We start from the raw sequence: 115,343 nt of genomic DNA, 5'->3' as shown, positions 1-115,343 counted from the left end.
GAACGGGAGTAATATAGCTTGCTTTTTTGCTCACGCTCTCAAAATGTACGTCGCCCGCTAGTCGGTAACCGCTTGCTTTGGTTGCATCTGGCACGCGCGTAATGCCAACATCGATAACCACTACGCCATCTTTAACCATATCGCCTGTTAAAAATTCACAAATGCCTATGGCTGCTACAATAATATCGGCTGCTTTAGTGATTTCGGCCAAATTCTTCGAACGGCTATGAACCACCGTTACGGTGGCATCGCCCGCTTTACGTTTTTGGCTCATTAGAATACTCATGGGGCGACCCACAATATGGCTTCTTCCCATAACGACCACATTTTTTCCGGAGGTTTCAACTTGGTAGCGTTCCAATAATTCTAGGATGCCGTAAGGTGTTGCGGGTAAAAATGTAGGCAAATCCAAGGCCATTTTGCCAACATTGGTTGGATGAAACCCATCAACATCTTTATCGGGATGTACTGCCATTAAAACCTTTTGTTCATCAATATGTTTTGGCAATGGCAATTGCACTATAAAACCATCAATAGCATCGTTTGTATTGAGTTCATTAATTTTAGCCAATAATTCGACTTCTGAAGTATGATCGGGCAAATCTATTAAAGTTGATTGAAACCCAATTTTTTCGCAAGCCTTAACTTTGGCGTTCACGTAGGTCATGCTGGCACCATCGGTTCCTACCAAAATAGCCGCTAAATGGGGCACTTTTTCGTCTTTGGCAACCATGGTCTTAACCTGTTCGGCAATTTCTGCTTTAATATCGTTACTTACCTTTTTTCCGTCTAAAATTATCATTGTTTGGGTGTTGGTTGTTTGGTTGTTTAGTTGTTGTTGGTTGTTTAGTCGTTGGTTGTTTAGTCGTTGGTTGTTAAGTTGTTAAGTTGAAGTAGCTTTTAGCTTTTAACTTTTAACTTTTTACTTTTTACTTTTTACTTCTAACTTTTAACTTCTAACTTTTAACTTCTAACTTTTAACTTCTAACTTTCAACTTTATCGCATCCCCTTCATCATCTGCATCATCTTTTTACCGCCGCCACCTTGCATCATTTTCATCATTTTGCTCATTTGGTCGAACTGTTTTAAAAGTTGGTTTACTTGCTGCACCGAAGTACCGGAACCTTTACCAATACGCTGCTTTCTGCTGGCGTTTATAATGTGGGGTTGGCTCCTTTCTTTGGGCGTCATGGAATGGATGATGGCTTCTATACCTTTAAAGGCATCGTCATCAATATCAACATCTTTCAACATTTTTCCAGCACCGGGAATCATGCCCATCAGGTCTTTCATGTTTCCCATTTTCTTGATTTGCTGAATTTGCTTTAAGAAATCATCAAAGCCAAATTGGTTTTTGGCGATTTTCTTTTGAAGTTTTCGAGCTTCCTCCTCATCAAACTGCTCTTGGGCACGCTCAACCAGCGACACCACGTCGCCCATACCGAGAATACGGTCGGCCATACGCGCAGGATAAAACACATCAATTGCTTCCATTTTTTCGCCCGTACCAATAAACTTGATGGGTTTATTGACTACCGATTTAATGGAAATGGCCGCACCACCACGGGTATCGCCATCTAATTTAGTGAGGATTACCCCATCAAAATTCAGTACGTCGTTGAAGGCTTTTGCTGTGTTTACGGCATCTTGCCCGGTCATGGCATCGACAACGAACAAGGTTTCTTGGGGCTGGATGGCTTTGTGGATGTTTGATATTTCGGTCATCATTACCTCATCAACCGCCAATCGGCCTGCGGTATCGATAATAACCACATTGTAACCGTTGGCCTTGGCGTGGGCGATACCTGCTTTTGAAATGGCCACAGGATCGGTATTGCCTTTGTCGCTAAAAACCTCGATACCTATTTGGCTGCCCACTACATGCAATTGGTCGATCGCGGCAGGACGGTACACATCGCACGCCACCAATAACGGTTTTTTGGATTTTTTTGTTTTAAGGTAATTTGCCAACTTACCCGAAAAGGTGGTTTTACCCGAACCCTGCAAACCAGACATTAAAATAACACTTGGATTGCCCGACAGGTTGATGCCTTCTGCATCGCCACCCATTAATTTGGTTAATTCATCTTTTACGATTTTAACCATTAATTGCCCGGGCTGTAAGGTTGTTAATACGTTTTGCCCCAGTGCTTTTTCTTTTACGGTGGTGGTAAAATCTTTGGCTATTTTAAAGTTTACGTCGGCATCCAACAATGCACGGCGCACTTCCTTTAGGGTTTCTGCTACGTTTACTTCGGTAATACTTCCGTGGCCTTTTAGTACGTGTAGGGCTTTATCTAACTTATCGCTTAAATTATTGAACATAGTTTTTTAAGTATTCAGTAGCCGTTTACAGCTATCGGTGTGCTTGATGATTAAAAATTGAAAGTTGCAAAGTTAATGATTTGAAGCGTATTATTGAACTTGATTTTTAGAAAAAAGATAACATTGCGAAACCACTTTACACTGCCAGTACATGGGTTCTGTTCTGCTATTGGCGGATGGGTGCGCTAGGGATAGTAGCGGAAAGCCCACAGCGGCCCCATTTTTTTGGGGGCGCGAGGACTTGTAGCGTATAGCCCGACCCAAAGGGTAGCGCCATAAAAACAAAAAAAGTAACGCCGATTTATTTTTAATTAACGAACCAAACCATTTTATATATTTGATAGCAAAAACACTAGGCTATGTTATTATTAAGTAATTTAGAGTTCTCGCTGCCATTTACCAATCCGGTGCTTAAGTTTCTTATTATTCTGATTATTATTTTATTAGCTCCTATACTACTGAATAAACTTAGAATCCCGCATATTTTAGGACTTATTGTTGCCGGGGCTGTTATTGGCCCCAACGGGTTTAATTTGTTGCTGCGCGATAGCAGTATTATTTTATCGGGGACTGCGGGCTTGCTTTATATTATGTTTTTGGCCGGTTTGGAAATTGATATGAACGAATTTAAGAAAAACAAGTTTAAAAGCCTGTTGTTTGGGTTGTTTACCTTTAGTATCCCGATGGTTTTTGGGGTTTTAGTTGGTTATTTTGTGCTGAAATTTTCTTTGCTCACATCTATTTTACTAGCCAGTATGTTTGCGTCGCACACCTTGATTGCCTACCCCATTTTAGGGAAATTTGGGGTAACAAAAAACCGCGCTGTTAACCTGGTGGTTGGCGGCACGATGATTACGGATACGCTGGCACTTTTTGTGTTGGCGATTGTTATTGGCATGACAAAAGATGCTGTAAGTAGCGCCTTTTGGATACGCCTTTTTATATCGATAATCATTTTTGGTTTTGTTGTTTTACACGTGTTCCCCATAATTGGACGCTGGTTTTTAAAACGCTATCACGACAATATTTCTCAGTATATTTTTGTTTTGGTGATGCTTTTTTTAGGAGCGTTTTTGGCTGAAGTTGCCGGTATTGAAGCTATTATTGGCGCCCTACTTTCTGGGTTTGCACTTAATAGATTAATTCCTTCCACATCGCCATTAATGAACCGTATTGAGTTTGTTGGAAATGCTATTTTTATCCCGTTTTTTCTTATTGGCGTAGGGATGCTTATTGATTTCCGTGCTTTTTTTACCGATTTTGATACTATTTTGGTGGCTATTGTTATGACAGTTGCCGTTACCCTAGCCAAATTTATAGCTGCTTGGGCAACCCAAAAATCGTTTAAATTTTCGGCAGATGAACGTCGCATTATTTTTGGTTTAAGCATTGCCCATGCCGCAGTAACACTGGCAACGGTAACAGTAGGCTACAACATCATTATTGGCGAAACACCAACTGGGGAACCTATTAGATTATTGGGCGACAGCATTTTAAACGGTACTATTATCATGATTTTGGTTACCTGTACCATTTCAACATTTGTGGTTCAAAAAGGGGCGCGGAATTTATCGTTATTTCAATCTACTGCCAGGGACAAATCATATACCGAAAACGAGGAAAAAATATTGGTGGCCGTTAATAACCATGATACAGTAGAAGAACTGATTAATTTAAGCAGCATTATTAAATCGAAAGAAAACAAGCAAGCCCTTTTTGCGCTGCACATCATTAAAAATGAGACTACCGATGTGCTTGCTGAAACCAACGCCGTAAAAATATTGGATAAAGCCAGCCATATTGCATCGGCAACCGATATGCATCTAAACAAATTATTACGCTACGATGTTAATATTTTAAACGGTGTCCTAAATGTAATTAGAGAACAGAAAATAACCGATTTGGTTTCAGGACTTCACATAAAACAAGATATTTCAGAATCGTTTTTAGGCGAATTAACGGAAGGCATTTTATCAAAATCAAATGCTACCGTATTTATTTACAAACCATTACAGCCTATTTCAACCATAAAAAGGCATATTGTTATTATGCCGAACCATGTTGAAAATGAATTTGGCTTCCCTTTTTGGCTCGATAATATTTGGAACATATCTTACAATACTGGCGCGAAGATTATTTTTTATGGCACTGAACCAACCATTAAAGTTATTAAAAACGTTCATTCCGAACACCCAATTGATGCCGATTTTATAACCTTTTATAACTGGAAAAACGCTAAAGAACTTTCAAACAGCATTAAATTGGATGATAATTTGATTTTTGTTCTAACCCGAAAAGATGAACCTTCCTATAACAAAAACATAAAAAATATTTCTGTTTACCTAAACCGTTATTTTAAATCAAATAGTTTTATTTTGGTTTGCCCCATCATGAAAAGGCAAACTGTTAATAACACCGTCGAACTAAATAACCCTTCTTTAATTGAACCTATAGAAAAGCTGGATGAATTGGGCAAAACAATAGCAAATATGTTTAGGAAAAAACCATAGTACTTTCGAGATATATAGTTGTGGTTTCTAAAAAACAAAAACGTATTTTGATTAGCTTCAAGTTGTACACCATTTGACAAGACCAATGAAAATTTTAAAAAACATAGTAACAATCGTAGTCGAAATTGCAATAATTATTTTAGGTCTTATTTGGTATTTAAGAACTAAAGAAGAAGAACCTTTGATTGTTATGATTGGTTCTGGCGGATTTTTAATAGCAAGTATTTTGACAAAAATATTTGACAAAACAGAAAAACCGAGACCAAAAGTAGTTTTTCACAGAAAAAAGAATTTTTCAATGCGTGGACCTTTGGGTTATACTGCAAATAATCCGAGAGTTATAAGAGTTGGAATTGACAAAGTTGAACAATATTGGTACTTGGATTGGACATATACTTTAGAGATTCGAAATAACTCATCTGTAACTGCTTATAATTATCTGATTGAATATGAAAATAAACCAGACAAAACTGAATTAAAAGGCGAAATTGGAAAAATTCAACCAATTAAACCAGATGACAAATTTGAATTCACTTTCAAATTGACGCAGAATGTGGTTGGAAATCATTTGGATGCGGATAAATATCTAAAAGAAAATGCTGATATTTTATTAAAGGATATGAAGATAATTTCAAAATATCAAGATGAATTTGGAAAATCATTCAAAACCGAATATGATTGGATAAATGACAACAATAAATTTGAATAAAAAAACGGTGTACAACACAGTATATAAAAAATTGCTGGTGTTGTGATAAAACAAAGGTCGTTGCACGTTTGCTACATCTGATTTTCCTTCGGAAAATCCTCGCACGCAAACACGCAACTTTCCATATACATAAACGTTAACTTCTAATATTGTTTTAATGACTAAATAACTGTATTTCAACGAAAAGAAACCACATTTTTACTTATCGATTGAATTTTAATTTAATTTGGATATAAAAATTATAGGTTATGGCATCACTTAATCCACTAAGCTCAACTTTAGGTTTACGGCGGGCCAAACATTTGTTGCGTAGGGCAACATTTAACTATTCGAAAGCGCAACTCGATGCCTTATCGAACATGACGGCCGTTGATGCTGTAAATAGTTTGGCCATATCGCCTGCAAACAGCCTTTCTGAACCTTACGACCCCCAACCTACCGGTGTTCCTGATGGTTACTGGACATCTTCAGCCCAAGACCCAAAACTGTTTGACGGCCAAACAAGAAAACGCGCCCATGTTACCGCTTGGTGGTGGTACAATGCCATAAACCAAGTAACGCTTAAACACAAACTGTCATTCTTTTTACATACCAGTTTTACCATAGGAAAAGATTCGGGTGCTGCCTATGCGACCCATTTTTTTGACCATTTACGCCTGTTGGATTTTTATGCTTTTGGAAATTTAAAAACCCTGGCAAAAAAAATAACCTCGGATAATTGCATGCTCGATTATTTAGACAACACCAATAATATAGCCACCAACCCCAATGAAAATTATGCCCGCGAATTCCTAGAACTGTTCACCATTTTAAAAGGTCCACAAATAGGTTCTGGCAATTACACCAATTACACCGAAATTGATGTACAGCAGGCCGCTAAAGTATTTTCAGGATTTAAACAACAAAACAACCGTACGGTAATTGATGCGGATACGGGTTTACCCAGTGGCTATGCCAATAAAAATCAGCACAGTAGCGTAAACAAAACATTTAGTGCTGCCTTCAACAACCAAGTAATTACTGGAAAGAATACCGAAACGGGCATGTTTGAGGAGCTTAATGCCTTTATCAACATGGTTTTTGCACAACCGGAAACGGCCAAATCATTTTGCAGAAAGCTATATAAGTTCTATGTGAAAAGTGAATGGAACGCATCGGTTGAAACCAACATAATTACGCCTTTGTCCCAACAACTTATTGCCAATGATTATGAAATTTTACCTATTGTGAAAACGCTTTTGGCAAGTGAACATTTTTATGATGCCGATGATGCCGATGCCACCAACAACACCATAGGTGCGATTGTTAAGAGTCCGTTGCAAATATTAAATGAAGTTTGTACGATGTTTAGCGTGCCAATACCAAGCCCCGTTTCAGATGCGGCGCATTATTACACGAATTTCTTCCTGTATTTCCTTCACAACACCTATTTTAAAGGGGCGGGTATGGATTTTTTCAACCCCGATTCGGTAGCGGGTTATCCGGCACATTACCAAGAGCCTGATTTTGACCGCCTTTGGTTTTCATCGAACACGCTTATTGCCCGTTATAAATTGATTGAAAGTTTCATTATTGGCAAGAACACCATCACAAACAATGCTAATATTTATGCAAAAATAGATACCGTCCTTTTTATTAAAAACAACGTATCAAACCCTTCCAACCCCAACGATTTGATTACCCAAACAGCCAATTTGCTTTACCCAGAAAGCATTGATGCCGATAGAACCAATTATTTCAAGACTTTTTTGGTTGATGTTGGTTTCCCCGATTATTACTGGACCAATGCATGGGCCGATTACTTAAGCACCAACGATAAAACCACGGTTAAAAACCGATTGGACGCTTTAATCATTGCCATGGTTAACGCTGCAGAATTTCAATTAATGTAAATTTAAGCATCATGGAAAGAAGAAAATTTATAAAATTATCGGCTGCTGCCTCGGCCATTGGCTTAACACCTTTTCAATTACAGGCCGCTTTAAAATCGTTTGTGCCATTTGCCGATTGTGCGGATATTTCAAACCGAAAACTTGTTTTAATCAACCTAGCAGGTGCCAACGACGGTTTAAACACCATCATTCCGCTTAACCAATACGACCTTTACAGCAATTTACGTCCTACCATAAAAGTGCCTGATTCGGGATTGAAAAAATACATAACGCTAGATGCAAACTTGGCCGAAACGCAACAAATTGGGCTTAATCCGGCATTAACCAGTTTCAAATCCATTTACGATAAGGGGTGGTTGCGCATTTTGCAATCTGTTGGCTATCCATCGCAAAACAAAAGCCATTTTAAGTCAACCGACCTCTATTTAACGGGTAACGATGGCAACAGTCTTTTAAACGGTGACGATTCCGGATGGATTGGCCGGTTTATGGAATTGCACTATGCCGATTTAACCTTGGAAACCTTTCCGCTAGGGGTTGAAATTGGATCGAGCAAAACCTCGTTAGGGTTTCATGGTGAAGACGAACACGGTTTGGCATTGAACATTACAGGTCAAGATCCAGCAGGGTTTTATTCGGTTTTAAATGGATTGGGCGGTGTGCCCCCTACCAACCTTCCGAATTCCGATTATGGGATTGAACTTGACTACATTATAAATACCGATAAACTATCAAACCAGTATGCGCAGGCCATTTCTTCAGCCTTCAACTCCGGACAAAATGATGTTCCTTATCCACAAACCGATATTTCCAACCAGCTAAAAACCGTGGCGCGATTGATTAGCGGCAACCTACAATCGAAAGTGTTTTTGGTACGTTTAAGTGGTTTCGACACGCACAACAGTCAAGTACAGGCCTCCGATGGCGTAATTGGCAAACATTATGATTTGCTTACGCAATTGTCGCAAGGCATTGAAGCCTTTATGAACGATCTTAAAAGTCAGAATATAGCTGAAGATGTGGTAGGACTTACGTTTACGGAATTTGGAAGAAAAGCAGCCGAAAACGGTAGTTTTGGCACCGATCATGGTGAAATTGCGCCCATGTTTGTTTTTGGCGAACCCGTTGCCGGCGGCGTTTCGGGCACCAACCCCAATTTAAGCGAAGCCAAAAGTAGTAACAATTTCCAAATTCAAACCGTTCAGTACGATTATAGGCAAACCTTTGCCACTTTATTACAAAACTTTTTGGGCGCCAGCAATAGCGTTATTGATGCTACTTTTTTTAACCATACCTTAAACGACAGCTTTACCAATTTAAAAATTGATACCCTTTTAAAAGAACCATTTATTGTTTCTGCCGAATGTTTAGGCAGTTTAAATACCACAAAACCTTCAATGGAAGATAAGAGATGGTTGCTTTACCCGAACCCTTTTAGGGATGTTGTAACACTTTCTGGAATGGATGATGCAAACAGCATCACATATAGGATTTATAATAATTCGGGCGTTTTACTTTTCAATAAAACTGAAATATTTACAAACGGAAAATTGGGTATCCATTTACAGCACTTAAATTCTGGCGTTTATATTTTTGAAATTTTAGCTAATGGCCGTAAAGAAGTGCACAAAGTGATTAAAATTTGATTATTTTTTTCGGCTAATGGTGAGCCCATCACGAATGGGCAGCACAACGGTTTCGATGCGTGGGTCTTCCTTTAAAAGGGTGTTATATTCCAAAACCGCTTTGGTAGAGGCATCCTTGGCATCCAAAGGCTCAACCACTTTGCCGTGCCACAGTACGTTATCCGATAAAATGATGCCGCCGGGGTTTAGTTTGTCAATAATCAAATGAAAATAGTTCACATAATTGGGTTTATCGGCATCAATAAAAATCAAGTCGAAGTTTTTTTCCAACTTCGGAATAATATCCAGGGCATTTCCCAAATGTTGAAAAATTTGATTTCCGTATGCCGATTTATCAAAATACTTTCTTTGGAAATCAACCAATTCCTCATTAATATCAACGGTATGGATTTCACCATCTTTTTGCAAACCTTCTGCAAGACATAAGGTGGCATAGCCTGTGAAAGTGCCCAGTTCCAAAATGGATTTGGGCTGTTTTAATTTTGAAATCATACTCAACACACGGCCTTGATACGGCCCGCTAAGCATAATGGGCTGCAAAATTTTTTGATAGGTTTCGCGGGTAAGTTGCTGCAACAATTCGGGTTCAGCGTCTGAGTGCGCTACTATATAATCGTCTAAATCTTCTGGTAAAAAATACATAATTGTTTGGCTTTTAAGGAAATGTGAATTAATGATTCAGCACAAGCTTCAATCGTTCAACCAAATTAAAAACATCTTGAAACGAATTATATAGTGGAACGGGTGCAAAACGCATAACGTTTGGTTCGCGCCAATCGGCCATAACACCTAAGTCTGTTAATTTATTGAATACCGATTTATCAGCATTTTTTACTTGAATGGACAATTGGCAACCGCGTTCCTCTGGGTTATTTGGCGTTATGATGGTGATGGCATCTGTTGCTAATTCATTCAAAAGAAATTCAAGATAAGCGGTTAATTGTTTCGATTTTTCAATCAATTTAGCCATGCCAACTTCTTCAAAAATTTCTAACGAAGCCCTAATTGTCGCCATCGCTAAAATGGGCGGGTTGCTAAGTTGCCAACCTTCGGCTCCTGGTAACTGGTCGAAGTCATCACGCATTTTAAAACGGGTTTCTTTGTTATGGCTCCACCAACCTGTAAATCGGTTGAGTTTTTTGTTGTAAGCATGCCGCTCGTGTACAAAGCAACCAGCAATACTTCCAGGGCCGGAATTTAAGTATTTATAGGTACACCAAGCAGCGAAATCGGCACCCGAATCGTGTAAATTCAAATTGACATTTCCGGCACCGTGCGCGCAATCAAACCCAACCATACAACCATGTTTATGCCCTAGTTCGGTAATTCGTTTTAAATCGAAATACTGACCCGTATAATAATTTACCGCACCAATAAGTATTACAGCAATTTCGTTACCTCGAGATTCTAAAATAGTTTCTAAATCTTCATAATTAGGTAAATCCTCGCCTTTTCTAGGTTTCCAAAGTACCAATCCTTCTTTGGCATCAAAACCATGATGTTGCAATTGCGATTCCACCGCATATTTATCCGAAGGAAACGCATCGGCCTCAATTAAAATTTTATAGCGTGTTTTAGTTGGTTGGTAAAATGAAGCCATCATAAAATGAAGGTTTGCCGTTAAGGAATTCATCACAACCACTTCAATAGGTTTGGCACCAACCACTTGCGCCATTTGTTTGCCTAAAAGCTCATGATAGGTTGCCCATGGGTTTTTAGCGAGAAAATGACCTTCTACGCCCAACGTTGCCCAATCTGTAAGCACTTCATCAATATAGGTTTGGGCATTTTTTGGCTGAAGCCCCAAGGAGTTTCCAACCATGTAAATACCATCATTACCATCTTTATCTTTTGGTATGTGAAATTGATTTCGGTAGGATGATAACGCGTCTTTTTTATCTTGTTTTAAAGCAAAATCGAGACCTTGTTGAAAATTTAGCAAGTGGTTTTAGTTTTATGTTTTTACAAAAATAAGCATTCTTAAACTAGGAATAAAACAATAAAAGCCCCATACCTAGAAAACCATTTGATGCAAAGAAAAGCTTCGACTTGAGGGTAGAAACTCTTTTGAATTTATGGCGGCACTTACACGGAAAACCAACCCATCATCACTATAAGGCACTCGCCCTATAGCTTATATCACTTATTTTCCTTTAACAAATCGGGGAATTTTGCCTTAAACCTGTTTAATCTTGGTATTGAAACATTTTGAATATAACTGTTGTTTGGGTGAAGACGTTCGTAGTTTTGATGGTAATCTTCAGCCCTCCAAAATTTTTGAAACGGATAAACTTCGGCAGCGATAGTAGCATTTAATTTTTTAGCTAAAGCATCCTTCTTTTTTAAAATGATTTGTTTCTGTTCATCATTTTGGTAAAAAATAATCGAACGGTATTGTGACCCCCTATCATTGCCTTGTCCATTCACTTGGGTTGGATTTTGCGAGCCAAAATACACATCGACCAAAGTTTCAAAACTCACAATATTGGGGTTGTAAATAACCTCAACAGCTTCTGCATGTCCTGTTTTACCAGTATTACTGGCTTCATAGGTTGGATTTTGCGTATGGCCGCCAGAATAGCCGCTAATTACTTCATCAACACCTTTAACGCTTTCATAAATAGCTTCAACGCACCAAAAGCAACCACTGGCAAAATATGCCTTTGCCTTTCCGTTTTTTGTAGGAACCTCAACAGGTTTTGCATTTAAAATGGCCTCTTGTGCCTTCGGGGTCTGTGCTTTATTCTCACAGCTAAATGCTATGGTGATAAGGCACGCTACTATTATTTTTTTCATAGGAAACGGATGTTTTTTATTTCATATAAGGTAAAAATGTGATGCTTTTCACATTTATTTTGTAATAGACGAATAAAAATTAAAATCCTTAAAATTTTATTGGTTTTTTTCATAAAAAAAAGCATTTTCCTAAAATTTGAGACGTTTTTTTTATTATCTATAAGTAACCAATTCAAATCGTCATGCTTTAAAATCAGACTTAAAGTACCGATTTACAAAAATTTCAAAGAACTTAGTTTAACTTTTAGTGGACACTAATGATAATTTATTTAAAAAATCTTCTATCTTTACAAGTGTAATAAAAACACTTATAAATGAAAACTAAAATTTCAATACTTATTTCCGTAGTTCTACTTATTTCATGTGGTATCAAAAAAGAAGATTTAATATTTGAAAATCAAGACAAATCGATAAAAATGGTTTTTGATTTTGATGTTAATAAAACTCCATTTTACAAAGTTCTGTATAATGATGAAATAGTGCTAGATTCATCAAGATTAGGAATTATTAGAGAAGATGCCAATTTTTATGATAACCTAAAAATAATCAGTGCTTCAGAATCAAAAAAAATCTCTGAAAATTACACGATGTTACAAGGAAAAAGAAAAAATATTACTTATTCTGCAAATCAATATACAGTGCATTTACAAAATGATACAGGAAATTTAATGGATATAATTTTTCAATTATCTGATGATGGTATTGCATTTAGATATTATTTTCCTGATACTTCAACAGACATAAAAAAAATAGTTGAAGAAAAAACAACATATAATTTTAAACAAAATACCAAAGCCTGGTTACAACCCATGTCTAAAGCAAAAACAGGATGGGAAAGTACAAATCCTTCTTATGAAGAGCATTATCAAATGCATATACCTATAAACTCTAAATCTCCTATTGGAGAGGGTTGGGTATATCCAGCTTTATTTAATTCAAATAACACTTGGTTTTTAATCACGGAATCTTGTCTTCATGAAAATTATTGCGGTTCCAGGTTAGTTTATAATGAAACTCAAAAAGCCATGCAAATTGCATTTCCGCAAAAGGAAGAAATTTTTCCAGATGGTGCATTAAATCCTGAATCTGTATTGCCTTGGTACACGCCATGGCGTATTGTAACAATAGGAAATTTAAAAACCATAACAGAAAGCACCTTAGGCACTGATGTGGCAGATAAAGCCATTGACATAGACACTTCATTTATTGAAAGTGGATTAAGTTCATGGAGTTGGGTTTTATTGAAGGATGAATTTACAAACTATGATACTTCCATAAAATTTATAGACTACGCTGCCAAAATGAAGTGGAACTATTGCTTAATTGATGCCGATTGGGATACAAGAATTGGTTTTGAAAAAATGAAGGAATTGGCAGATTATGGAGCTTCAAAAAATGTAAAAGTATTGGTTTGGTATAACTCATCAGGTTCTTGGAATACAACTCCATACCATCCTAAAAGCAAATTACTCACCCATGAAGACCGCGTAAAGGAATTTACTAAATTAAACCAAATGGGAATTGCTGGCATTAAAGTTGATTTTTTTGGCGGTGACGGACAATCTATGATTGCCTATTATCACGGTATTTTAAAAGATGCTGCTAAACACAAACTTATGGTTAATTTTCATGGTGCTACTTTACCAAGAGGCTGGCAACGCACTTACCCAAATTTATTAACCACTGAAGCTATTAAAGGCGAAGAGTTTATTACCTTTTTTCAAGAAAATGCCGACTTACAACCCAGCCATTGTGCTATGTTACCTTTTACTCGAAATGCTTTTGACCCTATGGACTTTACGCCCATGGTTTTAGATTCCATTCCTAATATTAACAGAAAAACAACGCCTACTTTTGAATTGGCTTTACCCGTTTTATTTTTATCGGGAATACAGCATATTGCCGAAACGCCAGAAGGAATGGCAAAACAACCTCAATTTGTAATTGACTATTTAAAAGATATTCCAACCAATTGGGACGACTCTAAGTTTATTACAGGGTTTCCAGGAAAAGATGTAATTATTGCCAGAAAAAAAGATAACACTTGGTTTGTAGTTGGAATAAATGGTGAAAACAAAGCAAAAGAATTTATAATAGATGTTTCTTTTGTTTCAAAAGAAAATGGTTTTTTAATTAGTGAAGATGAAAATGGATTTAATCAAAAAACAATAAAACCAGTTTCCAATTTAACAATAAAAATGAAACCATACGGAGGTGTTGTTGTGAAGTTTTAAAATAGAAATTTTAAGCATAAAAAAGAGAGCGATCTGCCCTCTTTTTTATGCCTTTCAACCCGTTGTGTACAATTATTTTTTAAAGTCAACATTTATTAGTTTGAATTAAAAAAGTTGATTTTAAATAATTAAACCCCATTACCTAAAAATTAAAATCCTTAAAATTTTATTGGCTTTTTTTCATAAAAAAAGCCCTCATTACTGAAGGCCCTAATTTTATATTAAGAAAATGGGGTTAGCTTAATTTAGCAAACAACTTTTCCATTTTTTCCTTTTCTTCTTCGGCTAGTTGGGCGTCCACTAAAATACGTCCGCTGTGCTCATCGGTAATAACTTTTTTTCGGGCGGCAATTTCAACTTGAATTTGAGGTGGAATGGTAAAGAACGACCCGCCTGAAGCGCCTCTTTCAATTGGCACAACCGCTAACCCGTTTTTTACGTTTTTACGAATTCTTACATAGGCCGCAACCAAGCGCTCTTCTATTTGTTGCTTATATTCCTTTGATTTTTCTATTAAGGCATTTTCCTCTTTTTCGGTTTCTGCCAAAATAGCGTCCAACTCTCCTTTTTTATGCTTTAAATGGTTTTCACGCTCTTTTAAGCGCTCCTTGGTTTCGGCAATAACCTCTTTTTTCTGTTCAATTTGTGCTTTGTGCTCTTTTATATGCTTTTCGGCCAATTCAATTTCCAGTTCTTGAAATTCAACTTCCTTGGTTAGCGAATTAAACTCCCTGTTATTCCTAACATTTTTTTGTTGTTCGGCATATTTTTTCATTAAAGATTTAGACTCTTCAATTTGATTCTTTTTAGCGTGGATATCGTTATCAATAACCTCTAAACTTGAAACCAATTTTTCTAATCTTATGTTTAATCCAGCAACTTCGTCTTCTAAATCACGAACTTCTAAAGGAAGCTCTCCGCGAACATTCTTTATTTCGTCTATTCGCGAGTCTATTAGTTGTAAATCGTATAACGCTCTTAAACGCTCTTCAACAGTTAATTCTTTACTTTTAGCCATACTTTAAAAATACTTAACAGGATTGGTGTTTGTCTTTGATAAAATGATTGCAAAATTAGTAATTTTTTTTGTAAGATGCGCTACTAAACCATTTTTTGTGAACTGCTCACTTTCATAATGCCCCACATCAACCAAAAGGAGCTTATTTTCGTCCATAAAAAAATCGTGGTATTTCAAATCGGCCGTTATAAAAGCTTCAGCTCCAGCACGTTTGGCCGCTTCAATGGCAAAACTACCAGAACCGCCCAGAACGGCGATTTTTTTTATTTTTTTGTTTAAAAACGACGAATGTTTGATGCATTTTGCTTCCATTTTTTGTTTTATGAACGCTAAAAAATCCTGTTCATCCAAAGCTTCTTCCAATTCGCCCACCATACCCATACCAATATGTTGGTTTTTATTTTCTAATGTTGTTACTTCATACGCCACTTCTTCATAGGAATGGTTTTGAAAAAGCGCCCTAAGTATTTCTTGCTCTAAATGCTTTGGAAACGTGATGCTGATTTTGGTTTCCGCTTCAGTGTGCATCTGTTCTTTTTGTCCTATGCTGGGGTTTGAATGTTCATTTCCCTTATAAGTTCCGTACCCTTCTACATTAAAACTGCAGTTAGAGTAGTTGCCAATGTTGCCACCACCCGAATTAAACAAAGCGTTCCTTAGGTGTTCTGCTTCCGCTTTTGGCACGTAAGTAGTTAGCTTTTTTATAGTTTCGGTCTGCGGAATTAAAATGCGCCTGTTTTTTAATTGTAATCTACTGCAAATCATATCGTTAACACCTTTAAAGGCGTTATCTAGGGCCGTATGCATGCTGTAAATGGCGATGTCGTGCTTAATGGCTTTCATTACCGCGCGTTCAACGTAGGTGGCGCCCGTTAATTTTTTCAATCCTTTAAAAATAATGGGGTGGAAACTCACAATAAGGTTACAGTTTTCCTGTATGGCTTCATCCACCACTGTTTCCAAAGTGTCCAAAGCGACCAGAACACCTGTGATTTCGCTCTGTTTATTGCCAACCAAAAGCCCCACATTATCAAAATCCTCGGCATAAGCTAAAGGTGCCAGTTCTTCTAAATGGTTTATAACATCTTGAACTATCATGCTTTTATTTGTTTGTATCAAAGATAAAATATTATTTTCGCTATGATGAAACATCTGTAACTAAAAAAAATTGCCGCAATGCATCAATAAGGCATTAGCTAATTGGCGGCAAAACTAATTTGTATAAACACATGAAATTTATAAGAACCATCTCCTTCCCGTTTGTGCCCGTTTATTATGCGGTATCGCGGTTACGAAATATGCTGTATGATTTGGGATTAAAAAAATCGATGTCTTATGATTTTCCGGTGATTTGTGTGGGCAATTTAAGTGTTGGAGGCACCGGAAAAACGCCCATGATCGAATATTTAATCGATGTACTGAAAACCGATTATAGAGTAGCCACTTTAAGCAGGGGTTACAAACGGAAAAGCAAAGGTTTCCAGTTGGCCGATGCTACCTCGACCGCCGAAACTTTGGGCGATGAACCCTTCCAATTTTACAATAAGTTTAAAGATAGCGTTCAAATTGCCGTTGATGCCGATAGAGTACACGGCATAAAATTGTTAAGGTCGCTTAAAAACCCTCCGGAAGTTATTTTGTTGGACGACGCGTTTCAGCACCGAAAAGTAAACGCAGGATTAACAATTTTGCTTACTACCTACCAAAATCCGTTTTTTTCAGATTATGTATTGCCAACGGGCAACCTACGCGAGCCTAAAAGCGGCGCAAAACGGGCAGATATTATTGTGGTTACAAAATGCCCCGAGCATATAAACACCGAAGACAAAAAGAGGTTTTTGAAGAAAATTTCGCCCGAAACGAATCAGCAGGTTTTTTTTAGTGCCATTAATTATGCCAACGAGGTAATCGCATCTGAAAACAAAAAGGGCATGGATGAAATTTCAAATTTTACATTGGTAACCGGTATTGCCAACGCCCATCCGCTGGTGGACTTTCTGAATAAAAAACATTTAAAATTCGAGCATTTAAACTTTAAGGACCACCATGAGTTTTCGCCGCAAGATATTGCAACCTTAGAAAAAAAGGAACTCATAGTAACCACGGAAAAGGATTTTATGCGCCTAAGGCACTACGATGCTTTAAAGAAAAAATTGTATTACTTGCCCATTCATATTAGCATTGATGATGCCGACGCCTTCAAGAAGCTGGTACACAATTTTATAAAGGCTTAAACCGGAGCGCCCTTTTTAGAGGCAAGGGCTTGGTAGAGTTTTTTCTCGAACTCTTCCTGTTTAAATGGTTTCGGGATGATGTCGGTAAAACCGGCTTCCTCAAACTCTTGCATTTTATCCTCAATGGTCACGGCGGTAAGCGCAAAAATAACTTGCTCCTTATCAAACGACCTTACAATTTTTGTGGCTTCAATACCGCTTATCCCGGGCATGTGGATGTCCATTAAAACAATATCATATTTGTTGTTGCGAATCATATCAACGGCATCTTCCCCATTATCAATAATATCGCATTTAAGCTGCATTTTGGTTAAGATTTTTTTGGTAATCATTTGGTTTATTTTATTGTCTTCAACCACCAAAATCTTCACGTTTTCAATATTTAGTTCTTCGGTATTGCCATCAAAATAGTTGGTTTTAACTTCCTTGGCTTCTTCAACCGAGGTGTATTCCATAGGAATTTCAAAATAAAACGTGGTGCCTTTTTCCAGTTCACTTTTAACGTAAATTTTTCCTTTTAAAATGTCTATCAGTCCTTTAACAATGGAAAGCCCCAATCCGGTACCCCCATATTTTCTGTTTATCTGGATAGAACCTTGCGAAAAACTTTCAAACATATTGTCCTGTTTTTCTTGGCTAATGCCTATACCGTTATCTTCAACTTCAAAGCGCACGGTGTATATTTTGCCCGTTTCTTCAATTTTATAAACGCGTATCCATATATCGCCGTCTTTGGTGAACTTAATGGAATTGCCTATTAAATTGATAAGGATTTGCGAGATTTTTAACTGGTCGGCAATAAAGTTCTCTGGAAGGTTTTTATCAAATTCAAAATGGATTTTGATGTTATTATCATTGGCCGAATTGTTTAATGCCAGAATAATGTTGTTTATTTTTTTCTTTAAATTGAACGGTTCTGGTTCGATATCTACTTTATTGGCTTCAATTTTATTGATTTGAAGAATATCGTTGATGAACGTAAGCAAATAATCGCCCGAAAATTTCAAGGATTTTAAATGCTGGATCTGTTCGGGTTTGGGGTTTTCTTCCAATAGCATATTGCTCAAACCGGTAACAGCGTACAGCGGTGTTCGAAGCTCGTGCGTTACGGTTGAGAGGAAATTGGCCTTGGTTTTTGATGCCAGTTCCGCTTTTTCCTTGGCAATAATAAGCTCTGCATTTTTTTTGTGGAGCATGTTATTGGTTTTTAACCTGATGTTGTTGTTTTTATAGAGCGAAAGGGTAAGCAACGAAAGAATGGTAATTAAGGCAACGCTTAAAATGGAAATTAAGGTGCTCAGGTTATTGTCGTCTTCGGCTTTTTCTAGCTTTTGAACAATTTCGCTGTTCTTTTGGTTGGCCTCGTTCAACAAATATTGTACTTCTTGTTCTTTCGATGAATTGGCTCGTTTTAAACCTCTTAAGGAATCGGATAGAAACAGGTGTTTTTCCAAATAATCTCTTGACGATTTATAGTCGGTTGTAATATTGTAAATATCACTTAGCACCAGATAGCCTTCTGATAGAATAATGAAAAGTTTGTTCAATTTTGCCAATTTCACGCCCTCATTGGCAGCGGCCAAGGCTTTATCGATATTGTTCAACTTGCTATAAACGATACCGTGCGAAATCAACGCCTCACTTTCTGTTCGAACAAAGCCCTCTTTTCGTGCCAGCGCCAAGGCCTGTTCGATAACATCGCGCGCTTTGGTATAGTTTTTTAATTTAATAAATGTTTTTCCTTCACACAACAGCACCTCAGCCAACTCTGCATTTAAACTTTCTTGCTCAAACAACGATTTAGAGGCTGTGTAAGAATCAAGAGCTAAGTTGTATTCCTTTTTGGCACTATACACATCCCCAAAAATTTTATACGATTTGCCCAAGTTTTCACTATCATTTATAAGTCTTTGAATTTCAATAGCTTTTGTAAGCGATTTTATGGCCTTATCTTCATCTTCAATAATGTGCTGAAGTTTCCCTTTGATGGTATAAATTATGGCAATGCTTTTTTTGTTATCGGATTGTTCGGCCAAATTTAATGCTTCGTCCAAATTCTGTTGGGCCTTATAATAGTTGAAGCTTTCCAACTCGGTTTGCGCCTGCGAAATGCGATAATTGATGCTGTTTTGAAGCAATTCAGGATCTTCCTCAATGGTTTTTTGAGACGAAACCGTAATGCTGAAAAGCATAACAAGAATGTATATACAGCTTTTAACTTTAAACATTTTATTAAATATCACGGACAAATATAATTATTTTATCGATAAACAACACTTTTTTTCCGATAAATTGCGTATTAAGTCAATAATTCTTTTTGAATAGCCGGTTTCATTATCGTACCAACCAATAATTTTAACCATATTTCCTATAACAGAAGTCATGCCAGCATCAAAAATACAGGAATGGGTGTTCCCTACAATATCTATGGAAACTATGGGGTCTTCGGTATATTCCAAAATACCCTTATATCTATTTTTGGAAGCATCCTTAAAGGCTTGATTGATGGCTTCAATGGAAACCGTTTGTTTAACATTGAAGGTTATATCGGTTAACGAACCATTGATAACGGGCACGCGAATTCCGCACCCGCCAATAACGTTTGAAAGTTCGGGGAAAATTTTGGTCAATGCCTTTGCCGCTCCCGTTGTGGTGGGCACGATAGATTGTGCCGCAGCTCGCGAACGGCGTAAATCGCGATGGGGCTGGTCGTGCAAACTTTGGTCGGTTGTATAAGAATGAACCGTTGTAATGTATGCCTGATTGATGCCACATAGCGTGTTAATGATTTCAATCATGGGTGCTGCATTATTGGTGGTGCACGACGCGTTGGAAATAATGGTCTCCCTGCCGTTAATACTGGCATCATTAACGCCCATAACAATGGTTTTAATATCATCGTCCAAAGGGGGCACGCTTAAAATAACACATTTTGCACCGTTGGCAAGGTGGTGGTGTAAATCTGCTTTAGACTTAAACTTGCCAGTAGCTTCAATAACGAAATCGACATGGAAAGGGTTCCAATCAATCGCACTTGGATGGTTGCAATTCAATAATGCAATTTTTCTGCCATTAACTATGATATGGTTTTCATCATGCGTAACAGTGCCGTTGAAAAGACCGTGTACGCTATCATATTTAAGCAAATGGCTTAGCGTTTTGGCATCGGCCAAATCGTTGATGGCCACTATTTGAACATCCTGATAATCTTGAAGCAGCCTAAAAACGCGCCTGCCTATCCTGCCAAAGCCATTAATGGCAATATTGACCATAACCTAATGAATATGTTTTTGAGCTTTATAGGAAGAGCGCACCAAAGCACTACTTTCTACATGGCGAAATCCTAAATCCAAACCAATTTCCTCATATTCTTTAAATTGATCCGGATTCACAAAATGCTTAACGGGCAAATGTTTTTTACTTGGCTGAAGGTATTGCCCAATAGTAACCACATCCACATCGTGGGCTTTTAAATCGTGAAGCGTTTGAATGACCTCTTCGCGGGTTTCGCCCAAACCAAGCATGATGCCCGATTTTGTGCGCCGTTGCCCCTGTTGTTTCAAATACTTTAAAACCCCCAAGCTACGGTCGTATTGCGCCTGTATTCGTACTTCGCGCGTTAACCTTCTTACGGTTTCTATGTTGTGCGATACCACTTCTGGGGCTACTGCAATAATGCGATCCAAATGCTGCTCAACCCCTTGAAAATCGGGAATAAGGGTTTCCAACGTTGTTTCGGGGTTCATTCTTCTCACAGCTTTAACGGTTTCGGCCCACATAATGCTTCCCATATCCTTTAAATCATCTCTATCAACACTGGTTAAAACTGCATGTTTGATATGCATTAGCTTTATGGAACGTGCTACTTTTTCTGGTTCATCCCAATCTACACTATCCGGTCTGCCCGTTTTCACACCGCAAAACCCGCAAGAACGCGTGCAAATGTTTCCTAAAATCATAAAGGTAGCAGTTCCTTCGCCCCAGCACTCGCCCATGTTGGGGCAACTGCCCGAGGTGCAAATGGTATTCAAACTATATTTATCAACCAAGCCACGAAGTTCGGTGTATTTTTTTCCTGTTGGAAGTTTTACACGCAGCCACTTTGGTTTTACAATACGTTCGTCGGGTAAAATATTTGAAACGGTTTCAGAATCCATGTCTTAAAAATAAAGCAACAAAGATACAAAGTATTCTTTTAAAATCTTTCTATAAAGTAACGAGAAGCCGGATGCCCGATTCATTTAAAAAGAATCCATGCCCACCAACATTGCAGAACTATTTTATGGAATGGTATGTTCCTTTGAAACGAACACCTATTGAAGGAATCGCGTAAAAAAGGAACTTTCCACTAACCTTGAATAATTTCGGCCAACAATTTTTTGGCACGCAACAACTTTACTTTTACATTATTGATAGGTTCCTGGAGCTGTATGGAGATTTCCTTGTAGCTCAATTCTTGAAAATACCGCAGATTGATAATTTCTTGGTAATGGGGCTTTAATTTTTTTATGTCGCGAAGCAACTTAGCCAAATGCTGTTCGGTAATTAGCTCATCTTCCGGGGAAGGCGATTCATCTAAAATTTGATATACCGATTTATCATCATTGGAAGTAACCTGTGAAATGGAGTTTTTCTCTTTCCGCAATAAATCGATATAAATGTTTTTTGAAATGGTGATTAACCAGGTTTTAAACTTGTAGGTTTCATCAAATGTTTCAATTCTATCAAAAGCCCTAGAAAAGGTTTGAATGGTAACATCTTCAGCATCATTTTCGTTTTGGATGCGCTTTAATTGAAAACCATACACATCATCCCAATAGGTATCCAACAAGAAATTAAACGCTTTTTGGTCGTTTTTCTTGGCTCGTTTAATGGCTTCGCTTATTTCCAATGATTTGGTTTTGATACAAGATTATTTATAAAGATAGTTAATTGTACCGTAATTAAAAAGATTTCAAAAAACGGAAGCAACCAAATAAGGTCATTTTCCCCCAATTTCTTTGCCGATATTCCAAAAACGACATAGTGTAAAATCATGCGCAACAGAAACAAGCCCAAAATAAGTTGCCATTGAAAGGTTGTTGCCAATAAAACCACGGCACAAACCCAGAAAAGCAAATTACTGATATACAACACCGTTAACAACACTTTGTGGCTCAACTTATAATATTTTGCCGTTGAAATGTGCCTCCTTTTTTGTTTCATCCAATGTTTGAAGGTGGTTTTGGGTACCGACATGGTGAAACTGTTTTTTGAAAAACAGATGGCCGTATTGCTTTTTGTGGCTACTTGGTTAACAAACAGGTCGTCATCGCCCGAACGTACTTTTATATGATTGATAAATCCGTTGGCTTTAAAAAACTCGTTTTTGGCATAGGCCAAATTTCGGCCAACACCCATATAGGGCAACCCTGCTTTAGCGAACGAAAAATAATGCACGGCGGTAACCAAGGTTTCAAAACGAATGAGCTTATTTAAAAACGATTTTTTAATTTTTGAATAGGCACCATACCCTAAAACAAGGGTTTGCTCGGTATTAAAACAAGCGGCCATTTCTTGTATCCAGTATTTTGAAACAGGTTCGCAATCGGCATCTGTAAACAATAAGTGCTCATATTTTGAAGCTTTAATACCAAGTGTTAAGGCATATTTTTTATTGCCCCAAAAGGCTTCAATATTTTTTACATCAACAATTTTTATGTTATTGTGTTCGGCCGCAAAGGCTTCCATAACCTCAAGGGTATCATCGGAAGAAGCATCGTTAATTAAAACAACCTCAAAAAGGGGATAGTCTTGTGATAAAACCGAGGGCAAAAATTTCTTTAGGTTTTCTTCTTCATTTTTGGCACAAATAATAACCGAAATACTTACGGCCTTTGGGGAATGGGTTGTGGACTTTAAAAAAGCAAATTTTCCGAAGAAACCTAAATAATAAACAACTTGAATAACAACTAGGGCTATGAAGCCGTAGCAAACAAAATCAAGTAAACCCATAAAATTTTAAGAGTGTTGAGGTTCGTTACAATCCTTGAATTGGTCGGGGGTTTTTCCGCAAAAACCACAACTTTCGCCATTTTTGTTTAGCATGGGGTTTTGGCTGGCGCAAGTGCCCGAAAATTTACCATCCTTTTTGGCCCAAAGTTTAATGGCAATTCCTGCAATTCCTAACCCTAATAATGCAATGGTAATTAAAAGAAGTTTCATGTACTTATATTATATATTATTGCACGGACACACGCAACATCCATATAATCCATTTTTTTAAAAGATTATATTTAGGTAATGGATGTGCCTTTTAAATTGTTTTTGCAAAGATAACGTATTTGCCAATAATTTATATGGGAATGATATGGCGAATGTGACAAAATCGTTTTTTTTGTGTCTAATCCACTAATAATAAGTATATTTAGCTTACTAACCTTTAAAATACTAAATTTATGAAAAAATTGTTTGCCGAGTTTTTTGGCACATTTTGGCTTGTTTTTGGTGGCTGCGGAAGCGCTATTTTTGCCGCCGGTTTTCCAGACTTAGGAATTGGTTTTGTTGGAGTAGCGTTGGCATTCGGCTTAACCGTATTAACCATGGCTTACGCTGTTGGCCATATTTCTGGCGCACACTTTAACCCTGCTGTTACCATTGGGTTATGGATTGGCGGAAAATTTGATGCAAAAAATGTGCTTGGGTACATTATTGCCCAGTTAGTTGGGGCTATTGCCGCAGCTGGGGTATTGTATTTAATTGTTTCCGGAAAATCGGACTTTGTTGATATTGGTGGGTTTGCCGCCAATGGCTACGACCAATTATCGCCTGGAGGCTATAGCATGGTTTCGGTATTAATAACCGAATTTACGCTAACCATGTTTTTCCTGTTAATTATTTTAGGCAGCACATACCCCAAGGCACCTGCTGGTTTTGCCGGTATTGCCATTGGTTTGGCATTAACGCTTATTCATTTAATTAGTATTCCCATTTCCAACACCTCGGTTAACCCTGCACGATCTACAAGTCAGGCATTATTTGCGGGTGCCGATTATACCAACCAACTGTGGCTGTTTTGGTTAGCGCCCATTGCCGGGGCCATTGTTGCGGGCTTAATACATAAGGCACTGTTTGTAAAGGAATAAACGGAAAGTACAAAGTACAAAGTTAGACGTACGAAGTTAAAAGTACGACGTTAAAAGTACGACGTTAAAAGTACAACGTTAAAAGTATAGCATAAAAAAGCCTCATTTGATATTCAAAAAATGAGGCTTTTTCTTGAGGGATTTTTATTTGTGTTCAATTATTTTAAATCTATTTCGGCTACCATATTATTTAATGATGCCACGGTATTGCCGCCTTTAGGCTCTATGGTAATGTTAAGGGCAAGGGCATTTTCGGTATAGGGTAATATTTTAAGTTGCCTGTCGGCTTCGGTTAAAATGCCCAAACTTACCATTTTACCTTGCAATTCAGCCCAAATTTGGTAGCATTGGTTTTCGGGTAATTTTGGCAAGGATACCACATCAATCATCGATGTTTTTTCTTTAGGGTTGATGTATGCCACGGTTTTAAGGTTTTTCGCTCGGTTATTGCCCTGCATGATGTATTTATAGGTATTTGGGTCGTTAAGTTCCTTAAATTGTTGCATGATATTATCCAACTTTTTGTTGTTTGCTGCAATATCGCTGCGCAAATCAAAAATCTCGTCAACTACCACTTGGTTTTCCTCGTTCAAACGTTGGTTTTGATGGTAGAATATATAGGAAGTTCCTGCAAACATAAAGGCGATAACACTTGCTGCAACGCTAAATTTATACCATGCCTTATATTTTTTTGTCACGTTCAATGTTACAACGGGCTTATCATCCAAAGTATCCAAAATAGAACTTAATACGCTTCTGGGAGCTTCAACCGCATTTCTTTTTGAAACAATTTCGAGGTTGTATTGTAAGGTTGTATAGGCATTTTGAACTTCGGGATATTTTGAAACATAAGACTCTACCAACTCGGTTTCGGCAGTAGTAGTGTTGCCCAATAGATATTTTTCTAGGAGGCCCGAATTTAAAAAAGTAGTTGTTTTCGCATTCATCACGTTTTTAATTAAGGATTATAGATTTTTTTCAATTCACGTAATCCAATTTTCAATCTCGATTTTATGGTGCCCAACGGAATATCGAGTTCTTCACTGGCTTCCTGTTGGGTCATGCCCTCAAAAAAGAGTGCATTAATAATAATTTGATATTTCTCGTCCAAACTACCCAAGTGTTTTTGCATGTCCATAACATCTTGATTTAACTCGTCCGCAGATATTTTATATACGTTTGAAGTTTCTATCTGGACTTCATTACCATCCTTATTTTTTTGCGACCTAACCTTGTCTATCGCCGTATTATAGGCAATTCTGTAAAGCCACGTAAACAATTTTGCCTTATCGGGATCGTATTTTTTTGAGTAGCGCCATATTTTGATAAAACTTTCCTGAAGCACATCTTGGGCGGTATCATCATCCGCAATAATTTTTTTTATAACCCCATACAATGCATCGGCATAGTTGTCGTACAGCAAGGTAATGGCCTTTTTATCGCCACGTTCCAATAAGGTAACTATTTCCTTTTCAATGGGTGAAATCAAGATGGTTAGTTTTTAAAAGTTGAAAAATGAACGGTTGAAAAATACCAAAGTTAGAAATTTCTTTGATATTAAAGGATATTTACTTCAGCTTCTATTGAAATGCCAAAGAGGCGTTCGATGGTTTTTTGAATGAGCTCTGAAAGTTTCAAAATATCCGAACCTTTTGCATTTCCATAATTTACCAGAACCAATGCTTGGTTTTTATGAACCCCATAATCATCAAATCGCTTGCCTTTAAAACCCGCTTTTTCTATAAGCCAACCTGCGGGAATTTTAACATACTCGTTTGAAATTGGATAATTTGGCATATCCGGAAAATTTTGAAGGAGGTTTTGGTAGTGCGATTTTTGCACCATTGGGTTTTTAAAAAAACTGCCGCTATTGCCAATTTCCTTTGGATTTGGCAATTTGCTCTCGCGAATGGCAATGACCGCTTTTGAAATATCTTGGATGGTTGGAATTTTAATTTGCATAGCTTCCAATTCTGAAGCGATGGTGCCATAATGGATGTGTAGTTGATGGTTGCGCTTGGTAAGCTGAAACGTAACACTGGTGATGATGTATTTTCCCTTGGCTTCATTTTTGAAAATAGAGTTTCTATAATCAAAATGGCAATCGGTTTTTTTGAAGGTTTCAATGGTTTGGTTTTCAATTGAAATGGCTTCACACGCATAAAAAACATCTTTCAGTTCTACCCCATAAGCACCAATATTCTGTATGGGAGCCGTACCCACATTTCCAGGGATTAACGATAGGTTTTCAACACCTCCAAAATCGTTATGGATACAATACATAACAAACTCATGCCAAACTTCGCCCGCCGCTGCTTTTACGAATACAAAATCATCATTTTCCGAAACTATTTCAATCCCTTTTAAGTTGACATGAATTACAAGTCCGTTAAAATTCTGCGTAAGCAACATATTGCTACCGCCCCCTAAAACAAGCTTGTTTGGGTAATTTTTTAATGTTAACACCTGCCGTAAATCTTCCATAGTTGAAACTTCAACAAAATGGCTGGCTAGCGCATCGAGACCAAAGGTATTGTATGGTTTTAATGATATGTTTTGTTTTATTTTCACAAGTTATGGTGTTTTTGCAATGTGTTTTGAGATAAAACACAAAACGCTTATGTGTAAGTATAATTGTGTGCTGAAATAAGGAAAAAATAAAAACTGCATAGAAATTTTGGAAGGAATTGGTTAAGTAGGCTCGAATTAAGCAATTAATTTTATCACATTGTTATACAAGGTTTTTATTTCATAATGTTTATTTCGTTCAGTTTAGATTCTTTTGATAGCTTTACTTTTTCAACATAAAAAAAATCGCCTTAAAAGTCTAATCCTGAATTTTTAAGAGCCTGAAAAGTTGTTGTTTGTTAATTCCATCGCCTCAAGAAATTCGTAATTCAAGGTTTCTCCAAAATATTGGTTTACTATCTTTTAATTTATATAATTTTTTTAGAATTAATTAGCGTTTCTCAAACTGTTTTATGACTCCGCGTGTTGCGCGCTACCCTTTATTCATCAAGCAGTCTGGTTACTTCATCTTTCAATCTGGGTAAATGATTTATCACAATACTCCAAATCAAATCATCTGATATTTTATCATATCCGTGAATTATCCTGTTACGTGTACCTATAATTTTGTCAACGTTATCAAGTTTAAAATCTTTGTCCTTTTTAAGTATTCGATTAGCTGCTTCACCAATTATTTCCAAATTACGCTCAATGGCTCTTTTTGTCTTAGTGTCAGAAATGTACTCCTTAAAAATCCTTGGTTTTTTACCATAGTAACTGTCAATCTCATTTATTGATTGTAGGATGTCATAAAGAAAGGTTTTAACATCATTATCCATAAATCATTTGTTTAGATGAGTCGATGGATTTTCTTAAATATGGATTTTTAATAGCTTTATCTTCAAGCAAGTCTATTGGTCTTTTAAATAATTTTTCCAAAGATGCTTTTAAATCAAAATAATTGTCTGCATAATCATAAAGTTCTACTCCAGTGAAATCAACAATTAAGTCAATGTCACTTGACTTTTTAAAATTATCAGTCAAAATTGAACCAAATACAAATAATCTAGCCACTTTATGTTTGTTACATAAGGTTCTAATCTTATCAATATTTTTATCAATCATTCTCATGCATTAAAAATACAAACTTTTTTAATCATACCAAAAATTATCAACTTGTAGCGATTTTCATAGTTTGCTCAAAACAATGTTTATGCATACAGGTTTAGGGAGTTTATTTAGGAAGTTTTCCAAAAAAAAAACTGCTTTTGAAATATACGGCATCCGGACAGGCAACGCAACGACAGGCTATAATTATATTCTTAAAAACGACTAAAATCTACAATTATTTAGGCTTAAAAAACTAATCCTTATAAACCTTTAAGGCTTCTTTTATTATATGTACCGCTTTTATTAGACTTTCTTTATTAAGCACGTAAGCGATGCGTACTTGGTTTAAACCCAAACCCGGTGTGGAGTAAAATCCGCCCGCAGGAGCTACCATTACGGTTTCGCCATTAATATCGAAATGTTCCAACAACCACTGTGCAAAATCATCGGAGTTTTTTATGGGCAACTCCACAATGCAATAAAAAGCGCCTTTGGGTTTTGCTACACGCACGCCTTCAATTTTTTGTAATTCCGTAATTAAAGTATCGCGGCGTTCCACATATTCAGCAATCACATCATCAAAATAACTTTGGGGCGTATCCAAGGCGGCCTCACTGGCTATTTGTGCGTAGGTTGGCGGACTTAAACGTGCTTGGGCAAATTTTAAAACCGTTTTTAAAACGAGCTTGTTTTTTGAAACCAGACACCCTACGCGCGCACCGCACATGCTGTAACGCTTTGATACCGAATCAATTACCACAGCATGTTCTTCCAAACCAGCTACCTGCATAATGGAATAGTGTTGGTTTCCATCATAAACAAATTCACGGTACACTTCATCGGCAACCAAAAACAAATCGTGTTTAATGGCTAATGCGGCCAGTTTTTCAATCTCTTCTTTAGAATATAAATAACCTGTTGGGTTTCCAGGGTTGCAAATTAAGATGGCCTTTGTTTTTGGTGTGATCAATTTTTCAAAGGTTTCAATGGAAGGCAATGCAAAATTGTCGTCAATAGAACAAACGGCAGGCACCACATTTACACCCGACGACGTTGAAAAGGCAATATAATTGGCATAAAAAGGTTCGGAAATAATAACCTCATCGCCCGGATCCATAATGCTGCTAAACAAAAAAAGCAAGCCTTCACTGGCACCGGTGGTTACCACAATATCCTTATGCGACACTTCAATATCAAATTTATGATAATAGGCCGCCAGTTTTTTTCGATAAGCATCAGAGCCTTCCGATCTGGAATAAGAAAGAATTTCAACATCATTGTCTTTTACTGCCTTTAAGGCAACTTCGGGGGTTTTAATATCGGGTTGCCCTATGTTTAGATAGTATATAAATTTCCCCTTTTTCGCAGCCTTTTCTGCGTAAGGCACTAATTTACGAATGGGCGACTCTGGCATTAAAAGACCTTTTCTGGATATTGTTGGCATTTTTTTTTATTATGAGGCGCAAAGTTGAGAAAATTATCTTAAAGTTTTTTTAAAAAACAGTTTAAAAATAAACATGGTGTACCAAAGATTTGTAATTTCAATAAACCTAACGTGTTGTTATTCTTTATGAAAAGATTTATATGCTATTGTCTCTTTATTCTGGTTTCTGGAAATTTATGTCTGGCACAGGCTGCTTTCCATGTTCAAAACAAACGGCAAACCACCAAGGTTAAATTCAAGCTTATTAATAACCTCATCATCATTCCTGTTGAAATTAACGGTATTACCTTGTCTTTTTTATTGGATACTGGCGTTAGTAAACCCATAATTTTTAGTTTTTTGAATGTGTCGGATACCTTGAATATTAGAGAAACCGAAACCCTGTTTTTAAGAGGATTGGGCGAAGGCGAAGCTGTAAAAGCATTAAAATCGAAAAACAATATGGTTAAAATTGGCGATGCCATTAAACTGAATCAAGATTTACACGAGTTATTTGATGCCGATTTGAACCTAACGCCCCGACTGGGCGTGCCTGTACATGGTGTTATTGGTTTCGATTTATTTAAGGATTTGATTATAGAAATAAACTATGCAAGAAAGTACATGACGCTTACCAACCCCGAACAATTCAAACCCAGACCATGCAAAAATTGTGAGGTTTTAAATTTGGAATTTCACAACAACAAGCCCTACCTGAATGCTGAAATTAGCGAAAACGGAAACACAATTCCCGTTAAATTATTAATAGATTCCGGTGGAAGCGATGCGCTATGGCTATTTGAAAACGATTCGCTGGGCATAAAATCAAAACCAAACTATTTTAACGATTTTCTTGGTTATGGCCTTAGCGGCAGTGTGTATGGTAAACGCACCACTATTGACGCGCTCCATCTTAAAAGTTTTATGCTTAAAAATGCCAATGTCGCCTATCCCGACAATGCGTCCATTTCATCGGCAAAAAAAATAAAGAGCAGAAACGGTACGGTAGCAGGAAACATTCTAAAACGCTTCAATTTGATTTTCGATTACCAAAATGCCACGGTCATTCTTAAAAAAAATGGTTTATTTAAAGAGCCCTTTAGTTATAATAAAAGCGGCATTGAATTGGCTTATGATGGCGTACGATATGTTAAGGAAATGGACAACAAAACCTCCAACAGAATTGAGGAAACCAAAAATGGCGATGCCACCAACAGCATTAAAATCATTCTGGCACCTAAATACAAACTGTCCTTGAAACCAGCGTATGCTATTGTTGAACTTAGAACCGACTCGCCTGCTTACAAGGCTGGATTGATGTTAAATGATGTGGTACTTGCCATAAATGGAAAACCTGCCCATGCATTCACCTTACAACAAATAACCCACATGTTTTATGATGATGATGGCAAGCGCATTAGGCTTACCGTTGATAGAAACGGCAAGGAACTGTCTTTTAATTTTCACTTAAAATCGCCCTTAAACACAAAACCCTAAACGTTTGTTTAGGGCTTGTATATTAAATTACAGGTAGTTTACTTTTGTTGTACGATGCTTTTATCTTTCTTTTCCAGCACATTTTCTGCTTTAGAATCAATAACTTCACCTTTAATTTTTAAGGCCACGGTGGGCGTATCGGCATTAGAGATAACCGTAACCGTTTTTCTAATTGGGTTTACGCGATTGGTGTCGTACTTAACCTCAATTTGTCCCGTTTTTCCCGGTAAAATGGGGCCTTCCGGCTTTTTGGGGATTGTACAACCACAACTAGAGGTTACTTGCGAAATAATTAACGGAGCATCACCAGTATTTGTAAATTCAAACACGCGCACGCCATTGGAGCCTTTTTCAATGGTACCATAATCAATAGTATCCGATTTAAACTCGATTTTGGCAACTTTGTTTTGGGCATTTACGGCTAGACTTACGAAACCGATAAATAAAATGGTAATCAATTTTTTCATTTTTATTTGTTTTTATTTTTAATGTTATTTTAATTAATTGGCTTATTACTCGATTGAAAAACAATAAAACCAACCTATTTTGAGCTAAAATTCACGCCAAACATACTTATTTTTTCCATAAAAAGCAAAAATGACGGATGAAATGCATCTTTCGAGTAAATTTCAACGGTTAAAAGTACATATATCTTTTCTAATTCAATTCTTAAAAATTGTTAAAATAGCACTAAAACAATTTTATCAATCTTTATAATACCTTTTATAGAAAAGGAAATATAAGTACTTTTGCACAACATGATTCAAAAACTATTCCAAAGTATGCAAATGCCGTTAAAATATGATGCAGGCCAAGTAGAAACCAAATGGTACAACTACTGGATGGCACATAATTATTTTCATTCCGAACCAGATGAAAGAGAGCCCTACACCATAGTAATACCGCCACCAAACGTTACTGGGGTATTGCACATGGGGCACATGCTTAACAACACCATTCAGGATGTTCTTATTCGTCGCGCACGTTTGCAAGGAAAAAATGCCTGTTGGGTGCCGGGTACCGACCACGCCTCAATTGCTACCGAGGCCAAAGTTGTGGCCAAACTCAAGGAACAGGGCATTGATAAAAATAGTTTGTCGCGCGAAGCATTTTTAAAACACGCTTGGGATTGGACCCACGAATATGGTGGCGTTATCTTAGAGCAACTTAAAAAGTTAGGGTGTTCTTGTGATTGGGACAGAACCAAGTTCACGATGGACGACGATATGAACGAAGCGGTAATAAAAGTATTTGTTGATCTATACAATAAAGGACTCATTTATCGTGGCTACCGCATGGTAAACTGGGATCCGGAAGCAAAAACCACACTTTCGGATGAAGAGGTTATTTATGAAGAAAAACAAGGAAATCTTTATTATTTAAAGTATAAAATTGAAGGCAGCAACGATACTTTAACCATTGCTACCACACGCCCCGAAACCATTTTTGGCGATACGGCCATTTGCATCAATCCTAACGACGAACGATTTGCGCACTTACGCGGAAAAAAAGCCATCGTACCCATTTGCAATCGTGTTATCCCAATAATTGAAGATGCTTACGTTGATATGGCATTTGGCACGGGTTGCCTAAAAGTTACCCCTGCACACGATGAAAACGACAAGGTTTTGGGCGACAAGCACAATCTGGAAGTTATTGATATTTTTAACGACAATGCAACCTTAAACAGTTTTGGGCTGCACTACCAAGGCAAAGACCGCTTTGTGGTTCGCAAAGAAATAACCCAAGAATTGGATGAAAATGGCTTTTTGGTTAAAACCGAAACCCACGTTAATAAAGTTGGCACTTCCGAAAGGACCAAAGCCGTTATCGAACCGCGCCTATCCGATCAATGGTTCCTAAAAATGGAAAACCTTGTAAAACCCGCTATCAATGCGGTTTTAGGCGATGCACCTGAAATTAAATTATTCCCCAAGAAATTTGAAAACACCTATCGCCACTGGATGGAAAACATTCGCGATTGGAACATTTCGCGCCAGTTATTATGGGGCCAGCAAATTCCTGCCTATTATTATGGCAACGGAAAAAACGACTTTGTTGTTGCCGAAACCAAAGAGGCTGCCTTGCAACTTGCCAAACAGAAAACCAACAACCAACAACTAACAACCCACGACCTAAAACAGGATACCGATGCTTTAGATACCTGGTTCAGCTCCTGGCTATGGCCCATGAGCGTTTTCGACGGGATTCGCCATCCAGAAAACAAAGACATAAAATACTATTATCCTACCAACGATTTGGTTACAGGCCCCGATATTTTATTCTTTTGGGTTGCCCGCATGATTATTGCAGGATACGAATACAGAGGCGAAAAACCCTTTAACAACGTGTATTTAACAGGCTTGGTGCGCGATAAGCAACGCCGGAAAATGAGCAAATCTTTAGGAAACTCGCCCGATGCCTTAAAATTAATCGAGGAATACAGTGCCGATGGTGTTCGTGTGGGCTTGCTTTTAAGCAGTGCCGCAGGAAACGATTTAATGTTTGATGAAGCACTTTGCCAACAAGGAAAAGGGTTTGGAAATAAAATTTGGAACGCCTACCGATTGGTTGACGGTTGGGAAATTGACCAAAACATTCCGCAACCACAAGCCAATAAAACTGCTATTGCATGGTACCAATCAAAATTCCAAAAAGCCCTATTGGAAATAGATGACCAATTCAGCAAATACCGGTTAAGCGATGCGCTCATGGCCATATACAAGTTGATTTATGACGATTTTTGTGGTTGGCTCCTGGAAATGGTTAAACCCGCCTACCAAAAACCTATCGATGCGGTTACCTACAAAGCCATAATTGCGATTTTTGAAGACAACTTAAAAATCGTGCATCCGTTTATGCCATTTTTAACCGAAGATATTTGGCATTATATTGCAGAACGTAGCCCCGAAGAAGCTTTGATTATTGCCAAATGGCCTGAAGCGAAACCCATAAACGACAGCTTGATTGCCGAATTTGAATTTGCTTCGGAAGTTATTTCGGGCATTAGAAATATTCGGAAAGAAAAAAACATACCATTTAAGGACGCCCTTGCTTTTTCGGTGATTAACTATGAAAAAGCGCCCCATTCTTTTGATGCTATTATTGAAAAATTAGGCCATCTGGAAACCATTGCCTATGTAGAAAATGCTGTTGAAGGTGCGCTAACCTTCCGCGTAAAATCAAACGAATATTTTATTCCTTTGAAAGGCAGCATTGATGTGGAGGCAGAAATTAAAAAGTTAACCGACGAGTTGACCTATACCGAAGGTTTTTTGAAATCGGTTCAGAAAAAACTATCAAACGAACGTTTTGTTGCCGGTGCGCCAGAACACGTATTAACCAACGAACGCAATAAAGAAGCCGATGCTCTAGCAAAAATTGAAACCTTAAAAACGAGTTTGGCGAGTTTAAAATAGGGGTGTTTTTTCGGTTAACCCACCTTGTTTTTTTGAATGGACCTGTGTGAAATTATAAGCAGAAAGGTCATGGTTACTATTGAAACCATGGAAGCATTTAAGGTGCCCAGGTCTAAACCGCCGTTTTCAATTGGTTTTGTTAAGAAATCGCCAAAAGTTGCACCAAAAGGTCTAGTAAACACAAACGCAATCCAGAATAGTACGACCTCATTAATTTTTGTTGCGTAATGCAAAATAACTACCATTAAAATTATGCCTGCCGTAGCCATAGCACCAAACAAGTAACTCAAACCCACCACGTCGCTCAAATAATCGCCAAATGCCGTTCCTAAACTGTTGGAAAATAGAATGGCCAACCAATAATAAATTTCCTTGTCCTTGTTAAAAATGGGATAGACATTTAAGGATTTGAATTTTAAGTTCCAAAGCATTAAGGTTAAAAGGAGTCCGGATAACAATAGCAAGCTTCCAAAGGTATATCCTAAATGCAAGCTTCTATCTAAAAAATCGGAAATTTCGGTACCTAAAGTTGTGGTAGCAATAATTACCAACCAATAACATACAGGAATATACTTTTTTGTGTATAATTGAATGGAAAGTACTATTAAAAAGAAAATAAGGGTGATAACAATGCCTGTGAAGTAACCCAAATTTAATGTCATTGCCAAGTAATCGCCAAACGTTTCCCCTAGCGTGGTAGCAACAATCTTCATTAACCAAAAAACAATGGTTATTTCTGCTACTTTATTTAGTTTTTCCATGTTAATTTTCTAAAACCTGTATTAGCGATTACACCATTTATTTTCTTAGAAAATCAAATGAATAATTTAGAAAGAAGATTTGTTTTAAGAACCAAAGGGAAACTACAATTTTCGTCGCACCGAACCTGTAAAGTCGTCAATATTGTCCTTAACGCTATCCAATTCCTTTTGAACGTCGGAAACAATACTGGTATCGATGCCGTTTTTTTCGGCACTTTTGGTAATTTCCTGTTTAATGTCGTTGGTAGCATCTTTAAGAACGCGCATGCCCTTGCCCAAGCCCCTGGCAATTTCCGGAAGCTTGTCGGCACCAAAAACCATGATGGCAATAAATAGTATAAAAGCTATTTCTGCACCACTTATAAACAAAAATGTAGAAAGTATTATCACGATACAAATATAATAAGTTGTTTGGTTACCACATTACGATATTCACTTAAATTAATGTGCTGCTTAATGTTAAAAATTATTAAACTGTTTTGTAGCGACCTAATATTATCCCTTCACTTTGTTCTTAAACTTATCAAAATCGCTCTGTACTGCTTGTTTGGGCCAGGTATTATTGGAAGTATCAATATCGGCGGTTTCCAAATCGGGGTCCACTTCAATTTTTGTTATCTCTTTATCAGAAGTTATTGTTTTGCTAACTTCCTTATCGTTCAATCGCCAAACTTCCGCAGGATATGTTTCCATTTTTGAAGTACCATCCGCGTAGGTATATTTTACAAGAATGGGCATAACAAGACCTCCAGGTTTGTTGAACGTGATGCTGTAAAAATACTTTGGGGTTTTTATATTGGCGCGTTCGGTTTCGGTAAAATTATCCATTATATAGTCTTTTAACGGTTTTGAATTATCCAACAATGTCCCTTTTTTCAAACTCTCGTTAAAATCTTCACTGCCCTCTTCAACCATATAAACCAATGGCATCAGGTCTTTTACGGTTCTGCCCTGTTTTGCCAGATAATCCTTAATGTATTTATTGGGTTCTGAGGAAACATAGTATTTTTTCACATCTTGAATACCTATATCAACCCAATCGGTGGTATAAAACCAACCACGCCAAAACCAATCCAAATCTACTGCTGATGCATCTTCCATGGTTCTGAAAAAATCCTCGGGTGTTGGGTGCTTAAACATCCAGCGCTGCGCATATTCCTTGAAAGCATAATCAAAAAGTTCATGCCCCATAACGGTTTCTCGTAAAATGTTCAAGGCCGTAGCGGGTTTACCATAGGCGTTATTGCCAAATTGGTACACATTTAAGCCTTTGCTCATAATTGGCGCAATAAAATCTTGGTCGCCCCCCATGTAAGGTACAATTAATTTAGCGGGACCGCGATCGGAAGGAAATACTTTGTCTTGGGGCGAAAGTGCCTTTGGATATTTTTTTCCAAAATCCTGTTCGGCCAAATATTGCAAAAAGGTATTTAAACCTTCGTCCATCCATGTCCATTGGCGCTCATCGCTGTTCACGATCATTGGGAAAAAATTATGGCCAACTTCGTGAATGATAACACCCATCATACCATATTTTGTGCGGTCGCTATAAACGCCTTTCTCGTCTGGACGCCCAAAATTCCAGCAAATCATGGGATATTCCATACCTTGGTTGTGCGCGTGCACCGATATGGCCTTGTGGTACGGGTAATCGAACGTTCTTTTAGAATACGATTCCAAGGTACTTGCAACCACTTTTGTTGACCATTCTTCCCAGAGCGGGTTGCCTTCCTTGGGGTATAACGACACCGCCATCACGTCTTTACCGCCAATTTTTACCGCCATCATGTCCCATATAAATTTTCTTGACGTTGCAAATGCAAAATCGCGAACGTTTTCGGCTTTCAATTTCCAAGTTTTTGTTTTATCGGAAAATACTTTTTCGGCCGCTTCAGCCTCCGCTTGCGTAACAATTAAAACTGGCTGCTCGTATGATTTTTTTGCTTTTTCAAAACGTTCCATCATGGTTTTTGAAAAAACCTCTTTTCTGTTCATTAGTTCGCCCGTTCCATCCAAAATATGATCGGCAGGTACGGTAATGTTTACTTCGTAATTCCCAAAGGGAAGTGCAAACTCGTCGCGCCCCCAAAATTGGGAGTTTTGCCAACCTTCAACATCATTATAAACCGCCATTCGAGGGAAAAACTGGGCAATTACATAGGCGCGGTTGCCATCTTTAGGAAAAAATTCGTAACCAGATCGCGCCCTATCAACCAAGTGGTTGTTAATATTGTACCACCATTTTATGGAAAACGAGGTTTTTTCGCCCGATTTTAAGGGCTGGGGAAGCTCGATGCGCATCATGGTGCTATTGATGGTGTATTTGAGGGGAGATCCGTTGGCATCTTTTACTTCTTCAATATTAAAACCACCATCAAAAGGATCTTTCATATAATCTGTTACAAATGCATCGGGGCGTTTAACCTGTTCAATCCTATCACTTTCAATCAAAGGGCTTTTAGAATTTTTCGCCCGTTTGTTTTGGTCCAATTGAACCCATAAGTATTTTAGAATGTCGGGTGAATTATTGGAATACGTTATCGTTTCAAACCCCGATAATTTGGTGTTTTTATCATCCAGTACAATATCCATCTTATAATCTGCCTGTTGCTGATAATACGCTGAACCCGGAGCGCCAGAAGCAGCCCGATACATGTTTGGGGTTGCAAACTCATCGTACAACTGCCTGAATTTGTTGGTGTTTGTATGCCCAGGTTTACGATCGGCAGGGGTGGTTTCTTGGGCAAATGCGCTTATTGAAACAAAAAAAACAGACAAAAAATAGTACTTTAGGTTTGGCATAATTAAATTATTTGTTTTATTGAACGGACTTTGATAAATAGGGTTAAAAATTGGGTAATGATTGCAAAAAACGGCAGAATTTAGCGAAATTAAAAATCATTTAACTTTTTTTAGTTGAAGGTTAGCAAGTTACTGCTGTTTTGAGAAATAAGAATAAAACTTTTTTGCCGTTTGTTGATGTTTGTTTTGATGATGTTTTGTTGGTCGTCAAACATATCAAACAATACTTGATTGCTAATTTCAATGGTTTCAATGGTTTTGATGCCCTCGATTTCCAAATAGCATTTTACAATATCGGTATCGTATTCCTTACCTATATAATTCAGGTTTACGCTGTTGCCGTTAATCTTAATTTTTATTTTTTCCTTTAAATACCTTTCAATAACCCTATCGGTGGTGGGCATTTCGTTTTTAATTGCCAGCGTTATTTTTTTATCGTAACGCTCGCGCAACAAATTTTCAAGATCGTCGATAAAAATTCGTGAGGTTATTTGAACGGACTGCTTTTCTGGCATAAAATCGATTTGCGTAACACTTACATAGTATTTGTGTGCCAGCGTAAATGCCCATAGTGGCAGTAAAAAAAGAAGGAATAGGTGTTTAAAAGTGTTCAATCTATTTATTTTTTGCTAATGTAATTATTCTATTGTAAAAGCATCGAAAAGCCTCGATAAAAATCAATTTTAACAGAGCAAACCCATGCTTTCATTTTAAAGTCCTTTTTGCCAGATGAAACTATAATTATCGCAAATAAAAATCTTTAAAAATTAGTGTTGATTCATTTTTATTTCATTCAGAATTAAAGAAAAAATTGGTTACCCTGGCGATAGTGAACAGGCGAAGCAATTCGTAGCTTTTTTTCATAAAGTATGAATATGCTTTGTCAATTTTTAGTGGCTTCTAAATTCTTAAGATACTGTTTGTACTTATGCCTTAAAAAAACCAATATCTTAAAATCGGTTTCGTTTTTGCAATATTTTATAAAGTTTTCATCATCGGCACAAAAGTAAAAAAAGTCCATTTTATGGTTTTCTTCCATGGGGTTTGATGCGAAAAAATCGTTTGACAGGCGTGCTTTTATACTTTGCATCAGGGATTCTTTTTCTTCAATTTTAATTTGGTTTTTTAATTGTTTCGTTCGTCCTGAAATGGCATTCAAAATTGGGTTTAAAGGCACTAAACCACCTCCTGTGGTAGCCTCATGCAATCGTCGTTCACTTTGGGTAGCCGGTTTGCCCGTATATCCCGGAATGCCAACGTCATAAAAATTAATGGGCGGGTTCCCATCAACTTTTTTAATATCCGTAAGCAAATTACCCGAAAGCGTTTTACCAATGGTAACTTCGGCCAATTCGTTAATTTGTTCTTCCAAAACTACCCGAACGGCCTTAAACAACAACATATTGCTTGTAACGACAACCGATTTGGGTTTATGCTGTATGGACGAAAACACAATCGTATCGTTTAAACTTGCCCGTATCTTAAATTCGCCATGTTGATTGGTTATGGTAAAAACCTGTGCCGTTTTATTGATAACGTGAATGTTCTCTACCTCAATTTGACTATCAACTTTACCTGAAATTTCTACCGATTGCGAAAAAGCTACCCCACTTGCAAGCATACCTGCCGCAACAAACCTATCAATTCTTAGCATGCTCCCCATTTAAAAACAATACGCTTTGGTTTAGTAAAAATTCGATGAGCAAAATTTCATGTTCCTTTTTAAAATAATCTGCATTTATGCCGTTATCCTCAACAAAAACCACAAATGCTTCCATGCGCTCTTCTGGAATGTGAAACATATCACTCATGGCCTTCAGCGAGTAAACATCGAGCAATGTTATGGGTTTTTCGTATTTTAATCGTGAAGCATCAGACGTTTTCCGCCCTTTCGATCTAAACAGCATTTTGCCCAACCCAATGAAATCTATACCATTATATAGTCCGCCTTTATTGGTTATGGAACTTAAAGCATCCGCAATCACTTGGTTATCAAAAGCCCGTTCCTCAAAAAACTGGTAAGCATCCATGTTGCCCAGTTCCATAGTAATTTTGGGCCGTTCTTTGGCTTTTTCAATATCGAGGGCCAACATACCCGACAAACCAGAGGTTAACAAAATGGTATCCAATTGATTAATAGCTTCTGATAGATATATTTTCAACAATTTGGATGCTATAATTTCTTTGGTAATTGTAATGGAAACCCTTTCAAATTGCAATGCAAAAACCTCAACCACATCATTTACTCCCACGGCCATGGTAAATGCCCCTTTTTGGTTGGTAACCGTTCCGGAATTTGACGAGGCATTAAAAACTACTACCCCTTCCACATCATTATCCTTAGCACTAATGAGGCCGTTAATTTCAGTGCGCTGGGTGGTTTGCCCTAAAACTGGACTAATGGATAATAGCAATAAAGCACAAAGTAACGGTTGTTTCAAAAAAAGCCTGATTTTAGGTTATAAATTACGCACATCATTTCTTAAAAAAAATGAAAAACCATTCTAAACTTTTGTTAAAACATGCAATTGGCTAACTTTACTCCATAATTTTTAGACTTGATGAAAAACGTAATAATTGCCAGCACATCAACCGTTCACGGAAGTGGCTATTTGGACTATATCCTAGAAGAACTGGAAGTATTTTTCAAAAACGCCAGCAACATTTTATTCATTCCCTATGCAAGGCCCAGTGGCATATCGCATACCGATTACACCCAAAAAGTAGCCGAGGCGTTTGCTAAAATTAACAAAACGGTTAAGGGCATCAACGAATTTGAAAACCCCATAGAAGCCGTTAACCAAGCCCAAGCCATTTTTATTGGCGGCGGCAATACCTTTGTATTAACCTACCAACTTTATAAAAACAATTTGATTGAGCCCCTACAAAAAGCCATAAAAAACGGCACACCTTATTTGGGCACCAGCGCAGGCAGTAATGTGTGCGGACTCACCATAAAAACCACCAACGATATGCCCATTGTGTACCCCCCAAGCTTCAATGCACTGGCTATAGTGCCTTTTAACATCAATCCGCATTATCTGGACCCCGACTCCACTAGCACGCACAAGGGCGAAACCCGCGAAACCAGAATTAACGAATTCCATCATTTCAATACCCAGCCCGTTATAGGGTTGCGCGAAGGCAGTTGGCTACACGTAAACGGCCATTCGGTAATTTTAAAAGGCCCGTTAAAAGCCCGCATTTTTGAATACAACAAACCACCTTACGAAATTGAAACGGGCACAGAATTGAAAGGCTTGAATTGATGGTTACTGGTTTTGGGTTTTTGATGGTTCGCTGTTGGGTTATTAAGTTATTTTGAAAAGAACCGACAACTTAAGAAACCATTAAAATACCGCAATAAAAAAACCCCATCGATAAATGAGGTTTTTTAGAGCGGGAGACCGGGTTCGAACCGGCGACATTCAGCTTGGAAGGCTGACGCTCTACCAACTGAGCTACTCCCGCATTACAAGGGCAAATATATAAAAACGTTTTTTTATCGCACAAGAAAAATCAGAGCTTTTTCAAAAAATGATACCCTAAAATATTAAAGCCTTCATTGTAATAAAACTTATGTGATGCATAATTGGTAGCATAGGTGTTCAATTCGGCTGTATTACAGCCTTTTGCCTTTACATAATTATAAATCCAGTCAAAAAATTGTGCTCCCAAACCTTTGCTCCTGTATTCCGTTTCAATAAAAACATGGTCTATTTCAACACTTTTTCCCGCATAATGCCGCGTGCAAAACCACAGGCCACATACACCTATTAAGTTTTCTTCATCATACACGCCCACACATTCATAGTTTTGGTCAACCATTTCAGAAAATCGTTGCTTTAAAACATCGGCACTTATTTTATAATCGTTCAGTTTTTCAACCAATGGCACAACGTTGAAAATGGCATCTTTATCAATAATTTTAATTTCAAATGGCATACTTGTTTTTTTTTGTGAAGATAAATATTTTCAATTGTTGACATTCATCAAACACTAATTTTGTTTAAGTTTGAAAAACACCTAAAACAATTCAAAAATTGAACTATACCATAAAAACCATTAATGCCTCTGAAACCTATGGCGTGAGGCAACCCGTTTTAAGAGATGGAAAACCTATTGAAACCTGTATGTTTGATGGCGACAACCTGCAAACCACGTTTCATTTAGGGCTTTATATAACAAACGAATTGGTTGGTATTTGCTCGTTTTTTAAAAATAATCACCCATTGATAGCGAACGCATCCCAGTACCAACTTAGAGGCATGGCTATTTTGGATGCCTATCAGGGCCTGGGCTTAGGAACCCTTATTTTGTCGCATGGCGAAACCTTGCTAAAACAACAAGGCATCCCCGTTATTTGGTGTAATGCCCGCGTGAAGGCGACTGAATTTTACAACAAAATGGGGTATAAAATTATTGGAGAACCTTTTGATATTAAAGATATTGGCTTGCATTATTGTATGTACAAACCATTGTAATTTAAAATTTGCCTCATAAAAAAAAGAAGTAACAACATCAACTATTTTTGTAAATTTAGCATTTAATACCGCAATACATGAGAAGCAGAAACTTTAAAGTAAGGCTATTGATAGGTGTAGCCATCGCACTTTTTTTTGTTTTAAAAAGATGCAGCCAACGGGAAGTAAACCCATACACAGGTAGAACGCAAACCATTTCCATGAATTCGGATGAAGAAATAGCCATTGGCCTGCAAAGTGCCCCTCAAATGGCACAGGAATATGGCGGTTTATACCCAAACAACCAATATCAAGCTTTGGTAGATCAAGTTGGAAACCAATTGGTAAACAATAGTATTGCCAAAGAAACACCCTATAAATATGAATTTCATTTACTGGCAGACAACAAAACCATAAACGCTTTTGCGCTTCCGGGTGGGCAAATTTTTATTACTTATGCCCTATTTTCAAAATTAGAAAACGAAGACCAGCTTGCTGGTGTTTTAGGCCATGAAATAGGCCATGTTTTAGGCAGGCACAGTGCCGAACGCATTGCCGAGAGTCAATATTGGCAAGGGTTGGCTACGGCAGGATCAGTGGGGGCCGATATGGGAGACTTGGTAGCCGGAATTGGCCAAAACACCTTGCTCACAAACGGAAGGGATGATGAACTGGAAAGCGACGACCTTGGAGTACTTTTTATGTTAAAAGCGGGCTATAAACCAGAAGCCATGATAGGCGTTATGGAAATTTTAAAAGCTTCCGCAGGCCCAAACCGCGTGCCAGAATTTAAAAGCACGCATCCCGACCCAGAAAACAGAATTGAAAAAATTAAGGAAGCCATTTCTAAATACAAAAAAAACCCTGAAATACAGGGTTTTTAAGAGTGACTAGCTCAAAATAATTATAGCACGCAATTATTTTTCCGTTAAGGCTTTTTCTATGATCGCATAAGCATCTTTGGCACCGTGCAACTGGGCATATTCCAATGCGGTCATTTTTTTTATGGATTTCACTTTTAAATCTGCGCCATGCGCAATTAGCAACATTAAGATGTCGGTTCTGTTGTATTTGGCAGCATACATGGCAGGTGTCATCCCATCGGATTTTTGATTAACATCCTCGCCCAATTCAAGTAGCTTTTTAACCGTTTCCATATCGCCTTTGGCAATAGAAATACAAAACGAATTCACCTTAATGGCCACATCCGTTTTTTGGTTTTCGATAATAAATTGGCTTTGGGTTGCATGTACGCTTACCAAAGAAGCGCACAAGGCGATAGCTGAAATAATGATTGATTTTTTCATGATGAAAGATTTTGATTTTTGATTAATGATTGCGTTTTTTGATGTACTAGATAGACGGCATCCGTTTTAAATTGTTACACAAAAACTGTTTTTTTATTTATTTTTAACAATTTTTTCACATCTTATTGCAAAAGTCATTGTTTTTTAAATTTCTTTGAAAAACCAATAATCTCAACCGTATTTAAGAAGACTTTAAGGTAGTTTTTTATCAAACTTCAGTATCTTTGAAGCTTATTAAAACCTCAAGAACCAATGAACAAAAAAGTAATTTTAATGATACTTGATGGCTGGGGAAACTCGCCAGATCCTAAAGTATCGGCCATCGATAATGCCAACACCCCATTTATAGATTCCCTTTACAAAAAATACCCATTCGCCACCCTTAGAACCGACGGTTTAAACGTAGGTTTGCCAGAAGGCCAAATGGGCAATAGCGAAGTAGGCCACATGAATTTGGGTGCTGGCCGCATCGTTTATCAAGATTTAGTAAAGGTAAATTTGGCCGTAAAAAACAAAACCCTAAATTCTGAAAAAGAACTGGTTGATGCCTTTAACTATGCCAAAACCAACAACAAGGACGTTCATTTTTTAGGCCTGTTAAGCGACGGTGGCGTACATTCGCACATCAACCATTTGCTGGGTTTAATAGATGCTGCCAATGATTTTGGATTAAAGAACACCTTTGTACATGCCTTTACCGACGGTAGGGATGTGGACCCCAAATCGGGATTTGGTTTTTTAACCGCTTTAGAAAACCATATCGAAAATACCCCAACAAAATTAGCAACCGTAACCGGGCGCTATTATGCCATGGATAGGGACAAACGCTGGGAGCGCGTTAAACTGGCATACGATGCAGTAGTAAACAGCATTGGTGAAAAATCGACCAACGTTACAGATACCATTCAAAACAGCTATAACGAAGATATTACCGATGAGTTCATCAAACCCATCGTCATGGTCGATAAATCTGGAAATCCCGTAGCGCATATCAAGGAAGGTGATGTGGTTATCTTTTTCAACTTCCGAACAGATCGTGGCCGTGAATTAACCGAAGCCCTAACCCAAACCGATTTTCATGAGCAAAACATGCACAAGCTAGATCTGTATTATGTAACCCTTACCAATTACGACGATACCTATAAAAACATCCATGTAATTTTCAACAAAGACAACCTAACCGAAACGTTGGGCGAGGTATTGGAAAAAAACAACAAAAAACAAATCCGTATTGCCGAAACCGAAAAATACCCGCACGTAACCTTCTTTTTCTCGGGCGGTAGGGAAAATCCGTTTCATGGCGAAACCCGTATTTTAAGAAACTCACCAAAAGTAGCTACTTACGATTTACAACCCGAAATGAGTGCTTATGAGCTGCGCGATGCCCTTGTACCAGAACTGAAAAAAGGCGAGGTCGATTTTGTGTGCTTAAACTTTGCCAATGGCGATATGGTTGGCCATACCGGTGTTATGGAAGCCGCTATTAAAGCTTGCGAAGCAGTGGATGCATGCGTAGAGGATGTGGTAACCACGGCTTTGGAAAACGGCTACACTACCCTGCTCATTGCCGACCATGGCAATTGCGAAACCATGATAAACCCCGATGGTTCACCAAATACTGCACATACTACCAACCCAGTACCTGTTATTTTAATTGACAACGATTTAAAATCTATTAAAGATGGCGTTTTGGGCGATATGGCCCCAACCATTTTAAAGCTAATGGGCATTGAACAACCCAAAGCCATGACGCAGCATGCACTAGTTTAGTGATTGGGCTAAAAAGTTATTGGGTTATTAAGCTAGTTAGCAACAACTACTTAACAACCCAATAATCAACAACCTACCAACCATTAAAACAGTAAAATTTATAGAAACTAAAAGCTATGTACTTTAAGTGTATAGTTTCAACAAACAATTGAGACCCATGAAATTTACCGAACACCAAATAATTGCAGTAGATTTTGACGGCACTATTGTTGAAGATGCCTATCCGCAAATAGGAAAACCCATGATGTTTGCCTTTGAAACCTTGAAAATGCTTCAAGGGAAAGGGCACCGCCTTATTTTATGGACTTACAGAAGTGGTTCTCGCTTAGAAGAGGCCATTGCGTTCTGCGAAGAAAATGACCTGCATTTTTACGCGGTAAACTGCAGTTTTCCTGGTGAAGAATTCAATGAAGGCATGAGCAGGAAAATCCATGCCGATTTATTTATTGACGACAGAAATGTAGGTGGATTTTTAGGATGGGGCGAAATCTATCAAATGCTTACAAACACCAATCCGCCAACAATAGAAAAGAAAAAAGGCTTTTTCAGTTGGTTCAAATAGGCATTGCCATAAGTTTCTTCAACACTTAAATCACTAAATCATTCATCTTTCCCAAAAGCCAATACCTACATTTTAAGTATCTTTGCCATTATTTTTCAAAATATGATTATTGTAAAAACAAGAGAAGAGATTGAATTAATGCGCGAAAGTGCTTTAATAGTATCAAAAACATTGGGAATGCTTGCCAAGGAAATCAAACCCGGCGTAACCACAAAACAATTGGACAAACTTGCAGAAGATTTTATTAGGGCACAAAATGCCTTACCAGGTTTTTTAGGCTTGTACAACTGTCCATCTACCCTGTTGTGCAGCGTAAATGAGGCCGTTGTTCATGGGTTGCCAACCGATATACCCTTAAAGGAAGGCGACATTGTATCCATAGATTGTGGCGCCCTAAAAAATGACTTTTATGGCGACCACGCCTACACTTTTGAAATAGGCGAAGTGGCTCCAGAAACTAAAAAGCTCATTCAAATTACTAAAGAATCCTTATATATTGGCATAAAAGAATTTAAAGCAAACAACCGCGTTGGCGATGTTGGTTTTGCCATTCAAAAATATTGCGAGGACCATGGTTATGGTGTGGTAAGGGATTTGGTGGGCCATGGTTTGGGCAAAAAAATGCACGAAGACCCCGAAATGCCAAACTATGGAAAACGCGGACGCGGAAAAAAGTTTGTTGAAGGCATGGTTGTAGCCATTGAACCCATGATCAATATGGGAACCCACCGCATCAAACAGCTTAATGATGGCTGGACCATAGTAACCTTAGACGGTAAACCAAGTGTACATTTTGAACACGATGTAGCCCTTATAGACGGTAAACCAGAGATATTATCAACGTTTGCCTATGTGCACGAAGCATTGGGGATTACTTCTGATGAAGAGGAAACGTTTAGACAGAAGGCTTTAGTACTTTAGTTATTTAATACACAGATTTCACTGATTTACACAGATTTTACCTAAATCCAAATTTTCAAACTAACCTATGGGTCAATTACTTTACAACGAAGACACCTACAAATTAATAGGTTTATGTATGGACGTTCATCGTGAATTGGGCAAAGGTTTTAGTGAAGTAGTCTATGGAGATGCTCTTGAAATTGAATTTATCAACAACAAAGTTTGCTACTCAAGGGAAACGGCATTTAATATTATATATAAAGGCAATTTGCTTCCACACAAGTATAAAGCTGATTTTATAATAGATAACAAAATTGTTTTAGAAATTAAAGCAACAAGTATTCTTACTGATTCTCATGTTAAACAAACCCTTAATTACTTGGCGGTTTCCAAATTAAAACTTGGTCTTCTTATTAATTTTGGAGAAGATAGTTTAAAACATAAAAGAATCATTCTTTAGCAATCCGTGAAATCCGTGAAATCCGTGTTAAAAAAACTATTCAAACTAATTTTAAACACCATCCCGCGACCCATTTTAATCAGGTTAAGCTACCTAGCGCGCCCTGTTTTGGCTTACTGTTTAAAAGGCAACAACTTTACCGACCCCATTGATGGCAAAAGTTTCAAAAGCTTTTTACCTTATGGATATGGCGAGCAACGCCACAATGTATTATCGCCTTCAACCTTGAGTTTGGAACGCCACAGGTTGCTTTGGTTGTACCTGATGAACGAAACCGATTTCTTTTCCGCTGAAAAAAAAGTACTGCATTTTGCGCCCGAACAATGTTTTTTAAAACGTTTTAAAGACTTAAAAAATTTAGATTACACAACAACCGATTTACTTTCACCTATTGCCGATGTGAAAGCTGATATTTGCAATTTACCGTTTAAAGATGAAGAATTCGATATTATTTTATGCAATCATGTTTTAGAGCACATTCCCAACGACACAAAGGCGATGCGAGAACTATACCGGGTTATGAAAGTGGGCGGAATGGGTATTTTTCAAATTCCACAAGATTTGAATAGGGAAAAAACCTTTGAAGACAATTCGATAACCGATAAAAAAGAACGCGCTAAACTATTTGGCCAATACGACCATGTGCGCGTGTATGGGCGTGATTATTTTGATAAACTAAGAAGTATCGGTTTTAAAGTGGAAGCAGTTGATTATACTGCCACACTTTCCGCGGAAGCGATAAAAAAATTCTGTTTGGCAAAAGGTGAAATTATACCAATTGTTTACAAATAGTTGCAAATAAAAAAAGTCAGGTTAATATAAAAATCTCCCCGACTTCTTTATTGATTAATAGCATCTATAAGACACACTATTTTTTAAATGGTCACATTAAAAAAAAATTATTTCGCTTTTGGGAAATTATTCAAGGCTAAGGTTTCCAACTGTTTTTTATCGTTTTCAAAAATTAAAAACACTTTAAGTTCGGGATGTTTTTTTAAAAACGTTTTCACTTTTTCAATCCCCATGGCTTTAAAAGCGGTTGCATAACCATCGGCAACCATACAATTTTCGGCAATTACCGATATACTTAGCAAATTGGTTTTGCTTGGATAGCCTGTTTTGGTGTCGATAATGTGCGCATAGCGATTGCCTTCAGCATCGGTTTTAAATTTTCTGTATGTTCCCGAAGTTGCCATGGCTTCATCGTGCATTTCAATAGCTTCTAAAATAGATTGTTCGCCGTCAAAATGTGGCATTTCTATACCTACTTTCCAGGGGGCTTGCTTTTCTTTGTTTGTTCCGCGTGCCCTAATTTCGCCACCAATTTCAACCAGATAATTTTTAACCTGTTTGCTTTCTAGAAACTCACCAATTACATCAACGCCGTAGCCTTTTGCAATGGCATTAAAATCGATAAAGGTGCCTTGGGGCTTTTCAATGTTGTTTCCTACCAACGTTACTTTGTTTAAGCCAACGGACTGCATCAAACTATCAATTTTCAAACTATCCAGATTGGCAATTTTTACTTCGGGGCCAAAATCCCAGGCGTTTACAATGCCGCCAATGGTGGGGTCGAAAACGCCTTCGGTTTGCTTATAAATATCTTTGGAAGCATTAAAAACCTTTATAAAATGAGCATCGACCGTGGTGGTTTCATTCCGGTTCAATCTTGAAATATCAGAATTGGTTTGATACGTGGACATAGCGTTGTTTATCACTGTGAACAAACTGTCGAATTGCGTTTCAAAATTCCGCTCGTCATGGTAAACAACATGGTAACTGGTACCGAAAACCACCCCTGAAAGCTTGGTGTTTTTCATTTCCTTCTCACAAGAAATGACTGTTAGCAAAATCAGAAAAAAGACGATGTGTTTCATTTTAATTCAAATTGGTATCCAAAACCTGTATGCCATTATACTCCAGCAAATAATCCTGATTCAAATAAATAGGTGCTTTTTCCTGGTCAATATTGCCAATGCCCACGCCTGCATAAAGTACCTTGGCATCTTGCTCTCTGGCGTGTTTTTTAAAGGCTTCCATCCAAACAATATCGTAATTATTGGGATTATCGGGCAAAATAACCACGCGCACTATTACAAAGTAATACTGTTTGTTTTTATCAATACATACAAATTGCGGATGCTTTTTTAGCTTGCTATTGATGGCGATAAACTCGAAACCACGCTGCTCCAAATCCTTTCCAACATGGTTCATGGCCAAATTATGCAATTCTTGTTCTGTAAGTGCTTTACCCATATTACAAAAATAAAATAAATGTTTTTAATGTTGATGTTATTTTCAAATTGTTTGAAGGATTGCCCCTAACAATGATGACATTTTCAAATGGAACCGATGTAGCAATAAACCAATAAAACATCTCAACTATGAAATCATTAAAATTATTCAGCTTTATTTCGCTTACTATTTTGATTGTATCATGCAGTTCCGATAGCGATGGAAATGGCAACAACAAGCTCGCAAACTTTCAATCGAAAATATGCAACACGGTTACCGGCCCTACCGCTGCCTATTGGGATTACGCAAACGCAATGACCATTCCTTTAACCCAAGTGCCTATATTAAAAAACACCAATGGACAATTTATACATAGCCAATTGCCCTATTTAGGGTTTCCGTTACCCCAAGGATACAATGCTACCGAAATAACCATTCCGCAAACCCAAACCATAGGCGTAAACGTGATACGAAACGACAATGCCGTTGTTTGGAGATATGTACCAAGTACCACCGTTCCTGCCAATTTATCGGTTAATGATATTATTGCCACCGAAATAAACCAAATGTTCAACTTTTATGGCTTTAGCGGCAACTTTAACGTGCTATGTACCCAAACCAAAAGTGCCAACCAAAGTGGTGGTATTGTAACCGAATTTACGGCACGTTTAATACAGTTTGGAAACTTTACAGGTTTGGTGTGGATTAACGCAACCCGCGTTCAGGGTTTGGCAACTTCTTTTGTTTCCATTAGTGTTTCATCGGGCCCTACAAACGAGTACAACAACTTGGTGATGGAAACTTTTTTACCCCTCAGCTTTCAATTGCTGGTAAACGACAGGGATACACTTTCGGACAGAGATGGTGATGGCACACCAGACATTTACGATAGGGAACCCGACAACCCAAAAGTTCAATAATTATTTTATGATAAAATGATGACATGTTGTTTTTGTGCCGATGTTATAAAGAACAATTAATAATTAGAAAAAATGATGAAACCAAAAATCAAATCAATTAAACAAATATTCCTTTTTGCTGCAATCCTTACCATGGCGTTATTTTCTTGCAGTAAAGATGAAAGTACTACTGAAAAAGAACCCACAGGGGCAACAGTTTATGTAGCTGGCCACGAATTGAACAGCTCCAGTACCATTGCCAAACTATGGAAAAACGGTAAAGCTACCACACTTTCAGACAACAATAAAGCAGCCTACGCAAAAGCTGTTTATGTTTCTGGAACCGATGTGTATGTTGCAGGTTATCAGCTTGACAATGCAACAGCTTATGTTGCCAAAGTTTGGAAAAATGGCGTAGCAACCAGTCTTACAAATGGCACTCAAAATGCCAATGCCGATGCCATTTATGTTTCTGGCAACGATGTTTATGCTGGTGGCTACGAACTTTCGGGCATTGGCTTAACGGCCAAAATATGGAAAAACGGGGTCGCTTCTGATGTTTCTGGCGGCCTTCAATCTAGGGTAACATCCCTATTTGTATCAAACAATACAGTTTATGCCGCAGGGTGGCAAATTCCTAAAGGCTCCTCAAAAACAATAGCCTGTTATTGGAAAAACGGCGTGGTTACCTATTTGAACGATGGCGCAAAAGAAGCCACAGCGCAATCCATCGTTGTGACTGGAAACGATGTTTATATAGTAGGCTCAGAATATAAAGATAATGTTTCCAATATAGCCATTGCCAAAGTTTGGAAAAACGGGGTCGCTACCAACCTTACCGATGGCTCCAAAAGCGCCATCCCATTTTCTGTTTTTGTTTCCGGAAACGACGTTTATGTTGCTGGCGTTATACAAAATACTGCTGCGGTTTGGAAAAATGGGGTACTTACCGAACTTACAGACGGTACCAAGGGTGCAAGCGCCAATGCTGTATTTGTTTTTGGTACGGATGTTTATGTAGCTGGCCATGAAGCTAACGGTACCAAAGATGTCGCTAAAGTTTGGAAAAACGGGGTTGCTACAAACCTTACAGATGGCAAGCAATCTGCACAAGCATTTTCGGTTTTTGTGAAATAGAAAACAACAAACCCTCCTTGTACTTATTTTTCAATCATTCCCATAAAAAAATGTTCAACAACCTTTTAATCACTATTTTATGAACCATTTAAACAGCAACACCAAACAACAAAAAGCAGAAAACCATGTTTTAACATGTAGCAAGAAGCTATATAACTATAAATCAGCACTTTTAATACTGTGTTTATTAGTTTCAAGCGCATTATTTTCTCAAGAAAAACCCATAAGAATTGGCGTTAAATTGGGTTTGCCGAACGTAATTGGTGGCAATATAGAGTATGTAACGCCTCTTTTAAACAAGAGGCTTGCGGTAACAATAGATTATTCGTCGCTTAGTGGTTCTTCCGCAGAAGATGATGCTGGAGGAAGTTTCACCTATTTTGCGGGTGGATTGAATTATTATTTTTTAAAAGAAGGCAAAGGTTTATACGGCAACCTTGGTTATGGAAGCTTTAACGGCAATGCTACCTTTACCGATGTCGATTCTGAAGTGGGCACCCAAACCAATGGCGTATCTAAAGTGGCTATTTCCTATAAGTCGGTGAATTTGATGATTGGCGCAAAGTTGGGAGGTCTTTTTTATTTCAGACCCGAAATTGGGTTTGCTTTACCGGGATTTCCTGATGATATTGTTGAAAATGTAACCTTCCCAGATGGCAGCACCGAAACACAAAGCTTTTCAAGTAATGAAGACGTACCGGGCATTATTCGCTCCGGCTTCATTTTTAACATAGGTATTGGCTTTGCTTTTTAACCTAAAAAACATCATAAAAACCCAAAAAAAGTAAATAATCGGAATAATAAACCATTTAATAGCCTAGTATTTGTATAAAAATGAAATAATTGTATATTTCCATGATTTGTAATAATTCATGGAACAAGAACAACTTATTAACGCTATTAAAAGCAACAATTCCAATGCTTTAAAAGCGTTTTATGTAACCAATTACCCTAAAATCGAATCGTTGGTTTTAAGCAACAGTGGCACGATTGACGATGCGAAAGATGTTTACCAAGATGCCTTTATCGCACTTTGGAACAACATAAAAAACAAGGCCTTTATTCCCGCAAACGATTCTGCGCTTAACGGCTATTTATATACCATTGCAAAAAACAAATGGATGGATACGATACGCTCGCAACACTTTAAAAAAACGCAACCATTAACCAAAGAGCGCATCGGGTTCATTAAAAATGAAGCTGATAGCAGCCCTGAACCAATTGAAAGCAACCAGTTAAACAAGGCCATGGAAGCTTTTAAAAACTTAGGCCAACCCTGTAAACAACTTTTAACCAGGTTTTACTTTGATAAAAAATCGTTACGGGATATTGCAACCGATTTAAGTTTGGACGAAGCTTCCGTAAGAAATAAAAAATACCGATGCATGGAAAAATTGCGCAGCATCGTTTTAGCCTCAAAATAACAACACATTGAAAGACCATAGCGACATACCACAAGAACTTTTTGAAGCCATAGAACGCTACATTCAGGGCACTATGCCCCCAAAGGAATTGAAGGATTTTAACGAATACCTTAACATTGATGCAGATTTCAGGCTTCAGGTTGAAGAAATCAAAACCTTGCTTCTAGGCATTGAAACGCAAGCCCTAAAAGAGCAACTCGATGTGTTTCACGAAGAAATACCTAAAAACAACCATTTAAAAAAACCATCAAAAAAAGTACAATATTTGTTTATAAGCAAAATAGCGGCGGCGGCGGCCATTATTATAGCCATTGGCAGTATTTGGTTTTTTAGCAGCTCACCAAACCAAAAACTCTATGCCAAATATTTTAAACCCGATCCCGGGTTGCCAACCACCATGGGAAACACTGCCAATTTTGAATTTTATGATGCCATGGTAAATTACAAACATGGCGACTATGCCCTGGCCATTAAAAAATGGGAAAAATTGAACGCTATTAAACCCGATAACGATACCATAGCGTATTTTTTGGGAGTTGCCCATTTAGCCAATAAAAATGAGGACAGAGCAATTCCGTTTTTTGAAAAAGTGATTTTGAATCCCGATTTTGTATTTCAAAGCGATGCCTATTTTTATTTAGGATTATCCTATTTAAAAAACGGCAATTATAAGGCGGCCAAAAAGAATTTCTCGCTTAGCAAGCTAGAAACCAGCAAAGAACTTTTGAAACAATTAGACTAGATGCTCACTTTAAAAAAAATGGGGCTTGTACTTCTCCTTTTAGTAAGTTACAACGGGCATGCCCAATACCAAAATTCAAAAAGTTTAAAAACTTTAGATTCCCTTATGGATCTAAACGAATATAAAAAAGCCCAAAATACCTTAAACAAAGACCTTCAAAATTTTAAAGCCAAAAAATCGTATTACTTATTAACAGATTATCTTTATTACATAGGAAAAATAAATTTACAGCTTCACGATCAACCCACGGCCACTTCAAGAGTAACCCAATTTTTTTCATTCATCACATCAAAAACCGATTCGGCAAAAGTAATACGGCAAGCAGCCCTTGAGCTTTCTTCCTATTACGAACTCATCAACAACCCACAAAAAGCCTACGATGCTAATTTAGATGCCCTTAGCGCTACTTCAAAATGGAAAGAAGCCACTCCCGAAGACTTTGGTCTTGTTGAAAACAACTTAGGAACACTGGCCAATAGAAAAGGCGATTTGGCAACGGGCTTAAAGCACCATAAAAAAGCATTGAAATATTACGAGTCCTACCCCAAGGCCGATAAATCAAGCCTCTATATTTTATATAACTCCCTAGGCGGTTCCATGTGGTACACTTCTAAAATTGACAGCGCACTCTATTTTTATGAAAGGGCAGAAAAAACATTGAAATTATTGGAGCCCAACCCCATGAATGCCTATTACAGACCTGCTACGCTAAACAATAACAAAGCCGGCATTTATGCAACACAGGGCAACTTTAAAAAAGCGCTGGAAGCCATGAAAAGCACTATCGACCATTTAAAAAAATTCCTGAAAACCCATAGCAGCGACTCCAGAAAAGAAAGTGCACAGGAATTTTTATTCATGTCCATTGAAAATTATGCGGGCATTTATAAGGATATGGGCGATTTTGAAAAAGCAAAGCAGCTCTTGGAATACTCATATAGAGAGAAAAAAAAACACTTTCAACCTGATAATCCCGAATTATTTAAAGCCAACATCTTGTTGGGCCAAATTTACTTCGCACTAAAAGATTATAAACTTTCGGAAACCTACTTAACCAGAGGCCTAAACCACATCAACAAAACACCTGGGGGCAATACCTATTGGGCCGCAGAAGCCCACTATACACTGGCCCAGTTAAACGAAGCATTAAAAAATAATGATACGGCAAAATGGCATTTTAACAAGGCCGAAACCCTATATGAAGCATCACTGGAAGGTGCTTACGACGAATTGTACCTGGATTTCACCTTAAACGCTTCCAACTTTTACGCCAAAAACAACGAGAAGGAAAAAGCGCTTAACCTTTCAAAAAAAGCATGTGCCTATATTAAGGAAAACCAAGGCAACACGACCGCGCTCGAAATTCAACAAATTTTAAACAAGGGTGAAATATACTATAAACTGGGTGAGTACGAAGCTGCTTTTAACGACAGTAACAAAACCATGGACTTACTTAAAAAAATAGTGACAACCCAAACCAACCCGTTAGATTCGGTTAACATCATCCTTTACCAACCCAAAGCCATCCTTTTAAGAGCGAAATCGGCCTACAAACTTACCAAAACAAGAACAAGTAATTTTTTAATCCAACAATTTAAAGAGGTAAAACAGGCCATTTCAATTTTAGAAAAACAAAAAGCACTCGTGGGCGATGATAGCAATATAACCTATTTAATTGATAAAAACGCCGCTATTTTTGAATTTGCAAAACAACTGGCCCTGGAAATTTATGGTGCCACAAAAAACAAAATGTACTTGAATGAGGTGATTGGTCTGCACGAATCGCTTTTGTACAATCGCATCCGTACACGTTTAAATTCCAAAGCCTATATTTCGTATGCCCAGGTGCCCGCTTCTATTTCAAACCAAGAAAAAACCATTAAAGACAAATTAAAAAACAGTTGGAAGCACCAAAACAGTATCGACCATTACATTCAAGCAAGCACCCAATGGCACAATTATTTGGAATTATTAAAAAAAGACTATCCCAAATATTACAAAATGCGCTTTGCCACCATTGAAGAGCCAATGGACAAGCTCCAACAGCACATCCCCAAAAACACCAGCGTAGTGCGCTATTTATTTGCAGAAGACGCTTTATATGCCGTTACCATTACCCAAAAAGAAAAGCACATTTTTAAGCTGAGTACCAAAAACCTTCAAAATCACATAGCAAAATTGGCAGAAAACAAACCAGGTATTTTCGACATAAACAACTCGCTTTATGAGCTTTACCAGCAACTGTGGAAACCATTTGAAACAAAAATAACCACCGAAAATGTTATCATTATTCCAGATGGCGCACTTTTCAATTTAAGTTTTGAAACGCTTACCCCAAAAAAAATACACAGCTTTAAGGAACTGGCCACCAACAGTTTACTAGTAAAACACACCATTTCGTACAATTACAGCTTACTTTTATTGGACGAAAACAAAAAAACCATCCATTTCAAAAACGATTTTATTGCATTCGCTCCCGAGTTTAACGATAAAATGAAAAAGGATTACAGGATAGCCATTACCGATTCCGTAACTGCTGATAAAACCTATCTAAGCCTACTTCCACAGCCTTTTAGTGTCGATTTGGCATTGGAATATTCGCGGTTGTTTAACGGCAAATCGTTTATTAATGAAAAAGCATCCAAACAAATATTCAAAAATGAAGCTGCCGAACATAAAATTATCCACATAGGCACCCATGCTGAATCCAATAACATTTCACCTGAATTATCGCGCTTAATTTTCGCAAAAAACACTAAAAACGAAGACAATTCACTTTATACCTACGAGATATATAACGAAAATTTAAACTCAAATTTAGCCATATTAACCGCTTGCGAAACAGGAAAACCAACCTACCAAGCCGGTGAGGGCATGATTTCTTTGGCGCATGCCTTTAATTATGCGGGTAGCGAAAGTATTTTAACAAGCCTATGGAAAATTGACGAACAATCGAGTGCCAAAATCGTAGAGCTTTTTTACCAAAACATTAAAAAAGGTTGGCCAAAAAACAAAGCCTTACAACAGGCCAAACGCGATTATCTAGCCACCGTCGAAGGAAGAACCTTGCATCCACAATATTGGGCAGGCATGATACTTATTGGCAATACAGCACCTATCGATTTGCAAACGCCCACAAACATACTATGGTATATACTTATGGCCACTTGCGCCATTTTACTGGTTTTTTTCGTTGTTAAAACACGAAAAAGAGTTGCCATTTCCAGCAACTCTTCAACACTTAAAAATGAGTGACTAACCCAAAAAATCAAAAACTAATTTGAAACAACTATTTTTTTCGTGATGGTCGATTGTAGCCCTACATCTTCCAATTTAAAAAAATACAGACCCGAAGCTAAGGCATCTAAAGAAATATGGAATGTATTTGATGCATATTTGGCTTCCTTCACCACCTTGCCTAATGGATTTATAAGTTGCCAGCGCCCTCTTGTGATGGAACTGGACGCTATATTTAAAACATCTTTTACGGGGTTTGGATAGATAGCAATATCCTGAACAGCGGGATTTTCAGTTGAAAGCATAAAATCTGGTCCATTCAAATACACGATATTGTTTTGGCAAACTACATTGAAGGTATAAGGCGTACCGTTGAAGCTTGCCGTAATTTGAGCCGGAAAATTGCAACTAACCAAATTATTGGCAATAAGCATTTGGAAACTGGCATTTTTTTCAGGCATAAACCCCAACGCCACATTAATAGTGCCATCTAAAACCGCATTGCCCAAAACAATAATTTGATCATACCCGGTTCCTGGCACAAGATAATCCATCTGGATATTATAGTTGGTATAACTATTGGTCGTTAAATCGGTGCCAAGGGTTAAAATACCTTGCGGACTTCCAAAAGTGCCGTAGTTAAGTCCTGGTTCAATCCTGCCCTCTTCAATATGGCCGGTTGGCAATATAATGGTTCCGCTGCCATTTAACGCACCATAGCTACTACTGTAGGTGCCCGAAATCATTAAAGTGCCTTGTTCACTTGATACAATACCGTAATTGGTAAACGCCGTAAGATTGATGGTTGAAATGCCGCTTCCAGAAGTTTTCACGATAACCGATTCGCCAAAATTTGCCATTTCGTGCAGCGTACCGCTATCATGGCCTATGGTAATGCCATCGTTATTAATACGGAACAGGGCATTATTAAAATTATAAATCCTACCTGTATTGATGTTCAAGTTCCCTTGGTTTAGGTTCATGCTTCCGTAATTATAAAACTCGAAGCCATTGGCTATTTCCTTCAAACCCGAACTAGCAAGAATGGTGTTTCCATAATTAAAAACAAACGATTGAACAGCCGTGTTTGTTCTGGATATTTCGCCTTCATTCCAAACAATGGTGCCGGTGTCGTTATTGTGAATTACCGATTTCATCGCTAAATCGCCATTAATCGTTAAGGTGTTGTTATCGCCAATCATAATAATATTGGCTTTTGTAGTTCCTGAACTACTGGTATTTACGTTTGCCCCCGGAACAACGTTAATAATAACATTATCTGTTTCGGTGGGCACACCATCTGGATTCCAATTGGAAGCCGTATTCCAGTTTGAATCGCCACCTTCCCCATCCCAAACCTTGGCCGTGGTATAATTAACAGCCGTTACGGTATATAATACACCGTTATTTTGACATTGTGCATCTAAAACAACCTGGAAACCCGTTCCTAAAAAACTGGTTAATGATGCTGCGTTGCAACTTTGCATGGTGCCATCAATTACATAATATTGGTTGCCTATTTGTGGTACATACGTTGAAAAATAAAAATCTATTCTTCCGTCAAAATAACAATCTCCTTGTGTTTCAAGTTTTGAATAATCGTTTAAATGACTCATACTTATTGAAAGCGTGCTGTTTTCATCAACCATAAAATCGCCTGTTAACAACAAATCACTAGACAAGAACAAGTTGGCTCCGCCTGTTAACGACAAACTTCCAAAAACAAAAGGCGTTCCGTTATAAATGGGATGGCCACCATCAATAAAAATATAATCGTTATCTTTTGGTATTTTGGCATCTAACCAGTTGTTGCTATCGTCCCAGGTTTGTCCGTCGCCAGTGCCTGTCCAATAAACCGCTTCTGGAATTTCAAATTGCGCATAAGTAGTTGCCGAAAAAAATAATAATGCTGAAAAAAGTAAAATCTGTTTCATGTTGAGCGTTTTTAATTGGTTATTACAATTACATCGACACCGTAAAAAAATGTGAGCATTAACAATTGGAAAAACGCTTCTGTTCAAAATTAAATTCGCATCCTAAAATTGTGTAACTTTAGCAACCAACTTGCAAAACTTCCATGACCAAACAACCGCTTTCAAAAAGAATTGGGCTTTTTTTAGGGCCACTTTTATTCGTTTCCGTGCTTCTTTTGCCTTTTGACATGATTTCCAACAAAGCCGATACTGTTATTGCCGTAGCATTATGGATGGTGTTTTGGTGGATAACCGAAGCTGTATCCATTTCAGTAACCGCATTGCTTCCGTTAATATTATTCCCGCTTTTTAAAGTTATGCCCATGGCCGATGTAGGTGCCAATTATGGTAGCCCCATTGTTTTTCTTTTTTTTGGTGGATTTGTTTTGGCCTTGGCACTAGAAAAAGTAAACCTTCACCGCCGTATTGCTTTAAACATTATAAAAAAAACGGGCACAACCCCCAATAAGGTGATTTTAGGGTTTATGATTGCCACGGGCTTTATGAGCATGTGGATAAGCAACACAGCCTGTGTGGTTTTTATGCTTCCCATAGCGCTTTCGGTAATCCATTTACTTATTGATGATGCCGATGGTTTTTCTAAAAACGATCAAAATTTCGCCATAAGCGTCATGCTGGGCATTGCATTTGCTGCCAATGCCGGCGGTATTGCCACGGTAATTGGCACTCCTCCGAATTCAATTTTAATAGGGCTTTTGGAAAACGAATACCATATAGAAATCTCATTTTTTAAATGGATGCTTATTGGTTTGCCATTTTCAATTGTTCTTATAGCCATTATCTATTTTGTTATGGTGAAATGGATGTTTCCTAGCAAAGACTTAAAATTTAACGCTTCCAAAGATGTTATAGACGCTGAAATCGATAAACTAGGAAGTATGTCTGCCAAAGAGAAGCGCGTATTGACCATTTTTGGCATCACCGTATTTTTATGGATTTTTAGAAGCGTCATCAACTCAATAGTGCCCAATCTGGAATTATCGGATACAATGATAAGTCTATTTGGTGCATTGGCACTATTTACTGTACCGTTCAACTTAAAAAAAGGCGATTTTATTTTGCAATGGAACGACACCCAAAAATTGGCCTGGGGCATTTTAATTTTATTTGGTGGTGGCTTAGCATTGGCTAATGGCATGTCCGAAAGCGGCATTGTTGATGTCATAGCCCAAGGCATATCAAATAGTAATATTAGCACCCTAGTTACTGCTACATTAATAATTATTTTAATGGTTTTTATGACCGAGTTAATGAGCAATGTAGCCTTAACGGCTGTTTTGGCGCCAGTGGTTGCAGGCATAGCCATGGGGTTAAATATTCCTGTTTTATATTTGTTAATTCCCGTAACAATGGCCAGCAGTTGCGCCTTTATGCTTCCTATGGCAACCCCTCCCAATGCCATAGTTTTTGCAAGTGGCTACGTTAAGGTAAGCCAAATGGCAAAAATTGGTTTTATTCTGAACTTGATCTCAGTAGTCTTGTTAATCTTGATGTTTCAGTTTTTTGTACCCTGGGTGTTTTAAAAACAGACTTAGGAAAAAAGGAATTTTTTTAGTATATTGAAATAAAATTTGATACGATGAAAACGTCCGTTCGCTTTGAAGCAGCCCTAAAAAAACTATATATCGCCTTTCACAACAACACCTTGCACCCCGAATGTTGCATGCAATGTGCCGTTGGAAACATACTGGATAACACCGATAACTGGAAACATCTGTCCGACCAACACGGAAGCCTAACCCTTAATTACCTAGGAAACGTGCATCAAATGCTGGGGCGAAAATTTAATGGTTATTCCCCTTTGGAACTTTTAAAAATTGAGGCCACTTTTTTAAACGCCTGTGGCTACAAGCTTCCCATGCACCACAAGAACAAAAAACCGAAACAGCCAACCAACAAAGAGGTGCTATTTCAGGGTTTGTGTGAAGTTATTGAACTTTTATGCGATTTGGATGGCGTACCCAATGTGATGGATTACACCAAGTTATTTAAAGTTGAACATAACAGACCTAAGCATCAACTTACAGAAATGTTAAGATGAATAAAATAGTTGAAACCCGCTTATTAAGTCGTTAGCAAGTTCAAGCTTCAACCTATATTATCGCGAAAGCGATCTGTTACTTGATTTCCAGTAGGCCTATCAATTGGTACACTCCGTTTACAAAAATTTATAGTTATTAATCCTGCAAGGTTTTAAAAATAGCGTAGAAAAGAATGGTATAAAAAATTCCTGCAAAGTTTTAAAAACCTTGCAGGAATCCCATGGTGTAATTATCAAGATTTTCGAGTTCGTGGAACTGAAAAAATAATTAATTTGATTTCTGCCTACGCAGGAATTTCAGAAAAAGGAAGCATCGTGCTACCCTCCAAAGTCGTCAAAACGGATGTTTTCGTCTGGGATACCAAAATCCTCACCCATTTTTTGTACTGCCTTGTTCATTAATGGTGGTCCACAGAAATACAATTCAATATCCTCTGGCGTTTCGTGTTTGCTCAAATAATTGTCTATCACGCAATTATGTATAAAACCAACAAAACCATCACCGGGTGCATCAATATCAGCCTTTACTTTCCAGTTATCTTCAGGTAGAGGTTCGGATAAAGCTAAAAAGAACTTGAAATTTGGAAACTCTTTTTCCAACTCTTTAAAGTGCTCTAAATAAAACAACTCACGTTTAGAACGACCGCCATACCAATACGTTACTTTTCTGCCTGTTTTTAAGGTTTTGAACAAATGGTACAAGTGCGAACGCATGGGGGCCATACCAGCACCACCGCCCACATAAAGCATTTCCGAATCGGATTCGTTGATGAAAAATTCGCCATAAGGCCCTGAAATAGTTACCTTATCGCCTTTTTTCTGATTAAAGATGTAGGATGATGCAATACCGGGGTTTACGTCCATCCAACCGTTTTTAGCACGATCCCATGGTGGGGTTGCGATGCGAACGTTTAACATAATTTCTCGTCCTTCGGCCGGATATGAGGCCATTGAGTAAGCGCGTTCAACGGTTTCGCTATTTTTCATGGTTAGTGACCATAACCCGAACTTGTCCCATTCTGCCTTAAATTTATCGGGGGTTTCGTGTTCTTCCGGATGTGCTGTAATATCAATATCGGCATAGTTTACAACGCAAGGAGGTATTTCAATTTGAATGTATCCTCCAGCTTTGTAGCCCATATCTTCAGGGATTTCAACAACAAATTCTTTAATAAAGGATGCCACGTTGTAGTTGCGCACTACGGTAGCTTCCCATTTTTTTATTCCGAAAACTTCTTCTGGAATGGTAATGTTCATGTCTTGTTTCACCTTCACTTGGCAGGCTAATCGTGCGCCATGTTGTAGTTCACTTCGCGTAAAATGAGGGGTTTCGGTAGGAAGTGCTTCACCACCTCCTGAAAGTACGTGACATTCACATTGAATACAGGTACCACCACCGCCACATGCCGAGGGCAAAAATATTTTTTGATTGGCTAAAGTTGATAATAAACTTCCTCCAGAACCTACTTGAATTTCTTTTTCGCCGTTAATGATAATCTTTACTGGACCCGATGGCGACAATTTTTGCTTTACTACCAAAAGCAGGGCAACCAATAAAAGGGTAATTATTAAAAAAACCGTTACTGTTGCTATTACCGTTCCTAATGTACTTGTGGCTAAAATCATATTACTCATTTACTTTTATGTTGCTAGCTATCACTTTTTCTTTTTTTGGTGCTTCGGAGTTTCCTATTGTGCTAGGCTGAGAATTATTTTTTTCAACGGATATTGTTTTTTCCGCCTTTTTTCCGCCTTCATCACCACCGGTTAACATACCGCCAAAACTCATAAAACCAATGGCCATTAATCCTGTAATGATAAAAGTGATGCCTAAACCTCTTAACGCTGGTGGCACATTGGAATATCGTATTTTCTCACGAATGGCAGCAATGGCAAGGATAGCCAAAAACCAACCAATTCCTGAACCAACGCCATATACGGTAGCTAAACCTAATGTTGGGATTTCGCGTGATTGCATAAACAACGACCCTCCTAAAATGGCACAGTTTACGGCGATAAGCGGCAAGAAAATACCAAGGGAATTGTAGAGAGATGGAGAAAATTTTTCAACAACAATCTCAACCAACTGAACCATCGTTGCAATGGTAGCGATAAACATAATGAACGACAGGAAGCTTAAATCATAGTCGGCATAGTCTTCACCCAACCATGCCAAAGCGCCCGGTTGCAATAAATAATGGTCCAACAGCCAGTTTAAGGGTACGGTAATGAGCATAACGAATATAACCGCTGCACCAAGACCAACCGCCGTAGTTACTTTTTTAGATACCGCAAGGTAAGAGCACATTCCTAAAAACGTGGCAAAAACCATATTATCTATAAATATCGATTTTAAAAATAATTCTAAATGTTCCATTTTTTCTTAATTATAAATTCTGAATTATTATTAATCTTCTATTAACGCTTTATTTCTGCTGCGTTGTACCCAAATAATGATACCTACAACTATTAATGCCATGGGCGATAACAGCATAAAGCCGTTGTTTTCATAACCAAAAGCATACAGGCCTGTTTTTTCAATGGGGTCGCCCAATACTTTAAAGCCTAATAAGGTTCCTGAGCCAAATAATTCCCTGAAAAAACCTACAATAACAAGTATTAATCCATAACCAGCGCCATTGCCAATACCATCCAAAAACGAGCGCCAAGGCCCATTTGCCAATGCGAAAGCTTCAAAACGCCCCATGATGATACAGTTGGTTATAATTAGACCAACGAATACCGATAGGGTTTTACTTAGTTCATACGAGTAAGCCTTTAAAATTAAATCGACAATAATTACCAATACAGCAACTACAACCAATTGCACAATAATCCTTATTTTAGAAGGAATGACATTTCGCATTAATGAAATAACCACATTACCAATGGCTACTACCGCAGTTACCGAAATAGCCATCACGATAGCGGCCTGTAATTGCGCAGTAATTGCTAATGCGGAACAAATACCCAAAACTTGAATTGTAATTGGGTTGTTATCGGCTAATGGATCTAATATTAACCTGCTATCTTTTTTCGACAATAGTCCCATAATCTAATTTTTTAAGGTTTTTAGGTACGGAATGTACATGCTCAAATCTTTCTTTATCATGGCCGTAACACCGGTTCCTGTAATAGTGGCACCTGCAAGAGCATCCACTTCGTGGTCGTCTTTGGTAATGTTTGTTGGGTCGTTGTTTCCTTTGGCAACTGTTATGCCTACAAAAGTATCGCCATTCATAATTTCCTCACCCTGGAAATCGTCCATGAAAAATCGTTGATTGATGTTTGCACCCAAGCCAGGAGTTTCCCCTTTATGGTCAAAATAAACACCTTCAACAATTAAATCTTTATCCAGCGAAACATAGCCCCAGATAGCATCCCAGAGCCCTTTTCCGCGCATGGGGATAATGTAAAAGGTTTTTCCGTCCTTTTCGCCAATAAAAAGAGGCAATTTTCTAATATAATTTGGCTTTGCAGCTTTTGCTTCTTCTTTCTTCAAATCAATTAAATAGGCATGATCGTCTTCAGTTGCTTTATCGCCTTCAATTACCAATTGCTTTTTTATGTATTTTGAAAATTCCCCAGCTACTTTATCGGTTGAAACAAAGTTTACGCTTCCTTCATTATTTTCATTAACACCCATGGCATATAGGATATTCTGCTGAATTTCCAAACGTTTATTCTCGGTAATTTTGGGCTTTAAAGACTCTGCTGCATACGCCAATACGGCACCTACGAATACTACCAGAATGATAGCAAAGATTATGGTGTATGAATTTTTATCTGTTTTATTTTCCATCGTTATGCAATTTTTGCTTTTAGACGTTTTTTTCTTTGTTTGATGTTCCCCTGAACCACATAATGGTCGATGGTTGGCGCAAACACGTTCATTAATAAAATGGCCAACATAACGCCCTCTGGATATGCTGGGTTAAACACGCGGATTAGTATGGATATAAACCCAACAAAAAACCCGTAATACCATTTTCCTTTATTGGTTTGTGATGCCGTTACCGGATCGGTAGCCATAAATACCACCCCAAAAGCAAAACCACCAATGATGAGATGTTCCCAAAAAGGGGTGCTCATTAGTCCGTAAAACTTACTGCCTTGGGCAATAATGCCAGCATCAACAATTTGGTTGAATATAAGCCCCATGGTAATAGCCCCTAAAACCGAGGACAACATAATGCGCCAGCTACCTATTTTTGTAAATATTAAGAACAAACCTCCCAACAAAATTAAAATCGTTGAGGTTTCGCCCACAGAACCGGGAATAAAGCCCATAAACATATCCCATGTTGAAAAAGCGACTTGTTTTCCTTGGGCCAGACTTCCTAGGATAGTTTCTCCAGAAATAGCATCAAGGTTGGCTCCTGCAGCGATTTCGCGTGTTCTTTCAACAGCACCTTCAACCCATACCTTATCACCACTCATCCACGTTGGGTAGGCGAAGAACAAAAAGGCCCTGATGGTTAGTGCTGGGTTTAGAATATTCATTCCTGTTCCACCAAACACTTCTTTTCCTATTACGACCCCAAATGCTACCGCTACGGCCAACATCCATAAAGGAATGTCGATAGGCACAATAAGCGGCACTAACATCCCTGTTACCAGATAGCCTTCTTCAACCTCGTGCTTTTTTATGATGGCAAATAAGAATTCAATTCCCAAACCTACGCCATAAGATACAATAACTAATGGAATGATTTTCCAGAAACCAATTAAAAAGTTGTCCAAGTTCCAGAATCCAGAACTAAAGAAGCTTCCCGCTACGGCTTGAATATCGCCGGTTGCTAAATTATGTTGATATCCTGCATTGAACATTCCAAAGATCAAACACGGTATCATGGCCATAATAACGGTGTTCATGGTACGTTTCAAATCATCGGCCGCCTTAATATGGGTTCCACCGTGGGTGGTATCATTTGGCATGTATAAAAAAGTATGTATTGCGTTAAACGCAGGCTCCATTTTAGTGCCCTTATACTTTAATTTTAATTTGTGTAAATTATTTTTTAAACCCATTATCCTATCTCTTTAAGCATTAAGTCTAAACCTTGTCTAATTATTTTTTGGTGTGGTTGTTTAGAAACACAAACAAATTCGGTTAAAGCAAAATCTTCGGGAGCCACTTCGTACATCCCCAAAAGTTCCATTTCATCCAAATCTTTGTACAAACACGATTTTAAAATTTGTAACGGATACATATCTAAAGGAAACACCTCTTCATAACCACCAGTTACCACAAATGCGCGATGTTCACCATTAGTATTGGTGTTCAGGTCGTATTTTTTACCAGGGTTTAACCACGAAAACGTTAAGGCACGCGATATGGAAATTTTGTTGAATACCGGTTTGGTCCATCCAAAAAACTCATAATCATCACCTTCGGGGATAACCGTTATGGTATTGCTATAATAATCCAGATAGCCATTGGGCTGAATTTGAATGCCACTTAAAACATTTCCTGAAATGATGCGTACATGGGCATCTTTAGCGATGCCGTGGTCGTAAATAATAGTAGCTATTTCGCTGCCTATTTTTGTGGTGAAATATCTTGGTTTTTCTACGGAAGACCCTACCAAGGCCACAACCCGTTCTGCATTGAACTTACCTGTTAGCAACAGTTCTCCAATAATTACCAAATCTTGGGCGGCAACCGTCCAAACTACTTCGCCTTTATTTACTGGATCAATTTTATTAATTAACGTACCTACATTGCCCGAAGGGTGCGGCCCTGAAACTTTGTGCAAGGCAATGCCCGATAACCCAGCCAATGGCGAATTGGAATTTACGCCCACCGATACATGCACTTTGCCGGTAGTAAGCTTGCCCAATACCGTAACGGCTGCTTGCAATGCCGCTTCTTTACCTTGTAGGGTAAAATCCAAATCGGCTGCTAAAGGTGCACTTGCATAACCTGAGATAAAAATACCCTTAGGGGTTCTATCAGGGTTGGCAATCACGTCGTAGGGGCGTTGTTTTACAAACGGCCAACAACCTGCTGCCAATAAATGGGCCTTAATAGCCTCTGGTTTTGCGGCATTGAAATCAAACACACCATAATCATGATAGGTTTGTTCGCTGCTTGCTTGCAATTTAATAGATAATATTCTGCGTTTTTCTCCACGGGCAATTTCAATAATTTCACCAGCAACTGGCGAAACAAACTTTACGCTTTCGTTGGATTTATCATAAAAAACAGGTTCTCCTGCTTTTACTTTAGATCCAACTTTAGAAATTAATTTCGGGATAACGCCATGAAAATCTTCAGGGATTAACGTGTAAAAGTTGCTTAATACGGCCTTTTCCAAGGTTTTTTCAGCGGCACCTTTAAGTTTAATGTCCAGACCTTTTTTAATATGAATGTCGTTTGACATATTATACATTTTGAATTTAGTTGTCAAAAAATCGGGGCAAAAGTACAAATTTAAAATACAGTTTACATAACTTTTAACTAGAAATTTATTTGTGAAAACCGAATATCATAGTTAGGCATTAAATTTGATTATATTTACAAAAAATCAATTACTAAAAAGCCACTTCCCATGCTTAAATCTGTTGTTTTATTTTGCATATTCCCTTTAATATGCCTCTCACAAGTTAACGAACTAGCACCGCCAAATTATATAAAAACCATCCAATTTAAAGGCAACACCCCCGAAACACAACTGCCTATTATAAGACTGGGCGAACAACTGGTTTTGGAATTTGATGTCCTTAACGGAAATGAAGCCAACTACTATTATAAAATTGACCATTTTAATTTTGACTGGACACCTTCGGTTCTGGCCAAATCGGAATTTATGGATGGTTTTGACAACCAACGCATTCGCGATTACGAAAACTCGTTCAATACTTATCAAATCTATTCGCATTACCAATTAACCGTACCAAACGACCAGACCCGTAGGCTAAAAGTATCGGGCAATTACCTGTTAAGCATTTTCAATAGTGATGATGAACTGGTGTTTTCCAGAAAATTTATGGTTTACGAAGCCATTGCTGCCGTTGGGCTTGCCGTAAAGCGTTCGCGCGACATCAAGTACATTGAAGAAAAACAGAACATTGAACTTATTGTTACTTCCAACAACCTTCAAATAAACAACCCTACCAACACGGTAAGGGCCGTTATTGTTCAAAACAACAACCTAAACACGGCCATTTCAAACCTAAAACCCCAATATACTATTGGCAATCAGCTTATTTACAAATACAATGCAGAGTCTAGTTTTTGGGGTGGCAACGAATACCTTTTTTTCGAGAATAAAGATGTGCGAGCCGCAAACACAGGCATCCGCTCAATTGATTTGCAAGAGCTTTACCATAATTATTTATTTACAAACGTTGAAAGGGCCAGCAAACCCTACACCTACAACCCCGATATAAACGGGAACTATGTAACCACACTAGTTGATGCCAAAAACCCCGATATTGAAGCCGATTATGTATGGATACATTTTTCATTACTGCCCATTGAAGCTTTAAGCACTAAAAACATTCATGTGTATGGCAATTTTAACAATTATGTGATTGATGAAAGCACGAAACTTACCTACAATGAGCAATACCGTGTTTTAACCTGTTCCATGCTACTAAAACAAGGTTTTTACAACTACAAGTATGTGGTAGTAAATGCCGACGGAAGTTTGGACGAAGGTGCTATAAGCGGCAACTTTTACCAAACCGAAAACAACTACAAAGCCATTATTTATTACCGCGATTTGGGCGCACGCTACGACCGCATTATTGGTGTTGGCGAAGGCAGCTCCATCAACATCTCGAACTAATTGGGCTTTTTGGCTAATATTTTAAGCAATAGCGTTAAAATATCTGGGTTGCCCTTTATATTTTGTATTTTAGCACTTTCAATCGTATTTGAACACCAAGGTTTATATGGTACAACAAGTAACACAAGGCATTAAAATTTCGGTGGTAACCACCTACGAGGGCTCGTTTTATAAAAACTATAAAATACAATATGCCTTTGGTTATACCGTAACCATCGAGAACCAAAGTAAAGACACGGTACAGCTAAACGCTCGCCATTGGGAAATTTTAGATGCCCTTAACAACATAGAAATTGTATCGGGTGAAGGTGTTGTAGGCAAGAAACCCGTTTTAAAACCGGGCGAATCGCATACTTACACTTCAGGTTGCCTATTGGCATCGCCCTTTGGTGCCATGCAAGGGCATTATAATATGGTTAACTTCACGACCACTAAAAACTTTAGGGTTGTAATTCCAACGTTTAAGTTAAGTGCCCCTTTTGCCATCAATTAACACTGCTATTGAGTTTTTTTTACACGGAAAAATCCAAAAATATTTTTCCGTATTTTATTACAGACTGAACTTTCTGTTTTTCCGCCTTAAAACAAACTAAAGCATAGTTTTGCTGAAAACACCGTTATATCTTAAAGAACGTAACACATTCCATACTATTTAACCGTAATTATTTTACTGTTTTTTAAATTATCGGCCCCTTTTATTACCAATAGATAATTTCCAGATGGCAATGCATCCCTATTTAAAATGAAGGTATTTTTTCCGGCAGGAAAGGTTTTTTCTGCCATGTCAACTATTTTTTTGCCTGTTATGCTGTATAGCGAGAGTTGCAATGTTGCTGTTTGTTTGGTGTGAAACACAACAGTTGTTTCGGTTGAAAACGGGTTGGGATAATTAAATGTACCTTCAAGAACACCAAAACCGTTTATACCTAAAGTTGCGGTTTCCAAATATCCCAAATCGGGTGCTGCACCATTAAATGGAAGGCCTACGTTAATTCCCTTGTCAATTAAATCACTTCCCGGAACAAGTTTTAAAAAATCGATATCTGGCAAACTGCCATCTGCCTTTCTTGGACTTGTTAACAAATTCATATCCAAACTAACAAAATCGGCTGCATTGGCCACCAGTCCGTTTTGCCAACTATTATTGGTTATGTTTGTAGTGGTGGCCGAATAACTATCACCACCCGAAACACCCCCAAAGGAAACCGTATTTTTAATAGTGAGAGAATTGGCAATATTGGTGCTTCCAAAATTGATATTTCTGCCGTTACCATAAGCAGAACAATTATAAAGCGTAACATCGCCCCGGTTACTATTATGGTCGAAACCATCGAAACCGTTGCCAGCAGCTATGCAATTTTTATAGATTGCATTATGCTTCAGCAACTTATCATCGCTACCGCCCGTTTTAAAGCCATTACCATCACCGCCGCTTACAGTGCCATTTTTTAAATAGCCATTTTTAAAGGCCCAACAATTTTCATACGTGGTGGTAATATTATCGGTGCCCCTTAGGTAACCATCCCAACCATCGTCAAGATTTTGCCATGCTCGACAACCAATAAATTTATTACCGGTTCCCGCAGTTAATTTACAGGCAAAGCCATCGGCATTTTCCTTGGTGGAATCGGCATTAAAAAAAGCATCGCAATTTAAAATCAGATTGTTTGCACCACCGTTATCTATTTGCAAACCAGAATCTGAACATTCTGAAAAAGTACAAAATTCAATCAGGTTATTGCTTCCTTTTATTTGCATGCCGTTATCGCCCGCATCAAAAATATCAATGCCCTTAATGTGCCAATAACTGCCGTTAAGTACCACGCCTTGGTTTGCTGAATTTTCGGCCATAGATGAAAAATCCAATTTGGCTCGCCCTACATTATCGGGATGCGGCAGTAATGAAATTAAATTGGAAGAGGTGCCACTTTTTGAGATAGTGATTTTTGCATTGAAAACATAAACTCCTTCTTTAATATAAATAGTCCCTCCGGCGTTTACTGTTGCCAAGGCACTTACAAGCTGTTGGGGCGTATTGACGGTAATTTGACCAAAACCGAGCATACAATGGAAAAAAACGAGGGAGAACAGTAGCTTTTTCATGGGAATTTATTTTATTTTTTTACAAATATAGATACTTAATAAACACAAATTTAATAATGAAGGCTTTTTTTGTAATCGATTAACCTAATTTCTTTTGAAAGCTTCATCACAGCACCCAAAACCCAATAAACTTCAAACTTCTTGTGAATCTCAGCGCAGTCGAATACCTTCCTACCTCCTAACTATCTCCCAAAGTTTATATTGCCCGCTAGAGGGGACTTTAGGGCTGTCTTCAAAAATAGATTCATATCCAAAAATTTTAATTCAAATAAAATAGAGCGCGCCAAAACCTCATAAAAACAAAACCGGTTCAGCGTTTAAAATTTGGTTTGAAAGTTAAAATCGACACTTTCCTATCACACAATAAGTTAATTTAGGATTTAAGTCGTTGTTGTTCATCGTTTTTATGAAAAATTAATCTTTGGTTTCAAAAAAAAAACTATTTTTGTGTAATCGATTGCAAAATATAAATTGTAAATAATTTTACCACAAACTAATACCAACAAACAACATGATAAAAAAACTATTTTTATGTGCAAGCTTCCTTTTAGTGCAAACCTATTTGGTAGCTCAAACGGTAACTTTGAATAACTATGGCGGTTGGCTTGAAAGTGCCTTTATTACATGGCAACCCGTAGTAGGCGCGGAAAGCTACAATGTTTATTACTCGGGCGAAGGTGTATTAAACCAAAAAATTGATAATTCGCTTATTCGTGGCTATAATACCTATTTAAGGGCAGATATCCTTGGTCTTAAAGCCGGCAGCTATACGATTACGGTAAAATCGGTTACATTGGGCGTTGAGGATTTAGGCACCACAACCCCACAACCTGTTACTGTTTTAGCCCAAGACCGATCTGGTTTTGCTTTTGCCAATGGTCGTGTACCGGGAGGCTATACTATGGATGGTACCCCAAAACCGAATGCGGTAATATTGTATATCACCGAAGCAACCAAAAACACCGTTTCTTTAAATGTAACCGGTGCAACCTCAAACCCTTGTATTGGCCTTCAAACCATTTTGGATGGCTTTAAAAAAGGAAACGACACCCGACCTTTAATAATACGGTTGGTGGGACAGATTACCGACCCTAGTTATACGCTTAACGGGGATATTGTTATTGAAAACAAACAAAATGCTTCAAGCCATATTACATTTGAAGGCGTAGGCGACGATGCCGTTGCCGATGGTTGGGGCATCCGAATAAAAAATGCCACAAACATTGAAATACGGAATATCGGCACGATGAACTGCAATAGTGGCGAAGGCGACAATATTGGCCTGCAACAGGACAACGACTATATTTGGGTGCATAACGTAGATTTCTTTTACGGCGATGCCGGCGGTGATGCCGACCAAGCAAAAGGTGACGGCGCGTTAGACTGTAAAAGATCAACCTATGTAACGTTTTCATACAACCACTTTTGGGATTCGGGAAAATCCAATCTTTTGGGATTAAGCGAAAACACCACCTCTGGTTTGTACATCACCTACCACCACAATTGGTACGACCACTCCGATTCGCGGCATCCACGTGTTCGCTTTTATTCAGCACATGTGTATAATAATTATTATGATGGCAACTCCAAATACGGGGTTGGCGCTACCGAAGGGGCATCGGTGTTTGTTGAAAACAATTATTTCCGCAACTGCAAATATCCCATGTTAACATCCATGCAGGGTTCAGATGTTTACAATGCTTCAACTGGAACCAACGATTATAATAACAACCCAACCTTTTCCAAAGAAGATGGCGGCACCATTAAAGCGTTCAATAATTACATGATTGGCGAAACCCGTTTTGTACCCTATGGCCATGTTTCATACCCAAATCCTTCTGTTGATTTTGACGCTTATGTGGCAACCAGTAGAAATGAAACATTAAGCGCCAGTGTCGTTTCTGCGTATGGCAGCAACACCTATAACAATTTCGACACCAATGCATCGGTAATGTATTCCTACACGCCGGATAGTCCAGAAGATGCCAAAACAAAGGTAATGCAATATTCAGGACGTATGCAAGGCGGCGATTTTGAATGGACTTTTAACCAACCTGGAGATGACACCTCGTATGCCGTAAACCAACCACTTAAAACGGCACTCTCAAATTACACCACAACTTTGGTATATGTTCAAGGTGAAACACCACCAAGCACCCAAACACTTTCTTCAACAAACAACACCAGTCAAACCGTTGTTGAAGGCACCCCAATTGAAGCCATTGTATTTACATGGGGTGGCGATGCTACGGATGCTACGGTAACCGGATTACCTGCCTCTGGAATTACATTTGTGAAAGATGCGACTGCAAAAACCATCACGATAACGGGAACTCCTACCGCAACAGTTTCATATACAATTGCAACTTCTGGAGCAACGGGTACACCAGTAACAGACTCCGGAACCATCACCCTTGGAACTACAACCGCAGGTGATGAAATACATAATTTTACAACATCGGGAAAAACAAGCACCTTCTACGCCATTACAGGAAATCTTTCAACTTCAAAAGGCACCGCAAACTATAACGGACTTGTTTTAACGCAATGCCTAAAAATGGAATCAACTACCAATATTTCATTCACAACGGCTCAACAAGGTGTATTAACGCTGGTTCTGAACGACAACTATACGGGCGATTTAAAAATTAATGGCACTACTTATAATGCTGTAGCTGGAATTATTACATTACCCATTGCAGCCGGTAATTATGCCATTACCAAAGGAAGCGTGAGCACAACAAACCTCTATTATATGAAAGTGGCCTACGATACGGCGGGTGTGCACAATGTAAAAGATGTACAAGTAAAACTTTATCCCAACCCTGTTTTTAACACCTTACATTTAACCTCTATGTTGAATGTGGAAAAAGTTGAAATTTATACAATACTAGGTGTTAAGGTCCTAACGGTTAAAGGCACTTTGGAAAGCATCGACATGGGCCATTTGAGCCGTGGAAGCTATGTGGTTAAAGTGTTTACTAACAAAGGTACGCTAGACAAAATAATTATAAAAAAATAAAGATTGATGAACCTGTAACTTTTTAGTTTAAGCAATTCATATAAAAAGGTGACTTTCATATTTAAAAAGTCACCTTTTTTATGGGTGTTAATATCCTCATAAATCCTCAAATAGATTTCCACTGAGACGCTTTTAAAATCGGGCAATACTTTTAATGGCAGAAAACAAATTAAATTTTTGTTTTTTACAAAATTGACCATCGCATAAAAGTAACACTCTATTTATTGCTAAAATAGTAATATTAGCCACGTTTAATATAAACTAAATAAAAACCATGTCAAAAAAATCATTAAGCATCGGAATCATAATAGGGAACAGGGATTTTTTCCCCGACAGTTTAGTTGAAAAAGCCAGAACGGAAATTATCGAGGTTTTTTCAAAACTAAATTTAAAGCCCATTCTGTTGGAAACCACCGACACAAAACTTGGCGGTGTAGAAACCTATAAAGACTCCCAAAAATGCGCCGAACTTTTTAAAAAGCACCGAGAGGAACTAGCAGGAATCCTAGTGCTTTTACCAAATTTTGGTGATGAACGCGGGGTGGCCGATACCTTAAAACTGGCCAACCTAAACATACCTGTTTTAGTACAAGCGTATCCCGATGAACTGTCTAAAATGAACGTGGTTAACCGTCGCGATTCCTGGTGCGGTAAAATATCGGTGTGCAATAACCTGTATCAATATGGTATAAAATATTCATTGACCAGTCAACACGTTTCGCACCCAACAGACCCCATTTTTCAAAAGGATTTAAAGGATTTTCTAGCCGTTTGCCGTGTGGTAAAAGGCATGCGGAACATCAGGATTGGTGCTATTGGGGCAAGACCGGGCGCTTTTAACACCGTGCGTTATTCTGAAAAGATATTGCAAAGAAACGGGATTACGGTTGTAACGGCCGATTTATCGGAAATTCTTGGAAAAGCAAACAAACTTACTAAGGATGATGCTTCAGTGAAGCAACACCTAGAAAAAATAAATACTTATGCTTCAAAAGGAAAAACCCCTAATGATGCCATGGTTCAAATAGCAAAACTAGATGTGGTTTTAAATGAATATGTTGATGAATACGAATTGGATGCCACCGCCATTCAATGTTGGACTTCTTTACAGCAAAATTTTGGCTGTAATGTTTGCACCAGTATGAGTATCATGTCCGAAAACATGTTGCCATCGGCCTGTGAAGTTGATGTTACCGGTACATTGAGTATGTACGCCATGCAATTGGCATCGGGCTCCCCAAGCGCTTTGGTAGATTGGAACAATAACTACGCTGACGATCCTGAAAAATGCGTCCTGTTCCATTGCGGAAACTGGGCAAAATCATTCCTGCCGGAAATTGAAATAAGCAATGCGCCCATTTTAGGAACTTCCGTTGGTGTTGAAAACACTTATGGCGCCTTAGACGGCCGTACGCCCGCCATGCCTCTAACTTATGGAAGGATTAGTACCGACGACCCCAAAGGCATCATTAAAGCCTATATAGGTGAAGGTGAATTGACCGACGACCCGCTAAAAACCTTTGGGAACAGAGCGGTAGCGAAAATAGGAAACTTACAAGGCTTGATGAACCACGTTTGTAGAAACGGTTTTGAACATCATGTGGTGATGAATGCCTCCAAAACGGGCGCTATTCTTGAAGAAGCCTTGGGGAACTACATGGGTTGGGATGTTTACAACCACAAAGGGTAATCCAGTTTACTGCTTAAAGATAAACAAATGACGCATAAAGAATTAAAGTTAAAATCGGTATTGCTGAGAAAAAACCTTCTCAAATACATATATAAAGCCAAAGCAGGACATACGGGCGGGAGTTTATCGTGCGTTGATACGCTAAACGTGCTTTACAACCGTGTTTTAAATGTCGATCCAACCGATTTTAAAAACCCAAATCGTGATAGGTACATTCAAAGTAAAGGACATTGCGTGGAAGCGCTTTTTGTAACGCTTGCCGATAGGGGTTTTTTCCCGGAATCCGATTTGGAAACGCTGTGTAAATACCAATCGCATTATATTGGGCATCCTACAAAAAAAGTGAATGGTGTGGAGCAAAACACGGGCGCTTTGGGCCATGGCTTGCCTATTTGTGTTGGCGAGGCCATTGCGGCGAAATTAGACAACAAAACCCACCGTGTTTATACACTTTTAGGCGATGGCGAATTGCCCGAAGGCTCCAATTGGGAAGCATTTTTATCGGCATCACATTATAAGTTGGATAATCTGTATGCTATTTTAGACAATAACAAACAACAGATTACCGGTTACAATAAAGATGTTATGAATACCGATTCCGTTCGCGAAAAACTGGAAGCCTTTGGATGGGCCGTAAAAGAGGTTGACGGCCATAATCTTGAAGAACTTGAAAATGCCTTAAATAATGGCCCTTTTGAAACAGGCAAACCAAATTTTATTATAGCGCATACCATTAAGGGCAAAGGTGTTAGCTATATGGAAGGCGTTACCAAATGGCATCACGGTGTGCCATCGGCAGAACAATACGCATTGGCACTTTCAGAATTAACGGCGGCAGAAGCATTAATCTAGAAAACTATGGAATTAGATAAAATAGAGGAAAAGGATTTAAAAATGGGCAAAGCGAACCAAGATGTTTTTTCTGAAACCTTGCAGGCATTAGCTGAAACTGATAAAAGTATTATTGCAGTAACCAGCGATTCACGTGGGTCGGGGAAATTAGTGCCCTTCGGGGAAAAATACCCCAAACAGATTGTTGAAGTTGGCATTGCCGAACAAAACTTGGTAGGTGTTGCAGCGGGCTTAGCTTCAGCAGGTAAAAAAACATTTGCGGTATCGCCTGCCTGTTTTTTAAGCGCAAGAGCTTTGGAACAAATTAAAAACGATGTTTGTTATTCCGATAATCCCGTAACCTTGGTTGGTATTAGCGCCGGTGTTAGTTATGGTGCACTCGGCACCACGCATCACAGTTTACACGATTATGCGGTGCTTCGTGCCATAAACAATATCATCATTGTAGCGCCTGCCGATAATTTTGAAACCGAGCAAGCTGTTCGTTTAGCGGCAAAAACCAAAAAACCTATTTACATGCGCTTTGGCAAAAAAGCCATGCCATTTTTAAGTGAGGAAAACAAAACCTTCGAATTTGGCAAAGGCCGTGTTGTAAGGGAAGGCGCAGATTTGGCCATCATTGCTTGTGGAGAAACCGTGTACCCTGCTTGGTTAGCTGCCAAAAAATTGGAAGATGAACTTGGTATAAAAACCACAGTTGTTAGCATGCACACCATCAAGCCTTTGGATGTAAAACTGTTGGAAACATTGGCTTCAAACGGCAGACCAATTATAACTGTTGAAGAACAGATGGTAAATGGCGGTTTAGGGGAAGCTTGCGCCTCTTATTTGTTTCAAAAAGGGTTCAGGAACAAGTTCAAAATAGTTGGCATTCTAGACGACTATACCGTTACAGGTTCCCAAGGTGAAATTTTCAAACATTATGGCATATCGCAAGATGGCTTGTTTAAAACGTGTAAGGAACTGTTAGATTTTTAAACCAGATTTATAATTATGCCAACTTAACCCTTCAAACCAAAACCCCCATTTTTTACAGCAATTTTTTAATGGGTTGTTGATATGGATAACTGGTACGATGGATAGATTAAATCATCCAAATAAAGATTAAATCTTAAAAGAAAGTATTTCAAAGTCGAATTTATCATGTCAAAATCATATATATTATCCATCGATCAAGGTACAAGCGGTACAAAGGCCATTATTTTTGATGCATTTGGGAAAGTAATCATAAAAACTACCGAAACCTTAAAATCGTACTACCCAACTTCCAGTTTTGTCGAGCAAGATCCGCAAGAAATTTATCAATCGGTGGTGAAGGCCGTTAAAAAGTGTATCGGTCAATTTAAGGAACAATTTCCAGGTGAAGAAAACAAGATAGTGTCTTGCGGTATTTCAAACCAACGGGAAACCTTTGTGATTTGGGATAAAAACGGACAGCCGCTGCACAATGCCTTGGTTTGGCAATGCAAACGTTCTGTAGAGGTTTGTGAACGTTTAAAAGAAAGCAACTTAGAAAGTGCCATTAATTTAAGCACAGGCTTGACCATAGATCCTTATTTTTCTGCCACCAAAGTCATGTGGCTTAATGAAAATAATGACAAAGTAAAAAAGGCTATCGATAACGGGGAAGCTTACTTTGGAACCGTTGATACTTGGTTACTTTACAAATTAACTAACGGCAAAAGTTATAAAACAGACTATACAAACGCCTCCAGAACCCTGTTTTTTAATATTTATAGTTTAAAATGGGATGAAAGCCTTTTAAAAACATTTGGCATAGAACATATAAATTTACCAGAAGTTACGTTTTCGTCCGATTATTTTGGAGATTCTACTTTTGAAGGCACTTTCAAAAAACCACTTCCCATCACTGGAATCATTGGTGATTCGCAGGCTGCTTTTTTTGGTGAGGAATGTTTTACCAACGGCATGGCGAAAGCCACTTTGGGCACCGGTTCTTCTATATTGTGGAATGCTGAAAAACTTTCAAAGCAAACCGAAAACGGCATGTTGACCACCATAGGCTGGAGTGTTGAAGGTCAGATAAATTATGCTTTGGAAGGCGTGATTGTAAGTTGCGGTTCTACAATTGAATGGTTGAAAAACCAATTGGGTGTTTTTACTTCCTATAACGACATAGAACCGATGGCAACATCTTTAAAAACGAACGAAGGTGTTTATTTAATCCCAGCCTTTAGTGGCATGGGTGCGCCTTATTGGCAAAAGGACTGGAAAGCGTCCATCCATGGTTTAACGTTCGGAAGCACCAGAGCGCATCTTGTAAGGGCCGCTTTAGAATCTATTGCGTTTCAAATTAAAGATGTGATTCATTCCATAGAAAAGGAAACCAATTCCGCACTAAAGGAATTAAAGGTGAATGGTGGCATTACCGCCAATGCGTTTTTAATGCAGTTTATAGCAGATTTACTAAAAACGCCCATTACCAATATGGGCATTACCGATGTGTCGGCTTGGGGCGCAGCATTAATTTCCGGTTTGGGCATAAAACTTTGGAATGATCTTGAAGCGCTACCTAAATTACCAAGCGACATGGTGAAGCGTTACACCCCAAATCTATACAACAAGCAGGTGCATGATTCGTATGTGGGTTGGCAAACTATTTTAGATGGTAAAACAACATAGTTTTAAATGAGAATGGCACGTTAAACATGATGAAACCGAACGATATAAAAATTCTTGATGGTTTAAAGCTTGGAAACCCTGATGCTTTCAAGCTATTGTTCGATTTATATTATGTACCTCTAAGTACTTATGCCCTAAAATATTGCGACTCGTTTTCTTTGGCCGAAGATATTGTCCAAGATTTGTTTATTAAAATTTGGAACGAAAAATTATATATGGATTTTGAAGGAATCATAGGCCCTTATCTTTTTAAAGCCGTTAAAAACAATACGTTACAAGCAACAAAACAAAAAAATAAATATCAATTTGTTGAAATAGAAGCACAGGTCAATACATTAATAATCGACGAAACCATTGATATTAAATTTATTGAAGAAGACAAGAAAAAATTATACACAGAAATTGAAGCATTGCCTAAAAAATGCAAGGAAATATTCAAGGCCATTGTATTAGAAAATCTTAAATATAAAGAAGTTGCTTCTCAACATGGCATTTCGGTAAACACAGTTAAAACACACTATTCAAGAGCCTTAAAACAGCTTCGGAATGTATTGGCGGCAATCATTTTTTTACTTATAGCTTAAAATAGTTCTTTTTTTTGTCACCCATTTTCGGTTTTTTGTTATTATAGTTAATATAGCATATATTAAAGGTAAAATAACATATTTGTCAAAATCGATAATGGACATTATAAATCCCCATATTTCAAAACTTATTTCAAATTATATTTCCAAGGAAATTAATGAAAAGGAATTTAATGAATTAAAAAATTGGTTGCAGGAAGATTTAAGTCACAGGCAATTTTTTATCGATCATTTACAAATTTACAAAAGGGTACGGCGCGTTCAATTTGCAAAGATTCTTGATGAAGATGCTGCCTGGAACCATATAGTTTCAAAACTGGAGCATCCTATTCGGCAAAACCAAGCAGCAAAAAAAACAGTTTTCAAATCTAAATACATAAAATTAGTCCCAACATTTTCTAAATACGTAGCCATAGCCGTTTTCCTTTTAAATGTGGGCTATTTTTATCAAAACGGTTATTTCGCCAGTAATAAAAAAGTAAGCATCCCATCAGAAAGCATTACACTTCAGCTGGAAAATGGCACCATCAAAATTATAAACGAAGATGGCACTACGCAACTTCTTGATGCAAAAGGCAGAATAATAGGCACGCAAAACGGTGGCCAACTTACCTATAACAACGATGTTGAAAAAGAAACCTTGGTTTACAATACACTAACCGTACCCTATGGAAAACGTTTTAAAATCCAATTATCAGACGGTACCAACGTACAGCTAAACGCAGGTACGTCGTTAAAATATCCCGTTAAGTTTTTAAAAGGTGAAAAACGCCAAGTCTTTTTAAATGGCGAAGCATTTTTTTCTGTAACCAAAGATGCCGAACATCCTTTTATAGTTAATTCAGAAAACTTAAATGTTGAAGTTTTTGGAACAGAATTTAATGTGTCCGCCTATCCCGAAGATTCTGATACAGAAGTTGTTTTGGTTGAAGGCTCGGTAGGCATGTATAACAATTTCCAAACAATAAAGGAAGCCACCATGTTAAAACCAGGAACAAAAGGCGCACTTAACAAAGAAAACCGGAGCATCTCAACAAAAAAAGTAAACACCCAAACCTATACCTCGTGGATGCAAGGAGGTTTATTTTTTAGAAACATGCCCTTTAAAAACATTGCAAAAAAAATAGAGCGCCAATATAACATGAAGGTTGTAATAACAAATAAACAATTGGAAGATGAAACCTTTAATGGCAATTTTAACGAAGAACCCATTGAGACCATCTTAAGCTATTTCAACGACAGCTATAACATAAACTACAGTATAAAAAACAACATTGTATATGTAAATTAACTAAACTTAAAACCGTATCCCTATGAAATAAAAAAAACTTAACAATCGCCAACAAAAAAATCACTTTAAGAGTATCTAAATACCAGATATAAAAAACCGGAAAATGCTGCAACATTTCCCGGAAATTATAAAGTGACAACTAACATTTAGTCATTCACTAATTAACACTTTAAAAGTATGAAAAAAATTTATGATAGAAGGGGCAGAAAACTGCCTTGGCTGAAATTTGATTTAAAAATGAAATTAACCACTCTTTTTACAATAGCATCATTTTTCACGATGATGGCAAATACGGGCTATACACAAACCATTTCCTTGGATGTTGAAAACGCCACCGTATCACAGGTTATTGATAAAATTGAAGCGACTACGGAATATAGATTTGTGTACAACACAAAATTTGTGGATTTAAAGCGGAAAGTTTCCATTAAAGCTAAAAACGTTAGTATTGAAAATGTTTTAAGCGATTTGTTTGGCAACACCAGCACTTCCTATAAAATAAGAAACACCCAAATTGTTTTAAAAGATAAGAAAGAAGCTGTTTACAAACCAATTGTTCAACCATTGCAAATTGATGTGAAAGCTCAAAAACATACTGTAACCGGAACAGTTACCGATTCCAACGGGCAGCCCTTAATTGGAGCCAATATCATTGAAAAAGGAACTAGCAATGGCGCACAATCAGATTTTGACGGTAAATTTTCCTTAGCGGTTGCAAGCCCAAATGCCATACTTGTTGTTTCCTATCTGGGGTTTGTAACCAAGGAAATTGCTGTAAATAACCAAAAAACAATTACTGTTACCTTAATTGAAGATGCTGCCAAATTGGATGAAGTTGTTGTTGTGGGGTATGGTTCCGTCAAGAAAAAGGACTTAACTGGATCCGTAGTTTCTGTTGGGTCAGATAAATTGGAAGGCAGATCGAACAGTAATGTGCTTCAATCGCTTGCTGGACAAACTACAGGGGTGCAAATTACACAGTCTCAAGGCGCTCCTGGACTTGCTCCCACAATAAAAGTACGTGGTGCTTCTTCCATAAATGCTGGTACTACCCCACTTTACGTTATTGATGGTATTCCGTTAGAAGATAACACCACGAATTCAACCGATACAGGAATAAGCGCAGGTAGCAACTTGGGTTTTAACCGTAATCCCATGAATTCTATTAATCCCAACGATATTGAGTCGATTGATATATTGAAAGATGCCTCTTCAGCGGCTATTTATGGTTCTAGGGGTGCAAATGGCGTTGTTATTATTACCACTAAACAAGGAAAAGCAGGCAAAACCAAAATTGACGCAACTTTTGAAACAGGTTTCTCTTATGTTAACCGCAAAACAGATATGATGAATGCCTCAGAATTTATTGCCTTCAATACAGCCGCTAGAAATAATTCGTGGGCAACAATTGTTGCCGCAAATCCGTCAGCTACAAGAGGGATTAATGTAACAGTTCCTGTAGAATTCTCAGATCCCGCTTGGATTGCCCGTATTGGAAACGGAACGGATTGGCAGGATGTTGCCTTTAGAACTGCGCACAATAGTAATTATCAATTATCAGCTTCTGGTGGTAGCGAGAAAACACAATTCATGGTATCAATGGGGTATTTGAATTCAGAAGGTGTTGTTGATAGAAATACTTACGAAAGAATAAACCTAAGGTCAAATATTAAGCATAAGTTTAATGATAAAATCCGTATCGGAATGAACATTGGGCTTAGTAGAGCAAAAGAAGCTCCTTATGGCACAGGTGGAAAAAGCGATGTCGTAAGCTTAGCTTTGCAAAGCGACCCATTTTTCCCGCTTTATGTTGAAACAGGAAGTCTTGGTTTTAAAGATCCCACTTCAATTTGGAACACGTTTTCTAAATATGGTTTCCAGCTATGGCATCCCTATTCACTAACACGGGAAGCAACTACTAAAAAGACGACCAATGTTGCTACCATCACTTCATACATAGAATGGGATATTATAAAAGACCTAACTATTAAAACCTCTGCGAGTTCTAATATTGAGAATACGTTTCATAATTTCTATTGGAACGCAGGGCAGAACTGGGGATACTCAGGATGGGTGCCAGCGCAAGCCGATTTCAAAACACTGCAATCGAATAACTGGATTTCAGAAACTACATTAACTTATAACAAGACGTTTAATGAGGACCACAATTTGAATTTATTGGCTGGGTATTCTGCCCAAGAACAACGTTTAGATAATAGTAGTATGACAGCAGGCAGTTTTCCTAATGATTTGGTACATACCTTGAATGCTGGTGTTGTAAATAATGGCAGTACTTTTTCAGAAGACTGGTCATTAGTTTCTTACTTGGCCCGTGCCAATTATTCTTATAAAGGCAAATATCTGGCATCAGCAGCCATTAGAGCTGATGGTTCTTCCCGTTTTGGAGCGAATAACAGATGGGGATATTTTCCATCAGGATCATTGGCATGGCGTATCTCAGAAGAATCTTTTCTAAAGGATGTTTCATGGTTAGATAACATGAAAATCAGGTTAAGTTATGGTGCTACGGGAAACAATCAGATTCCAAACTATGGGTCTATAGGGGTATTAGGCTATAGCTCTTATGTAAATTCAGGTACCGTGAACCAGGGTATTTACACGTCAAATTTTGCAGATAAAAATTTGAAATGGGAAAAAACGGGTCAAACTAACTTTGGGGTTGATTTAAGTGCACTCAATGGACGTGTGAGGTTTACTGGAGATATTTATTATTCAAAAACAAAAGATTTATTACTTAATGTACCTATTCCAATTCTTTCAGGTTTCTCTTCTACTTTGACAAATATTGGGGAGCTCGAAAATAAAGGGTTTGAAATAAATATTAGCACACGCAATATAGATAGAGAATTCAAATGGAATACCGACTTTAACATTTTTGCAAATCGTAACAAAGTGTTGAAACTGGGTGTGAACGATGCACCCATAGATATTAATGTTAGTAGTATGACATCGCGCACAGCCGTAGGAAAACCAATAGGGATGTATTATGGCTATATTGTTGATGGTGTAATTATGTCGCAAGCCGAGTTGAACAGTAATGCCTATCCTGTATGGCCAGGCAGTGAAGCGGGCGATCCAAAGGTAAAGGATGTTAATAAAGATGGTAAAATTGATTCTAATGACCGTACCTACCTTGGCAATAATCAAGCCGATTTTCAATGGGGCATGACGAATAATTTTTCGTACTCTGGATTTGAACTTTCTATTTTGCTACGTGGTTCTCAAGGAGGAGAAATTCTTAACCATAATGCCCGATATCTAAAATCAGGTGTAGGAGGAGGCAACCGTAACATGTATTCTGTTGTAAACAATTACTGGAAATCTGATGCCGAACCTGGCAACGGAATGATTCCTAAACCCCGCATGTTGCCAACTACTGTTCGTGATTTTGGGTCAAGCTTTTGGGTTGAAGATGGATCTTTTGTTCGTATCCAAAATATTCGTTTAGGGTATAATCTGCCAAAGAATATAGTTGAAAAAATGAAGTTAAGCAACATAAAGTTATATCTAAATATGGAAAACGTCCATGTGTTCTCTGATTATTTAGGTTTTGATCCAGAAGGTAGCACCTATCAATCCGGAGTAATGGTAGGTTTTGATTATGGTGCTTATCCAAATCCTTTTACAGCCACAGCTGGTATAAATGTTAGTTTCTAAAATCTAGATGAATCGTTTAAAACTTAAGAAAATGAAAAAAATAATATATATCATACTTTTTTGTAACATATTCCTATTGGGATGTAGTTCGGATTTTTTAGATAAAGCGCCTATTTCAAATGCTAACGAGGAGAATTTCTATAAATCCAAGAAGGATATCGAAACAGCGATGTGGTCAGCTTATAACTCACTTTACACTTTGTATGGTCCAGAAAGTTTGCCTTCGTTGTATGGTGAATTAATGTCGGACAACGCATATAGTGATAATGCCGCTGGAAGAATACAAGATTATGAAAGTTTTGAATTGCATACCATGGCCATTGATAATGAATTAGTGTTCAATTTTTGGAACAACTACTATAAGGCAATCTATATTATAAATAATATTATTGTAAGCGCCGAAAAACTTGATTTTGCAAATCGCGATGCTTTAATCGGCGAAGCCAAGTTTTTACGTGCTTTATACTATTTTGACATGGTTCGAGCTTGGGGCGATGTACCATTAGTCCTTACTCCAATCAGCATTGCGGATGCGTATGCACAAGAACGTACGCCAAAGGCACAAGTTTACGCTCAAATTATTGAAGATCTTGATTTTGCAGCAGCACAACTACCTGTAAAAACAAATCAACGTTTCGTAGGTGCTGCCAGCCAAGAAGCAGCCAATACGTTACTTGGTAAAGTATATCTAACAATGGGCAATAAACCAAAAGCCTCTGAAACTTTGTTGAAAGTTTATGGTAAGTTTAGTTTGGTACCTTACGCCGATTTATGGAATTTAACTAAAAAAAATAACGCATCATCTATCTTTGAGATTCAATATAAAGGCGGAGTGTCCAATCCATACAGCTTATATTGGGCCATGTTCTCACCGGTTGATAATCGTGTGGTTACAGCTTGGGGCGGCGGATTTAATCAAGTGACCGATGATTTATGGAATGCATACGAAGCAAATGATCCTAGAAGGGCTATTTCCATTCAAAACGGGTACCAAACAGCCGGCGGAACACCTGTTAATGTAAAATTCTTCATTAAATGGAAAGACACAGCGGCACCTGTAAGTGGTTTAAGGGAAGCTTCAAACAACAATTTTATAATCCTTCGTTATGCCGATGTACTTTTGATGTTGACCGAAGCTACTGATGATCCAAAATACATGAACGAAGTTCGTGCCCGCGTTGGCTTACCAGCTTATGGGGCTACTGGTTATCCAGCTCAGTACAATACATTGCAACTTGCTTTGGAACACGAAAGCCAAGTTGAATTTGCAGGTGAGTTTCATCGTTGGTTTGATTTAATAAGAACCGGAAGAGCAATTTCAGTAATAAAAAACAGTGATAAAAATATCACTATTACTGAAGATGAGTTATTATTGCCTATTCCTTTTCTAGTAATTAACCAAAACCCAGATGTGATTACTCAAAATGAAGCTTATAAATAGTAATATAATATTATTGTTTAGTTTAGTTAGTTTGTTTAGTAAATTAGATCCAGGATTTATTTCCATCTAATTTAAAATTGGGAATACAGCAATTTAATTGGATGTATTCCCTTTTTTATTTATCTTGTTAGTCCTAAACTAAACAACCATTAACACTTAAAAATCATGAAAAATTCAAGACGCCAGTTCCTAGCATCCATCAGCATGTTGGCCGCCTATAGTGCATTTCCTTTGAGCGCATTTAATTTTGGAACATCAAAAAAACTTAGAGTTGTTCTTGTGGGAACAGGCATACGGGGCACCAGTTTTTGGGGAAAACGCTTGGTTGATGCGTATTCCGATATTTTAGAATTTGTTGGTTTAAGCGACATAAACCCTGGTAGGTTGGAATATGCCAAAAAATACATTGGTGTTGATTGCCCAACATTTATTGATTTCGATAAGATGCTGAAAACAACAAAACCAGACCTCATCATTGTTACCACGGTAGATGCCACCCATCACGAATTCATTGTTAAAGGATTGGAATCGGGTTGCGACGTACTTACTGAAAAACCAATGACCACAGATGAAACCAAGGCACAAGCCATCTTAAATGCCGAAAGAACATCGGGTAAAAAACTCATCGTTGGGTTCAATTACAGATGGAGCCCTTACAGCACAAAAATAAAAGAACTGCTTGCCAATAACACCATTGGCAACATTACATCGGTCGATTTTCATTGGTACCTAAACACATACCATGGCGCCTCTTATTTCAGAAGATGGCATGGCGAAAAAGAACACAGCAACTCCCTTTGGGTACACAAAGCAACCCATCATTTCGACCTATTGAATTGGTGGATCGATTCAGACCCTACCGAGGTTTATGCCCATGGCGACTTAAATTTTTATGGTGCCAACGGCCCTTTTAGAGGTGATAATTGCAGAACCTGTGAGCATAAAAAGAATTGCGATTTTTATTTCGATATTACAAAAGACGAACGTATGATGGACCTGTACGTTGCAAACGAAAAACACGATGGCTACATAAGGGACAAATGCCTGTTTAGGGAAAACATTGATATTTATGATAAAATGTCTGCCCAAATACAATATGCCAATAACGTTACCGTAAATTATTCCTTAACCACCTACTCGCCTTTTGAAGGCTGGCGATTGGCATTCAACGGTACCGAAGGCAGAATTGAAGCCTCTTTGGATATTCCCTACAACAAAAAAACCGAAATAAACCAGGCCGAAATGCACGCCAAGGAAATGGAACAAAATGCCATTGAAGAAGCCAGTTCAGAATCCATTATTGTTCATAAACTATGGAAAGATTTTGAGACCGTTGAAGTGCCTTCTGAAAGAGGTGGCCATGGCGGCGGCGATGAACGTTTGCACAATAAAATATTTAGAACACCTAATGAAGCAGACCCGTTTGAGAGAGCTGCAGGAAGTAGAGATGGTGTAATGTCGGCAATCATTGGAATTGCAGCAAGAAAAAGTATCGAGTCTGGAAACCCAATAAAAATAGCAGATTTAACAGATATTGAACCGCAGCCTAACCGAGCATAAAAAAATGCTTTGTTTTAATTGATATCCTTTGTTAAAAACAGCCATATAAAACAATTTTATGAAACCCATTAACACAGCGTTATGTTCTTATGGTATGAGCGGTCGTGTGTTCCATGCACCATTTATTTCGGTCAATCCAAAATTCAACCTATACGGTGTTTTTGAAAGAACCAAAAACGAGGCCCAAAAGCACTACCCCAACATAAAAACCTTTCGCTCCCTGGAAAGCCTTCTGGCCGATGAAGCTGTTGAATTGGTAATAGTAAACACCCCCAATGTGACCCATTTCGATTTTGCCAAAAAAGTAATTAACGCGGGCAAACACCTGGTTATTGAAAAACCATTTACGGCAACTGTTGCCGAAGCCGATGCACTTATCAAATTAGCCAAAGAAAAAAATGTACAGATGTCGGTTTACCATAACCGCAGATACGACAGCGATTTCAAAACCGTACGAAAAGTAATTAATGATGGCTTATTGGGAACTATTATAGAAGCTGAATTTCATTACGACCGCTTTGATGCCGCCTTGAGCTATAAAACCCATAAAGAAACGCCTTCCATTGGGGTTGGGAGCTTATACGATTTGGGCTCGCATTTAATTGACCAAGCATTGCAATTGTTCGGTATGCCAGAAGCTGTGTTTGCCGATGTAGATGCGCTTCGACCCAACTCGAAAGTGGGCGATTATTTTGATGTGAAACTATTTTACCCAACGCATCGCGTTATTCTTAAATCGAGTTACTACGTTCGCGAGCCTTTACCCGGCAACATTTTACACGGCACCAAAGGCTCGTTCATTAAAACAAAGGCCGATGTACAGGAAAAGCAACTGATTGCCGGCAAAATGCCAGATAGCATGGATTGGGGCACGGAACCAGACAACGAAAAAGGCTTGCTGCACACCGAAAACAATGGCAAAATAATCAAAGAACTTGTACCAAGCCTAAAAGGAAATTACATGACGTATTTTGATGCTATTTATGAAGCCATTAGAAACCATAAATCGGTTCCCGTTTCTGCGGAAGATGGCAGGAACGTTATCAAAATTATTGAAGCCGCTTTAAGAAGTAACACCGAAAAGAAAGTTGTTAAACTATAAAACTTTTTTCAGTTCAACAAGCCATTTGGCCATGCGTAACTACCGGGTTTTATGGTAATGTATTTTTTAGGATTCAAGTTGTATTGCATGCGAACTACACCTAAATCGAGTTCTTCAACAGGTGTAAACGATTTCCAATTTAAGGTTTTCAATATATGGTAAGTTGTGGCACCACCTTCAATAAAAAGCTCATTAATATTGGTAATAGCTAAAAGTCTTTTTACAATTAAACTCATTCTTTTTTTTAAATAGGAAGCACTTTTTTCAAACGGAATGATTTCATTTGAAATTCTTAAAGCAACCTTCTTGTTTTCATTATATACATGCTTTATTTTTATAACAAAATCATCGAGAACCGTTTCGTTAAACTCCTGATTTATAAGGCTTTCAGGAAACAGCATTAACATACAATTTGAAGCTTCAAGCGTTTTAGCAAAACGAATACTTTCTGGATGTGTACTACCTGAAATGAGCATGTAATTATTGAAAATCTGTCGTTTTTTATTTATTATTCTTGAATTCGTTAGTTTTAATGATATGAGAAACTGTTCAAAAAACGCCGCACTGCCTCCAATAATCATGTTATCATTATACAAATGAATACTTTCTGATAATGCTTCAACCGAATCGCAATCGGGAACAAAGATGCCTTTTGATTCAATTTTCTTTATTTGCCCTGTATGAACATCGAAAGAATGTGCTTTAGTCGTTCTATCCAGAATTAGTTTTTTTATAGTCGATGTTTTTGAAGGAAAATCTGGGTCGGTAGCAAAACCCGTGTTTTCAATAAGTTCGTCATTTATAAAATAGCTCCCATTTTTAATGCACCGATTGCCTTTTGGGTTTGAAGGCTGAAGTAAAACACTACTTTTTTCTGTCACATCCATTAACGCTGAAAGTTCCGTTAAAACATGGCCTCTTAGTACCGAATCGCATTTTTTAAAAATCCTGTTATTTGTTTTTGAAATAACATTTTGGGCTAAATTGAAATGCGTTTTATAAGCTTCATCTGCTGTTAAAGAGCGTGTATCGGTTGCTATAATAGTAACAGCGGCTTCCTTTTTTGGTACGGTATCAATGCCAAACGAAACGTCCAATCCGTACCGAAGGCAAATACCTGCAATTTCCGCGGCTCCTGTTAAATCATCGGCTAAAACAAAAATCATTATTTTTTATGTTTCGCCATAACAATGGCATAATCAATGGCTACTAGCATGGCATCTGCAGAGGCTATGCCTTGACCTGCAATTTCGAACGCGGTGCCATGATCGACCGAAGCACGGATAATGGGCAATCCCAATGTAATATTTACGCCTTTCACGCTTTTCATGGTTCCCTTCTCATTATCCCATTTAAAACCTTCCAATTTAAAGGGTATATGCCCTTGATCGTGGTACATGGCAATGCAGCCATCAAACTTTCCTTGAACCGCTTTTACGAACATGGTATCTGGTGGAAACGGGCCTTCAACGGTATAACCTAATGCATTGGCTTTTTCAATGGCGGGAATAATTTCATTGACTTCCTCATCGCCAAACAATTGGTTTTCACCGGCATGCGGGTTTAATCCTGCCACGGCAATTCTGGGTTTTTCAATGCCGAATTTTTTACAAGCATCATCCAGTAAAGTTATCACTTCAAACACGCGGTCTTTTTTGCATAGATCGCAGGCTTGCCTTAGTGAAACGTGTGTGCTAACGTGAATGACCCTAAAATTTTCATCTGCCAAAAGCATCGCGAATTTTTTAGTATCTGTATAGTCCGCATAAATTTCGGTATGTCCCGAATATTTATGACCAGCTTTGTGGATGGATTCTTTGTTGATGGGCGCCGTAACCGTTGCATCAATTTGGTTTGCCAACGCCAATTCTATATTTTTTATAACCGCTTCAAACGCCGCTTTTCCAGCCATGGCAGTTACTACGCCGGGTTTCAGCTCTTTATTATTTACATTTTTTAAATCGAACACATCAATAATTCCGTGTTGAAATTTCGCATCAGATACTTTTTGAATCGCATGTATTTTTAATGAAGATTTTAATGATTCCACTTCGTTCTGCATCGTTTCAGCATCACCTATAACTAAAGGACTGCACCTATTGTAAACATCTTTTAACGCTAAGGTTTTTATAATGATTTCTGGACCAATTCCCGCAGGGTCGCCCATGGAAATTCCTATTTTTGGCTTCATTCTACAACAATTTTTTATAAATATTTATAGCATCTTCTCTGGTAACTTCTCTTGGATTATTTTTTAACAACCGAGTGACATTCATCGCAATATCTGCCAATTCGGGCAACACCGCTTCGGTTACGCCAATCTGGGTTAATCGTTGTGGAATGTTACATGCTTTAGACAGTGCTTCTATTTTTTCAATACCTGCTAAGGCAATTTCTTCATCGGTTCCATCTAAAGTTATGCCTAAAGCACGAGCTACTTCGGCATGTCGTTTTGGATTTGCAGACAAATTAAACCGCAGTACTTCGGGCATTAAAATAGCATTGGAGAGTCCGTGTGCAATATGAAATTTACCGCCCAATCCATAAGATAATGCATGGACTGCCGAAGTATTTACAGGGCCTAAACACAACCCCCCATACATAGAACCCAGTAACAATGCAGAACGTGCCTCCACATCATTTCCGTTATTGTAGGCTTTTAAAAGATTTTCAGAAATAAGTTGTATGCCCTGTAATGCATACACATCTACCGTTGGGTGTGCGAATTTGTTAGTATAGGCTTCAATACAATGCGATAAGGCATCAATACCTGTCTCTGCGGTTAATTTTGGTGGCAAACCCATGGTTAAAAGCGGATCTAAATAACAGGCATCGGGCACTAAATACGGACTGATAATACCGCTTTTTGCTTGGGTTTCTTCATTTAACAAAATAGCATTGGGCGATACTTCGCTGCCAGTTCCTGAGGTGGTTGGAACACAAATGAGTTTTATTTTTCTTCCGTTTAAAAAACCGATTCCTACAACCTCTGTTAATTTTTGTGAATTATTAATGAGTGCAGCTAATAATTTGGCACAATCTAAAACACTGCCGCCACCAACACCAATAACAACTTCGGGGTTAAAACCTTCATTTTCTTTTAACAGTGTTTCGAATTGGGAAAATGTGGGTTCTCCTAAAAATTTATATTCAACAAGATGAATTTCTTTGTTTTTAAAGTGAATGTTTTTGACTAATTCTCTAACATTTGACAATAAGGGTGTTGCCACGAGAAACAATATTCTGTTAGCATGTTCCAAAATAGCATCTTTTGAAAGTTCCTTCATGGAACCTTCGCCAAACACAATTTTTTGAGGCTGTAATAAAGTAATTGAATTCATTATCAATTTATTTTTTTTCTTTTAATTTGAAATACCCGTAGATGGTCAATTCTTCCGTAGCTTTTTCAGATTTGAAAAAGAAACTTGCCAAGTACCCGACCACCAATACAATTAAATGGCTGTAAACCCCTAACATATATTTGTGCTGTGGAAAATTATAATGCCCTAAATTTAAAATTACCTGACCATCAATTTTTGTGGTAGTTAACACCGCATAGGCCGTAAACGCAACACACACCGCTAAACCTACATAAAGTCCTTGTTTATTGGCGCGTCGTGAAAACAATCCTAAAAGAAAAATACCAACAATGCCTGCTGAGAAAATAGCATATAACTCAAACACCACACCAAGTACACCTTCGCCACTCCAGGAAGCATATAAAAGTGCCACAACCGACATGGCAATTCCTGAGAACAATACTAACAAGCGGCCCACAAACAGGCGGTCTTTATCGGTACAACTGGGCTTGAAACGTTGATAAAAATCTTCAACACCAATGGCCGCTAAACAATTCATATCGGAATCTAAACTGGAAATGGCTGCGGCAATTAATGCGGCCAAAACCAAACCAACAGCACCTACCGGCAATTCGGTACCAATAAAATAAGTGAAAACTTGATCTGCTTTCATCCTATCAGGCAACACGGCGCCACCAGAATTATAAAACACAAACAACAACGAGCCAATTAACATAAACAATGCCCAAACCGGCACACTCGCCAACACACCAATGTAAGCCGCTTTTTTAGCATCCTTATCATTTTTAGCCGCTAAGTAGCGTTGTACAATTGTTTGGTCTGTGCCGTATTTTTGTAAGGCATAAAAAATACCGTTAACCACTAAAACCCAAAAAGTCAATTCTGTGAAGCTAAAATTATATGGGCCGAAATCAATTTTTTTTATAGTAACAGCTTCCCTTAACATTTCTCCTGCACCACCTTCATAATTAAACAATAATATACCTGCACATAATAATCCGCCGCCAATGAGTAAAAACCCTTGAATGACGTCCATCCAAATAACCGCTTCGATACCACCAAGAAGCGTTAATAAAATAATAACGACGCTTAGCATTAAAATATAGGAAGTCACATCCAGTCCTGTTAAGGTTGCCAAGGCTAAACTAACTAGGTATAGTACGGTTCCCATTTTAGAAAAATGCGTAAGTATGAAGGCTACGGAACTGTACATGCGAGCAAACACCCCGAAACGACGTTCAAAATATTCGTAGGTGCTTAGCCGAATGACTTTACGAAACAACGGAACAATAACCCAAATTAGCCCAACCAACACAACGGGCACCATTAAACCTTGCACTAATAAAATCCAGTTCGATTTATAGGCTGCCGCCGGATATGCTAAAAAGGTAACGCTACTTATTAAGGTAGCAAAAATGGAAATCCCAATGGCCCAGGCCGGTATGGTTTTACTGCCTGAAAAGTACTGGTCGGAACTTTTTTGCCTGCGTGCAAAGTAAAATCCGGCACCTAATGTGAATACTACAGATATAATTACAATGGCAACATCAATCCAATGAATATTTAGCATAGTGGTTTAGTTTGTTGTTTGGTTAATTATTCCACCTCGGTTAATGGTGGCATCATGGTTTTATTACAAATATTCTTTTCGTGCATTAAGGCTTTTAAAACCGCCAAAGATTCGCCCAAGGTTTTATCTTTTTGGTATTGTTGCGCCACCAAATCTGTTTCCTGTTGCCATTTTTCACATGCATTCCAATCGCTATTTAGTGCAGCATCGTACAGCTCTTTATACATTTCAGGAACATAATTTCCCGTACTTGGCACAATGCCATCGGCCCCTAATTTTAAACTACTTGCACTTTGTGCGCCCCATCCACAGAAATAGGAAAACGCTTTTTCGTTTTTATATTTTTTAATACAGGCTTCCATACGTTCAAAATCGCGCTCAGAATCTTTTAAACCCCAAATATTTGGATGAACGGACAAGGTTTCAACAACATCTAAAGGAATCGTCATTTGTGTTGTGGCTTTGATGTTATACATCATCACTGGCCCCTTTATGTTGTCTGCTAACGTTTTATAAAACGCAATCATTTGATTTGAAGTAAGACCGTAATAAGAGGGCAAGGTGGCTACCACGCAGTCTGCCCCCAAACTGATGTAACGATTCCCTCTAAGTATTAAATCGTCAACTTGGTTTCCAACCAAACCTGCATAAATACATTGCTTTGTTCCTTTTGATTTTACAGCAACTTCCACAAGTTTAAGGCTTTCTTTTTCGCTGATGGAACTCGACTCGCCTGTTGTGCCCAATACCAAAGGATGTATAGCGTTTTCAGCAAAAAGCGTTACAATACGCTGTACAGCAGCAACATCTATGGTATAATCTTTATTAAGTGGTGTTATCATAGGCACCACAACTCCCGAAAAACGTTTATGCATAAGTATTTTTTATAGTGCTAATATTATCAATTTAACACGAACGCGGTGGTACTTTTGAGCGTTGACCAATTTTGTAAATTGAAGTTAATTCTGCTCAATACCAGTCCCTTAGATTGTCCTTGGTTTCAAAGCGTTGGTTTATATATCTGCTCTTGATATAAACCCATCGTTATAAATTTTAATTTAAGAAGCTTTACGGGCTTATCGTTTTGTTCTATTTATTATATTTGCGCCACCAAAGATTTCTTTAATATGTTTTTAAAGTTTGGTCATAAAAAAAAGACCGAATCTTTAGAAACATATACAAATTAGCAGGTTCTTTTTTTAATATGCGCACGTGGCGGAATTGGTAGACGCGCCAGCTTGAGGGGCTGGTATTCGCTTAGAATGTGGAAGTTCGAGTCTTCTCGTGCGCACAAAACAATTATTTTACGGTACTTAATTGGTTGAGAAAAGTGCGATAATTGGTGTTGTTCGGAAACATTTCTACCAACCTAACCACGATGTTCTTTGCTTTTGCCGGTTGATTGTTTTTAGAATACAGATACGCTAGATTATAGAGTAAACCTTCATTTTGCGGTGCCTTTTTCAGACCTTTAACGATTACTGCTTCGGCGTTTTTAAAATCGTTTAACTTATCGTAGAGCAAACTTAGGTTGTAATAGGGCCTGATGTTTTCCGGCATGTATTTAATGGCCAAAAGCATCTGTTTAACGGCCTCTTCTGTTCGGTTTAATTCTGCCAGCAGCAACCCGTAAGAATAATAGGTTTCACCAAATTCCGGTTCTTGTTCAATAATGGTTTTAAAGGCTTTTTCGGCATTTTTAAAATCACCATTTCTATAATAGAGATTAGCCAGATTGGTTCTAACGATGTTGTTGATATTATCAATTTGCAAAGCACTTTCATAGCCTTTTATGGCTGCTTCCAAATTCCCTTTTTTCAAATTATAATCGGCTTTTTTAATTCTTCCGCCCACAAAATCTGAAGTAACATTCAGGTTTGTTTCAAATTCCACCTTAACTTTTTTATAAACATCCTGATATTCCTTTGGAATTTGATGAGCTTCCAAAGAACCTATCGCGAAAAAAGCCTTGACCCTTACGGCGCGTTTTTCATCTTTCAACAAAGGCAAAAAATAATTCACATAATCGGCGGTGTTTATGGCACCCAGCGCATCTAAAGTTGCCGCTTTTACCAAAGGCGAATCGTCCTTTAAAAACCGAAGCATGTTGTTTATGGCATTGGCATCCATGTAATTGGCCATGGCCTTAACCGCAGAGGCCCTTGCTATTTCTGGGTAACTGGTATCGTTTGCCAAGGTTACCAGATCGTTAAACCCATGGGCGCTTCCTGTTAATCCAGGGGCCAACAAATCTGAAAAATGATTTTCTTTTGGATTGCCGTAATTTTTTTTGAAATTTTCCAAGGCCCATGCGTTGGTTTTATCGGTATGGCACTGTATGCAGGCATTGGGCGTTCCGTACTTGATGCTTAAATCGGGGCGCGGAATTCTAAAACTATGGTCGCGCCTAAAATCATTGCCCATGTAATATTTCCCGGTCATGTGGCAATTGATGCATTTAGCGCCTTCGGAATTGGGTTGATGGAAATGATGCGTTTCCCTATTATATTTTTCGGGCACATGGCATTGCATGCACAGTGCATTGCCCTGAAATTTGATTTTTGTTGAATGGGGGTTGTGGCAATCGGTGCAAGTTACGTTATTATGGTACATCTTGCTTTGTATGAAGGAGCCATACACATAATCTTCATCCAAAATCTGTCCATCTGGGTAGTAAGTGTTCTGCACAATCAACTCCGGAAAATAATGATCCAGCATGGTGCCCTCAAAATTATACTGTTCAGAGATTTGCTCCCTTCGCATGTGGCATCTGGCACATTGATCTACCAAAACACGGGGGTTTATGCCGCTGGTCATTTTTAAATCGCCCGATGTTTTATACTGGCTTCCTAGCTTGGTTGCTTGTTCAACATGGGTTTTACCAGGGCCATGACAGGCTTCACAGCTTACGTTAATAAGGGCATATTTGGTGTTGTAGCTATGCGATTTTAAATCGTAGTTCTTTCTAACGTTTGTAGAATGGCAATCGGCACACATATTATTCCAGTTTAGCCCGCCTCTGGACCAATGCAACCATTCGGAATGTACCACTTTAAAATTGGGATACAAATCGAACCATTTGTTTTTTTGGGTATCCCAGGCAGTTCTAAGACATTGATAATGACCGTTTGGAAATTTCACAATGTATTGTTGCAAGGGCGTAATGCCAAAGGTATATTCAATTTTATAATCGTGATAATTTCCATCGGGGCCTTCGGTGTTGACATAATAATGGGAATCTTTTTTAAAAAAACGCGATGTTACACCTTGGCTTTTAAATGTGTAATTATTAAAATTGCCCAACATGGTAGAATCAGTTGCAATTTGCATGGCCTTGTCGTGGTGCGACCCTTTCCAATCTTTAAATGCCCCTTCATGGCATTTTTTGCAAGCCTCATCGCCTAAAAAATGAGCGTCTGGAATAACCTCTGTTGAAACAAAAATGGCTTTTTCAGCATCGGTAACCGGCACATAATCAGTCTTTTTTTTACAAGCCCCAAAGGTTACTACCACCAAACAAAAAGCCAGAAAAACAGGTTTAAACAAAAAACACTTCATTTAATAAATCGCATAAGTTTATGGAAAACAGCAACAATAAAAGGCTATTTTATACGGAAATCAAAAGTAACCACTTTGCCCGTGCCCACAAAACAAGAAGAGTGATTTAACACTTATAAACCATAATTATTATAGCTTTTTCATTTATAAGAACGCAAAGTTGATGTGCCACTATTATAATCCTTTATTCAACCAAAACGATGCGTTTAGAAATTATTTAGGGTTTGGTAGCAATGTATTGAAATAATATACATACTTTTGTTTAACCAAACCATGGAATTAATGAACAATATTAAAGCAAACTTCAGCATTAAAGATCTTGAAAACTTAACAGGTATTAAGGCGCACACTATTAGAATTTGGGAAAAACGCTATAATTTGTTGAGTCCCGACCGCTCTGATACCAACATTCGGAATTACAGTATTGCAAGCTTCCAAAAGCTACTTAATATCTCTTATTTGAACAATAACGGTTTAAAAATTTCAAAAATCGCCGATTTAAAAGAAGAGGAAATACCCATTAAAGTTCGGGAAATCGCCTCAAGGGGCAAGGTAGAGGACCACGCCATTAATGCTTTTAAAATGGCGATGGTAAACTTTGATCAAAAACTTTTTTACAACACCTACAACAATTTAATTGAGCATAAAACCTTCAAGAATATTTTTTACACTGTTTTTATCCCCTTGCTCAATGAAATTGGGCTCTTGTGGCAAATAGACACCATAACCCCTGCACAAGAGCATTTTATTTCGGTACATATTAAACAAAAAATATTATTAAACATCGAACGCTTACAAAGTTTGGAGCCCAAACCAAATTCCAAAACTTTTGTGCTGTTTTTGCCCGATAATGAAATTCACGATATAGGCTTGCTTTTTATCAACTATGAATTAAGAAGCAAGGGCTACCATACCATATTTTTGGGAGAAAGTGTGCCCATGGAAAACCTATCTACCTTATTCGATTTCTTTGATGATATTGTGTTTGTAAGCTACTTTACGGTCTATCCCGAAGATGAAAACATACTCAATTATCTTGAAAACTTCAGCAATTTACTACTTACCAATAGCCATGCGGAGTTTCTGCTTTTAGGCAAAAGGTTGGAAGGTATAGCTACCGAAAGTTTCCCTAAAGGCATTAAATTCTACAAATCGATAGAAAATTTAGTTAAAGATATATAAATATTATTTTTTTGTTTAACTTTTTTGTATTTTTGTTAAACATTATGAAAAAAACGATACACGTAATAGGTTCCGGGTTTTCATCTTTGGCCGCTTCATGCTATTTGGCCAAGGCTGGATTTGAGGTGACCATTTTTGAGAAAAATGCAACCATAGGGGGGCGCGCGCGACAACTTATAAAAGACGGCTTCACCTTTGATATTGGCCCAACATGGTATTGGATGCCCGATGTTTTTGAACGGTTTTTTAACGATTTCAACAAAAAACCTTCCGACTATTACGCGCTCGAAAAGTTAAATCCAGCATACAGCGTTTACTTTGGAAAAAACGATTTTATAACCATTGAAGACACTTTAGATAAAATCAAAACCGCTTTTGAAAAGGAAGAAGCTGGCAGTGCCAAAAAGTTAACCGCCTTTATAAACGAAGCCAAAAGCAATTACGACATTGCCATTAAGGATTTGGTGTACAACCCAGGCCTTTCGCCCTTGGAATTGGTTACCCCAAAAACCATCTTGAAATTAAACCAGTTTTTCAGCAACATAAAACGCGATGTTAGGAAAGCCTTTAAAAACAACCGGCTCGCGCAAATATTAGAATTCCCAGTACTATTTTTAGGTGCCAAACCAAGTGACACGCCATCATTTTATAGTTTTATGAATTATGCTGACTTTGGTTTAGGCACCTTTCATCCAAAAAATGGCATGTACCAAGTTATTTTGGCACTCGAAGCCTTGGCCCTGGAATTGGGTGTTACGATAAAAACCAATGCGCCCATTGATGCCATCATTGTTGAAAATGGCAGTGCTAAAGGGGTTGTTTCAAACGGTAAAGAATATGCATCAAACGTAGTAGTGAGTGGTGCCGATTACCACCATACCGAAACCTTGCTTGAAAAGACCAACCGACAATACAGCGAATCGTATTGGAGCAAAAAAACATTTGCACCATCTTCGTTATTGTTTTATGTAGGTTTTGATAAAAAACTGGATAACGTTAACCACCATACCCTATTTTTTGATGTTGATTTTGAAGTGCACGCCGAAGCCATTTACGACCATCCTAAATGGCCCGAAAACCCCTTGTTTTACGCAAGTTTCCCCAGTAAAACAGATGCTAGTGCTGCACCAGAAGGTAAAGAAGCGGGCATTTTTTTAATTCCGTTAGCACCCGGTCTAGAAGACACCCAAGAATTACGGGAAACCTATTTTAACAAAATTATGGCGCGTTTTGAAAATTTAACATCACAAAATGTCAAAAAACACATTCTATTTAAAGAAAGCTTTTGCATAAACGATTTTATAAACGATTACAATTCATACAAAGGCAATGCTTATGGTATGGCAAATACACTCACACAAACGGCCTTTTTACGACCAAAATTAAAGAGCAAAAAAATTAAAAACCTCTATTTTACCGGTCAATTAACCGTTCCTGGGCCCGGTGTGCCACCAGCTTTAATTTCCGGTAAGTTAGTAGCCGACCTAGTTTCTAAACACTATAACAATAACCCAATATGAAAGCACTATTTGATACCGTTTCATTCAATACCAGCAAACTGGTAACCAAAACGTATAGTACTTCGTTTTCGTTAGCAACAAAAATGCTTGCAACTTCCATAAGAAGCGATATTTACAATATTTATGGTTTTGTGCGCTTTGCCGACGAAATAGTAGATTCTTTCCATGGGTACGACAAAGAAATCCTTCTCAATAGGTTTTCAGACGATTTGGAACATGCCCTAAATGACAAAATTAGTTTAAACCCCATTTTAAACGCATTTCAACACACCTTCCACCAATACCAAATTGACAAAAGTTTGGTGGATGCCTTTATGAAAAGCATGCGATTGGACCTGCACAAAAACAACTATTTAACCGAAGAAGATTTCAAGATGTACATTTATGGATCGGCCGATGTAGTGGGTTTAATGTGCTTAAAGGTTTTTGTAAAAGGTGATGATGAAAAATATGAAGCATTGAAAGACTCGGCCATGGCATTGGGCTCTGCATTTCAAAAAGTAAATTTCCTGAGAGACTTGAAGGCCGATTTTGATGGGCTGAACAGAAGTTACTTTCCTAATGTGGATTTGGAAAAATTGGACGAAACCTCGAAGCAACACATTATTGACGATATAGAAAACGATTTTGAAAACGGATTAAAAGGCATTAAAAAACTTCCCATTGAAGCTAAATTTGGCGTTTTTATGGCGTATCGATACTACCGCCAATTACTTAAAAAACTAAAAAAAACACCCGCTCTACAAATTAGAAGCGCAAGAATACGGGTTTCAAACCCTAAAAAAGTGGAACTATTGATGCGAAGTTATGTGAAATATCAGCTAAATTTATTGTAAATTTATATGCAATACACAACAAAATAACAACATCATGCAAACCTTGTATTTTATACTCATTTTCTTAGCCACCTACGCCATTATGGAATTTATGGCGTGGTTTACCCATAAATACATCATGCACGGTTTTTTATGGAGCTTGCACAAAGACCACCATAAAAAAGACCATGATAGTTGGTTTGAACGCAACGATGCTTTTTTTATTTTTTATGCCGTAGTTAGCATTGGTTGTTTTTTATTGTGGAAATACGAAATTTTTTGGGCCGGTTTGCCCATTGGAATTGGTATTTTTGCTTACGGCCTCTCCTATTTTTTGGTGCACGATATTTTTATCCACCAACGTTTTAAGCTTTTTAGAAACGCCAATAATTGGTATGCCAAAGGCGTTAGACGCGCCCACAAAATGCACCATAAACACGTTGGAAAAGAAGATGGCGAGTGCTTTGGGATGCTGTTTGTACCCTTTAAATATTTCAAGAAATAGTTTTTTCAAGATTAAATGGCTCATAATTCCCATTTCGACTATATTATTATTGGGAATGGTTTGGCGGGCTTACAATTGGCGCTAAAACTTGCTACCGATGCTTTTTTTGGCGAAAAGCAAATCGCGCTTATCGATCCTTCAGAAAAAAACAGCAATGATAAAACGTGGAGCTTTTGGGAAATAGCCCCTTCGCCCTGGGACGCTATGGTGCACAAATCATGGAAGCATGCAACCATAAATACTTCAAAAAAAAACATCTTATTAAATTTAGAGCCTTATACTTACAAGACCATTCGCGCCATCGATTTTTACAACCATGCCAAAACCCAATTAAAACAGTACAATAACATTCATTTTATTCTGGAACGGGTTGAAATTGTTGAAGAAACAAAAAACATCATCGTAAAAACGAACAAAAACAGCTACACAGCGTCGCATGTTTTTGATAGCCGCGTTCCCGACGCATTTCGTACATCACCAAAAAAACACCTAACCATCACTCAACATTTTAAGGGATGGATTATTAAAACCGAAACCCCTATTTTTAATGAAAATAGCATCGTGATGATGGATTATAGACTGAAAGACGGCCATCAAACCACGTTTACCTATGTGTTACCGTTCTCAAAAACTGAAGCTTTAGTAGAGTTTACTTATTTTACTGAAAATACCGTGGACGAAACCGTTTACGACCATTTCATTAAAACCTATATTGCTACTTTTTTAAAAATAAACCATTACACCATCATTGAAACTGAAAAAGGCATCATCCCCATGACCATGTTCCCTTTTGAAGATTTCAACACGCAAAACATCACAAAAATAGGTACCGGCGGTGGTTGGGTAAAAGGCTCAACGGGCTATTCCTTTAAACATACCGAAAAGAAAACGGCTATCATTATCAGAAATTTGAAAGCTAATAAAAAACCTTCCGAAGGATTATTCAAAAGAAAATATAAGTTTTACGATAAAGTGTTTTTAAAGGTTTTAAAAGATGAAAATGATAAAGGCGAATGGATTTTTCAACAGTTTTACGATAAAAATTCGGCACAAACCATGTTTCGATTTTTAGATGAAGAACCCACTTTTATTGAAGAACTCAAAATCATGTGGTCGTTGTTTTCGTGGTCGTTTATTAAGGCGTTTTTTAAAACACTTTAACAAACCACATTCTTAGGTTTTCCGTTGATATATGCCTTCAAGTTATCTATGGTAATAGCCATCAAACGTTTTCTCGACTCGATAGGTGCCCAAGCAATGTGCGGGGTTATGATGCAGTTTTTTGCTTTCAATAAGGGGTTATCTTCTTTTATAGGCTCAGAAGAAACCACATCAACCGCCGCCATATAAACTTTCCCCGAATTTAGGGCCTCTTTCAAATCTTCTTCAACAACCAAACCGCCTCTTGACGTGTTAATAAGCATCACGCCTGTTTTCATTTTGGCCATGTTTTGTGCATTAATGATGCCCTGGGTGCTTTCAGATAACGGACAATGCAAACTAATGATGTCGGACTGTTCAAACACCTCATCCAATGTTGCATAACGACAGGTTTTTGTTTCCAAGGATGCCTCCCTACTTCTGTTGTACGCTAAAACATGCAAACCAAAGGCTTGCGCCATTTTTGCCGTCGCCTGCCCAATGCGCCCAAAACCTATGATGCCCAACGTTTTGCCTTCAAGTTCAATGAGCGGCGAATTCCAGAAACAAAAATCTAAGGATTTGGCCCATTCTCCGTGGTGCACCGCCTTGTTATGGTCGCCTACATGATGGCACATTTCCAACAATAAGGCCATGGTAAATTGGGCTACGCCATTGGTGCCATAAGTGGGGACATTGGTAACCAAAACACCTAATTCGTTGGCCTTTTCGAGAGCAATAATATTGTATCCGGTAGCCAACACCCCAATATATTTTAAGTTTGGTGCTTGTTCGATCACTTCTTTGGGCATGGGCACTTTGTTGGTAAACACCACTTCAGCATCGCCTATGGCCTCAATTACTTTTTTGGGAGCAAAATCGGTGCGGTCAAAAACTTTTAGTTCACCAAATTGTTCGATGCCTTCCCATGTTAAATCGCCCGGATTCAGTGTAAATCCGTCTAAAACTACCATTTTCATTTTGCGTAACTTTATTTTAGTAAATTATCAATTGTGTTCCTTATTTTTTCGCTGTTCCAGTTGGCGGCACCACTTTCATCAATAATAACAGTACCGTTTTTATCAATTAAAAATGTGCGCGGAATGGTTGAAATATTAAAATATGCCGGGTAATCGGTGGCGGGCCTGTGCACTTTAAAGGTGTATTTGTTTTTTGCCATAAACGGATTGATTTCGCTGTACCAATCGGAGGTTACGAACAGAAACACGATTTTGTTACCATAATCGTTGTAAAGTGCTTGTAAACTGGGCATTTCTGCTATGCATGGCGGACACCAGGTTGCCCAAAAATTGATTAAAACCACTTTGCCCTTGGCGTCTTCAAAATTAAAAACGGTGTTGTTTTCGTCTGTTAATTTCCAGTTATAATTGGTTATGCGCGTATTTTTTTCACTGTTTATTGTAACCGGCTTTACATAGGCTATTATTTTTTGTAAAAAAACCTGAATGGGCTGTCTGGTTTGTGGAATGATTAAAACCGCAATGGCGATTACAAATAGGCTGTTTTTTAGGGTTTTCTTAGAAATGGTCATGGTTTATCAATTAAAAAAGGCATGATTTCCAAAATGGAAACGATGCCTTAAATTTAGTAAGAAAAAATGTTTTTTAAGCTTCTTCTTTGTTAGATGTTTCCTTTTCTGGTGCATCATCTTCCAAATCGAGCATGTTGTGGGCTTGTAACAAGTTATACCATTGAATGACCTTCTTGATATCGCTTACATACACGCGATCTTCATCGTATTCAGGTAAAATCTCAAAAAAATATTCCTCTAGTTTATCGTTGCTGTCTTTTGGTTTTACAGAGGTTTGCTTGCCATCTTCCTTTTTCTTGATGTTTTCAAACACTTTTTTCAGGGGTACCTCTTCAGTTAAGGTATAAATCGCAATTTCGCTTAACACGCTCACGTTTTGTTGCACGCTTACCGATAGGCGTTTTTTATCTACCAATGATTCGGCAATAAAACCGCCACGTGTTTGGGCAATTAACTTGAATAACCCTGGTTTTCCTGCAATGGCCAATACTTTTTCTAAACTCATAAATTATTTTTTTTGAAAAGGGCAAATATCAACTGTTTATTGATGTTTTGCAACTATTATCGTTTCTTTTTTTGGTCGGGAAAACGCATGCGGTACTCTACATTTATCTTTCCTTTGGATATGTTGGCAAGCCGTCCTTTAATCAGTCGTTTTTTTAGGGCCGATAGCTTATCGGTAAACAGAACACCTTCAATGTGGTCGTATTCATGTTGAATGACGCGCGCAATCAAACCATCGAAAACCTCGGTATGCGATTCAAAATTTTCATCAAAATACTCCAATGTTATTTGAGGTTTTCTAAAAACGTCTTCGCGCACATCGGGAATGCTTAAACAACCTTCGTTAAATGCCCATTCGTTACCTTCTTCCTTTAAAATTTTAGCATTTATAAAAACGCGCTTAAAACCGTTCAATGCTGTTTGTTCCGCTTCGGTTAAGTCCTCATCTTCCGAAAAAGGCATGGTATCTACAATAAACACCCGTATGGGGAGGCCAATTTGAGGGGCTGCCAAACCAACGCCAAAAGCATTGTACATGGTATCGAACATGTTTTCGAGAAGCGCGTCCAACTCGGGATAGTCTTTATTTATGTCAATCCCTTTTTTTTTCAAAACGGGGTCGCCATAGGCTACAATGGGTAAAATCATGGTTGTAATGGGTGTTATATGGTGCAAAAATACGAACTTAAAATTTTTTGGGTGTACTTATGGGGAAATTATTGTTTAGGGAAGGGTTTTGGGGTTGAAATTAAAAAACCATGGAAATTATTGTATTGAGTGTACCTGAGGCTATTTCTTGTTTTTTTTAATGGACTGCTTGATGAGGCTTAAAACATATTCAAAGTTTTCATCTGAAGCGATTTGTAATTCATAATCTCCATTTCCCCAATGACCGGTGGAGGAAACATCCCTGGCAATACCTTTGGGGTCATCCAATTCTCCAATAGGCATGTTAATCCAAATTTTCAAAGCTTTTCTTTGTGGATGTATATCAACCACATTTCTACCCGACACAAATGCAATATATTTCTTTTTTGGCTTGACTTCTACATTATCGAAATTCAGAATTGCCTGCTTCATTTTCTCATACAATTCCTTAATCTCTTCATTTAGGTTTTGCAAATGTTCCTGTTCAGAATAAACTTTTATTTCTTTTGCGACATTTTCAATTATTTTGTCGGCTTTAGAAATTGTTTTTATGCTTTCTTGGGTTCCAGCTTTCTGTACCTGTTCATACGAAACAGTATTATTTTCAAATCGTTTAACTTCCCATAGTTCAATTGGCAAGTCTTTGAAATTTATTGCTTCTCGCTGATAATTTGTGAAGGCTGTTGATACAAACAGAACTCTCGATTGTGACCAATCTACATCATTTCGTTTAAGTGTTTTGTCAAGATTTTCATTGAATTCTAAAATAAAATCAGCCTTATTATTAAGCATTAACGATAAATAGGCATATCCTTGGTCAATTACACTAAAGTTTTTATCACGTTTATATTCAATTATTACAAACGCATTGGCTTCTTTATCGAAAGCAAGAGTATCAATACGGAAATTATTTAACGCAAATTCAGACTTAACCATTTCAAGCCCAAGAATAGTTTTTAAGTTATTCTCGGTTAATTGCTGGATTTCTTTTTCAAGCCGAAAAGGTTTATCTTTTATATATTCTAAAGTTTTCTCTATTTTGAATAATGCCATGTTATGTTGAAGCTTTTTAATGCACCACTAAACACGCTCAATTTTAGCGCCAATAGCCCGCAAACGCTCGTCGATGCGCTCGTAACCGCGATCAATCTGCTCGATATTTTGGATAATCGAAGTGCCTTTTGCTGAAAGTGCCGCAATAAGCAACGAAACCCCTGCACGAATATCGGGCGAAGTCATGGTGGTAGCTTTTAAAGTCGATTTAAAATCGTGACCGATAACGGTGGCTCGGTGTGGGTCGCAAAGAATGATTTTAGCGCCCATATCAATTAGTTTATCAACGAAAAACAAACGGCTTTCAAACATTTTTTGGTGGATGAGCACACTGCCCCGGGCTTGGGTTGCCACTACCAGAATAATACTTAGCAAATCGGGGGTAAACCCGGGCCAAGGCGCATCGGCAATGGTTAAAATGGAGCCATCGATAAAACTTTGTATTTCATACCCATTGGTATGTGCTGGGATATGGATATTGTCGCCTTGTTTTTCAACGGTGATGCCCAATTTCCTGAATACGTTGGGGATAATGCCCAAATCGTTCCACGACACATTGGTAATGGTTAGTTCACTTTTTGTCATGGCAGCAAGACCAATCCAGCTACCAATTTCAATCATATCGGGCAACATGGTATGTTCGGTACCGCCTAAGGCATCAACGCCATCAATAAGTAACATATTGGAACCAATGCCACTTATTTTGGCACCCATACGGTTGAGCATTTTGCATAACTGTTGCAAATAGGGTTCGCAGGCAGCGTTGTAAATAGTGGTGCGCCCTTCCGCCAAAACAGCCGCCATCACAATATTGGCGGTTCCCGTTACCGAGGCTTCTTCCAAAAGCATGTACGCCCCTTTTAGTTTTTTGGCTTCAACGCCATAAAACTGTTCTTCTTTGCTATATCTAAAGGTAGCGCCTAAATTAATGAGGCCTTCAAAATGGGTATCTAACCTTCGGCGCCCAATTTTATCGCCACCAGGTTTTGGTATGTAGCCTTTGCCAAAGCGTGCCAACATAGGGCCCACAATCATAATAGAACCCCGTAAACCACGACCGTCAACCTTAAATTCATCCGACTCCAAGAACTTTAGGTTCACGTCATCTGCCTGAAAGGTATAGCTACCATGTGCCAGTTTTTCAACTTTAACGCCTAGTTTTTTTAATAAGCTTATCAGTTTGTTAACATCAACAATATCAGGAATGTTGTGAATAGTTATTTTTTCCGGCGTTAACAACACCGCACATAAAATTTGCAATGCTTCGTTTTTGGCACCTTGGGGTTGAATACTACCTTTTAATTGGTGGCCTCCTTCAATTTTAAATGTTGACATAACTACTTAAAAACGTTTTCTTTGGCGGTTATTATTAGTGGCGCTTTTTTTATGCTGGCCCCCTTTTTTGTTGCTATTGCTAGAAAATTTTGTTTTGGCACGCAACAAGCTGTTGGCATCCGATAAATCTTCCTCTGAGTTTTTTAAATTGATCTTCCCGCCCGAAAGTTCAAATAAATGCCCGTAAATTACATCATCCTCCACCGTGTCCTTGTTCCAGTTTAAAAAGCACTTTTTCATGTGGTTGGCAATGGTGTAGGTTAGGGCTTCCTTAAGCTCGCCATCTTCCCAGGTATTGGCCACATCAATCATGGTTTTTATGTTGTTTCCGTAAAAACGGTATTTAGGGAAATTCTGCGGGTATTGCAATGGGTCGGGGTGGCTTTCCAAAAGTTCTTTTGTAGGCTTTTCATAAGGCGAATCGACATCCAATTCAAAATTGGCCATAATAAAAAGTTGGTCCCAAAGTTTGTGCTGAAAATCGGGCACGTCGCGCAAGTGCGGTTGCATGTTGCCCATTACCGAAATAATGGCCTTTGCCACCCTGTTGCGTTCTTCTTTGGTGTCGCGGGTCTTGGCGTAATTAATCATTTTCTGCATGTGTCGCCCATATTCGGGTATGATTAAATGTTCACGCTCTGTGTTGTATTCTAAATCGTCTATTGTCAAAATAAAAATGGTGTAGAGTTAAATTTGCGCACGTAGTTTGTTATGCCCGTGCAAAGTACAAAAAAAAATTAAAGACTGATAACGCCTTCCACTTTTTCTGCTACCTCCTGGTACTTTTCAATTACCGCATGGGGGTCGCGCATCAAAATATTTACAGAAATGCTCGTGTATTTTCCGTTTTTGGATTCGTTTGTGTGGATAACCGCGCCCATGTTATTGAAAATAGCTTCCAATATCGCAATCTTCTTAACATCCGATTTCACAATAAATTTATATAAATATTCCGCTGGCCAAGAAGCAGTATCGTATAATTGTTTTTTTAATTTTTCGTAAAATTCATCTGGGTTTGTAGGTGTGCTCATTATGCTATTATATTCGGCAAATATACGTTAAATTTATATTTTTCATTATAATTAAAATAGGGGCGTTACCTTTATCCTGAAACAAATTCAGCATAAAGGTCGGGCTATACGTTTCAAGTCCTCGCTACCCAGAAAAAACTGGGTCGCTGTGGGCTTTCCACTTCTATCCCTAACGCACTGGCCGTTTGGTTCGGTTTTTGTTTCCGGCCGCAGTCGCAAAATCGTAAATCAAAAATCGTAAATCGTTCATTTTTAATTGTTAATTTTACAGCCAAAATTTACACCTTTGAGCACTAAAAAAATTGTAATAACCGGTGGCCCGGGCACCGGAAAATCAACCATCATAACCGAATTGCTTAACAGAGGCCATAAGTGCCTAGAGGAAATTTCGCGCCAAGTAATATTGGACGCCAAAAAACAGGGCATCGACCAACTGTTTTTAACCAACCCTTTGCTGTTCAGCGAACTGCTCTTAAAGGGAAGGATCGAGCAATTTGAGTTTGCCAACAGCCTACCGTCCGAAACCATTTTTTTTGATAGGGGCATCCCCGATGTTGTGGCCTATATGGATTTTATTGGCGACTCCTACCCCGAAAGTTTTATCGATGCCTGCAAACAATCGGTTTACGATACGGTTTTCATCCTTAAACCCTGGGAAACCATTTACACCAGCGATAACGAGCGTTACGAAAGTTTTGACCAAGCCCTACAAATTCACGACCATTTACTAAACACTTACCAAAAGTATAATTATCATTTAATTGATGTACCTTTTGATACCGTTAAGAACCGTACCGATTACATATTAAACGTTTTAAACCTGTAAATGGAACAACCCATAAACATACTGGAACGCTACTGGAAGTTTACCGCCTTTCGCCCAGAACAAGAGGCCATCATTAACGCGGTAATTGCTGGCGAAGATACCTTTGTACTGCTGCCTACCGGTGGGGGTAAATCCTTATGTTTTCAAATTCCAGCGCTGGTTAAAGAGGGCATTTGCATTGTTATTTCGCCCTTAATAGCCTTAATGAAAGATCAGGTCCAGCAACTTAACGACAAAGGCATTAAAGCCATGGCGCTTACAAGCGGCATCACTTACAGCCAACTGGATACGCTTTTGGATAATTGCATTTACGGAAATTACAAATTTCTATACCTCTCGCCCGAACGCTTGCAACAAGAGTTGGTACAAGAGCGCATCAAACAAATGAACGTGAATTTAATTGCGGTCGATGAGGCACATTGCATTTCGCAATGGGGCAGCGATTTTAGGCCCGCCTATAAAAACATCACGCTTTTGCGCCAATTACAACCAACAGTAAATGTTGTGGCCTTAACAGCTTCGGCAAAACCAGAAGTGGTAAACGACATTATAAAAGAACTCGATTTTATCCAACCAAAAATTTTCAAGCAGTCGTTTTTACGCCCTAATTTAGGCTATATGGTCTATCACGAAAACGATAAATACTACAGGCTTGAAACTATTTTAAAAAAATATAAAGAGCCTTCCATTGTTTACGTTCGAAACAGGAAATTAACCTTGGAGGTTAGCACGTTTTTAAATTCCAAAAACATAGGGGCAACCTATTACCATGGCGGATTGACACATAGCGAAAAAGACAACAACATGCATGCATGGTTGCAAAACAAAAAACAGGTTATGGTTGCCACCAACGCCTTTGGCATGGGAATAGACAAGCCCGATGTTAAAACCGTTATCCATGTAAACTTGCCTGAAAGCATTGAAAGCTATTTTCAGGAAGCAGGACGGGTTGGTAGAAACGGCGAAAGGGCATTTGCCGTTATTTTAAAAAACAACAGTGATGAGGTGTTGGTAAAAAGCCAGTTTATAAATGTGTTGCCAACGGTAGAATTTGTAAAGCAAGTGTACCGAAAACTGTGCAATTATTTTCAAATTTCGTATGGTGAAGGCGAAAATGAAACCTTCGATTTCGATTTTAATTCCTTTTGCAAAACCTATAATTACAATACGATTGTAACATATAACGCGTTGCTATTGCTTGACAGAAACAGTGTGATTGCGCTCTCAAAACAATTTAAGAACAAGGTTTCGGCACAATTTATTGTTCCTAGTGCCCAAATATTCAGGTATCTGGAAACCCATGAAAATTTTAGCCTTATAGTAAAATCGACGCTTCGAATGTATGGCGGTATTTTTGACCAAAACACTAAAATGGATTTGGCTAAAATTGCCGAAAAAGCAGCCACTACCGAAGCCATGGTAACCCATGTTTTTCAACAACTTGAAAAAGACGAAATCATTACCCTGCATTTGGCCAAAACCGATGCACAAGTAACCTTTATAGAACCACGTGAAGACGATAAAACCATCAACCGCATTGCGGCCATCATCGAGCAACAAAACGCACTAAAACAGCAGCAAGTCGCTTCGATGTTGGCCTATGTTGAAAACAACACGGTTTGCAAAAGCATGCAATTGCTCCATTATTTTGGTGAAACCGATGCGAAACCTTGTGGTATATGTTCGGTATGTGCGGGCACAAAAAAAAGTGCCAAACCACCAGATATAACCAGCATTAAGAACAAAGTAATTGAATTACTTGAAAACGGCGACCAATCATCAAGAAACATGGTAGCTGCTTTAAATTGTACCGAAACCGACCTAAAAACCGTTTTAAAGCTACTTTTAGAGCACCAAATAATTAAAACAACGCCACAAAACACATATAAATTAAGTCATTTATGAAATGAGCATCTCTAAATGCTTAAATGAATAACCCAAACGAATTGCATCTGACCGATGGAAAAACAATAAATATAAACAGATGAAGGATTTAAGAATCGTATTTATGGGCACGCCCGATTTTGCAGTTGCCACTTTAAAAACATTGGTTGAGGCCAACTATACTATTGTGGCTGTTATTACCGCACCCGACAAACCTGCGGGACGTGGACAAAAATTGAGCGAAAGCGCGGTAAAACACTATGCTGTTTCACAAAACCTAACGGTATTACAGCCAACAAACTTAAAAAACGAGGCGTTTTTAAATGCTTTAAGAACACTCAAGGCCAACCTTCAAATTGTAGTCGCTTTTAGGATGTTACCCAAAGTGGTATGGCAAATGCCCGAATATGGCACTTTCAATTTACATGCCTCCTTATTGCCCAATTACCGTGGAGCAGCACCCATTAATTGGGCCCTTATAAATGGGGAAACCAAAACAGGCGTATCTACTTTTTTTATTGATGAAAAAATTGATACCGGCGACATGATCTTTCAAGAAAGCATCGCCATAGATCCTGATGAAAATGCGGGCAGCCTACACGATAAATTAATGGAAATTGGCAGTAAACTGGTATTAAAAACAGTTAAGTCCATTCAAAATGATACTGTAAAAACCATACCACAATTGGAAACTCCCCACATAAAGACCGCTTATAAATTAGATAAGGACAACTGCAAAATTGATTGGAATGCCCCCTTGGACGCTATTTACAACTTAATTCGTGGCTTAAGCCCCTACCCTGCGGCTTGGTGCACCTTGCAAAATGAAACTGACACACTGGATATAAAAATTTACAGAGCTGAAAAAGAAATCGTTTCACATTCAAATCCAGTTGGCACCATCATTTCAACAAAAAAAGATTTAAAGGTTGCCGTATCAAATGGTTACATAATAATTGAAGAAATAAAACTACCCGGAAAACGCGCCATGGATGTAAAATCGTTGTTAAACGGCTATACCTTTGAAGCTGGCGCAAAAATGCTGTAAACCCCTATTACTGTTGCTATTATTAAAAAAAGCACCTATTAACCTGAGCTTTATCAACAAATGCATCAAGTTATCAACAAAACCGCGCATTTCCATTGCTATTACTTGCACGATTGCACAATCCGTATAAATTTGTAGTAAGATTTAACAAAAATATTAATAATTAAATTTTTTATTATGAACAAAACAGATTTAATCGATGCCATGGCAGAACATGCTGGAATTACAAAAGCAGCTGCAAAAAAAGCATTAGAATGTGCACTAATTGAAATTGAAGGCGCTTTACAAAAAGGCAACCGCGTTTCGTTAGTAGGATTTGGATCTTGGTCGGTTTCTAAAAGAGCTGCAAGAGAAGGCAGAAACCCACAAACTGGACAGACTATAAAAATTAAAGCTAAAAAAGTAGTTAAATTTAAAGCTGGAGCAGATTTATCAAATGCAGTAAATTAATTATTTACCTTTTAAATATCAAAAAAGCCCTCATTATGATTCAATCTAAATGAGGGTTTTTCTTTACATTTTATTAAAAGAGTTGTATTTTTAATAAAATTATAGTAGATTTAGTTACTAATTCCTCGATTATATGGTAACAACAACACCAAAAAAAGGCAATTTATTAATCGCAGAGCCTACCATAATTGGCGATAGTTCTTTTAACCGTTCCATTATTTTATTAGCCGACCACTCCGCCGAAGGCTCGATAGGGTTCATATTAAACAAGCCGCTAAATTACACCATTAACGATTTGGTGCCCGAGGTAGAGGCTGCCTTCAAGGTTTACAACGGCGGCCCCGTAGAGCAAGACAATCTCTATTTCATACACAAAATACCAAGTTTGATCCCCAACAGTATTGAAATTTCCCTAGGTATTTATTGGGGCGGCGATTTTAATAGGGTTGCCGAACTTATTGCAAAGGAAATTATAAACGAAAAGGACATTAAGTTTTTCCTTGGATATTCGGGTTGGGATGCCAACCAGCTAGAGAATGAACTACGAACCAATTCGTGGGTGGTTACCGAAAACGTTTACAAAAACAACATCATCGAAAAAGATTATGAAACCTTTTGGAAAGAAAAGATGCTAGAGTTTGGCGATTCCTACAGTATTTGGTCCAATGCACCAGAAAACCCAAATTACAATTAGCGCAATGGCAATGTGTCATTCAATTTTTGAAGAATGGCTTTTGAAACTTCTGCCTTAAAATCCTTTTTTCTGTATTTTGTTATGGGTTGAATGCCCATAATAACATTGGTTATAAAAATTTCATCTGCTTTTTGAAGCTCGAAGGGCGAAATAGACGCTTCAACCAAATGGTAGTCTGGCATCACTTTTAAAAGTCCCATAATTTGTTTGCGCATAACGCCCTTTAAACAACCATCGCTAATGGGTGGCGTTTTTATTATATCGCCATTTACAAGAAAAATATTGCCATTTAGGGCTTCTACAACTAGCTTATTGGTGTTTAAAACCAAACAATTGTTCAAGTTGTTCTCTTTTGCATAAATACTTCCTACTACATGAAGCGCTTTGTTATTGGTTTTTAAGGTTGAAAGCAAACTGGGCGATAGATAGTGATCCTTAAACAAATCGACTTCATAAAAACCCTCTTGGGATACATAAAAATCAGTTTCAAGAGCTTTTACCGAAATTAGGAAACTTACATCGTTGGTGGTTGGCAAATACAATCCGCCTTCGTTCCTATGTACCTGCAGCTTTACGCGTGCCGAAGCCCCACTTAAATTATTGGCTTTCAGCGTTTTTTTTATTTCTTCCTCAAGAAACTCCATGGTAAAGTCCATAGGAATTTCCATACGCATAATCCTCATAGAGGCCATAAGCCTAAAATAATGATCTTCCCAAAACAACAACTGGCCTTTTGATGCTTTTATGGTTTCAAAAAGTGCATCGCCATAGGCGTAACCACGATTTTGGAAGGCCGTTAGTTGCTGCTGTTCCGTTAGGGTACCGTTGAAATTCGTCATAAAAAAATCCCGTTCACTTGGTTATGTAAAACGGGACAAATATAATTCAATTTTATTGTTTGCCGGTTAAGCAGAGCCTAATACTTGCTTTAAACTGGAAATTTGGTTTTCCCATAGCATTTTGGCCTCATCCACTTCATCTTCCTCGGCAAAATCGGTAATTATTAAGGAAACGTCTTTGGTAATTTCATCTACCTGGATTTTAATTTCGAAATAGGAAGTTTGGTCGTCTTCATCGGTAATCCACCTAAATTTGATGCGCTCCCCTGTTTTTTTGCTTATCAATTTTGCTTTTTCCTCGCTATCATCCCAAATGAAGGTAAAAAATTCGCCCCTTGAGTTTACGTTATCAGAAAACCATTCCGATAAACCAGAGGGCGTCGAGATGTATTGATAAATTAATTGCGGTGAAGCTTGTATAGTAAATTCAATTTCAAATTTAATTTTCTCTTCCATAAGTACTGTTGCATTTTTAAGTTCCCAATATATACATTAATTGATAAGTAGCGCAATTATTTTTAATAATAATTTACATAAGGAATGTTTGCAGACAATAATATTGTTTTTATATTTGCAGCCTTAAATTAGGCGAGGTAGCTCAGCTGGTTAGAGCGTCGGATTCATAACTCGGAGGTCGGGGGATCGTGCCCCCCTCTCGCTACCAGTAATAACAAGGGTTTCAAGAGATTGAAGCCCTTTTTTTATTCTAAAAAATAGCGTGGGTACAACATTTTCATTTTGTATAGGAACCATACTGTATGTATTTAATTGACTTTATTTGATGTTAAAAAATATTATTTAAACCCGTTGTGCATTATGATTTAAAAGAAAAAAGTTGTCCATCTTACTGATAATCAGTAAATTGTTTTAGCCATAAAACATTAACAATGAACAACTTGAGCGCAAATTACGAAAGAATTTTGG

General features: G+C 38.0%; 102 protein-coding genes and 3 tRNA genes (1 of these 105 running past the window's edge). 50 read left to right on the top strand and 55 right to left on the bottom strand.

Annotation, left to right across the window (positions count from 1 at the left end; genetic code table 11):
• Together GQO80_RS07625 and ffh are read right to left on the bottom strand one after the other, a co-directional pair.
• A protein-coding gene (locus GQO80_RS07625) for a bifunctional 5,10-methylenetetrahydrofolate dehydrogenase/5,10-methenyltetrahydrofolate cyclohydrolase (RefSeq protein ID WP_157207755.1) crosses the window boundary here: on the bottom strand, nt 1-802 show its 5' portion. It extends 74 nt beyond the left edge of the window; 802 of the gene's 876 nt are visible here — the first part of the coding sequence; its start codon is at nt 800-802; the stop codon falls past the left edge of the window.
• Nucleotides 803-997: 195 nt separating this feature from the next.
• Nucleotides 998-2,326: a signal recognition particle protein gene (ffh, locus tag GQO80_RS07620; protein WP_157207754.1), complete on the bottom strand. Its 1,329-nt coding sequence runs from the start codon at nt 2,324-2,326 to the stop codon at nt 998-1,000.
• A gap of 359 nt (nt 2,327-2,685) precedes the next feature.
• Between ffh and GQO80_RS07615 the strand changes: the two genes are divergently transcribed.
• From GQO80_RS07615 to GQO80_RS07600, 4 genes are all read left to right on the top strand, one after another.
• Nucleotides 2,686-4,836 carry a cation:proton antiporter gene (locus tag GQO80_RS07615; RefSeq protein ID WP_157207753.1) on the top strand — a complete coding sequence of 717 codons (2,151 nt, stop codon included), beginning with the start codon at nt 2,686-2,688 and terminating at the stop codon, nt 4,834-4,836.
• A gap of 85 nt (nt 4,837-4,921) precedes the next feature.
• Complete coding sequence (locus GQO80_RS07610; RefSeq protein WP_157207752.1) at nt 4,922-5,545, top strand: hypothetical protein; 624 nt, start codon at nt 4,922-4,924, stop codon at nt 5,543-5,545.
• 248 nt (nt 5,546-5,793) lie between these two features.
• On the top strand, nt 5,794-7,437 hold the full coding sequence (locus GQO80_RS07605; RefSeq protein ID WP_157207751.1) for a DUF1800 domain-containing protein: 1,644 nt from the start codon (nt 5,794-5,796) through the stop codon (nt 7,435-7,437).
• 11 nt (nt 7,438-7,448) lie between these two features.
• Nucleotides 7,449-9,083, top strand: coding sequence for a DUF1501 domain-containing protein (locus tag GQO80_RS07600; protein WP_157207750.1), 1,635 nt, complete (start codon nt 7,449-7,451; stop codon nt 9,081-9,083).
• Here GQO80_RS07600 and GQO80_RS07595 read toward each other — a convergent pair whose 3' ends face one another.
• The 3 genes from GQO80_RS07595 to msrA all read right to left on the bottom strand — a co-directional run bounded on the left by GQO80_RS07595 (nt 9,084) and on the right by msrA (nt 11,879).
• Nucleotides 9,084-9,725: an O-methyltransferase gene (locus GQO80_RS07595; RefSeq protein WP_157207749.1), complete on the bottom strand. Its 642-nt coding sequence runs from the start codon at nt 9,723-9,725 to the stop codon at nt 9,084-9,086.
• A gap of 28 nt (nt 9,726-9,753) precedes the next feature.
• Complete coding sequence (kynU, locus tag GQO80_RS07590; RefSeq protein WP_157207748.1) at nt 9,754-11,025, bottom strand: kynureninase; 1,272 nt, start codon at nt 11,023-11,025, stop codon at nt 9,754-9,756.
• Nucleotides 11,026-11,222: 197 nt separating this feature from the next.
• Nucleotides 11,223-11,879, bottom strand: a complete 657-nt coding sequence (gene msrA, locus GQO80_RS07585) for a peptide-methionine (S)-S-oxide reductase MsrA (RefSeq protein ID WP_157207747.1) — start codon at nt 11,877-11,879, stop codon at nt 11,223-11,225.
• A 314-nt stretch (nt 11,880-12,193) separates the two neighbouring features.
• On the opposite strand from msrA, the gene GQO80_RS07580 reads away from it, so the two are divergent.
• Entirely contained in the window at nt 12,194-14,113 is a 1,920-nt protein-coding gene (locus tag GQO80_RS07580) for a glycoside hydrolase family 97 protein (RefSeq protein ID WP_157207746.1), read from the top strand.
• A gap of 235 nt (nt 14,114-14,348) precedes the next feature.
• Here GQO80_RS07580 and GQO80_RS07575 read toward each other — a convergent pair whose 3' ends face one another.
• Nucleotides 14,349-15,131, bottom strand: coding sequence for a zinc ribbon domain-containing protein (locus tag GQO80_RS07575; RefSeq protein WP_157207745.1), 783 nt, complete (start codon nt 15,129-15,131; stop codon nt 14,349-14,351).
• Between the two features lie 3 nt (nt 15,132-15,134).
• Complete coding sequence (locus GQO80_RS07570; protein ID WP_157207744.1) at nt 15,135-16,229, bottom strand: Nif3-like dinuclear metal center hexameric protein; 1,095 nt, start codon at nt 16,227-16,229, stop codon at nt 15,135-15,137.
• A 131-nt stretch (nt 16,230-16,360) separates the two neighbouring features.
• Between GQO80_RS07570 and lpxK the strand changes: the two genes are divergently transcribed.
• Complete coding sequence (gene lpxK, locus GQO80_RS07565; protein ID WP_157207743.1) at nt 16,361-17,365, top strand: tetraacyldisaccharide 4'-kinase; 1,005 nt, start codon at nt 16,361-16,363, stop codon at nt 17,363-17,365.
• Here lpxK and GQO80_RS07560 read toward each other — a convergent pair.
• The 6 genes from GQO80_RS07560 to GQO80_RS07535 all read right to left on the bottom strand — a co-directional run bounded on the left by GQO80_RS07560 (nt 17,362) and on the right by GQO80_RS07535 (nt 23,569).
• Nucleotides 17,362-19,557 carry an ATP-binding protein gene (locus GQO80_RS07560; RefSeq protein WP_232333131.1) on the bottom strand — a complete coding sequence of 732 codons (2,196 nt, stop codon included), beginning with the start codon at nt 19,555-19,557 and terminating at the stop codon, nt 17,362-17,364. The genes lpxK and GQO80_RS07560 overlap by 4 nt on opposite strands.
• A 63-nt stretch (nt 19,558-19,620) precedes the next feature.
• A complete protein-coding gene (gene gap, locus GQO80_RS07555; protein ID WP_157207741.1) occupies nt 19,621-20,637 on the bottom strand; it encodes a type I glyceraldehyde-3-phosphate dehydrogenase in 1,017 nt (338 codons plus the stop codon).
• Nucleotides 20,638-20,640: 3 nt separating this feature from the next.
• Nucleotides 20,641-21,522: a lipoyl synthase gene (lipA, locus tag GQO80_RS07550; protein WP_157207740.1), complete on the bottom strand. Its 882-nt coding sequence runs from the start codon at nt 21,520-21,522 to the stop codon at nt 20,641-20,643.
• A gap of 191 nt (nt 21,523-21,713) precedes the next feature.
• On the bottom strand, nt 21,714-22,256 hold the full coding sequence (locus GQO80_RS07545; RefSeq protein WP_157207739.1) for an RNA polymerase sigma factor: 543 nt from the start codon (nt 22,254-22,256) through the stop codon (nt 21,714-21,716).
• Nucleotides 22,247-23,359, bottom strand: a complete 1,113-nt coding sequence (locus GQO80_RS07540) for a glycosyltransferase (protein ID WP_157207738.1) — start codon at nt 23,357-23,359, stop codon at nt 22,247-22,249. Before GQO80_RS07540 ends, GQO80_RS07545 begins: the two co-directional genes overlap by 10 nt.
• Before the next feature lie 6 nt (nt 23,360-23,365).
• Nucleotides 23,366-23,569: a membrane or secreted protein gene (locus tag GQO80_RS07535; RefSeq protein ID WP_157207737.1), complete on the bottom strand. Its 204-nt coding sequence runs from the start codon at nt 23,567-23,569 to the stop codon at nt 23,366-23,368.
• A 233-nt stretch (nt 23,570-23,802) separates the two neighbouring features.
• Here GQO80_RS07535 and aqpZ point away from each other — a divergent pair, with 233 nt between their 5' ends.
• Nucleotides 23,803-24,489 (top strand): aquaporin Z, encoded by a 687-nt coding sequence (gene aqpZ, locus GQO80_RS07530; protein WP_157207736.1) that lies wholly within the window; start codon nt 23,803-23,805, stop codon nt 24,487-24,489.
• Nucleotides 24,490-24,647: 158 nt separating this feature from the next.
• On the opposite strand, the gene GQO80_RS07525 is transcribed toward aqpZ, so the two are convergent.
• From GQO80_RS07525 to GQO80_RS07500, 6 genes are all read right to left on the bottom strand, one after another.
• Nucleotides 24,648-25,436: an anti-sigma factor gene (locus GQO80_RS07525; protein ID WP_157207735.1), complete on the bottom strand. Its 789-nt coding sequence runs from the start codon at nt 25,434-25,436 to the stop codon at nt 24,648-24,650.
• Between the two features lie 11 nt (nt 25,437-25,447).
• On the bottom strand, nt 25,448-25,978 hold the full coding sequence (locus GQO80_RS07520; RefSeq protein WP_157207734.1) for an RNA polymerase sigma factor: 531 nt from the start codon (nt 25,976-25,978) through the stop codon (nt 25,448-25,450).
• 68 nt (nt 25,979-26,046) lie between these two features.
• Nucleotides 26,047-27,060 carry a UDP-N-acetylmuramate dehydrogenase gene (gene murB / locus GQO80_RS07515; protein ID WP_157207733.1) on the bottom strand — a complete coding sequence of 338 codons (1,014 nt, stop codon included), beginning with the start codon at nt 27,058-27,060 and terminating at the stop codon, nt 26,047-26,049.
• 437 nt (nt 27,061-27,497) lie between these two features.
• Nucleotides 27,498-27,836, bottom strand: coding sequence for a HepT-like ribonuclease domain-containing protein (locus tag GQO80_RS07510; protein ID WP_157207732.1), 339 nt, complete (start codon nt 27,834-27,836; stop codon nt 27,498-27,500).
• Nucleotides 27,829-28,122: a nucleotidyltransferase family protein gene (locus GQO80_RS07505; protein WP_317163227.1), complete on the bottom strand. Its 294-nt coding sequence runs from the start codon at nt 28,120-28,122 to the stop codon at nt 27,829-27,831. The genes GQO80_RS07510 and GQO80_RS07505 overlap by 8 nt, the downstream gene beginning before the upstream one ends.
• A 238-nt stretch (nt 28,123-28,360) precedes the next feature.
• Complete coding sequence (locus GQO80_RS07500; RefSeq protein ID WP_157207730.1) at nt 28,361-29,551, bottom strand: pyridoxal phosphate-dependent aminotransferase; 1,191 nt, start codon at nt 29,549-29,551, stop codon at nt 28,361-28,363.
• Between the two features lie 126 nt (nt 29,552-29,677).
• Between GQO80_RS07500 and GQO80_RS07495 the strand changes: the two genes are divergently transcribed.
• Entirely contained in the window at nt 29,678-31,027 is a 1,350-nt protein-coding gene (locus GQO80_RS07495; protein WP_157207729.1) for a PDZ domain-containing protein, read from the top strand.
• A gap of 38 nt (nt 31,028-31,065) precedes the next feature.
• Here the strand turns inward: GQO80_RS07495 and GQO80_RS07490 are convergent, their stop codons facing one another.
• Entirely contained in the window at nt 31,066-31,494 is a 429-nt protein-coding gene (locus tag GQO80_RS07490) for a DUF1573 domain-containing protein (RefSeq protein ID WP_157207728.1), read from the bottom strand.
• 315 nt (nt 31,495-31,809) lie between these two features.
• On the opposite strand from GQO80_RS07490, the gene GQO80_RS07485 reads away from it, so the two are divergent.
• Nucleotides 31,810-34,446, top strand: coding sequence for a valine--tRNA ligase (locus GQO80_RS07485; protein ID WP_157207913.1), 2,637 nt, complete (start codon nt 31,810-31,812; stop codon nt 34,444-34,446).
• A gap of 14 nt (nt 34,447-34,460) precedes the next feature.
• Here the strand turns inward: GQO80_RS07485 and GQO80_RS07480 are convergent, their stop codons facing one another.
• The 6 genes from GQO80_RS07480 to GQO80_RS07455 all read right to left on the bottom strand — a co-directional run bounded on the left by GQO80_RS07480 (nt 34,461) and on the right by GQO80_RS07455 (nt 40,450).
• Nucleotides 34,461-35,207 (bottom strand): COG4705 family protein, encoded by a 747-nt coding sequence (locus tag GQO80_RS07480; protein WP_157207727.1) that lies wholly within the window; start codon nt 35,205-35,207, stop codon nt 34,461-34,463.
• A 102-nt stretch (nt 35,208-35,309) separates the two neighbouring features.
• Entirely contained in the window at nt 35,310-35,597 is a 288-nt protein-coding gene (locus GQO80_RS07475) for a Sec-independent protein translocase subunit TatA/TatB (RefSeq protein ID WP_157207726.1), read from the bottom strand.
• Nucleotides 35,598-35,702: 105 nt separating this feature from the next.
• The gene (locus GQO80_RS07470) at nt 35,703-38,009 is read right to left on the bottom strand and encodes a M1 family metallopeptidase (protein WP_157207725.1); all 2,307 of its coding nucleotides are present in this window, start codon (nt 38,007-38,009) and stop codon (nt 35,703-35,705) included.
• Nucleotides 38,010-38,119: 110 nt separating this feature from the next.
• A complete protein-coding gene (locus tag GQO80_RS07465) occupies nt 38,120-38,623 on the bottom strand; it encodes a DUF6702 family protein (RefSeq protein ID WP_157207724.1) in 504 nt (167 codons plus the stop codon).
• 269 nt (nt 38,624-38,892) lie between these two features.
• The gene (locus tag GQO80_RS07460; RefSeq protein ID WP_157207723.1) at nt 38,893-39,663 is read right to left on the bottom strand and encodes a peptidase associated/transthyretin-like domain-containing protein; all 771 of its coding nucleotides are present in this window, start codon (nt 39,661-39,663) and stop codon (nt 38,893-38,895) included.
• Nucleotides 39,650-40,450, bottom strand: coding sequence for a hypothetical protein (locus GQO80_RS07455; protein WP_157207722.1), 801 nt, complete (start codon nt 40,448-40,450; stop codon nt 39,650-39,652). The genes GQO80_RS07460 and GQO80_RS07455 overlap by 14 nt, the downstream gene beginning before the upstream one ends.
• Nucleotides 40,451-40,570: 120 nt before the next feature.
• On the opposite strand from GQO80_RS07455, the gene pepE reads away from it, so the two are divergent.
• Nucleotides 40,571-41,278, top strand: coding sequence for a dipeptidase PepE (pepE, locus tag GQO80_RS07450; protein ID WP_157207721.1), 708 nt, complete (start codon nt 40,571-40,573; stop codon nt 41,276-41,278).
• 129 nt (nt 41,279-41,407) lie between these two features.
• Here pepE and GQO80_RS07445 read toward each other — a convergent pair.
• Nucleotides 41,408-41,480, bottom strand: a tRNA-Gly gene (locus GQO80_RS07445).
• 48 nt (nt 41,481-41,528) lie between these two features.
• Entirely contained in the window at nt 41,529-41,954 is a 426-nt protein-coding gene (locus tag GQO80_RS07440) for a GNAT family N-acetyltransferase (protein ID WP_157207720.1), read from the bottom strand.
• Nucleotides 41,955-42,052: 98 nt separating this feature from the next.
• On the opposite strand from GQO80_RS07440, the gene GQO80_RS07435 reads away from it, so the two are divergent.
• Together GQO80_RS07435 and GQO80_RS07430 are read left to right on the top strand one after the other, a co-directional pair.
• Entirely contained in the window at nt 42,053-42,493 is a 441-nt protein-coding gene (locus GQO80_RS07435) for a GNAT family N-acetyltransferase (protein WP_232333130.1), read from the top strand.
• 77 nt (nt 42,494-42,570) lie between these two features.
• On the top strand, nt 42,571-43,356 hold the full coding sequence (locus tag GQO80_RS07430; protein ID WP_157207719.1) for a M48 family metalloprotease: 786 nt from the start codon (nt 42,571-42,573) through the stop codon (nt 43,354-43,356).
• Nucleotides 43,357-43,389: 33 nt separating this feature from the next.
• On the opposite strand, the gene GQO80_RS07425 is transcribed toward GQO80_RS07430, so the two are convergent.
• Entirely contained in the window at nt 43,390-43,779 is a 390-nt protein-coding gene (locus GQO80_RS07425) for an ankyrin repeat domain-containing protein (RefSeq protein WP_157207718.1), read from the bottom strand.
• Between the two features lie 252 nt (nt 43,780-44,031).
• Between GQO80_RS07425 and gpmI the strand changes: the two genes are divergently transcribed.
• From gpmI to GQO80_RS07400, 5 genes are all read left to right on the top strand, one after another.
• Nucleotides 44,032-45,549 (top strand): 2,3-bisphosphoglycerate-independent phosphoglycerate mutase, encoded by a 1,518-nt coding sequence (gene gpmI / locus GQO80_RS07420; protein ID WP_157207717.1) that lies wholly within the window; start codon nt 44,032-44,034, stop codon nt 45,547-45,549.
• A 157-nt stretch (nt 45,550-45,706) separates the two neighbouring features.
• On the top strand, nt 45,707-46,111 hold the full coding sequence (locus tag GQO80_RS07415) for a BT0820 family HAD-type phosphatase (RefSeq protein WP_157207716.1): 405 nt from the start codon (nt 45,707-45,709) through the stop codon (nt 46,109-46,111).
• Nucleotides 46,112-46,213: 102 nt separating this feature from the next.
• Complete coding sequence (map, locus tag GQO80_RS07410; protein ID WP_157207715.1) at nt 46,214-47,032, top strand: type I methionyl aminopeptidase; 819 nt, start codon at nt 46,214-46,216, stop codon at nt 47,030-47,032.
• Nucleotides 47,033-47,099: 67 nt separating this feature from the next.
• Nucleotides 47,100-47,474 (top strand): GxxExxY protein, encoded by a 375-nt coding sequence (locus GQO80_RS07405; protein WP_157207714.1) that lies wholly within the window; start codon nt 47,100-47,102, stop codon nt 47,472-47,474.
• A 24-nt stretch (nt 47,475-47,498) separates the two neighbouring features.
• Entirely contained in the window at nt 47,499-48,266 is a 768-nt protein-coding gene (locus GQO80_RS07400) for a class I SAM-dependent methyltransferase (RefSeq protein WP_157207713.1), read from the top strand.
• A 107-nt stretch (nt 48,267-48,373) separates the two neighbouring features.
• Here the strand turns inward: GQO80_RS07400 and GQO80_RS07395 are convergent, their stop codons facing one another.
• Together GQO80_RS07395 and GQO80_RS07390 are read right to left on the bottom strand one after the other, a co-directional pair.
• On the bottom strand, nt 48,374-49,294 hold the full coding sequence (locus GQO80_RS07395; protein WP_232333129.1) for an FAD:protein FMN transferase: 921 nt from the start codon (nt 49,292-49,294) through the stop codon (nt 48,374-48,376).
• A 58-nt stretch (nt 49,295-49,352) separates the two neighbouring features.
• Complete coding sequence (locus tag GQO80_RS07390) at nt 49,353-49,730, bottom strand: Na(+)-translocating NADH-quinone reductase subunit F (RefSeq protein WP_157207711.1); 378 nt, start codon at nt 49,728-49,730, stop codon at nt 49,353-49,355.
• 128 nt (nt 49,731-49,858) lie between these two features.
• Here GQO80_RS07390 and GQO80_RS07385 point away from each other — a divergent pair, with 128 nt between their 5' ends.
• The 6 genes from GQO80_RS07385 to GQO80_RS07360 all read left to right on the top strand — a co-directional run bounded on the left by GQO80_RS07385 (nt 49,859) and on the right by GQO80_RS07360 (nt 57,166).
• Nucleotides 49,859-50,629, top strand: coding sequence for a hypothetical protein (locus GQO80_RS07385; protein ID WP_157207710.1), 771 nt, complete (start codon nt 49,859-49,861; stop codon nt 50,627-50,629).
• A 72-nt stretch (nt 50,630-50,701) separates the two neighbouring features.
• Nucleotides 50,702-51,745 (top strand): hypothetical protein, encoded by a 1,044-nt coding sequence (locus tag GQO80_RS07380; RefSeq protein ID WP_157207709.1) that lies wholly within the window; start codon nt 50,702-50,704, stop codon nt 51,743-51,745.
• Between the two features lie 79 nt (nt 51,746-51,824).
• Nucleotides 51,825-52,499 carry a hypothetical protein gene (locus tag GQO80_RS07375; RefSeq protein ID WP_157207708.1) on the top strand — a complete coding sequence of 225 codons (675 nt, stop codon included), beginning with the start codon at nt 51,825-51,827 and terminating at the stop codon, nt 52,497-52,499.
• Between the two features lie 118 nt (nt 52,500-52,617).
• Nucleotides 52,618-53,169, top strand: coding sequence for an RNA polymerase sigma factor (locus tag GQO80_RS07370; RefSeq protein ID WP_157207707.1), 552 nt, complete (start codon nt 52,618-52,620; stop codon nt 53,167-53,169).
• Between the two features lie 7 nt (nt 53,170-53,176).
• The gene (locus GQO80_RS07365; RefSeq protein ID WP_157207706.1) at nt 53,177-53,911 is read left to right on the top strand and encodes a tetratricopeptide repeat protein; all 735 of its coding nucleotides are present in this window, start codon (nt 53,177-53,179) and stop codon (nt 53,909-53,911) included.
• Nucleotides 53,912-57,166 (top strand): CHAT domain-containing protein, encoded by a 3,255-nt coding sequence (locus GQO80_RS07360; RefSeq protein ID WP_157207705.1) that lies wholly within the window; start codon nt 53,912-53,914, stop codon nt 57,164-57,166. It abuts the gene before it with no gap.
• A gap of 20 nt (nt 57,167-57,186) precedes the next feature.
• Here GQO80_RS07360 and GQO80_RS07355 read toward each other — a convergent pair whose 3' ends face one another.
• Nucleotides 57,187-59,082 (bottom strand): T9SS type A sorting domain-containing protein, encoded by a 1,896-nt coding sequence (locus GQO80_RS07355; RefSeq protein ID WP_157207704.1) that lies wholly within the window; start codon nt 59,080-59,082, stop codon nt 57,187-57,189.
• A gap of 143 nt (nt 59,083-59,225) precedes the next feature.
• Between GQO80_RS07355 and GQO80_RS07350 the strand changes: the two genes are divergently transcribed.
• Both GQO80_RS07350 and GQO80_RS07345 read left to right on the top strand, forming a co-directional pair.
• The gene (locus tag GQO80_RS07350; RefSeq protein ID WP_157207703.1) at nt 59,226-60,665 is read left to right on the top strand and encodes an SLC13 family permease; all 1,440 of its coding nucleotides are present in this window, start codon (nt 59,226-59,228) and stop codon (nt 60,663-60,665) included.
• A gap of 56 nt (nt 60,666-60,721) precedes the next feature.
• Nucleotides 60,722-61,183: a Na(+)-translocating NADH-quinone reductase subunit F gene (locus GQO80_RS07345; RefSeq protein WP_157207702.1), complete on the top strand. Its 462-nt coding sequence runs from the start codon at nt 60,722-60,724 to the stop codon at nt 61,181-61,183.
• Nucleotides 61,184-61,501: 318 nt separating this feature from the next.
• On the opposite strand, the gene nqrF is transcribed toward GQO80_RS07345, so the two are convergent.
• From nqrF to GQO80_RS07315, 6 genes are read right to left on the bottom strand one after another with little or no spacing between them, the layout of a single operon-like run.
• A complete protein-coding gene (nqrF, locus tag GQO80_RS07340) occupies nt 61,502-62,809 on the bottom strand; it encodes an NADH:ubiquinone reductase (Na(+)-transporting) subunit F (RefSeq protein ID WP_157207701.1) in 1,308 nt (435 codons plus the stop codon).
• Between the two features lies 1 nt (nt 62,810).
• Nucleotides 62,811-63,560: an NADH:ubiquinone reductase (Na(+)-transporting) subunit E gene (nqrE, locus tag GQO80_RS07335; protein ID WP_157207700.1), complete on the bottom strand. Its 750-nt coding sequence runs from the start codon at nt 63,558-63,560 to the stop codon at nt 62,811-62,813.
• A 30-nt stretch (nt 63,561-63,590) separates the two neighbouring features.
• Nucleotides 63,591-64,235, bottom strand: coding sequence for an NADH:ubiquinone reductase (Na(+)-transporting) subunit D (locus GQO80_RS07330; RefSeq protein ID WP_157207699.1), 645 nt, complete (start codon nt 64,233-64,235; stop codon nt 63,591-63,593).
• 3 nt (nt 64,236-64,238) lie between these two features.
• Nucleotides 64,239-64,985: a Na(+)-translocating NADH-quinone reductase subunit C gene (locus GQO80_RS07325; protein WP_157207698.1), complete on the bottom strand. Its 747-nt coding sequence runs from the start codon at nt 64,983-64,985 to the stop codon at nt 64,239-64,241.
• Between the two features lie 2 nt (nt 64,986-64,987).
• Nucleotides 64,988-66,214: an NADH:ubiquinone reductase (Na(+)-transporting) subunit B gene (locus GQO80_RS07320; protein WP_157207697.1), complete on the bottom strand. Its 1,227-nt coding sequence runs from the start codon at nt 66,212-66,214 to the stop codon at nt 64,988-64,990.
• Nucleotides 66,214-67,569 (bottom strand): Na(+)-translocating NADH-quinone reductase subunit A, encoded by a 1,356-nt coding sequence (locus GQO80_RS07315; protein WP_157207696.1) that lies wholly within the window; start codon nt 67,567-67,569, stop codon nt 66,214-66,216. Before GQO80_RS07315 ends, GQO80_RS07320 begins: the two co-directional genes overlap by 1 nt.
• Nucleotides 67,570-67,737: 168 nt before the next feature.
• Between GQO80_RS07315 and GQO80_RS07310 the strand changes: the two genes are divergently transcribed.
• Nucleotides 67,738-68,979, top strand: coding sequence for a type IX secretion system plug protein (locus tag GQO80_RS07310; RefSeq protein ID WP_157207695.1), 1,242 nt, complete (start codon nt 67,738-67,740; stop codon nt 68,977-68,979).
• Between the two features lie 106 nt (nt 68,980-69,085).
• The gene (gene apaG, locus GQO80_RS07305; protein ID WP_157207694.1) at nt 69,086-69,472 is read left to right on the top strand and encodes a Co2+/Mg2+ efflux protein ApaG; all 387 of its coding nucleotides are present in this window, start codon (nt 69,086-69,088) and stop codon (nt 69,470-69,472) included.
• 155 nt (nt 69,473-69,627) lie between these two features.
• Here apaG and GQO80_RS07300 read toward each other — a convergent pair whose 3' ends face one another.
• Nucleotides 69,628-71,082, bottom strand: coding sequence for a right-handed parallel beta-helix repeat-containing protein (locus tag GQO80_RS07300; RefSeq protein WP_157207693.1), 1,455 nt, complete (start codon nt 71,080-71,082; stop codon nt 69,628-69,630).
• A 511-nt stretch (nt 71,083-71,593) separates the two neighbouring features.
• On the opposite strand from GQO80_RS07300, the gene GQO80_RS07295 reads away from it, so the two are divergent.
• The 11 genes from GQO80_RS07295 to GQO80_RS07245 all read left to right on the top strand — a co-directional run bounded on the left by GQO80_RS07295 (nt 71,594) and on the right by GQO80_RS07245 (nt 88,945).
• Nucleotides 71,594-74,104: a pectate lyase family protein gene (locus GQO80_RS07295; protein ID WP_157207692.1), complete on the top strand. Its 2,511-nt coding sequence runs from the start codon at nt 71,594-71,596 to the stop codon at nt 74,102-74,104.
• Nucleotides 74,105-74,378: 274 nt separating this feature from the next.
• On the top strand, nt 74,379-75,794 hold the full coding sequence (locus GQO80_RS07290; protein ID WP_157207691.1) for an L-fucose/L-arabinose isomerase family protein: 1,416 nt from the start codon (nt 74,379-74,381) through the stop codon (nt 75,792-75,794).
• Nucleotides 75,795-75,821: 27 nt separating this feature from the next.
• The gene (locus GQO80_RS07285) at nt 75,822-76,646 is read left to right on the top strand and encodes a transketolase (RefSeq protein WP_157207690.1); all 825 of its coding nucleotides are present in this window, start codon (nt 75,822-75,824) and stop codon (nt 76,644-76,646) included.
• Between the two features lie 6 nt (nt 76,647-76,652).
• Nucleotides 76,653-77,624, top strand: a complete 972-nt coding sequence (locus tag GQO80_RS07280) for a transketolase family protein (RefSeq protein WP_157207689.1) — start codon at nt 76,653-76,655, stop codon at nt 77,622-77,624.
• A gap of 165 nt (nt 77,625-77,789) precedes the next feature.
• Nucleotides 77,790-79,289 carry an FGGY family carbohydrate kinase gene (locus GQO80_RS07275; protein WP_157207688.1) on the top strand — a complete coding sequence of 500 codons (1,500 nt, stop codon included), beginning with the start codon at nt 77,790-77,792 and terminating at the stop codon, nt 79,287-79,289.
• A gap of 26 nt (nt 79,290-79,315) precedes the next feature.
• A complete protein-coding gene (locus GQO80_RS07270) occupies nt 79,316-79,873 on the top strand; it encodes an RNA polymerase sigma factor (protein WP_157207687.1) in 558 nt (185 codons plus the stop codon).
• Between the two features lie 97 nt (nt 79,874-79,970).
• Nucleotides 79,971-81,164 carry a FecR family protein gene (locus GQO80_RS07265; RefSeq protein WP_157207686.1) on the top strand — a complete coding sequence of 398 codons (1,194 nt, stop codon included), beginning with the start codon at nt 79,971-79,973 and terminating at the stop codon, nt 81,162-81,164.
• Nucleotides 81,165-81,341: 177 nt separating this feature from the next.
• Nucleotides 81,342-84,842 carry a TonB-dependent receptor gene (locus tag GQO80_RS07260; protein WP_157207685.1) on the top strand — a complete coding sequence of 1,167 codons (3,501 nt, stop codon included), beginning with the start codon at nt 81,342-81,344 and terminating at the stop codon, nt 84,840-84,842.
• 31 nt (nt 84,843-84,873) lie between these two features.
• A complete protein-coding gene (locus GQO80_RS07255; RefSeq protein ID WP_157207684.1) occupies nt 84,874-86,283 on the top strand; it encodes a RagB/SusD family nutrient uptake outer membrane protein in 1,410 nt (469 codons plus the stop codon).
• A 165-nt stretch (nt 86,284-86,448) separates the two neighbouring features.
• The gene (locus GQO80_RS07250; RefSeq protein WP_157207683.1) at nt 86,449-87,843 is read left to right on the top strand and encodes a Gfo/Idh/MocA family oxidoreductase; all 1,395 of its coding nucleotides are present in this window, start codon (nt 86,449-86,451) and stop codon (nt 87,841-87,843) included.
• A gap of 58 nt (nt 87,844-87,901) precedes the next feature.
• Nucleotides 87,902-88,945 (top strand): Gfo/Idh/MocA family oxidoreductase, encoded by a 1,044-nt coding sequence (locus GQO80_RS07245; protein WP_157207682.1) that lies wholly within the window; start codon nt 87,902-87,904, stop codon nt 88,943-88,945.
• Between the two features lie 8 nt (nt 88,946-88,953).
• Here the strand turns inward: GQO80_RS07245 and GQO80_RS07240 are convergent, their stop codons facing one another.
• The 5 genes from GQO80_RS07240 to GQO80_RS07220 are packed head-to-tail and all read right to left on the bottom strand — an operon-like array spanning nt 88,954 to nt 94,710.
• Nucleotides 88,954-90,111, bottom strand: a complete 1,158-nt coding sequence (locus GQO80_RS07240) for a four-carbon acid sugar kinase family protein (RefSeq protein ID WP_157207681.1) — start codon at nt 90,109-90,111, stop codon at nt 88,954-88,956.
• Nucleotides 90,111-91,136: a 4-hydroxythreonine-4-phosphate dehydrogenase PdxA gene (gene pdxA, locus GQO80_RS07235; protein ID WP_198037736.1), complete on the bottom strand. Its 1,026-nt coding sequence runs from the start codon at nt 91,134-91,136 to the stop codon at nt 90,111-90,113. The genes GQO80_RS07240 and pdxA overlap by 1 nt, the downstream gene beginning before the upstream one ends.
• Nucleotide 91,137: 1 nt before the next feature.
• A complete protein-coding gene (locus tag GQO80_RS07230) occupies nt 91,138-92,286 on the bottom strand; it encodes an iron-containing alcohol dehydrogenase (protein WP_157207680.1) in 1,149 nt (382 codons plus the stop codon).
• 7 nt (nt 92,287-92,293) lie between these two features.
• Entirely contained in the window at nt 92,294-93,835 is a 1,542-nt protein-coding gene (locus GQO80_RS07225; protein WP_157207679.1) for a sodium:solute symporter, read from the bottom strand.
• Nucleotides 93,836-93,861: 26 nt separating this feature from the next.
• The gene (locus GQO80_RS07220) at nt 93,862-94,710 is read right to left on the bottom strand and encodes a dihydrodipicolinate synthase family protein (RefSeq protein WP_157207678.1); all 849 of its coding nucleotides are present in this window, start codon (nt 94,708-94,710) and stop codon (nt 93,862-93,864) included.
• A gap of 331 nt (nt 94,711-95,041) precedes the next feature.
• On the opposite strand from GQO80_RS07220, the gene GQO80_RS07215 reads away from it, so the two are divergent.
• Nucleotides 95,042-95,126 (top strand) — tRNA-Leu (locus GQO80_RS07215).
• A gap of 8 nt (nt 95,127-95,134) precedes the next feature.
• On the opposite strand, the gene GQO80_RS07210 is transcribed toward GQO80_RS07215, so the two are convergent.
• Nucleotides 95,135-97,381: a tetratricopeptide repeat protein gene (locus GQO80_RS07210; RefSeq protein ID WP_232333128.1), complete on the bottom strand. Its 2,247-nt coding sequence runs from the start codon at nt 97,379-97,381 to the stop codon at nt 95,135-95,137.
• 294 nt (nt 97,382-97,675) lie between these two features.
• Between GQO80_RS07210 and GQO80_RS07205 the strand changes: the two genes are divergently transcribed.
• From GQO80_RS07205 to GQO80_RS07185, 5 genes are read left to right on the top strand one after another with little or no spacing between them, the layout of a single operon-like run.
• The gene (locus GQO80_RS07205; protein WP_157207676.1) at nt 97,676-98,575 is read left to right on the top strand and encodes a MerR family transcriptional regulator; all 900 of its coding nucleotides are present in this window, start codon (nt 97,676-97,678) and stop codon (nt 98,573-98,575) included.
• A 44-nt stretch (nt 98,576-98,619) separates the two neighbouring features.
• Nucleotides 98,620-100,095, top strand: a complete 1,476-nt coding sequence (locus GQO80_RS07200) for a phytoene desaturase family protein (protein ID WP_157207675.1) — start codon at nt 98,620-98,622, stop codon at nt 100,093-100,095.
• On the top strand, nt 100,092-100,931 hold the full coding sequence (locus tag GQO80_RS07195; protein WP_157207674.1) for a phytoene/squalene synthase family protein: 840 nt from the start codon (nt 100,092-100,094) through the stop codon (nt 100,929-100,931). Before GQO80_RS07200 ends, GQO80_RS07195 begins: the two co-directional genes overlap by 4 nt.
• A 34-nt stretch (nt 100,932-100,965) precedes the next feature.
• Nucleotides 100,966-101,415 carry a sterol desaturase family protein gene (locus GQO80_RS07190; RefSeq protein WP_157207673.1) on the top strand — a complete coding sequence of 150 codons (450 nt, stop codon included), beginning with the start codon at nt 100,966-100,968 and terminating at the stop codon, nt 101,413-101,415.
• 15 nt (nt 101,416-101,430) lie between these two features.
• Nucleotides 101,431-102,576 (top strand): lycopene cyclase family protein, encoded by a 1,146-nt coding sequence (locus GQO80_RS07185; RefSeq protein ID WP_157207672.1) that lies wholly within the window; start codon nt 101,431-101,433, stop codon nt 102,574-102,576.
• On the opposite strand, the gene GQO80_RS07180 is transcribed toward GQO80_RS07185, so the two are convergent.
• The 8 genes from GQO80_RS07180 to GQO80_RS07145 form a co-directional block, all read right to left on the bottom strand.
• The gene (locus GQO80_RS07180) at nt 102,573-103,535 is read right to left on the bottom strand and encodes a D-2-hydroxyacid dehydrogenase (RefSeq protein ID WP_157207671.1); all 963 of its coding nucleotides are present in this window, start codon (nt 103,533-103,535) and stop codon (nt 102,573-102,575) included. The genes GQO80_RS07185 and GQO80_RS07180 overlap by 4 nt on opposite strands.
• Before the next feature lie 11 nt (nt 103,536-103,546).
• Complete coding sequence (locus GQO80_RS07175) at nt 103,547-104,107, bottom strand: TlpA family protein disulfide reductase (protein ID WP_157207670.1); 561 nt, start codon at nt 104,105-104,107, stop codon at nt 103,547-103,549.
• Between the two features lie 73 nt (nt 104,108-104,180).
• The gene (locus GQO80_RS07170) at nt 104,181-104,612 is read right to left on the bottom strand and encodes a DUF5606 family protein (RefSeq protein ID WP_157207669.1); all 432 of its coding nucleotides are present in this window, start codon (nt 104,610-104,612) and stop codon (nt 104,181-104,183) included.
• A 56-nt stretch (nt 104,613-104,668) separates the two neighbouring features.
• A complete protein-coding gene (gene def / locus GQO80_RS07165) occupies nt 104,669-105,259 on the bottom strand; it encodes a peptide deformylase (protein ID WP_157207668.1) in 591 nt (196 codons plus the stop codon).
• Nucleotides 105,260-105,400: 141 nt separating this feature from the next.
• The gene (locus tag GQO80_RS07160; RefSeq protein ID WP_157207667.1) at nt 105,401-106,312 is read right to left on the bottom strand and encodes a DUF5655 domain-containing protein; all 912 of its coding nucleotides are present in this window, start codon (nt 106,310-106,312) and stop codon (nt 105,401-105,403) included.
• Between the two features lie 27 nt (nt 106,313-106,339).
• Nucleotides 106,340-107,647: a UDP-N-acetylglucosamine 1-carboxyvinyltransferase gene (murA, locus tag GQO80_RS07155; RefSeq protein ID WP_157207666.1), complete on the bottom strand. Its 1,308-nt coding sequence runs from the start codon at nt 107,645-107,647 to the stop codon at nt 106,340-106,342.
• A gap of 6 nt (nt 107,648-107,653) precedes the next feature.
• Nucleotides 107,654-108,316, bottom strand: coding sequence for a DUF4290 domain-containing protein (locus GQO80_RS07150; protein WP_157207665.1), 663 nt, complete (start codon nt 108,314-108,316; stop codon nt 107,654-107,656).
• Between the two features lie 68 nt (nt 108,317-108,384).
• Nucleotides 108,385-108,678, bottom strand: a complete 294-nt coding sequence (locus GQO80_RS07145) for a DUF493 family protein (protein WP_157207664.1) — start codon at nt 108,676-108,678, stop codon at nt 108,385-108,387.
• A 286-nt stretch (nt 108,679-108,964) separates the two neighbouring features.
• Here GQO80_RS07145 and GQO80_RS07140 point away from each other — a divergent pair, with 286 nt between their 5' ends.
• The 5 genes from GQO80_RS07140 (at nt 108,965) to GQO80_RS07120 (ending at nt 113,580) form a co-directional block, all read left to right on the top strand.
• Nucleotides 108,965-109,504 carry an AAA family ATPase gene (locus GQO80_RS07140; RefSeq protein ID WP_157207663.1) on the top strand — a complete coding sequence of 180 codons (540 nt, stop codon included), beginning with the start codon at nt 108,965-108,967 and terminating at the stop codon, nt 109,502-109,504.
• Nucleotides 109,505-111,409 carry a RecQ family ATP-dependent DNA helicase gene (locus GQO80_RS07135; protein ID WP_157207662.1) on the top strand — a complete coding sequence of 635 codons (1,905 nt, stop codon included), beginning with the start codon at nt 109,505-109,507 and terminating at the stop codon, nt 111,407-111,409. It abuts the gene before it with no gap.
• 79 nt (nt 111,410-111,488) lie between these two features.
• Nucleotides 111,489-112,436, top strand: coding sequence for a methionyl-tRNA formyltransferase (gene fmt / locus GQO80_RS07130; RefSeq protein ID WP_157207661.1), 948 nt, complete (start codon nt 111,489-111,491; stop codon nt 112,434-112,436).
• 177 nt (nt 112,437-112,613) lie between these two features.
• Nucleotides 112,614-112,886 carry an HU family DNA-binding protein gene (locus GQO80_RS07125; RefSeq protein ID WP_157207660.1) on the top strand — a complete coding sequence of 91 codons (273 nt, stop codon included), beginning with the start codon at nt 112,614-112,616 and terminating at the stop codon, nt 112,884-112,886.
• A 133-nt stretch (nt 112,887-113,019) separates the two neighbouring features.
• Nucleotides 113,020-113,580 carry a YqgE/AlgH family protein gene (locus GQO80_RS07120; protein WP_157207659.1) on the top strand — a complete coding sequence of 187 codons (561 nt, stop codon included), beginning with the start codon at nt 113,020-113,022 and terminating at the stop codon, nt 113,578-113,580.
• Here GQO80_RS07120 and GQO80_RS07115 read toward each other — a convergent pair.
• Together GQO80_RS07115 and GQO80_RS07110 are read right to left on the bottom strand one after the other, a co-directional pair.
• Entirely contained in the window at nt 113,577-114,419 is an 843-nt protein-coding gene (locus tag GQO80_RS07115; RefSeq protein WP_157207658.1) for an aminotransferase class IV, read from the bottom strand. The two genes, GQO80_RS07120 and GQO80_RS07115, sit on opposite strands and share 4 nt — an antisense overlap.
• A gap of 66 nt (nt 114,420-114,485) precedes the next feature.
• A complete protein-coding gene (locus GQO80_RS07110; protein ID WP_157207657.1) occupies nt 114,486-114,875 on the bottom strand; it encodes an START-like domain-containing protein in 390 nt (129 codons plus the stop codon).
• A gap of 131 nt (nt 114,876-115,006) precedes the next feature.
• Here GQO80_RS07110 and GQO80_RS07105 point away from each other — a divergent pair.
• Nucleotides 115,007-115,083 (top strand) — tRNA-Met (locus tag GQO80_RS07105).
• The last annotated feature ends 260 nt before the right edge of the window (nt 115,084-115,343 follow it).

The organism is Mariniflexile maritimum (assembly GCF_009746565.1).
Taxonomy (GTDB): Bacteria; Bacteroidota; Bacteroidia; order Flavobacteriales; family Flavobacteriaceae; genus Mariniflexile; species Mariniflexile maritimum.
This window is presented reverse-complemented; position numbering and strand designations above follow the sequence as displayed.

Excerpts from the sequence above, each read along its gene's own strand:
- GQO80_RS07325 (WP_157207698.1), bottom strand. The coding sequence starts at position 64,985 with ATGGAAAATAAAACAGATAAAAATTCATACACCATAATCTTTGCTATC.
- GQO80_RS07460 (WP_157207723.1), bottom strand. The coding sequence starts at position 39,663 with ATGCTAAGAATTGATAGGTTTGTTGCGGCAGGTATGCTTGCAAGTGGG.
- GQO80_RS07310 (WP_157207695.1), top strand. The coding sequence starts at position 67,738 with ATGCTTAAATCTGTTGTTTTATTTTGCATATTCCCTTTAATATGCCTC.
- GQO80_RS07385 (WP_157207710.1), top strand. The coding sequence starts at position 49,859 with ATGAAATCATTAAAATTATTCAGCTTTATTTCGCTTACTATTTTGATT.
- GQO80_RS07230 (WP_157207680.1), bottom strand. The coding sequence starts at position 92,286 with ATGAATTCAATTACTTTATTACAGCCTCAAAAAATTGTGTTTGGCGAA.
- GQO80_RS07260 (WP_157207685.1), top strand. The coding sequence starts at position 81,342 with ATGAAAAAAATTTATGATAGAAGGGGCAGAAAACTGCCTTGGCTGAAA.
- GQO80_RS07595 (WP_157207749.1), bottom strand. The coding sequence starts at position 9,725 with ATGTATTTTTTACCAGAAGATTTAGACGATTATATAGTAGCGCACTCA.
- GQO80_RS07190 (WP_157207673.1), top strand. The coding sequence starts at position 100,966 with ATGCAAACCTTGTATTTTATACTCATTTTCTTAGCCACCTACGCCATT.
- GQO80_RS07320 (WP_157207697.1), bottom strand. The coding sequence starts at position 66,214 with ATGGGTTTAAAAAATAATTTACACAAATTAAAATTAAAGTATAAGGGC.
- nqrF (WP_157207701.1), bottom strand. The coding sequence starts at position 62,809 with ATGATTTTAGCCACAAGTACATTAGGAACGGTAATAGCAACAGTAACG.
- GQO80_RS07125 (WP_157207660.1), top strand. The coding sequence starts at position 112,614 with ATGAACAAAACAGATTTAATCGATGCCATGGCAGAACATGCTGGAATT.
- fmt (WP_157207661.1), top strand. The coding sequence starts at position 111,489 with ATGAAGGATTTAAGAATCGTATTTATGGGCACGCCCGATTTTGCAGTT.
- GQO80_RS07300 (WP_157207693.1), bottom strand. The coding sequence starts at position 71,082 with ATGAAAAAGCTACTGTTCTCCCTCGTTTTTTTCCATTGTATGCTCGGT.
- GQO80_RS07525 (WP_157207735.1), bottom strand. The coding sequence starts at position 25,436 with ATGAATGCGAAAACAACTACTTTTTTAAATTCGGGCCTCCTAGAAAAA.
- GQO80_RS07570 (WP_157207744.1), bottom strand. The coding sequence starts at position 16,229 with ATGATAGTTCAAGATGTTATAAACCATTTAGAAGAACTGGCACCTTTA.
- pepE (WP_157207721.1), top strand. The coding sequence starts at position 40,571 with ATGAAAAACGTAATAATTGCCAGCACATCAACCGTTCACGGAAGTGGC.
- nqrE (WP_157207700.1), bottom strand. The coding sequence starts at position 63,560 with ATGGAACATTTAGAATTATTTTTAAAATCGATATTTATAGATAATATG.
- GQO80_RS07225 (WP_157207679.1), bottom strand. The coding sequence starts at position 93,835 with ATGCTAAATATTCATTGGATTGATGTTGCCATTGTAATTATATCTGTA.
- GQO80_RS07480 (WP_157207727.1), bottom strand. The coding sequence starts at position 35,207 with ATGGAAAAACTAAATAAAGTAGCAGAAATAACCATTGTTTTTTGGTTA.
- GQO80_RS07200 (WP_157207675.1), top strand. The coding sequence starts at position 98,620 with ATGAAAAAAACGATACACGTAATAGGTTCCGGGTTTTCATCTTTGGCC.
- GQO80_RS07500 (WP_157207730.1), bottom strand. The coding sequence starts at position 29,551 with ATGCCAACAATATCCAGAAAAGGTCTTTTAATGCCAGAGTCGCCCATT.
- GQO80_RS07395 (WP_232333129.1), bottom strand. The coding sequence starts at position 49,294 with ATGAAAAACACCAAGCTTTCAGGGGTGGTTTTCGGTACCAGTTACCAT.
- GQO80_RS07495 (WP_157207729.1), top strand. The coding sequence starts at position 29,678 with ATGAAAAGATTTATATGCTATTGTCTCTTTATTCTGGTTTCTGGAAAT.
- GQO80_RS07615 (WP_157207753.1), top strand. The coding sequence starts at position 2,686 with ATGTTATTATTAAGTAATTTAGAGTTCTCGCTGCCATTTACCAATCCG.
- pdxA (WP_198037736.1), bottom strand. The coding sequence starts at position 91,136 with ATGAAGCCAAAAATAGGAATTTCCATGGGCGACCCTGCGGGAATTGGT.
- GQO80_RS07245 (WP_157207682.1), top strand. The coding sequence starts at position 87,902 with ATGAAACCCATTAACACAGCGTTATGTTCTTATGGTATGAGCGGTCGT.
- GQO80_RS07175 (WP_157207670.1), bottom strand. The coding sequence starts at position 104,107 with ATGACCATTTCTAAGAAAACCCTAAAAAACAGCCTATTTGTAATCGCC.
- GQO80_RS07415 (WP_157207716.1), top strand. The coding sequence starts at position 45,707 with ATGAAATTTACCGAACACCAAATAATTGCAGTAGATTTTGACGGCACT.
- GQO80_RS07265 (WP_157207686.1), top strand. The coding sequence starts at position 79,971 with ATGGACATTATAAATCCCCATATTTCAAAACTTATTTCAAATTATATT.
- GQO80_RS07240 (WP_157207681.1), bottom strand. The coding sequence starts at position 90,111 with ATGATTTTTGTTTTAGCCGATGATTTAACAGGAGCCGCGGAAATTGCA.
- GQO80_RS07330 (WP_157207699.1), bottom strand. The coding sequence starts at position 64,235 with ATGGGACTATTGTCGAAAAAAGATAGCAGGTTAATATTAGATCCATTA.
- GQO80_RS07115 (WP_157207658.1), bottom strand. The coding sequence starts at position 114,419 with ATGACGAATTTCAACGGTACCCTAACGGAACAGCAGCAACTAACGGCC.
- GQO80_RS07295 (WP_157207692.1), top strand. The coding sequence starts at position 71,594 with ATGATAAAAAAACTATTTTTATGTGCAAGCTTCCTTTTAGTGCAAACC.
- GQO80_RS07275 (WP_157207688.1), top strand. The coding sequence starts at position 77,790 with ATGTCAAAATCATATATATTATCCATCGATCAAGGTACAAGCGGTACA.
- GQO80_RS07510 (WP_157207732.1), bottom strand. The coding sequence starts at position 27,836 with ATGGATAATGATGTTAAAACCTTTCTTTATGACATCCTACAATCAATA.
- GQO80_RS07185 (WP_157207672.1), top strand. The coding sequence starts at position 101,431 with ATGGCTCATAATTCCCATTTCGACTATATTATTATTGGGAATGGTTTG.
- gap (WP_157207741.1), bottom strand. The coding sequence starts at position 20,637 with ATGGTCAATATTGCCATTAATGGCTTTGGCAGGATAGGCAGGCGCGTT.
- aqpZ (WP_157207736.1), top strand. The coding sequence starts at position 23,803 with ATGAAAAAATTGTTTGCCGAGTTTTTTGGCACATTTTGGCTTGTTTTT.
- GQO80_RS07285 (WP_157207690.1), top strand. The coding sequence starts at position 75,822 with ATGACGCATAAAGAATTAAAGTTAAAATCGGTATTGCTGAGAAAAAAC.
- GQO80_RS07490 (WP_157207728.1), bottom strand. The coding sequence starts at position 31,494 with ATGAAAAAATTGATTACCATTTTATTTATCGGTTTCGTAAGTCTAGCC.
- GQO80_RS07535 (WP_157207737.1), bottom strand. The coding sequence starts at position 23,569 with ATGAAACTTCTTTTAATTACCATTGCATTATTAGGGTTAGGAATTGCA.
- GQO80_RS07575 (WP_157207745.1), bottom strand. The coding sequence starts at position 15,131 with ATGGCTAAAAGTAAAGAATTAACTGTTGAAGAGCGTTTAAGAGCGTTA.
- GQO80_RS07255 (WP_157207684.1), top strand. The coding sequence starts at position 84,874 with ATGAAAAAAATAATATATATCATACTTTTTTGTAACATATTCCTATTG.
- GQO80_RS07110 (WP_157207657.1), bottom strand. The coding sequence starts at position 114,875 with ATGGAAGAGAAAATTAAATTTGAAATTGAATTTACTATACAAGCTTCA.
- GQO80_RS07315 (WP_157207696.1), bottom strand. The coding sequence starts at position 67,569 with ATGTCAAACGACATTCATATTAAAAAAGGTCTGGACATTAAACTTAAA.
- GQO80_RS07270 (WP_157207687.1), top strand. The coding sequence starts at position 79,316 with ATGATGAAACCGAACGATATAAAAATTCTTGATGGTTTAAAGCTTGGA.
- GQO80_RS07360 (WP_157207705.1), top strand. The coding sequence starts at position 53,912 with ATGCTCACTTTAAAAAAAATGGGGCTTGTACTTCTCCTTTTAGTAAGT.
- msrA (WP_157207747.1), bottom strand. The coding sequence starts at position 11,879 with ATGAAAAAAATAATAGTAGCGTGCCTTATCACCATAGCATTTAGCTGT.
- GQO80_RS07580 (WP_157207746.1), top strand. The coding sequence starts at position 12,194 with ATGAAAACTAAAATTTCAATACTTATTTCCGTAGTTCTACTTATTTCA.
- GQO80_RS07145 (WP_157207664.1), bottom strand. The coding sequence starts at position 108,678 with ATGAGCACACCTACAAACCCAGATGAATTTTACGAAAAATTAAAAAAA.
- GQO80_RS07375 (WP_157207708.1), top strand. The coding sequence starts at position 51,825 with ATGAACCATTTAAACAGCAACACCAAACAACAAAAAGCAGAAAACCAT.
- GQO80_RS07195 (WP_157207674.1), top strand. The coding sequence starts at position 100,092 with ATGAAAGCACTATTTGATACCGTTTCATTCAATACCAGCAAACTGGTA.
- GQO80_RS07505 (WP_317163227.1), bottom strand. The coding sequence starts at position 28,122 with ATGATTGATAAAAATATTGATAAGATTAGAACCTTATGTAACAAACAT.
- lpxK (WP_157207743.1), top strand. The coding sequence starts at position 16,361 with ATGAAATTTATAAGAACCATCTCCTTCCCGTTTGTGCCCGTTTATTAT.
- GQO80_RS07560 (WP_232333131.1), bottom strand. The coding sequence starts at position 19,557 with ATGCTTTTCAGCATTACGGTTTCGTCTCAAAAAACCATTGAGGAAGAT.
- GQO80_RS07485 (WP_157207913.1), top strand. The coding sequence starts at position 31,810 with ATGCAAATGCCGTTAAAATATGATGCAGGCCAAGTAGAAACCAAATGG.
- GQO80_RS07540 (WP_157207738.1), bottom strand. The coding sequence starts at position 23,359 with ATGGGTTTACTTGATTTTGTTTGCTACGGCTTCATAGCCCTAGTTGTT.
- GQO80_RS07470 (WP_157207725.1), bottom strand. The coding sequence starts at position 38,009 with ATGCCAAACCTAAAGTACTATTTTTTGTCTGTTTTTTTTGTTTCAATA.
- GQO80_RS07405 (WP_157207714.1), top strand. The coding sequence starts at position 47,100 with ATGGGTCAATTACTTTACAACGAAGACACCTACAAATTAATAGGTTTA.
- GQO80_RS07440 (WP_157207720.1), bottom strand. The coding sequence starts at position 41,954 with ATGCCATTTGAAATTAAAATTATTGATAAAGATGCCATTTTCAACGTT.
- GQO80_RS07380 (WP_157207709.1), top strand. The coding sequence starts at position 50,702 with ATGATGAAACCAAAAATCAAATCAATTAAACAAATATTCCTTTTTGCT.
- GQO80_RS07355 (WP_157207704.1), bottom strand. The coding sequence starts at position 59,082 with ATGAAACAGATTTTACTTTTTTCAGCATTATTATTTTTTTCGGCAACT.
- GQO80_RS07205 (WP_157207676.1), top strand. The coding sequence starts at position 97,676 with ATGAACAATATTAAAGCAAACTTCAGCATTAAAGATCTTGAAAACTTA.
- GQO80_RS07280 (WP_157207689.1), top strand. The coding sequence starts at position 76,653 with ATGGAATTAGATAAAATAGAGGAAAAGGATTTAAAAATGGGCAAAGCG.
- GQO80_RS07610 (WP_157207752.1), top strand. The coding sequence starts at position 4,922 with ATGAAAATTTTAAAAAACATAGTAACAATCGTAGTCGAAATTGCAATA.
- GQO80_RS07250 (WP_157207683.1), top strand. The coding sequence starts at position 86,449 with ATGAAAAATTCAAGACGCCAGTTCCTAGCATCCATCAGCATGTTGGCC.
- GQO80_RS07345 (WP_157207702.1), top strand. The coding sequence starts at position 60,722 with ATGAAAACGTCCGTTCGCTTTGAAGCAGCCCTAAAAAAACTATATATC.
- GQO80_RS07220 (WP_157207678.1), bottom strand. The coding sequence starts at position 94,710 with ATGCATAAACGTTTTTCGGGAGTTGTGGTGCCTATGATAACACCACTT.
- GQO80_RS07390 (WP_157207711.1), bottom strand. The coding sequence starts at position 49,730 with ATGGGTAAAGCACTTACAGAACAAGAATTGCATAATTTGGCCATGAAC.
- GQO80_RS07180 (WP_157207671.1), bottom strand. The coding sequence starts at position 103,535 with ATGAAAATGGTAGTTTTAGACGGATTTACACTGAATCCGGGCGATTTA.
- GQO80_RS07135 (WP_157207662.1), top strand. The coding sequence starts at position 109,505 with ATGGAACAACCCATAAACATACTGGAACGCTACTGGAAGTTTACCGCC.
- GQO80_RS07290 (WP_157207691.1), top strand. The coding sequence starts at position 74,379 with ATGTCAAAAAAATCATTAAGCATCGGAATCATAATAGGGAACAGGGAT.
- GQO80_RS07430 (WP_157207719.1), top strand. The coding sequence starts at position 42,571 with ATGAGAAGCAGAAACTTTAAAGTAAGGCTATTGATAGGTGTAGCCATC.
- GQO80_RS07370 (WP_157207707.1), top strand. The coding sequence starts at position 52,618 with ATGGAACAAGAACAACTTATTAACGCTATTAAAAGCAACAATTCCAAT.
- GQO80_RS07120 (WP_157207659.1), top strand. The coding sequence starts at position 113,020 with ATGGTAACAACAACACCAAAAAAAGGCAATTTATTAATCGCAGAGCCT.
- GQO80_RS07600 (WP_157207750.1), top strand. The coding sequence starts at position 7,449 with ATGGAAAGAAGAAAATTTATAAAATTATCGGCTGCTGCCTCGGCCATT.
- GQO80_RS07350 (WP_157207703.1), top strand. The coding sequence starts at position 59,226 with ATGACCAAACAACCGCTTTCAAAAAGAATTGGGCTTTTTTTAGGGCCA.
- GQO80_RS07425 (WP_157207718.1), bottom strand. The coding sequence starts at position 43,779 with ATGAAAAAATCAATCATTATTTCAGCTATCGCCTTGTGCGCTTCTTTG.
- GQO80_RS07605 (WP_157207751.1), top strand. The coding sequence starts at position 5,794 with ATGGCATCACTTAATCCACTAAGCTCAACTTTAGGTTTACGGCGGGCC.
- murA (WP_157207666.1), bottom strand. The coding sequence starts at position 107,647 with ATGTCAACATTTAAAATTGAAGGAGGCCACCAATTAAAAGGTAGTATT.
- GQO80_RS07160 (WP_157207667.1), bottom strand. The coding sequence starts at position 106,312 with ATGGCATTATTCAAAATAGAGAAAACTTTAGAATATATAAAAGATAAA.
- map (WP_157207715.1), top strand. The coding sequence starts at position 46,214 with ATGATTATTGTAAAAACAAGAGAAGAGATTGAATTAATGCGCGAAAGT.
- def (WP_157207668.1), bottom strand. The coding sequence starts at position 105,259 with ATGATTTTACCCATTGTAGCCTATGGCGACCCCGTTTTGAAAAAAAAA.
- ffh (WP_157207754.1), bottom strand. The coding sequence starts at position 2,326 with ATGTTCAATAATTTAAGCGATAAGTTAGATAAAGCCCTACACGTACTA.
- apaG (WP_157207694.1), top strand. The coding sequence starts at position 69,086 with ATGGTACAACAAGTAACACAAGGCATTAAAATTTCGGTGGTAACCACC.
- lipA (WP_157207740.1), bottom strand. The coding sequence starts at position 21,522 with ATGGATTCTGAAACCGTTTCAAATATTTTACCCGACGAACGTATTGTA.
- gpmI (WP_157207717.1), top strand. The coding sequence starts at position 44,032 with ATGAACAAAAAAGTAATTTTAATGATACTTGATGGCTGGGGAAACTCG.
- GQO80_RS07170 (WP_157207669.1), bottom strand. The coding sequence starts at position 104,612 with ATGAGTTTAGAAAAAGTATTGGCCATTGCAGGAAAACCAGGGTTATTC.